The sequence below is a fragment of the Paenalkalicoccus suaedae genome, assembly GCF_006965545.2.
Lineage (GTDB): Bacteria > Bacillota > Bacilli > Bacillales > Salisediminibacteriaceae > Paenalkalicoccus > Paenalkalicoccus suaedae.
In genome coordinates this window covers 2,927,342-3,042,684 of record NZ_CP041372.2, presented here as the reverse complement: position 1 = coordinate 3,042,684, position 115,343 = coordinate 2,927,342, and the positions used below count along the sequence as shown (strand labels likewise).

Here is a 115,343-nt window from a genome sequence, read left to right as displayed (position 1 = left end):
GTTTTGCAGCAAATGGATATAGAGGTCAAGGAGACGAAGATTTTGTCTTTGTGAAAGGAAGCGAGGATTCTCGCATACTCATCACGGCCCCACATGCAACCTCTCACATTAGAGAAGGTGCACCGAAGATTTCAGAGGGCTATACAGGCGCAATAGCTTTATTGTTACACGAATACACGGGTGCCCATATCCTTTATATAGCTCGCGAGTCTATCGATCCGAACTACTATAACAACATTCCATTTAAAGAAGAAATGCGACGCATAGCGGTGGATGAAGGTATCGATCTTGTTATAGACTTGCACGGTGCTGCAAGGGAGCGTGATTTTGATCTAGATGTGGGCACGGACGGTGGCGAGCTGATCAATCAGGGCGAAGTCTTGTCTCTCTTCGATGCAATGGCTCGTTACGACATTTCGAATGTTGGCGAAAACCTGCTATTTACAGCTGGAGGATCGGCTAATATCGCAAACTTTTCGAAGAATGAACTAGGAATAGAAGCGATGCAATTGGAGATAAACCGTCAGTTCAGAGAACCGCGTGTGACAGTCGATCCAACCTATCGCATGTTTGCTGCACTTGCGACCTATGTCACACTATACAAGTAAATCCACGCTATTTTAAAGCTTTTTCTGTATGAATGTGTAAAATTTTAAGGTTTTTAGGGACAAAAAATAGTTTAAGTGGTATTATAGTCTTAGTCTTATTTTCTGGTGGATGGAGGTGATTGTATGAATCGAGGAGAATCGTTTATTCATGAGCGGAATCAGCTAGTATTACTCTTGCTTACCGGCTTTCATTTAGCATATTTTATTACGACTGCTATCACGAGGGAATGGGAAATGGTCTATCCATTATTGACGATCCCAGCCTATTTAGTCGTTGGTTTTTTAATAGCAAATCGATTTGCGGTTAGGCCAACGATGTATTTAATGATCATCACTTACTTTACTAGTTTTATGTTTGTTATCGTCCAGTCCCACTCTATTTTATCTATTATCTTTTTATGGCTTGGCATGCTCGTTAGCTCCTTATACCACCAAAAAAGAGTGATTATCGTCGCGAGTTCGTTAGTGACGCTTTTGTTAACTGCTTCCTTACTAGTCAGTCCTATATCCATTTCATCTCAGTCTGCGCTTCATGTTTATATGTATTTGCTCTTATTCACATTATCTTTATTTACATTTTTACTTGTGCAGGCATCGAATACAAATACGATGTGGCTTCAGTATGATCAGAGTAAACAGCAGCTATCTTATCTGCTAGATAGTGCTGCGATTGTTACCTATTCATACGATATGGAATTGAAGCAACATGACGTCACTTCTGGCTTAAACCAGTTCATTAATTTCCCCAATATCGAAAAGTCAGATAGTCCAATTCTGTGGCGTCAGTTTATCCATGAAGAGGATAAAGGCTTTATGCGCTTGATTGAAAAGGATGTGTTAAAAGGGTTAACGAGAAATGTCGAGTTTCGGTTAATCGTGCCTGGTAAGCCTATCATGTGGATGTCCGCTAAGTATTTTCCCATTATAGAAAAGGGCAAGGTCCGCTTATCGAGACTTGAGGGTGCCATGATTGATATTACAGAGAGAAAGCTAGCAGAAGAAAAAATTGAGTTTTTGGCATTCCACGACTCGCTAACAAAGCTCCCTAATAGACCTTCGTTTTACCGATATGTGAAAGGGAGGCAACAAAGTAAGTCATTTAAGGCTGAGCACGCATTTATTGTGTTTATCGACTTAGATTCGTTTAAGCAAATTAATGATCGCTACGGGCATATTACAGGCGATCGTTTGCTTGAGAAGACGGCGAGACGTCTGGAGAAAAAGACCGGTAATAGTGGCATGGCTTGTCGCCTCGGGGGAGACGAATTTGTTTTATATTTAGAGAAGGATGAAGCGCGGTCTATAGAAGGAATTATTTCGGATTTGCATACTTCTATGACAAAGCCCATTCATGTAGATGATCACATGTTTACATTAACATTGAGCATAGGAGTCACGCAGTTTAGCTCGAGAAAAGAAACGATCGATGATTTAATTTCGCAAGCTGACCAAGCCATGTATGAAATTAAACATGATGGCAAGAATGGTGTGAAGCTATTTTGCAATGTGTAACAAGGGCTAAGGCTTTCTGTTTAAAAATTAAATGGTATAATTGTGAGAACGGTGAATTTATGCCATAGCACAGGAGGTTCTAATGAAAAAAATCTTTGTTATACTAAGCCTATTATTTTTTGTGTGGCGCTACATAATTCCTGCTTTCTTAGCGAAAGAACCAAATAAGGCCTTAGCTCCAGAGAAATATGAGGAGGAGCCCGTAAACAACGTACCGGAAAGCGATGAGGCTCCTAAGAATGAAGTAGTAGAGAAAGTGAAAGAAGAGGGACTGGTGAATATTAACGAAGCCTCTCTAGACGAGCTATTGCTCATTACAGGAGTAGGTCAGGATCTTGCAGAGAAGATCCTTGCATGCAAAGAAGAAGTTGGCTCCTTTAAAGGGGAAAAAGATTTGCTACAGGTAAAAGGAATCGGAGAAAAGAAGCTTGAACAAATGTCAGGCTCTTTTACGCTATAGTAGCTAGTACCATTTTTAGAGCTCTCATTCATGAGGGCTTTTTTCTATGGGGATGGGGGTGTGAAGTCCATAAGTTTGGGATGGAGAACATAACTCAGTAGAGAAAGGACGTTAAGTCCATATCTTTGGAATGCGGAACATAACTTCTAAATAAAGAACATAATTTCCCAAAAATAAACAACCTACCACTCTAAAATCACTTTTCACCTCTAAATCCACGCAACTACTAGGATATATTAAACCTCTTGACCCATAAATTGAACCAACGGCCATTATTTCTAACCGTAAACTCTAAAATCCATGAAACTAGTTTTTTCTTAACCGGCTCTTTATTCACATTTGTTAGATCTATAATTACATATTAGTAAATAAATAGGAACAACAGTAAATCTTTCATTAGTAGATAAAAAGAATGAAACAACCGAGCAGGTAGCCCTTACATCTTGTTGACATTAACATAGATTAATAGTGTACAAGGGTTATTTGGTAATAAATGCTTATTACGTAGTTCTTAAAGTAGGTAATTGCTCATAATTGAGTGGTGATATGTCATTTTTTCTAACAGAATACTTAAAAACATAGGAGAAAGGGATGAAAAAAATGTTCGAATGAGGTGCAAAAATAAAAGCTTTCGGGTATACTAACTGTAACGAGATCACCTCATATTTTGCTTACAAAACCACCATGGAGACGGGAGTCTTAAAACAGTGTTTCGTTGTAAGCGAGAAAGTTTTATTATTCATGCTACTCGTACTTCCTCTGTTCATGAGGCAGCCCTTAAGGGAGTTTACGAGTATCATGCAAAGCAAGTTTGCTAGACGTTCTTTATTTCGAACAATTCTTTTTGTCGTTGTTGCTTTAGTTTGGTTCCTACCTGTTCAGGACATTTTGGAGCAAAATAGCTATGAGGTAGATTCAAGGGTATTGGCAGCTGAATCGGTTACGTTAAATGGTGGACGTATCGAGAATGCTCGCACATTAATTCCATTTCGATCGATATTCGAAGAAATGGGAGCTGAGGTTGCATGGAATGACCGCACAAGAACCGTTACTGCTAAAAGAGGAAACTCGGAAATTGTTCTTACGATCGATTCACGATCAGCAGTAATCAACGGAAGTGCCGTCACGCTAGATGTAGCACCTCAGATTTTTGGTAATTCCACGTATGTGCCACTTCGATTCGTATCAGAATCATTTGGCGCAGAGGCAAAATGGGACACGTCGACCCGAGTAGCAACTGTTATTGATGAAGGCAAACGTATTAATGTTACTATTGGCACCCCATCTACGCCAACTAGTAATCAGCAAGCATCAGGCAATGTGAACAGACCGCCCGCATCGTCTACTACGATTCAAGTTTCCGGAATTGCGCTAGGAGATTCAGCATCTAAAGTTACGCAAAGTCTAGGACAGCCAGTTCACGTTTCAACAAGTGAGTATGGGTTCCAATGGCACACGTATCATCAAAACTATCGCGAGTTTCGTATGATCGGCATCCAGCAAGGAAAGGTTGTCGCTCTTTATACAAACAGCAATCATTTATCTACCCCGGAAGGTGTTCATATCGGGCAAACGAAAACGCAGGTAAGGCAGCGTTTAGGCACGCCAGCTACTTACATCCTAAAGGGCAACTCTCGCTATCAACAGCGACAGTCTGATGAATTTGAGCTATATCAAGTGGATAATGGTTATATGACTGTCTTTTATGACCTGCACCTCTCAGGTGGGCATCAGGTTACAGCTGTTCAAGTCATTGATAAGAGCGTAGAAGAGAGTCTTCGTGCACATTATGGCACAGGCAATCAAACGCTCAGACAAGGCTTTACAAGGCAGCTGTTCGATCTTATCAATTCAGATCGAGTTAAGTTTGGACTAGCTCCATTAACATTAAATAATCAAGTGTCCTCTGTTGCGTTGGCTCACAGTACAGATATGGCAAACCGTAGCTACTTTAGCCATACGACGCCAGAAGGCCTATCTCCTTTTGACCGTATGCGCAAAGCCGGTCTTACTTACTATACTGCTGGCGAAAATATTGCAACAGGACAGTCAAGCTCGATATTCGCACACCAAGGTTTAATGAATTCAGCGGGTCACCGCCGCAATCTATTAAACAGCACATTTAAAGAGGTTGGCGTTGGAGTTGCATTCTCTTCAACAGACCGCCCTTACTACACACAAAAGTTTTATACAAAGTAATGATTTTGACCCGTACCTATTCTAGTGCGGGTCATTTTGCTATGGATAAAGTGGTGGTAGTGCGGTTACTAGAGCCGGTGTGGTCAACAGTAGCGACCGTGCTATCAATAAGAAAGTAGTAGCGATCAACAACGAGGAAGTAACGGTTAATAAGAAGAAGTGCGGTCAATAAAGTAGAGACATTCCTATTCACTCTCAATGGAGCGTTAATTCACAATAAATTTAATAGAACCCAAAATATGCGGTTATCTAGTAATAAAAAGAGGTACGTAACATATACATAGTTTGTGTTAAACAAGCGCTAACATCTTCATCTGTAAGCAAAGAATATCCTCTTTACTATTCTTCACTTTAGGATAAAACTTCTCCTTATACCATAATATACCTGAATTTTCAGTAAAATTAATGCATAAAACACGAAAAAAGCAATAAAAGTTTCATTTTTGTAACAAAAGGGTAACATTACTGTATTAAGAACGTCATAATTAATAGAAACATACACAATTGATTCATTTACATCTATTGAATTACACATTTGCAAGGAGGGGACGAGAAATGAAAGCATTTATTGGGACAATTTTTGCAGCTCTACTATTGGTAATGGCAACGCCGGTTCAAGCAGAAGAAATATCTTACCTATTTAATGGAGAAGAAAACTCTGACATCGCGGAGAACCTATACATATCTGAAAACCGAGTTTTCGTTCCACTCCGAGCAATTTTTGAAGATTTAGGCGCAAGTGTTTACTGGATGAAAGAAGATGCCTCTGTTTACGCCCAAAAAGGTGATACATCCGTGACAATGTGGACATCTAAAAAAGATGCATATGTAAGCGGAAGTTACTTACAGCTAGATGTTAACCCACAGATGAAAGACAATCACGTTTATGTGCCGCTTCGGTTCGTATCAGAAGCATTTGGAGCAGACGTGAAGTGGGATGCAGAGAATCACCAGGTTTCTATCACAGAGAAGTCAGGTACAACTCCGATTGATACATCTGCTGAGCAGAATCTAAAAGACATTCAAACAAGCGAGCTGTTTGACTGGGTGCCTGCTTGGCCTGGCGATGCTCTTCCGTCGCATCAGCCGGATCATTCGTTTAAAAGCTCGTATCCATTTACTTGGAACGTATACATGCAGGAGCATAGCTCGTTTTATCAGCTAGGACATCGCAACGGTCAAATTGACGCTATTTTTTATCCATCAACTGTCGAAAATGGGGCAGGGAATGCGACCAGAGAGCAAGTACTAGCACAGCTGGGTGAGCCAAAACGTTGGATGGTCAAGAGTGGGCTACACTACAATTACGGAGCAGACCCGACGTGGGATTTCTTCGAAGTAAAGGGAATGTACGTCACAGTATTTTATGATGTGCACGAAGCAAATAAAGTAGTGGGAATTCAAGCAGTGAAAAAATCTGTTGAGGATCAAAGCACAGGATTTTACGGGGTATTTAAGCCGGAGCTCCGTGAAAGCTATGAGCAACAGCTGTTTTTACTGACCAATATGGAGCGTGAAAGACAAGGGATCAAGCCACTAACATGGCACGAATCCTCTCAAGTTGTCGCTCGTGCGCACAGTGAAGACATGGCGACGAATCAGTACTTCTCTCATACAAATTTAAAGGGAGAGTCTCCGTTCGATCGCTTACGCAACCACGATATCCTTTTCCAAAATGCTGGTGAAAACTTGGCGAGACGCCAAATGAGCCCAATTCACGCTCACTTTAACCTGCTAGAGTCAAAAGGACACCGAGATAATATGCTTCAAGGAAACTTCCGCGAGACATCCGTCGGCGTTGCATTTGAAGACGGCAAACCGTATTTTACACAAAAGTTTATTACGAACTATTCGTTTATGAAGTAAGAAAAGCCCCCAGTGACTTGGATGAATGAGTCATTGGGGGTTTTGTTTAGCGGATTAGAAAAATACCATTACCATTCACGTTTTCGCAAGAAGAGTACTCACTTTTAACTAATGTATCAGTATAATTGTTATTATTGTGGAGATCGGCATTACCGAAAACACAAATCCTACCGCTATTAAATGTATTACTGTTTCGGTTTGATGATATTTTGAGATTACCTCTCACTTCGACAGATGCTCCATTTTTAAAATTAACATTATTTGCTGAAAGATTCCCTCCTACCTGATAGTTCCCTCTATTTTCTAGACTTAGTTCTTGTTGTAACAACAAATTACCACTTATATTAAATGTTGCTTGGTTTTGTGAACTTAAATTTCTTGCTTGTACATTGCTAGCTTGCAATCTTCCTCCGGCATTAAAAAGAATGTCTCCAGCTATGCTTGCATTACCACCTACGTTTAATTGTGATTGGTTTCTAATAGATAGGCTACTAGCGGTTAAATTTCTAGCTATATGAGAAGGCGTTGGGCTATCCAAGTAAAATTGTGAACCTGCTTTTACAGATCCTTTTATATCAATAAATGAATGTGCGTTCTCAATTTTTATGTTGTGAGAACCGATCAAATGTCCTCTATTAAATAGTGAATAGCCTCTTAAATTAATGTCTTTCAAACTCACTACGTGATTAGTAACATTAATAGAGGCGTTATTTCCATTTTCGGCTAGGCCGTTCTTAAGATATAATGATCCATCAACATTAAAAGGGGTACTATCTAATCTAATTTGGTTAATAAATAGGAGGTTACCGCTATAAACACCGGCGTAATCACACGGACCTAACCCGTCGCTTTGGTTGTTTAATACTGTCTGAGATGTTTTAGTATTTCCTGTGAAATTACATTTCTGATTGTTGCCAGCATGTCTAAAGATTCCATCTATGTATACATGCTCCTCAGAGTTATTAGGGAATTCAACTTCATCAATATCCTCTTCAGAAGGAGGTGTCTCTGGCTCTTCATTTGGTTCCTCAGGTACTTCCGTGTCCTCATCAGGAGGAGTTACCTCATTACCATCATCAACTGGAGTTCCACTTTGATAACTAAAGTAGCTTAAACGATCCAACGTAGTGTCTATTGTATGTTCATATTGCCCGTTCAAAATAGTGGCCTTGATGTCGTGTTGATCAAAGTTTATCGACAAATTAGTACCTGGATCTATTTGAATCCCGTCTACATAAAGGTTCGTTACTCGCGTGCGCTCGTCGTGTAGAATTCTACCAGTACTAGAGTCTGCGCGGAGCTGTCCGTTTTCTGTGAAAAAGATGTCGCCACCCTGTTCATGAATTTGACGCATCGAGGTAGATAACGTGTTACTTTCCTGCACGATACTGACACGTTCGGACGTTCTTTCTTGGAAGGTGTAACTATTTATTAAAAAGCTGTAGGCGATACCTGCGACGAATGTTAATAGTACTAAGGTGGCTAAAACCTCGACCAATGTCACACCACGCTGATTTAAATGAGGGACTTTCATACGTTTTTTCACCTCTAATGTCTAAAAAGTTGTATACTGACAGTATATAGTATTTAGGACAAAAAGGGTGAATGTTATGCGACAAAATGAACAGGGATTTACTTTACTTGAAATCTTGGCTGCAATCGTCATCCTAGGATTCTTTAGTTTAGCAGCAGGGACCTTTTTCACGCAGTCTGCGATGTTCGCAAATTCTGTGGAAGAGGAAGTAGATCGTACTAATTTAAACCAGGCCATTTTATATCAAGTAGTAGAAAGAGAGAATACGTTAGCTTTGTCGCAATCATGTGATCTATTACCTGAATCGAATTCGTTTTTTGATTTTCTTGAATCAGATGAGAATGGAAGATTTGTGGAAGGGAATAATGAGAGACTTTATCCTTCAGTAACGAAATGTGTGCCGGCAAACGTAGGACGCACTATTGTTACTGTCGGGTTTTATAATCAACAAAACAGACTTGTGTCCGAAATGCACGAGCTGATAACGAGGTGATTGGATGAGGAATGAGAAGGGGTATGCATTAATCGTTGTGTTAATTGCAATTGTCGTGATTAGCCTAATGTCGGTGCCACTTGTAGAGGCAGCTCTTAACAGCTCGACACAAGCAGAGCGATCGGAGCAACAGGTTCTTGCTACAGATGTGCGCGATATTGGGATTAAGCATATGCGAGAAAATATTATTGATGTTGTAGAAGGAGCAGAGGTAGCCGATGTTGCTACAATGGCTGAACTTTTAAGAACAGAGCTTGGTAACGAAACGATTTCACTACCTCAAAATACACAAGTGTCTCAAACGTTTTCTGTAAATGCACCTCAAGTAAATATATTAGATGATAGGGTCGTTGTGACTTACATGTCTAACGGAACTGTCGGCAATGTCACAGAAGAAAGAGAAGAGACCCTACAACTTAGGCTGGTAGGTGGAACACCAGTAGAGGAAACTGGCTCAGGTAGCGGGATAGAAGAGCTGTGGCGAAAGGTTCAAAATAGTGAAAGTATATTCGTGAATGCGTCTGGAAAGTATCAAAGAAATGATGCTTCATTGAATGGTGATTATATTTTTAGAAGTAACACGAACATTCAAAATGGTGCATATGTAACAGTGACAGGAGATGCTGCTATATTGAGCGGAATTAATCTTTTGCATGACTCCTACTTACGCATCAACGGATCTTTATATCATGAAGGAAGCCAGCGACTTATGTCACAAAATCCTCGAGAAGAAGCAGAAATATTAGTTGAAAAGGATATGTTGCTAAGTAATGTGCGAATTCAGCCTCAAGCCAGAGTGTGCGTTAAAGGAAGCGTTTATCAAGTGCAAAACAATTCTTTTACGTTGCTGACGGAGTCAAATAACTCTGGACTAAATAAAGTTTCATCTTGCTCAGATAAGTTAACTCAAGGAAAAATCAACTACGAGGGTCAAACTTTCTCTGATCAACCAGGTTCTGGAACACCTGACGAAATAGAAGGGGCGCGCTGGGTAATTGAAACAATTGATAATTAATGGAAGAATATTTTTTTTATACAGCAGATAAGTTAGTTTACTTTGCTAACTTATCTGCTTTTTTGTTAAGAAAAAACATGGTAGTTAATACTATTTACCTCATCAGGACTTAAAGTCCATAACTCTGAAATGCGGAACATTAAAAATCAATTTAGGAACATAACTTCAAAATGAGGCACATAAAATCCATATAAGGAACATAAAACCCACACAAGCAACTTAACCCCTTACCCTCTGCCAAACCCACATCTTACCCCACCATTCCTCACATTAAAAAAGCACCCAAGACGTACCATATTATTGAAAATAATAGTAGTCAACCTCCTAACGAACATTTATACTTAGAGTATTCCGTCATTTTGGAACATTCATATGATTAGGGGGCAACACTATGAAGCTTGGTAAACGCTACATATCATCAGCAGTGGCATTAGCACTGCTCGCAACAACATTTTCGCCAGTACAAGCAATGGCCGGTGTAGATGTGGAACGATCAGCAGCATCGACGATTGCAGAGAGATTAAAACTTGAGCGTTCAGACGTTGAAGCCGCGGCTCTCGAGAGAGAATGGAAGCTAAGTGAGGACGAGATTGTCATTCAATCATCGCAAACGCTATCCCAACAGGCCCATAGAGGAGCAGGTGGACGCGTCATCAGATCCATCCCGGATCTCGGCTATCAAGTCGTAAAGCTAGACGGATCAAAGACGATGCAGGAAGCACTCACACATTACGCAGGTCTTGAGCAAGTAAAAAGCGCACGTCCGAGTGTGCCCGTTAAAAAGCTTGAAACAGATCCAAAAGTAGACGATATGTACCACTTAGGACAGCTTGATATCGCAAATGCACGTTCACTTGCAGGCGATAATAACGTTCGAGTTGCTGTCATTGACGGTGGAGTAAATAGTGATCATCCGGACTTATCCGATCGCGTTGTCTCCGATTACTTTACGCTAAATCCGATTCAACGAGCGACAAAGGACGCTCACGGCACGCACGTAGCCGGAATCATCGCTGCAGAGATGGATAATGGGATTGGCGGAGAGGGGATTAATCCTAATGCCGATATCATCTCTATAGACGTGTTTGGACGTTCTGGGATGGCGACCGATTACACAATCGCTGAAGGAATTCTCAAAGCGATTGAGGAAGACGCTCAAGTCATTAACATGAGCTTAGGCTCACCTTTCCGCTCTGACATCATTGGTGCTGCGGTGACAGAAGCGCTTGATGCCGGAATCACAATCGTTGCAGCGGCGGGTAACGAGCTATCAAATGATCCTTTCTATCCAGCAGCAGAGCCTGGCGTTATTAGCGTTGGCGCAACAGACGCGGATAAAGAGAAGGCATGGTTTACGTCCTACGGACCACACGTTGATATCGTAGCTCCTGGCGATTCGGTTTACTCGACGCTTCACGATATGGACAAGCCGTACACGTACGGCCCAATGAGTGGTACTTCCATGTCTTCACCTGTTGTTGCGGGAGTCGTATCCCTCATGCTTTCTAAAAATCCAGATTTGACGCCTTATGAGATCCGCTACATTCTCCAGCAAACCGCGGATGACCTTGGTGCAACTGGCTATGACACAGACTTCGGCTTTGGGCTAGTTGATCCGACCGCTGCACTATCATTTAATGGAACAATTCCGGACGAGCCTGTTTATGGGGAAAATCGGTTAGAAGATTCTACTAACGTAACGCTTTCTCCAGGTCAGTTTGAGACACGGTCTGGCTCTATTGATGTGCCTATGCAGGAATACCGCTATCACATTCCAATGGAAGCAGGCGAATATCTCCAGGTACAGCTTGAGGGCTCTGAGCTTAACGATTTAGCATTCGATATTACGGAGCTAACGGGATTTAAGGATGAGACACAGACAGTCGACTTTGCTCGAGAAGGCGAAGAAGAGGGCTACCTATTCTATTCAGAAGAAGATCAGTCCGTTGTTGTAACCGTTTATGATGCGTATGGTAAATACAATTTAAACGGTGATTCTTCGTTCTCTGTCCTATTCGAAAAGGTCACGGAGCTACCTCAAGATGGTGGAACTGCTGAGGAGCCTGTAGCAATCGACGCATTCCCTTACGAGGTGAATGAGTTCACGCTAGCAGGAGTTGGTGGCGAGCAGGATTACTTCGCTTTCACTGCTGATTCCGAAAATGCGGTAGAAGTGCACCTTGACGGAGTACCAGGTTTACGTCCATCTGTGTCGGTTTACTTCGCAGATGACTTTACACTACCAGAAGGCGTTCCAGAAGAAGAACTGGAGTTCTATGAGCCATTTCCATTTGTACAAGCCTCAGCAGAAAGCGTTGGAGATGATGTGACGCTAACGTTTGAAGCTATCCCTGGCGTTGACTATGTTCTAGAAGTATCCTCGGTCGGTTATGATGACTGGTGGTACGATGATTTCTTCTGGGAAATCGTTGGCGATATGTTTGATTTTGATATGAGCAATCAAGCCGATTCGTCGTTAATTCCTTATTCCATGCAGGTAGATGCAGCAACGTTACCTGAAGATGAGGATGGCTATCCATTCGGCAACTTTGATGATGACATGGATTGGGACATGGAAGACGAGTTTGACGGAGACTTTGCACGAGCGTTTGCAGAGCGCAAGGACAAGCGGATTAAGCGTGCGGAAGAGACGTTTGATGAGTGGTCCATGGCGTCTATGTTCGATGAGTTTTTAGAGGCAGCAAGACCGTTTGACGGTGATTTCTCTGGTTTCCTCCAATATGAGGGCGATATTGATGTTGCGGTGATTACGCCAGAAGAAACAGGTGTGTATGAGTTCACGTATAACCGTACAAAAACACTAAATCCTTTAATTGAAGTGATTCGCTATAATGAGGATTCAGAGGATATTGAGCTTGTTGGAGCAAGTATGTCTGGAAGTATTTTCGACTATTATAATCTACCGACGGGCGATGAAGATTCCTTCTACGCAGGCTTAATGGAGGGCGAAACGTATGTGATGCTCTTGGGTGAGATGGATTACGGTATGTCTTTAGACGAGTATTCTGTAACAAGTGAGTTAGTTGCTACAGATATCATCGACAGTCACGGTGATAACCATAGCTTTAGTAATGCTACTCGTTTAGGCGAATTCCCACTTCGCGCGAATATGGCACTGAGTGGTATGGATTATTTCTATGTTTCGCCAAAACAAACGGGATTACACGCTATTCACGTAGGTCCATCGACGAAACGTCCAGCACAAAAGGATGTACCGTCTGAGCTAATGGATCCTGTGCTACCAATCATCGCGGTGATTGAAGATACGAATGGCAATGGGAAGCTCGATGGTGACGAGAGCATGCGCTACATGGAATTCTATCCAGAAGAGTACTTCCAAGAATCGTTACAAGGATCCTTTGAAGCACGCGCAGGTAATGGATATTTTGTTATCGTGATGAATGATATGTTCTTCGCTGGAGCTGGTCCAAAGCTATCGGAATACTTCATTCAGGTTGCGCCAATAACGAATGAGCTACGTGGCACGTTACCATTGGTAAAAACAGGGGATGCAACTTGGGCAACAAGAGGATTCTTCCCGCTCATTAACCGTGGTAAGCAGGCTCAATCGTACACGTTTACCGTATCTACAGCAGGTAAAGTAGATGTGTCACTTGGAGTTCCAATGGGAGCAGACGGTGTGTTACGTCTTAAGAATAGTAGCGGTCAAGTTGTCGCAACTTCTGATCACTACGGCCGAGGAGACGACGAATTCTTAACAGCTGACGTGGCTCCAGGCACGTATACAGTGGAAGTAGAGGAATTCTTCGGCAGTACAGCAATGCACGCATTTACATTGGATGTAAAGAAACGATAATAATTTGTGGTTGTGGACCGCTCTGGCATAGTGCTGGGGCGGTTTTTTATGATTAAGGTTAGTAGAGTTCGAGGTCAAGTTCAAGATCAAGGTCAAGTGCGGTCACCTTCCGGTGCCTCTGCGTGTCGTTTGCAACTACCGGTGGTGGCTAGCTCAACTATTTCGAACGGCCAAACCAATGGCCGTTCGAAAGGATTTTCGCTGCGCGAAAGTGCTACCACTGGTAGTACGCAAACGTCACTTCGAGGCACCTGCGGTTACGGTATGTATAAGGGCTTCGAACCTTCCTCTTTATGTTGGAAGATACGACGCGAGAGTTCGTTGCCTCGCTTTTTTGGAGGAAGATTTGTTCATTTGGATAGCTGTGATGAATTTGGAGGACGGGGTACCAAAATGGAGGAGAGTGGTGCAAAATTTAGCCAATCTTGTGCAAAAAAGCGAGTAGGTTGTGCAAAATTGTAAATTAATTAGGTTGCTAAAGTACATCCGGAGTGGACTGTCTCTTTAGAGGAGACAGATATCATGACGGAAAGAATAATCTAATTTCTAAAGAGCCAGCATTCGAGGTCAATGACGGTCACGGGTACTCTATTCGATTACGGTAATAACCTTGGTCAGACTACTTCTTTTGCAGGTTGATTTCTAAAGAGGGAAGATAGAAAGCATATAAATATTTCCTTAACCGCAGGCGACCCGGAGCGGAGGGCGCGAAATACCCGTGTAGCTCTTTCGCGCGACAAAAATCCTTTTGCACGGCCGCTGGCCGGGCAAAATAGTTGAGTAAGCCACACAGGTATAAAGTGCCCGACGCAAAGGAGCGCCGAAGGTGCCTGCTCTTGATCTACAAAATAGAAAAAAGCGACCACGAAGGTCGCTCCATAACTACTCTTTATTTTTTAAACTGATCATCCAACGCACGTGCTGTAAAGACAGCGAATTCCGCACGCGTGACGTTAGCTGCTGGGCGGAACGTTCCGCTTTCTGTAGTTAAGCCGTTCGCAAGCATTTGGTTGATATCATGATAAGCCCAATGAGAAGCATTTAAGTCCGCAAACTCCCAAAATTTCGTTGGAGGAGCAAAGTCAAAGGCACGATTTAACATTGCTGCGAGCTCTGCGCGTGAGATCGGATCATTTGGACGCATGCCGCGCGTGTCACCAAATAGAATTTGATTGTACGATAAGTTCTTCATGCTCGTGTAGCCCCAATGCGTCGTTGGAAGGTCACCTACGTTTAGTTGGTAGCTTGCGTCAGCTTCAAGTTGAAGCGCTTCTGAAATTACTTTTGATGCTTCGGCCCGAGTTACAGGCATGCTAGGTGCATATGTGCCGTCTGGCATACCGGAGATAGCACCAAGGGAGACAAGGTAGTTGATTTCATTGTAAGCAAAGTTTGCTTCAGGTACGTCAGGGAAGCTTGCTGCCGAGGCTGGTACCATGGTCGAAAATGCGAGAACAGATGCGAGAACGAGAGTAGCCATTTTTTTCATTAAAAAAATCCCCCTATGTATTAGATATACTTCTAATATATAGGAAGATTTTAGAAAAATCTAGCTAATTATTTATCGAATTGTGCGGTAAACAAATAAGGAGAATTCAGCCCGTGTAACGGAATTACTTGGCCAATAAAAGCTGCCGCCCTGCGTTGTGATGCCATTAAACGCAAGTGTGTTCACCGGGTGATACGCCCAGTGGCGAAAGGGTACATCCTGAAAGTTTTGAAAGCTACCAGGTGAGCGATAGGAGTACGTGCGGTCCATTGTCGTAGCCATTTCGGCTCGACTAATTGGAGAGTCTGGACGGATTCCGCGACGATCTCCTTCTAATATATTGTTATAAGCAAGTGCATTGACATAAGAGTATCCCCAATGGCTAGTAGGTAAGTCTGGCGCGGATACGCTATAGCTACTTGGCGCTGTTAGATTACGATTTTCGGCTAACACTTTCGCGGCCTCTGCTCGAGTGATTGTTGCATCAGGATGAAAACGTCCGTCTGATCGTCCTTCAAGAAGACCTTGGTCAGCAAGGTACGTAATCGCTTCGTATGCCATGTGACTACGTGGAACGTCACTAAATGAATTTGCTTGAACAGTAATGGGTGCAACGAGAAGTATGAGTGCAAATGTAAGAATCCATCTCATGTTGATCACCTTCTTCTATTATTTTCTTACATAAAGATAGGTTTATAGTAAAAGAGGTTGCGCCACAATGCTACAGGCTGGAAGTGATTTGGGACCAACCGCACATGAATTGTAGTATGCTTGTAATCTTTTGAAAAAAGTACGTAAGGTAAATCCCATATTCTCACGTATTTCGTAGGTAATATGAGTCAATCTAAAATTTTATGAGATTGTAACTTTTAATCGCAAACCTTTGCTGTATAATAGACTCTGACATGGGAAAGTTTGGACATTTTTACGCTAAATACGTTCAATCGGAGGGCATTTATGGGGATTAAGAACACCTTTAGGCATATAACTTGCGCACTAGCTATCACGATGGCATTAACAGCAGTAACGCCGGGAGCAGCTGCAATCGGCACGAAGACAGCGGAGCAAAAGCAACAGCTCTCGACTGGAGTGGAGTGGACGAAGGCTAGCTACCTACAAAATTCGCTTCAGCGTGACGTGAATACAATGAAGATTAATTTACGAGATACATATACGGACGTGGAGCTCGCTTACGCAAATCCATTTACGCAACGCAGATCTACTCTGCAGTTCGCTCGTGATCGTCATACGTACGAAAATCGGGTAGTAGCTGGGATTAACGGCGCTTTCTTCGAAACTGGAGGAGAAGCGGTTGGTTTTCCAACTGGTTTTATGATGGAGAACGGAAAGCTCCTTCGCTACGGACGTAACTCGAATGATAATAATGGATACAATTTTTCGAACCAGGCCTTTGGGATGAACCAAAATGGGACTGCTAGAATTGGAGAGTTTACGCCACAGGTACGAGCTTCTATTGGAGGAAAAAACTTTACAGTAGCTGGCGTGGATAATATCACGCGTATTGGTGAGTCGATCACGATGTTTACACCAAATCACCATTTACCGACACCAGGACAAAACGCGTCGTCTGTTGCGACGGAGCTTGTCATTGATAACGTGAATATTGATATGAAGAACATTCGCTTCGGACAAACAATTACAGGAACGGTTACAAGTCGTAATACATTCCGTGAGCCAACAAATCCACGAATTCCACAGAACGGATTTGTTTTATCGGCTAATGGTGGTGCGCTTGCTGCACAGCTTGAAAATGTGAAGGTCGGCGACCAGGTTTCTGTGCAAATGGAAGTAGAGGATCATTGGAAGCAGGCTGAGTTTGTACTTGGATCGGGACCGTTTTTAGTGAAGGACGGGCGACGTCATATCACGATGAGTCCATCAGCACCGCAGGCAGTAGGACGTTTAGCGAGAAGCGCAGTCGGGATCTCGCGCGATGGTAGCCAAGTATTTTTTGTAACGGTGGATCGTTCTAATCCACAGGTAGCAAACGGAATGACGATTACCGAGCTTGCGGACTACCTCATCTCATTGGGCGCAGACCGGGCGATTAACTTAGACGGTGGTGGCTCGACGACAATGGTAGGGCTGCGCAACAACTACGGGTATCCGACGCTATTAAATAACGTCACACAAAACACGCAGCGCATTATGCCAACGTCGCTTCAGGTGCGAGATTCCTCTCCGCCACCACAGGTGACCCAGCCAGAGGTAACGCTCACACACATGACGAATGCGAGTGAGTGGCGCACATCGGCGGTACAGGGGACAAGCAGTATCACGTCAACGCTTGCGCAGAATGAGCCGAGACGCGAGAATCGCACAACAACAAAGCTCACGTATGATTTCTCTAATGCGACAGGCACGGCAGCGGCATATATGAGACGAAATGAGCCTTTCCTTCTGCACGGCAGTCCAAAAGAAATTGGCATGTGGGTGCACGGGAATGGAGTTGGCAACTGGCTACGTGGTTACGTATATGATGGCAAAGGCACACGACATACAATCAATTTCACGGAAGAGAACGGACTTAATTGGAATGGCTGGCGCTACGTAAAAGCTTCACTACCGCAAGGAGTTCCAAAGCCGTATACGTTTGACGAGATTTATCTGGTAGAACCAGCCCCAACGGCTCAAGATAAAGGATCTATCTACTTCTCTACGATTCATGTATTAGACGATTCGATTGTGGCGCAACGCTTCTCCGATGTTGCAGCGAACCATTGGGCGTTTGATCCAATTCAACGATTGTCTGATCGTGGTGTAATCGGAGGATTCCCAGATGGTACCTTCAGACCAAGTGGAAATATCACGCGTGCCCAAGCAGCAGCGATGCTCGTTCGTGATCTAGGTTTACAAACGGCAGGACGTCCAAATCCAGGCTTTATAGACGTCACACCAGAGACACAGCTCTACGCAAATATTGCCGCAGTTGCGGAAACGGGCATTATGGGAGGCTTCTCTGACGGAAGCTTTGCTCCTGCTGGAACGCTTACGCGTGCAGAGCTTGCAACTATATTAGTTCGTGCGTATCAGTTAAGCGGATCCGGCAATGTACCATTCCCGGATGTGGCATCGACGCACTGGGCGTATCAAAACATTGGCATCATGAACGCCAACAATTTAGTTGGTGGTTATAGTGATGGCACGTATCGACCAAACATCGCTGTTACACGAGCGGAGTTTGCAACTTTCTTAAACCGTATCCCGCGCTAGTTATATAGAAAAAGAAAGGAGTTCTACCTATGTTAAAGAAGTTTTTTGTAGCAACGATTGCCATCGTGATGATGTTTACCACCTTTTCGACCGTACAGGCAAACACTTCCTTCACCGACATTAGTGGGCACAGCTTAGAAGAAGAGCTACTAGAAGCGATTGACCGTAATATTATGGCGGGTGTGAGTGCGAATCGCGTCGCGCCAAATGCGCAGGTAACAAGAGGGCAGTTTGCAACGTTTTTAGCGCGTGCATTGAATCTGCCAGCAGGCAGTCAGCAAGCGAGCTTCTCGGATGTGCCAAGAACTCACGGGTTATCTGATGGCATTTACCGTGCAGCAGGAGCCTCTCTTGTAGGAGGATATCCAAACGGAACGTTCCGACCAGAGCAAAACATTACGCGTGAAGAAATGGCCGTCATGATTGATCGCGCCATTGGATACAGAGGGGTGCCTCGCCAGCCTGGTGAATTAAACTTCATCGATGTTGCTGACATTCGTGAGATGTACCTTACAGCTGTTCAAAGTAATGCGTATTTCGGAATTATTTTGGGTTATACAACAAACGATCCGTCAATGATGCGATTTGCTCCAAAGCAAAATGCAACAAGAGCGGAAGCGGCGGCATTTATTGTTCGTATGATTCGTGTTGTGGAAGATTATGAAGAGATTATCGGTGACACGGATCCGGTAGAGCCAGATCCGACACCAGGTGAGCCGGCACCAACGCCGACGCCACCTGTAACGCCTCCAGTGCAACCACCAGAAGTAGATCATTTCCAAGTTGCTTCTATCGCAAGTAATGGAGAGCTTCAAGTTGTTCCAACAACGTATTCGTCATATGATCAGGCGAAACGTGCATTAACATCAACGAGAACGATCTTGCTTAAAAATGGTGCGATTAAAGAAATGGCTGGTGGAATCGTTCGGCCAAATCATCCAACAGCATCTATCGTCAGTGTTTATGGCAACAGTAATTTAACCAATGCTACAACGTATATGACAGACGATGCACGATTTGGTTCTGAAGTCCGCTATATGGGAACGGCAAACGGTGTGATCCAAGTAGAGGTTGCTGGCCGAGTTGGCTATGTAAACTGGGATCAAGTAAAGCTGTATCCTACTCAACAAACAATTAACAAGCGTAACTATTACTCCGTCTCCGGCGGTGAGTTGACGCATCACTTGTATAACCCAACAGCGGATACTTTTTCTTCGTATCGCTATGGGAAAGCACCTGGTTTTATGCGAGCAAATGAGCGCTATTATAGTTGGAATGGTCGCACATACTTTGACAGCGCAGGGAATCGCGTCGGTGAGGCCGATCAATATTTTAATGCGCTACCAGTAAAGTCTCGCACGAACTATACAGCAGCAGAGCTTGACGCGTATTTACAAGCTGCAAGCCCTGGCAACAAGCCACTAGTTGGTATGGGGCAGGCATTTATCAACGCTCAAGAGCGCACAGGTATTAACGCGCTTTATATTATGGGGAAGGCTATTCATGAGAGCGCATGGGGCACTAGCCGTATTGCGCAGGATAAGAATAACCTGTTTGGCTTAAATGCTTCAGACTCTAATCCATACGGGAATGCAGATACGTTTATTAGCTTTGAGGCGAGCATCATGTACTTAGCGGAGCGATATATCCTCCCGGGTTATGCACATCAGGGCGACTGGCGCTTTGAAGGAGCCTTCGTCGGTAATAAAGGCGCAGGGATGAACATTCGCTATGCGTCTGATATGTTCTGGGGACAAAAAATCGCGGGACACATGTACAGAGCGGATCAATTCCTAGGAGGCAAGGACTTAGGTAACTACTCTATCGGACGAGTGAACACAACAGGTCTTAACGTTCGTCGCGGAGCAGGGACAGAATTCCCATCCATCTTTACGTACAGAAACGCGGGTGCACACGTCATCATGATCAATGAAGCGTTAGCTTCTAACGGTCAACGCTGGTACGAAGTGTCATCTGACGACAGAAGCACACCAACAGGATATATTCACAGTGCTTATCTAACACCAATACCTTATGTAAGATAATAATGTGGACTGCTAATCTTCTAATTGATTTGGAAGATTAGCAGTTTTTTGTTTTTTTGCTGCAGATGGTCTTTTCAGTTTGGTGAAGTCCATAACTTAGAAATGGGGAACATAAAAGTCAGATTAGGAACATAACTAGGAAATGCGGAACATAACTATTCAAGAGGTCCATAACTAAGGTACGGGGCACATAAATCAGGGATGCGGCACATAAAAACCAAATAAGGAACATAACTCTAGAATGAGGCACATAACTTTCACTGCAACACGATTATCTCTTTATACATGTAGATAAAACCATATATGACTAGCTCAACTAGCGCGAAAAAGAGAGAGAAAGCTCTAGATCAAGTGGCATTTCGCGCAAAAAGCCATTAGTGCGCGTATTCAATCGAGATTTTACAAGATGCAAATAGTAAAACTACTAATCTATTAGTGTTTCCCAAAATTATTAGCGTAACTAAAGCTACTAGTAAACTAGTGATGAGAAACTTGAATTATTTCGTATGTAGTTCCAAAGAATCATATATTCTATATTTTCTGTCGCGAAACTGTTAAATATGAGGTGGTGTGTGGTATAGTTTGCATAGAATTGCTGTCAAAAATTACGAGTAAGTAGCGAAGAAAGTCAGGGGAGGAATAATATGCGGAATCGTATCATCGTTGTACTAGCTGCGTGTTTTTTAGCTTTTGCCATCATAGGTTTTAACCCAAATGAAGCTTCTGCTATTTCAGTTGGTACCGTGACATCTTCAACAGATTTAAATGTAAGAGAAGGTCCAAGCACATCTTTTAGATCCATTGATAGACTGCCATCAGGTACACCAGTACATATTTTAGAGACAGCTAACGGGTGGCATAAAATTCAACATAGTGGAAATGTCGCGTATGTTTCAGCAAGCTATGTACGAACAATTCCGATTCCAGCAAATGGATCGGGAAATACACGTGCGATTGTAAATGGAAATGTGTTACAAACGGATGCTCGTGTTATCAATGACCGAGGTACAACTCTCGTGCCTTATCGTGCAATTGGAGATGCTCTCGGTATTAATGTGAGATGGGATCAGGCTAATCGCGAGGTTCATGCGCAGGATGGCAACAAGCGCGTTATGTTCCAAATTGATCAGAAAAAAGTGTTTGTAGATGGAAATGAAATTCAAGGAGCCGTACCTGCAGATATTAGACAGGGCGTCACATATGTACCACTTAGATTTTTTGCACAAACATTTGGAGCTGATGTGTATTGGCATCAAACATCTCGTTCAGCTTACGTAAGTCGATTATTTGTACCTGGGAGTGAAGTATTACCAACTCCACCAGCGCCAGCTCCTATTGGAACAGAAGCAGTAGTTACAGCTTCGTCTTTAAATGTACGGTCAGCTCCAAACGCTAGCGCACCTAGATTAGGTGGCTTACCAAACGGAACGATCGTGATTGTGGAGTCAGAATCAAATGGATGGGCTCAAATTACGTTTCAAGGTCAAAAAGGGTATGTGAGTTCATCATTCTTAAACATGGGAGGTCCGGCGTCACCTGGTCTCTCTGGTAAAACGATCGTACTTGACGCAGGTCACGGTGGGACTGACCCAGGAGCTGTCGCGGGTGGCATGAATGAAAAAGACCTCATTTTTGATGTTGCTAAGCGTGCAGAGCGGCTATTAACAGCTGCTGGAGCAAATGTTGTCATGACTCGGGATAGAGATATCTTCTTGTCTCTTGCAGAGCGCGTACGAATCGCCGAGCGAAGCAACGCCGATGTGTTTATTAGCGTACATGCAAATGCGTTTAGCAATCCGGCGGCTAATGGGACGGAGACGTTCTACAGCACTCGCTATAGTTCGCAATCCTCAAAGAAGCTTGCAGAGGATATACACCGCATTATGGTTGCTAAATTACAAACGACGGATCGCGGCGTCAAGGAAGGCAATTACCACGTTATTCGCGAGACGACTATGCCAAGTGTGTTACTAGAGCTAGGATTTATGACTAACTCTTCAGATGCACAGAAACTCCGGACAGACGCGTACCGACAACGTTCAGCGGAAGCAATCTTTGAAGGACTACAGCAGTATTTTAAATAAAAGTTGTTCGTTTAGAGCAGGAGCCGATTAGGGTTCCTGCTTTTTGTTTTTGAGAAATGCATGGGGCGGGGGAAAAGTATGCTAAGGTTGTTGAAGTGTTTACGATCGAGGTTAAAATGCATGCCGCGAGTTACGACATGCAGACGGTCAAAATTTATGGACACGAGCAAGGTGAAAATGCAGACGCACCCCAAAAACCATAACAAAAAAAGGCTAAGGTTGATTCATCAACCTTAGCCTCTACCAACAATAACTTACTTCTTTTTAGGAGGATACGCCTTCCAACGAGACAGATCCGGATTTTCTTTCGTAATCATCGAAGCAGGGAATACAAAGTTCCACGGTGTACTTGTATTCGCTTTTACTTCAAGCTTCGGATTCAGTTTAAATCCACCAGTTGCTACGATATCACCCGCAGCATCCTCAACTTGTAGAGGAATCTGCTCCAAGTTAATCGCCTTCTCTCCACCGTTACGTACAAGAAGCGTCACGTGGAGCTCGCCAGTCTGTTCCACAAGCTGCGCCTTCAAACCAAGGAAATTCACCTCACCAGGCTTCGGCGGCTCAATTTTATTTACAATCTCCTCAAGCTTCTTTTGCTCCGTTGTCGCAAGAGACTTCTTCCATGTGCTCGTAAGCTCTAAAGAGTGCTTTCTAGAGGATGGCTTGAGTTGGAATGCAAGCGTCCATCCTTTGGCTGGAACCTCATCGATGAATAGATCCTTAGCAGTAAACGTAAAACGCCACGGGCGGCTAGAGTGAGCAGGTAGCTCGCCGAGCTCGCTCAAATCAACGACCTTGCGCCCAACAATTTTTTCGTCTTTATCAAGTAGCACGATCGTTGTTTCCGAAAGAGCAATAGGGCGGTTAACACTGTGTCTCACAAAGGCGTGAAACACATAGTTCTCCTTATCGTCTTTTGCAACGTTGATGCCGTAAAGTGACAGTTGGTTTGGTTCAAGCGCTGGGCACTCGTTGTTTAGGAAGCGGAAGGAGTACATATCTTCTTCTGGTAAGTTCCAAGAAGGGTGAATAGATAATGTAGGTTCCACCTTTTCGTTCGATGCTTCTTCGTCAGATGTTTGTAGGATGTCGTTTGAGGAGACCGTTGATTCTTGGCCTTCCATTTCTAGCTTCTCTTTGTTTTTCTTGTTGAAAAATGGGAGCATGATAAAACCTCCAAGTTAGTATAGTATGTAGTCGGTTTCCCTTCGGCGAAGAACACGAAGGGGAACCCAGTTAATCTTCTGTTGTCGCCGCTGCTTCTGAAGCTTTCTTTTTCTCTGCTTCAAGTAAAGGACGCAATGGACGTAGCATTTGGAATGCGGTGTCCTTTTGGATATTCGCATATGTCTTCTCGAAGAACTCAAAGCCTTCGCGAAGGTAAATGCGCATTGGGTCTTCTTGCTGGTAGCTACGAAGTCCAATACCTTCTTTCAGACGATTCATATCGTCTAAGTGAGAAAGCCAGCGAACGTCGATGCTGATCAAAAGTACGCGCTTTGCATCGTTTTGCACGGCAGGACGCTTTTCGTACTTCGATATCCATTCAATGTATCTGGCAACACTTTCGCGCACCGGACCTAACACGTCATCTAAGCTCTCGATTTCACCTTCTAAAGCAAAGTCTTCGTGTGGAAGAATATGGTTAAGTTGCACCTGTAGATCGTGGAGATCCCACTCTTCAGGTAGCTGATACTCGGGACAATGCTTTTTAACGAGCTCGTCGGTTGCACCTTTAATCATTTCATAGACAAATGGTAGAGCTTCGCGTGTCTCTAAAACTTTATTACGTAGCTTGTAAATAACGTCACGCTGTTCATTGACGACATCATCAAGTTTGAGCGTATACTCACGCTGCGCATAGTTTAAATCCTCGCACATACGCTGGACCTTATCAATAAATGCACCAGCTTCTTTACTTTCGATCTGACCATGTTCATCTGCAGTAAGAGATTTCTGCCATTCTTCAAGCTCTTCGCGAGCAAAGCGCTTCATCATCTCATCTTCAATAGAGACATAAAACTCGGTTGTACCAGGGTCACCCTGACGACCTGCACGTCCGCGTAGCTGATTGTCGATACGACGGCTTTCGTGCTTTTCTGTCCCGAGGACAAATAGTCCGCCGAGCTCTTTAACCCCGTCACCGAGCATGATATCGGTACCGCGTCCAGCCATATTTGTAGCAATTGTTACTTGTCCAAGCTGACCTGCTAAGGAGATGAGCTGCACTTCTTTCTCCACGCTTTTTGCGTTTAAAATCTCATATGGAATTTCTTCTTCATCTAAATATTGCGCAATTGTTTCGGATTGAATGATAGACGTTGTTCCTACTAACACAGGCTGCTTTTGGTCGTAGAGCTCACGCACCTTTTTAGCGACTGCGATGTACTTCTGCTCAACAGTAGCAAAGATTCGATCACTTCGATCGTCACGCAGACGTTTTTTGTTAGGCGGGATGGCAATAACCGTCATGCCATAAAGCATCTCAAACTCCTGCTTTTCCGTACGAGCGGTACCGGTCATCCCAGATAGCATTGGATAGAGGCGGAAGTAGTTCTGCACCGTCACCGTTGCTTGCGTCTTGTTCTCCTCAGTAATCTCCACGCCTTCTTTGGCTTCGATTGCCTGGTGAAGTCCATCAGAGAGGGTACGACCGTCCATAATACGTCCTGTAAACATGTCGACAAGCTTTACTTCGCCTTTGTCGATAATATATTCGACATCGCGCTTAAACATCACGCGTGCGCGTAGTGCCTGGATCACATAGTGATAAAGCGTTTGGTGCTCTAAGTCATACAAGTTATCAACGCCAAATGCGCGCTCGACCTTCGTGATACCGCCGTCTAAGAAACTAACAGACTTCGCTTCACGATCATAGACGTAATCTTCATTCTCCTGAAAGCTTTTAGAAAGCTTCGCGCAAATGTGGTAAAGATTCGGATTAACGCTTGTTTTACCAGCGATAATTAATGGTGTTTTTGCTTCGTCAATCAATACACTATCAATCTCATCGACGATCGCGTAATGATACGGACGCTGGCGAGAACGTTGATTCGTGCCGTACACCATGTTGTCTCGTAAATAGTCAAAGCCAAACTCATTGCCGACACCGTATGTAATATCAGCGCGGTAAGCAGCTTGCTTTTCGGGAGCAGACAGCATCGGTACGTTAAGTCCAACTGTCAGTCCAAGAAATTCGTGCACTTCTCCAATCATCTCACGGTCACGGCGTGCTAAATATTCGTTAACCGTAATGACGTGAACGCCTTTCCCTTCAAGTGCCTTTAAATAGCTTGGCAGGGAAGCAACAAGTGTTTTACCTTCTCCAGTTGCCATCTCCGCAATGTCGCCCTCAAGTAGCGTCAAGCCACCCATAAGCTGCACATCGTAGTGACGTTGTCCAAGGACACGCTTTGCAGCCTCGCGCACGACAGCGAATGCCTCGACCGTTAAGTCATCAAGCTTTGTACCAGCTTCTAAACGTTCTTTAAATTCAATTGTTTTATGTTGTAACTCAGCATCAGACAGCTTCTCTACATCGGCTTCTCGCTTATTAATTTCAGCGACAATTTTCCCGTATTTTTTAAGGCGTCGGTCTTGCTCTTCTCCGATTACCTTTTTGACAAACTTAAGCATTATGCTCTCTCCTTAAAACTCTCAAAATCGAATGTAAATCTGCCGTAACAAATTCACCATTCCCAACGACTAGTATAGCATGAATAGGAGTTTAATTGTCTTTCTCGATGGAAAAATCAAGGGTGGTTCGAAAGTCAATTCCATTCCATAGGTAAATTTGGTATGATGCAAGAGAGAAAAAAGCAAAGAGAGGCTAACTCATCATGATAAAACAGTTTGACCGCGTCAATATTCTAGGGGTGCCGTTTGTTCGTACGACGTTAAAAGAGATGTCGGAGCAACTAGTCACGCACGCTGAATTAAAAGAAAAAGCTTTTGTCGTAACGGCAAATCCGGAAATCGTCCTCCATGCTTATGAGAATGACGACTATAAAAGAAGTATTGATAAAGCTACATATGTAACTGCGGATGGAATCGGAGTTGTAAAGGGTGCGCAGCTGATTGGCGAGAAGTTACCAGAGCGCGTTACAGGCTTCGATTTATTTATGCGACTCTTAACGATGGCAAATGAGAAGGGGCAGTCCATTTACTTGCTTGGAGCATCAAAAGAGGTTCTTCCTAAAACGATTGCGCAGATCGAGACGCAGTTTCCTCACGTAAAGATTACAGGTAGTCATCACGGATTCTTTGATTGGGCGGATGATGCGATCCCGAATGAGATCAGAGAGACGAAGCCAGACTACGTGTTTGTAGCGCTTGGACTACCAAGGCAGGAGAACTGGATTGCGCAACACATGGATCAATTTGACCATGGCGTCTTTATGGGGATCGGCGGGAGCTTTGATGTGCTCGCAGGCGAAGTGAAGCGCGCACCAATGTTTTGGCAAAAAATCCACCTTGAGTGGTTTTATAGGCTTCTAAAGCAGCCAAGTCGAATCGGACGCATGATGGCGTTACCGCGATTTGGGATCAAAATGCTTCAAGAGAGAAAGAAGCAACGATGAAGCAGACCTTTTTACAAGGGGCGCTAATTATTACAATTGCGTCGCTCCTTTCAAAGATTATCGGCAGTCTCTTTCGAATTCCGCTTCAAAATATTGCGGGCGATGAAGTGTACGGGATCTTTTCGATCGTCTATCCCGTTTATATGGCTGTTTTGACGCTCTCGGTTGCAGGGATTCCGCTTGCGATTTCCAAGCTAATCTCGGAGGCGAGACTTGCAGGCAATGAGCAACAGATTCGTGACATTTACGTCACAGCAGCTATCCTCGCGATGAGCTTCGGAACAACATTGTTTATTGGAATTGTCCTATTCTCCAATCAAATCGCGTCCCTGTTAGGCGGAGAATTCGCGATGCTATCCTTAATTGTTGTATCAGCGACATTGTTAGTTGCGCCTTATATGGCCGTATATCGCGGTTATTTCCAAGGCTATCAGGATATGCGCCCGACTGCGCTCTCGCAGGTGCTAGAGCAGGTCGTTCGCGTTTTCTTCATTCTATTGTTTGCGTACATCTTAGTGCGTCAAGGCTTTAACGAGTCTGTGATCGCAGGAGGCGTCATGATCGGCTCAATTCTTGGGGCGCTTGCGTCACTTGTGTATCTGCGCCGTAAATTTACCAAGTCCGATGTGAAGCCAACAACGGACGTACGCTATTCAATAGATAGCTTTCGTCGCTGGTCCAAAACGATTCTTAAAATTTCCTTACCTATTTGTGTCGGCGCACTAGCGATGGCGCTCGTTAACTTCATTGACTCGATCACCGTCCCGAGTCAGCTAGCTGCGATTGGCGAAAATGTGGCTGTACAGTATGGCTATTATGGTCGGGGACTTGCGCTCGTACAGATTGCTGTTGTATTTGCACAAGCACTTATTTTACCATTGATTCCGCTTATTACAGGGGCATTAGCAGCAGGCGATCACACGAAAACTTCTCGCATCACAGAGAAGGCAATGAAGTTTATGCACTTAACATCATGGCCAGCTGCCATTGGTCTACTTGTTCTTACGGTGCCACTCAACATTGCGTTATTTGGAGATACGATGGCAAGTGATACATTAGCAATCGTACACGTAAGTGCTGTATTTACGTCGTTTGCTGTATTGACAACAGGACTTTTACAAGGAATGAATAAGCAGCTTTTGTCTGCCTATATTGTTCTCGGAGCATCCGTATTAAAAGTAATCCTCAATATTTTCTTAATTAGAGAATTTGGATTAATCGGGGTAGCTTGGTCCACGCTAGTTGTGTATGTCGTCCTTACGGCATGGAATTTGTATGTGATGAAAAAGTCGATCTCGTTCAAGCTATTTGGGAATGGAGAGATTCGTGTCATGCTAGCGGCAGTTGGTATGGGGGCAGTCGTTTACTTACCAATGCTACTGTTTGATGTAACAGCTTGGAGTCGAGGCGGTGTGCTACTTTTCGTCTTTGCCATGATGGCTGTTGGAGCGGTAGTATATGGACTATTATTACTTGTATTTAAAGGTGTTACTCGTGAAGAGCTTAAAATGATCCCTGTCGTTGGAAAGCGATTATAGGGACGTCATGATAGAAGGGGAGACTAAACGAATGAAAAAAATTCTATGGGGCGTTGTAATACTCGCAATGCTCGTCTCTATTCCATTTTTGTGGGAGAGAGTCCAGGTTGAAGGGGCAAACGATGTGTATGAGCTATCGATCCCTTATGATGATATTGAGCTTATGTCCAGAAATGCAGGACTCGATGCAGAGCTTATTTATGAGCGATTAACGGCGGAGCAGGGCATTCAATCGGTTGCCCTTGAGCCACTTACGATTTCGGATTTACGGTCTCGTGATTTAGTGGAGTATGTGTCCACAGGGCAGCTTTTACAGCTCTATGATATTGAGCGTAGCGATATTCCGCAGGAAACGGGATTTTACCTGCAGATTATTGAAGAAAATGAGCTAACAGAGCCAATCGAAGAAGTGTTGAACTACGAGCGTTCTGAATTTGGCTTAGAAATTATGGAAATGGAGATTGAAGGAGACACTTTCTTTTATGTCCCATTTGGGTCAAGTCGTACACTGAATGAACCAATTACATTTGATATGGAGGCATATGAGGAAGTCGTGTCAAACGGACTTTCTGTCATTCCGCGCCTTGAAAACAATTTTTACTTTGAAGAAGAAAATCACGTGTTGTTTAGACAGTTAGAAGAGATGTCGGAGAACGCGTCACACGTCTTATTTACAGGTCTTGAAATCGTTGGCTTCGGAGAGCCAGAAGCTATTGCAAACTTAGCTGATCGAATGAACCGTCTTGGACTAGGCGCAATCATGATAGAAAATAGTGATCAACGTGGATTACATCAGCTTATGGACCGATTAGACCGTGATCACGTTCGTCTCCATAGTATGACCCTTGGATCCACATTTGATCCAACGGACTATACGGCTGTTTTTCGTGGAGCGCGCGCTGTGCATGAACGAAATAATCAAATTATTTTTGTGAACTTACTTAACCGCGCACCAGCGGAGATCTATACGTCACCAGACGCTGCGCTAAAGCAGCTTGACAACACAGAGATTTTCCTCTCCGACATGCATCGTCGCACAAGTGGAGAGCCAGGCATTGCGATGCCATATGAGAATTTCCAAGCACCAATTTGGTTTACATTAATTGTTTTACTTGCGGCAGCATCCTTTGTTGGAATCGTTGCATCTCTATTATCCACAAAGCTAATCTTGCCATTAGCTGGTGTCAGCTTTATTGGATTTGCAGGGATCGCACTAGTAAATATTGATATACTCATGAAATTAATTGTATTGGGACTAGCTATTTTAGCGCCAACCTACGCGGTGTTATCCATTAAACAACCTGAGTCAACAAAGCAGGTTGCTATCAGATTCTTACAGGCAATCGGTATTACGTTAACAGGTGCATGGTTTGTTGTTACCCTCCTATACGGATCTGACTACATCTCCCACCTGGACACATTTAGAGGAGTAAAAGTTTTATCGATTGCTCCAGTCATCATTTTAGCGGCATTCTTTATTGGCTACCGCTGGCTTTCTGAGACAGTAAAGTTCTGGCACTTAGTTTTCTTAGCAGTCGTTGGAGGATTAGCACTCTTCTATGTGACGCGTACTGGCAACGCCGGAGTAGCGCTCCCGTATGAGCTTGAATTCCGTCAGCTGTTAGAGAATACATTCTCTGTACGCCCACGAACGACAGAGTTCTTGATTGGTATTCCTATCTTTGTAACCGGGCTTTATATGTGGAAGGAGAAAGTACTGTTCGCACGCTTCCTTTTACTTGCAGGGGGACTTGGCTTTGCATCCATGGTCGGAACGTTTACTCACCTTCACACACCGTTTGTCACGTCGGTTATTCGAACTGCACTTAGTATCGGAATCGGAGCGGTTATCGGTGTCGCACTGATCGTCGTGGTGAAGGCAATCTTAAAATGGGTCGTCCCAGCAGTGATGGAAAGGGTGAGTCGATGAGGGTAGTTCTATCAGGATACTACGGTTTCGATAACGTTGGCGATGAGGCTATTCTTCAATCCATCGTGCAGGCGCTTCGTGAACAACAGCGCAATATTGAGATCACCGTCTTATCTAACCAACCAGAAAAAACAGCGAAGACGTACGGTGTTAAAGCCGTTAACCGTTGGAAGCTGAAGGATGTTTTTAGCGCGATTCGTCGCGCTGACGGCGTCATTAGCGGTGGAGGAAGCCTCCTTCAAGATAAAACAGGCCCCAAAAGTGTGATTTACTACAGTGCGATCATGTGGATTGCACGAATGACTCGCACACCTTACGCGATCTATGCGCAAGGCATCGGTCCACTTGATCAGCCGCGCAGTCGCAAGATTGTCAAAGCAAGTCTCGCTAAAGCAAGCTATCTGTCAGTTCGGGATGAAGCATCTAGAGCACTTCTTTCAGACATTGGGATCACGAAGCAAATTCGTCTTGTTCCAGACCCTGTTATTGGCATTCGCGCCAAAGGCTCGGAGCAACCACCAATGGCTGGTCTCGAGTCTGAGACTTATATTACCGTCTCGATTCGCGACTGGCCGCACGGCAAAGATCATTTAAAGAAGCTTGCCGAGATGCTTGACGACCTTATTGCTTCGGGCGAAACAATTGTCTTACTCCCTATGCACGGGGAAGAGGATGCAAAAACGGCCGCTCAAGTGACTTCTTATATGACACAATCAGGGGCCATCATTTCTCCACACAGCGCTTCTATTGAAGAGAAGATTCAGCTAATCGATCACAGTAAGCTTCTTGTAGGCATGCGACTACATGCATTAATTTTTGCCGCAACAGTCGACGTACCATTTGTGGCAATCTCGTATGATCCAAAAATCGACGCCTTCGCGGCACTGTGCGATCAACCAGTAGCTGTCAATGTCGAGGACGATGAATGGACAAAAGACGACGTCTTACGTGAAGTACAAAAGGCGCTCGTTGAATTAGATGATCGGCGCGCATCCGTACAGGCATATACCGCGTCAGCAAAGGCAAAAACAGAAGCATTAGCGCAACAAGTACTGCGAGCTTTTTCTTAATTACCCATAATTTTAGAGGCAGGTACGATAGAAAACACGTCTATCGTACCTGTTTTTAATATGTGTAAAAGGGTAAACTCTCCAAGAGCAACGAGGTTTGTGCAACAATTTGTCAAAGATTTGTATAAAATCCGCGTTCGGTGTGATATAATCCGAGCAGTGCAACTCTCAAATTAAATTACTTTGTAACCTTTTTCGTGTTTGGAACGTCTAATAAACGACATTTAAAAAACGAGCAACACCCGCATAGAACATAGATAAGTTAAAAACAAGCGATAGGAGAGACCTATCGGATAAAAAGAACATACTAACAGTTACCGTTGTTCTTATAAAGATTGGGGAGTGAATTTTTTGGAATTTGTATTAACGTTTCTTTTATGCTTTATCACTGCTCTATTAATCACGCCACTAGTTAAACGATTTGCGATAAAAATTGGCGCAACTGACAAGCCAAACTATCGGAAAGTCCACCAGCGCATCATGCCACGTCTTGGAGGCCTTGCGATTTACATTAGCTTCATGGTTGGAATGCTTGTCACCATGCCAGACTCACCGTACACATGGCCGATCATGATCGGTGGTACGATTATCGTTATCACAGGATTTTTAGACGATATCTTCGAATTATCAGCTAAAGTAAAGCTTCTAGGACAAATTTTAGCAGCTACAGTCGCTATTGTTGGCGGCGTTTATGTAGAATTTATTAACCTGCCCTTCGATGGCATCTTACAATTAGGCATGTTCGGCATTCCACTTACACTACTTTGGATTGTCGGTGTCACAAACGCAATCAATTTAATTGACGGCTTAGATGGTCTTGCAGCAGGTGTATCATCCATCGTCCTACTTACAATCACAACGATTGCCATTATGGACGGCAATATGTTCATCGTTGCTTTAGCTTCAATCTTACTTGCAAGTACTATCGGGTTCTTGTACTACAATTTCCACCCGGCAAAGATCTTTATGGGAGACACCGGATCACTATTCTTAGGATACATGATCTCCGTTATCTCTCTACTAGGATTCAAAAGCGTTACACTTTTCTCGCTCTTGATTCCAATCGTTATCTTGGCTGTACCAATCTCAGACACACTGTTTGCAATCGTACGCCGTAAAGTAAACAGACAGCCACTTTCGGCACCAGACAAGTCTCACTTGCATCACTGTTTCTTACGCTTAGGCTATTCTCACCGTTCATCTGTACTCATGATTTACGGAATCAGCGCCTTCTTCGCGCTATCAGCAGTCCTTCTCACGCAATCCACACTGTGGGGAGCACTCATCATCACGCTACTCGTTCTCTTTGCAGTCGAGCTGATGGTCGAGCTAGTTGGACTCATCAATACGGAATACCGCCCAATGCTAAACATGATCAACAGACTAACCAATCTGCGCCGCACATCTTAATCATTTTAACCGCTCTCCAGCTGGAGGGCGGTTTTTTACTGACTTCACACAGCTCTCCGAGCTGTCAGCCCTACGAACACTCTGCGACGGCCGGCCTTTGAACTTCCTCGCCCTGCAGGAGTCGACTGTCGTCTCCTCCAAAACGCCTCCTGTGGGATCTTAAAAACCTCTTTCCACTATGGATTGTTTTCGAATGTTCTTCGGGTCTGCCAGCTCTACGTGCTTATTAAAAAGTAGTAAGATGATTTTCATTAGATCAAAATCTTTCGAGCTTTAATTGATCTAGTGCCAGCTAGTTTCGTTCGGTTTTCCTAAAGATGTTGGGGGAGAGGAGTCAGCTCTACGAATGCCCTACGACATTAGCAGGGTCTTACGATGAGCCTACTCGTCAGGCAGAGGTCGACTGCCGTCTCCCTCTAGACGCCCTTCTGCGTGGTCTCATCGCAAGCCTATTCCTACTAATTGTCTCCGGGCATTCTACGAGTCTGCCTCCTCTTGAGCTTTTTGAGGGGAGGTAAAAGCATTAGAGTAAATGTTTAAGTACGAAAGTTAGATTAAACCTAAGAACTACATTCACTTAACTAACGATTAAAATAACGTAGCAGAATACCAGAAGTGATGCGCAAAGTGAGAGAAATGACGAGAAGAAGTGAAGCGAACCGTCACCGCAGGTAACCCGAAGCGACGTTTACGTACTACCAGTGGTAGCTCTTATGCGCAGCGAAAATCCTTTCTGACGGCCATTTGTTTGGTCGGCAGAAATAGTTGAGCAAGCCACCACCGGTAGTAGCAAACGGCGCGAAGGGGCGCCTGCGGTGCTGCGCTTAACCTAGATCTTCACCTCCATAAAAAAAGACCAACCGCAGTGGTTGGTCTTAGATCTGTTCATTTATTCTTCTGTTTCGTCGTCTTCTGCTTCACTATCGTCCGTTACTTCTGGTTCTTCAAGTCCAAGGTGGACACGTAGCTCCGTTGAAACTTCCTCTAATGATTGGTCTTCCACTTGGAAATAATAAACGCCGCTATAGGTTGCGTCATTGCCTCTAAAGTTGATTGATTCTACTTCATTTAAACTGCTTGCGTAGCCATGCATGCCGACAATTTCTCCGAAGGAAAGATTCATTTTTACGTGACGCTCTAGGCTTTCCATTACGTCATCGAAGCGGACGATCGAATTGAAGGACATTCCTTTACGAAGCATTGCTTCTAATACTTGTTGCTGACGTTCTCCACGACCAATGTCGCCGCGTGGATCGGATTTTCTCATACGAGCATAAGCAAGGGCTTCTTCGCCATCGAGCTCTTGGATGCCCTCATCAATGGAGATGGCATTTTGAGTATCAGCGCTGTCCATTTCGGTGAAAGCGATCGGCGAGTCGACTTCAATACCACCTAATGTATCCACAATTTCCATGAACGCTGTAAAGTTGATTGTAACGAAATAATCCACGGGGATATCGAGCATTTGCTCTACTGTATCAATCGTTAGGTCAACGCCACCGAAAGCGTGAGCGTGATTGATTTTATCCTCACCGCGACCTGGTATATCGACTAACGTATCACGAGGAATGCTTAGTACTTTTACAGAGCCTTCGTCACGGTTAAACGTGGCTAGAAGGTTAGCGTCTGTTCGACCGTCCAAATTACCGTCACGGTCATCGACGCCTAAAAATAGTATCGATATGTTATCTTTGGATGGAGATACAGGTTCCGTTCGATTCTCCGAGCGATCGCCTCGCTCAAGCTCAACGCTAGCGCTGGAAGTAACATCGTTAACTTGGTTTGCCATGTATGCCACGACTGCTCCAGATGCTGCAAACATTAGAACAAACATGATGAGTAATGTACGCATGAAACGCCGAAACGGGGATCGTTTACGGCCACTTTTTGATTGTACTCTTGATTGAGTCATTTGATTTTCTCCTTTAATTAGCGGTACTACATATATTTGACGAAAAAAATTTAAAAACGTTACATAAACTTGCACGAAGTCTTACCTATTTTACCTAAAAAGAGTCAAAGCTACAATATGAGATTTATGGAGGAGTGTCGAAAATACTCTAAAACACAAAAAAAGTAGCCGATTGGCTACTTTTATTTATCATAGGTTTGTTTCTTATTATGCTTTCTGTATAACTCTAGAGTCTCGCGTAAATACGTCACTTCTTCAGGGCTTAAGTCAGCATCTTCAAACTTTAAGTCTGCCTGCTGTCCCTTTGGACGTTTTACACCTAAAAGTTCATCTACTGAGACGTCAAAAAATAAGGCAATCTCACGAAGCAGTTCTAGTGAAGGTTCACGTCGATCTTTTTCGTACATGCTAATGGAGCTTTTACTAATATTCAGCTTTTGTGCTAGCTCCTCTTGTTTTAATCCGTGCCGGAGCCTGAGCGTTCTCAAGGATTCACCAAACGTCTGCATGTTTCATCACCTTAAGCAAATGTAGCACGCAGGAAAAATGAAAAAAGGCAAGTTTACAAAACGTGTTGTAAATACACGTATTGTGTATTATGATGAATACATATAAATGTAAATTTAAGGGGATTTTGTATGCATCTAGTTTCGATTCACCGAGCCGATTTTACTAGTGTTTATCATAATTTTGATCACATACCATCAAAAAGTTTTCCACTTGAGCTCCTATATAAGATGGAGCAACTCTTGCATGATGCAGGAAACAAACAGGCAAATAACCTGAAAGAAGAGTTTAAAGCATGGGAGTTGTCAGTCACATTTTCCTCCAAAGATGAGCTATTTATCGTCGAAGCAAGGGCGGTCAATAAGGAGCCTATCGAGTCCAAACGCATAAGCTACGAATTAGACCGTTTATTTGCCAAGCGCACGGCAACGCGACTGATTGAACACTACCATAACGTCATTACACCACTGCTGATTCGTTTACAAGAGCAAGAGGCGATGGACGAGACTCTTGAGTTCGAGATAAACCGCTCGACTCTTTACGTGCACTCCTTTCACCAATTCTTTATCGGGCAAAAGGCAGAGCCAACAACGATGGTTTTACCTGTTTTGGTGGAAACATTAAAGAAGCCACTTAGGCAAATTTATGGAGATGAGTGGCTGCATTTCCCCCACAAAGCCCCTGAATTATTACTTGAGGTACATAAAGACGCCCTCTTAGCTACGCTACTAGTAATCGTAGAAAAGTGGAGAGGGGAGCGACATGAAAAGCAGCTCAAGCTCCGCTCCCGAGCAACATTAGAAAAAGTGTACCTATCATTAGAAGGATTCGGAGTCGAAGGAATGCTCGATCAAGAGTGGGAAATCATCGTGAAGCAAGCAAACGAGCTAGGCGTCGCGTTGCGTGTAGATGAAGCTAGCCCAATAATTGAGATGCCGTTAATAAGTGCCGTGAAGACAAGGGCGTGGGAGAAGTATTATCTTTAAAGAGGGTGGATTTGCTGGGAAAGGGGATAGGGATACGCCATGTTGAGGTTCGTATGAGGTACTTCGCATTCCGTATGCATCAAACCTAGCGTTCTTTGCGTCATCTCCCTACAACCACACGTCTATCGCCTCCGCAACACCCTAACCCCAAAAAAGCCCCGTCGCATCCTCCTCGCGACGGGGCTTCAACTATCTATTACTTTATAAACTCAACTTTTTCTCAGGAGCAACAGGTACCTGCTGCAAGTGATAGTGCAAGGCACCAATCATTCCAGCGGTATTACCGAACGAGCAAAGCTCCAGTGGAATATCGAGCTTCATATCATTCATGTCAGCTAAGTGCTTTCTCATCTCGCCTAAAAACGCTCCTCGTGAAGTTATTCCACCACCAAGCAAAATCTTTTGCGGGTTTAAAATAGCGCCGATATTAAAGAGTCCTTTTGTTAGGTTCGAGTAAAAATCGTCGACTAACGCAATAACTTCTGGATCACCGTTATCATAATCAGCAAAGCATGCTTCGCCCGTAACATTCTCAAGCGTCGTGCCACGAAGCTTTGCATAGTTCAGTAGCAAGCCTCGCATAGAGCCGATCATACTTAAACAGTTATCAAGTGGGCGAGTGCCAGGACGGTCAGCCGTAATGATAAAGCCAACCTCGCCGCCACGATATGCATGACCGCGATACAGGTCATTGTTTAAGTACATCGCGCCACCAATACCAGTGCCGACCGTAATACATACAAAGTCGGTTAAATCCTGCGCGTTACCCTTCCACTTTTCCGCTAAAGCCACGCAGTTCACATCATTTTCTACCGTGACGGGAATGCCAAACTCCGCTTCGAGCGTATCCTTAAGCGGGAAGTGGTGGAAGCCGACGATTGCGCCCCCAAACTCAATGTACCCAGTATCTGCGTGAATAAAGCCAGGCATGGAGACCGCGATACCAGCAACATCAACCTCGCGCAGGATCTTGCGCATGCCCGCTAAGATCGTCTCACTATCTCCGTCTTTGGATGAAAATAAGTCGTGCTGCAATAGCTCGCCTTCCTTCGATAAAAGACCCCATTTTACGTTTGTTCCACCAATATCAAATGCAATGTACGGTTTTGTTAGTACGTTCAATCTCGACTCACCGCCCCCTCATTAGCGTGTCTTGCAATTAAATCCTTGTACCAGTAGAAGCTTTTCTTTTTAATACGTTTTAGCTCTTTTTCATCCGTTTCGTCGCGGTCAATGTAAACAAACCCATAACGCTTTTGATAGCCGTTTAACCAGCTAAGTAGATCCGTGAAGGACCACGTGCAGTAAGCTAAGACGTCTACGCCGTCCGTGATTGCTTTTTGAATTTCGTCAATGTGCTTCGAGATATAATCAATGCGGTAGTCATCGTGTACTTCCCCGTTTTCCGTCAGCTTATCAAACTCACCTAATCCATTTTCAGAAATAATGATTGGAAGCTTATAGCGGTTGTGAATTCGACGGAGCGCAACACGCAGGCCAGCAGGGTCGATCGCCCAGTCCCAGTTTGTCGTCTCTAAGTGTGGATTACGTTCATTGCGGAATAAACCAGGGACGCCGGATGCAGATGTCGTGCCCTTTTTACCTGTCGTATTCATCTTTCCTTCGCCAACACCGTCAAGCGGGTTCGCAGATACGGTGCCGGACTGATAGTAGTTCACGCCCATAAAGTCAGGCTTCCCAGCTTTTAAGATCTCTGTGTCACCAGGCTCCACTGTTGGTGCAATGCCTTCGCGCTCTAAGTACTTCATTGCCATATCAGGATATTCGCCGTTTACGTAAACGTCCATGTAAAAATGGTTGTTTAATTCTTCTGCATTTTCGTAAGCAATGATTGATTCAGGCTTGCAGTCAGCAGGGTAGATTGGACCGTAAGCAAAGCTTGGTCCGATCTTCCCGTCTGGCACAAGGTTGCGGAAGGACGCGATTGCCTTCGCATTAGCGAGAAACGCGATATGATTCGCTGCATACATACGCTTTAAATCCTTTACACCTGGTGGGTGAAGACCATTGCGGTAGCCAAGGCCAATAAAGATATTTTGCTCATTTAAGGTAATCCAGTGCTTCACGCGGTCGCCGTAGCGCGTAAAGAGCGTTTCGCAGTAAGTCGTGAAATCTTCAATAATTTGACGACTTTCAAATCCACCGTACTTATCCATTAATGCCTGTGGCAGATCCCAGTGATAAACCGTGACCATGGGAACGATATCATGTTGAAGTAACAAATCAATTAAACGATCATAAAAGGCAAGACCAGCTTCGTTTACTTCGCCAGCGCCTGTTGGATAAATTCGAGTCCACGCGATAGAGAACCGATACGTTTTAAGGCCCATTTCAGCCATAAGTGCTACGTCTTCCTCCATGCGGTTGTAGTGATCAACGGCTACGTCACCGTTCGTATTTTTAAATGTTGTGCCTTCGAGTTTTGTATACGTATCCCAAACAGATGGGCCTTTACCGTCTTGATCGTAAGCGCCTTCAATTTGATACGCAGCAGAAGCGGATCCAAAGAGAAACGTCGATGGGAATGGGTTCAGTGATGCATGATACATAAGTGAAAACCTCCTTGAGTTTATTACGCTGTTACGAAACCGATTTCGTTTTCATTGTAGAATAAAAAGTCTGCGTTTGTCAAAGGACTTTTTGCTTTTTCTCAAAAAAATATAAAGCGCTTTCGTTAAAAACGTTTATTTACGAAACACTTGTATAGTATGATGAGAGAGAACCATATATTTTAGAGCGATAGAAATAGAGGTGTAGGCAGATGCCGATGACAATTAAAGAGATTGCAAAGCTTGCGGGAGTCTCGCAGGCGACAGTATCAAAGATTATTAATAATTATGATGATGTAGGGGCAAAGACAAAGGAGCGCGTGCTTGCGATTATGGAGGAGCATGGCTATAGACCTTCCTATGCGGCGCAAACATTGGCGAGAAAAGAGACAAAGCTCATTGGCGTTATTTACGCTGGTAAAATAAATGTCGACTTTAATCACCCGTTTTTTGTTGATGTGGTCGATATGTTTAAGAAGACAATAGGTGGAGAAGGGTACGACCTTCTATTTTTCTCCAACGAAAAATTTCACACGAAAAACGAAAACTATCTAGCTCGCTGTCAACACTACAAAGTGGATGGGTGCATCATTATAGGCGGGGAAGAGGTCGAGCCGTCTGTTCATGACCTTGATAAGAGTAGTATCCCATGTATTGGAGTCGATATTGACCTGCAAGGAGATAACTCTGCGTATATAACTACCGATAACCGTACGATTGCGAGTCTTGCTGTGGAGCATTTCTACCTATTAGGTAAAACGGAAATTGGTATGATTGGGGGTCTATCGAAAAACTTAGTTTCTTATAATAGACTGCAAGGGTTTAGAGAAGCGATGCACACATATCGTCTTCCTGTAAATGAAGAATGGATTAAGTATGGAGATTTCTTCGAAGAAAGTGGCTACCGTTCTATGAAGGAATGGCTTACGAGCGGAGACTACCCAACGTCGATTTTTGCGGCATCCGATTTAATGGCGTTTGGTGTGATTCGAGCGATTCGAGAGCACGGGCTATCAACGGATGACTTTGCGATTATTGGCGTCGATGATATTATGGCTGCGCGCTATTCGATGCCAGCACTTACGACGGTGAAACAGGATAAAGAGAAGATCGGCAAGATGGCCGCATATTTACTGCGTGACATGATTCAAGGGAAATTAGATAAAACGAAAGTAATTGTGGAGCCAGAATTGATAATACGAGACTCCGCAAAAGCATAAGTATAACGCATAAGGGAGAGATTTTAGCATGGCACAAGGTCGCACATTTGGCATCATCGATACAATTTCAACGTGGTTAATGCGCCTAGTGGTTATTAATATATTGTGGATCGGCACGACGCTTGCTGGACTAGTGGTGTTCGGGATCGGACCAGCAACGACAGCAAGCTTTATTAAAATTAGAGGGTACTTGACGGGCGAAAAGGTATCGTACGTAGAAGCAGTTAGACGATATTTCCTAAGATCCGTCTTGTTTTCCTGGATTCTCCTTCTCGTAGGGGCAATTTTAGTCGTTGACTATTACTTTTTATTTAGATGGGAGAGCTCTCTTGCCAACGTTTTTATTGGCTTAGCCTTTTTCTTTACGATCTTTTATCTTGTCGTAGTTGCTTACGGGTTTATTTATATAAGTGAGGGGCGAACGATTAAAGAAGCGATTAAGCAGTCCGTGATTTATTTTTTGAGAAAGCCGAGTATGGTGATCACAGGATTGATGTCAATCGTGATTGGCGGATTTATCATTTCGCAACTAGCCGTCCTCCTTTTATTTTTTAGTTTTAGCTTAGGGGCTGTTATCCTCGCGCTTACATTTGGAAAATAAAAAAATAAATTTTAAATGAAAGCGTTGACAAAATAAAATGGCATCGTATACAATAACCTTACGAAACCGATTTCGACATCGATGCGCAATTTGTCAAAAGGTCACTCGCTTATATTTTTTGCCTGTTACGAAACCGATTTAGTAAATTGCATTTTCTAAAAACAATTAGGGGGAAAATGGTTATGAAAAAGTTTGGTTTAACAACAACACTCGTATTTACAACAATGGTTGTAGCCGCATGTGGCGGTGGCGGAGACAGCACAGCTACTCAGGACAATGATGGGAACGTAGTAGCAGACAATGAAGCAGAAGTTACGGATCTAGGAAGCGAAGACGCAGAAATAGAACTTTCTTTCTGGCTATTCGGTGCAACTGGTTACCCAGAACTTGCAGCTGAGTATGTAGAAGAGAATCCGGATGTCAGTATCACATTCCAAGAGATTGACATGGAAGATCACCACAACAACCTCTTCACTGCACTATCAGCAGGAAGTGGAGCGCCAGATATGGCTGCGATTGAAGTATCAGAAATCGATGGCTACAAAAATGCTCAAGATCGCTTTGTTAACTTATATGAGATGGGTGCTGACGAAATCGAAGGCGACTATCTTGACTGGGTTTGGGAAATTGGAACTGACGTAGAAGGCGATTTCCTATTCGGAATTCCAACTGACATTGGTCCTACAGTCATGTTCTACCGCGCAGATATCTTTGAAGAAGCTGGACTTCCTTCAGAGCCGGAAGAAGTAGAAGCACTTATTCAAACGTGGGATGATTACCGCGATGCAGCACAAACAGTATTAGACGAAACTGGAGTAGTCATGGCACCGAACGCAGAGACAGTTTACAACGCGAAGCGTGACCAAGCTCCAGAACAGTATTTCAACGAATCAGATGAGCTAATTCTTGAGCAATCAGAATTTGTGAAGCAAGCGTATGATGATACAGCACAAATGATCGAAGATGGGTACATTGGTGACTATGGCATGTGGACTCCTGAGTGGGGTGCAGCAATGGACGAAGGTAGCTACGCAACACTACTTGCTCCAGCTTGGATGCAAGGTGTAATCAAAGGTAACGCACCAGATCAAGAAAACTGGAGAATCGCAGCACTACCTGAAGGTGCTGGTAACTGGGGTGGATCTTGGATCACGGTTCCTTCTCAAACAGAGCACGCAGAAGAAGCATACGAGTTCCTTAAGTGGTTACTTGCTCCAGAGCAACAGCTAAAAGCATTCGAGAACATGGGTCTATTCCCATCTGCACCATCTGTCTACGAAATGCCTGAATTTGCAGAGTACACAGACGAGTACTTCGGCGGTCAAAACACAGCAGAAGTATTTGCTAATGCAGCACTTGAAGTAGAGCACATTCACAAAGGAGCTCAGTACGGAGAAGTAAACACAGAGATCCTTGAAGGATTAAACAACGTCTATGACGGCATTGAATCAGAAGAAGAGTGGGAAGATATTCTAAGCCGTGTACAACAGCGTATCTCTCGCTAATTAGCTAGAAGCATTCGATCTAAAAACAAAACGCACGATCTGTCACAAACGCAATACGATCAGCACGCAACACAACACACAAATAATTTAACAAGCATTATTTAGGGAAGGAGGGCTGTCAGGTGGCGCCAAACGCTGACTGTGACAGCCCTTTTTCTATCAACATGTCTTAAATTTGTAGGAGGAAAGACAATGGCTGAAGAGTATTCTGCCCAAGCAGAAAAAACATCACAAAAGAAAAAAAGCGCCTTTTCACGCCGCACGTGGGATATGATCGCAGGCTATTCCTTCATATCACCATTCTATATTCTATTTGCGGTATTTGGTGTATTCCCGATCTTCTTTAGCTTCTACTTAGCTTTCTTTAGATGGGACGGCCTAAACCCAATGGAATTCGTAGGCTTCAACAACTTTGTCATTATCTTTAATGACCCCCTATTTTGGAAATCAATTTATAACACGGTCATAATCGGCCTCATGGGGACTGCTCCTCAGCTTGTAGTTGCACTGCTACTCGCATTTGCGCTTAACTCCGTGTTACTTAAGTATAAAGGAATTTTCCGACTCGCTATTTTCTTACCATATGTAACGTCGATCGTAGCAGTAGCAATCGTATTCAGCGTTATCTTTAGTAACCAAGAGTCCGGTCTTGCAAACACATTCCTCGGATTCTTCGGCGTCGATCCAATTACATGGACGCGTTCGGAGTGGGGAGCGAAGTTTGCGATCGCAGCGATGGTATTCTGGCGCTGGGTCGGTTATAACACAATCATTTACTTAGCAGGGATGCAAGCAATCCCGAACGATTTATATGAAGCAGCAAAAATGGACGGAGCTACAGTTCGTCAGCAAATTTGGCACATCACGATTCCAATGCTGAAGCCATTCATCATCTTCTCTGTATTCACAGCGACGATCGGTGCGCTTCAAGTATTCGCAGAACCGCATATTTTCCAGGGACGTGGAGGACGACCTGAAGGTATCACAATCGTGCTTTACCTATACCGAGATGCATTCGGAAGTAACTTCTTCGGTACAGCATCTGCAACAGCGATTGTCTTATTCTTCATCATTATTATCTTCTCTTCTCTAAATATGTACTTTACAAACAGAATCGGCAGATCTAAAAAGGTGGAGGTGAAGTAGCAATGAAGAAACAAAACATGTGGGCAAAAATTGGCCTATACGCCTTCCTAACAATTGCAGGCTTATTATCGTTATTCCCGTTCTACTGGATGTTTGTCATGGCTACGAATCCAAACAATTTAATTAACCAATCACCACCTGTCATGACACCAGGATCAAACTTAGTCATTAACTTTCAAAACGTATTAGATAGTATCCCGTTCTTCCAAGCGATGCTTAACTCGCTGATTGTCGCAACGACGATTACATTCGGCGTATTGCTTCTATGTTCATTAGCAGGATTTGCATTCGCGAAACTACCATTCCCAGGACGCACCTTCCTATTCGTGCTTATCCTCGGAACGATGATGATCCCACCGCAGCTCGGACTTATTCCAAGCTATCACATCATCACACAGTTCGGCTGGTTAAGTGACCTTCGTGCGGTTATCGTACCAGGACTCATGAACGCGTTCGGTATCTTCTGGATGAGACAATATATCTCCAGTGCCGTACCAGACGAAATTATTGAAGCTGCAAGAATCGACGGATGCTCGACGTTCCGCATCTACTGGAACATCGTCGTACCAGTCATTCTACCAGCATTCGCAACACTCGGAATCATCGTCTTCATGGCTATCTGGGGAGACTACCTATGGCCACTCGTCGTCCTACAAGATCAATCTACACACACCATTCAAGTAGCACTACGCTCCCTGATGGATGATCGCGTACGTGACTTCGGGATGATCCTATCCGGTACATTCTGGGCAACCGTACCACTTATTATCGTATTCCTGCTCTTCAACCGCCTCTTCATCAAGAGTATCACCGACGGCGCAGTCAAGAGCTAATCATTCCTACTTTTTGTTAACCGCGTAACGCTCTTTCGTAGCCGATACGCGCACACAATTGGAAAGAGTACGCACAAGGTTTCTACCATAGCAAATATAAAAGAAGCCACTGCTAATGCGGTGGTTTCTCTATTAGGGAGAGAGACAAATGAAAAAAACAGTAGCTACAGCACTCGCTTCAACGCTCGTTTTACAGGCGATGCTTCCAACAGTAGTTAAAGGAGAAGAGACAGACGACATGTGGAAATTAACATTCGAAGACACGTTTGAAGGTACAACGCTTGATAAGAGTAAATGGTCGATTGATCAAGGGAACGGCTTTTATGATGATAACGGCAACTGGGTACCTGGCTGGGGGAACGAAGAGCTTCAGTCGTATGAAGAAGATAACGTCATCGTAAAAGACGGCATGCTTCACCTAGAAGGTCGTGAAGAAACGGTATCGAACGATAAGGGTACATACAATTTTACATCTGGTAAGATTCATTCCCAAGGTAATTTCTCACAGAAGTATGGTCGCTTTGAGGCGAGTATGTCATTGCCAGAAGGACAAGGCTATTGGCCGGCATTTTGGATGATGCCAGAAGATGACAAGTACGGTGGCTGGGCAGCATCTGGTGAGATTGATATTATGGAAGCGGCCGGTGGACGTCCAAGTCATATTGGCGGCGCGATTCACTACGGTGGACAGTGGCCAAATAATCGTTTTACAGCAAAGGATTACTACTTCCCAGAAGGCATTGATATTACAGATTTTAACGAGTACGCAGTCGAATGGGAGCCAGGTGAAATTCGTTGGTACGTTAACGATGAACTGTTCCAAACGCTCAATAACTGGAGCTCTGAGAATGCGAATAACGCAGCAAACTTCTCGTACCCAGCACCATTTGACCAAGAGTTCCACTTGATTTTAAACTTAGCAATCGGTGGCTGGTACGGTGGTAATCCGGATGAGACAACAGAGTTTAATCAGGCGGTGAAGGTAGATTACGTTCGCGCTTACGAAATGGACGAGTACCGCGAGCCGGTAGAACCTATTTCAGAGCCGAGCGAGCTACCTGAAAATACGAAGCAACCAGTAGACGGTAACTACCTCTATGACCCTTCGTTTGATGGAGACATTTCTTCGATTCGCACACCGGCTGACCTAGAGTCGTCGTTTAGTGAAGATGGATGGAATTTTGTCTACCTAGAGGAATTCGGAGCGGATGCTACCTTTAGCCAAGGCGAGGACGGTGTAACGATTGACGCTTCGGCATCAGGCTCGCAGCCTTACAGCATTCAGCTTATCCAGAATGCAACCGTAGGCGAAGGTCGCTGGTATCGCTTAAGCTTTGATGCGAAGGCGGAAGCAGCTCGCACACTAAACGTAAAAGTTGGCGCAGGTCCAGAGCGCGGCTACACGGCGTATTCACCAACGCGTGATTTCCAAGTTGGTACGGATTCTGCACGCTACGAGCTTGTTTTCCAAATGACAAATGAAACAGATCCACGTGCTCGCGTGGAGTTAAACGCAGGTCTTTCAACAGTGCCTGTCACGATCGACAATGTGGTTCTTGAAGAAGTCGACGCGGTTGATCCTTATAACGAAGATGCTCCAAAGACGGCAATTGCAGGCAATCACATTTACAACGGCACGTTCGACCAAGGACGCATGGATCGTACAACGTTCTGGCAGTTCGAAAGTGACGTAGCAACTGGCGTCGTTCCAGAAGATACTCGTCGCTTTACGTACACGTTTGATGGTGCTGGCGAGGCGGAGTTGATGCAGCCTGGACTTGTGCTACCTGCTGGTGACTATACGCTTGCGTTTAACACCATGTCAGATGCTTCGGCGCCGATCAGTGTTTCTGTGACTGGGGAAAATGGGGTAGAGCTAGTGAATGAATCCGTAACAGCTCCTACTAGTGCGCAAGATCACGAAGTGACGTTTACATTAGATAGCGCAGTAGATGCAGCGGCATTAACGTTTGTTGCGACTGCTAGTGGCTCTATCGACAATGTTAGTCTTATGCGTGAAGGGGCAGAAGAGGAAGAGGCCGCAGGCGAGCGCTTCCCACTTCTAAACGGATCGTTTGAGACAGATGAGCATTGGTTCAGCCACGTACAAGGTCAATTTGACGGGACATCACAAGCGGATGTAACGGTAGGCAATGGTAAGGCAGAGCTTGCAATTGGTGACGTCGGCCAAAACCCATGGGATATTCAACTATTCCAAGAAAACGTTGCGCTAAAGGCAGGCGAAACGTACACATTAACGTTTGATGTAGCTTCAACAGTTGATCGCACGATCGAAGCAGTTATTGAGAACGCATCATACGAGCGCTATTTATCGGAAGAAGTAGCAGTAACGGCTGCTGGTGAGACAGTATCATTCACGTTCGATATGCCTATCTCTGACACAACTGCTGTGAAATTCTTAGCAGGTAACGTCGACGGAGAGGTAGCTCCTCACACGCTGACGTTCGAAAATGTATCACTCGAGATGCACGTGGAAGAAAGCGACGGCGTTTCGTTCTCTGACTTCGATGAGTCTCATGCAAGCTACGAAGAAGTAGCCGAGCTATTAGAGCGCGGCATTGTAAAAGGCTTTGGTGATGGTACGATGCGTCCAGGTCAATCGATCACGCGTATGGAAGCAGCGATCCTGCTCACACGTGTGCTAGAACTTGCGCCAGGCAATGATACAGAGGCATTTATGGATGTACCTTTGGATCATCCAAGCCTAGACTACGTCCTAGCTGTGCGAGAAGCTGGTATCTTCAGCGGTAGCCCATTCAATCAGTTCTTCCCGAAGCGCGAGCTCGTGCGTGGAGAAGCGGCTGCGATTGTGCTACGTGCGTTCGGAGTACCTTACTCGACTGACTTCACGCGTGGAGAAAATGATGACACGTTTAGCCACGAAGTACAGTCGCTCGTAGAAGCGGAGCTGATGATTGGGCGCGGTAACGGTGACCTCGCTGTGCGATCGTCGATCACGCGTTTAGAGTTCTTGTTGCTTCTAGCACGAGCGGATAAGATGTAAGTCAAGATCAAGATCGGCACCTCCGGCGCCCCATCGCGTCGTTTGCAACTACCTGTGGTTGCTTGCTCAACTATTTTGTCCGGCCAAACAAATGGCCGGACAAAAGGATTTTCGCTGCGCGGAAGGGCTACCACTGGTAGTACGCAAACGTCGCTGCGGGTTGCCTGCGGTGACGGTTTTATTTAAGATATAGCCCTCCATCTTCTCGTTAACAGAAGGTGGAGGGCTTTTTATTTAGGATTCTGTTCGTTTTAAGGTGGGGTGCCTAATTCAGATGGGTTGGTGCCAAATAGAAGGGTGGTGGTGCAAAATTTAAGGGAGGTTGTGCCAAAAAGCTAGCATGTTGTGCAAAATTGTAAATGAATTAGGTGATTAAAGTAAGTCTAGCATGGATTGTTTTTTTAGAAGAGACCGTTAGGATTTAGTGAAGACAATCAAATTGCTAAAGAGCCACATTGAGAGGTCAAGTGCGGCACCTCCGGCGCCCCTACGCATCGTTTGCTACTACCTGTGGATGCTAGCTCAACTATTTTGTCCGGCCAAACAAATGGCCGGACAAAAGGATTTTCACTGCGCGGAAGGGCTACCACTGGTAGTACGCAAACGCTGCTCCAGGGCACCTGCGGTAACTTTGTTTATGGAATTGACACTTTTTCTTTTTTTATTTAGGGGCACGAGGCGTTTGTTCGTTGCCTCGCTTTTTATAGAAGACCGTGTCGGTAGTTGGCTTATGGGTTATTTCAGTTCTATACTGTTGATATCTTTCATAGAAGGTTCAAAAGAGATTATTGCTAAAGTGCCGTGCTACAAAATCCTAAAGCTTTTTAGTTTAACGCTCATCTTTACTCTGCTTTCGGTACATAAAGTTTGTATACCGTACATAAAAACTCAATACGGTACATTTATTTCATACACGGTACATTCTTTCTTAATACGGGACATAAATCTGAAATTGGTTGAGAGCCAGTCATTAAATTTCCTAAAACCATAAGAAAAGAGCCTCTTGGTGGCTACCCCTAAAAGTTAGAGTTTTTATTATGCAGCTAATTGGCTGGTTTGTGTTCGGTATTCGACTGGACTAAAACCAGCCAATTTTTCTTTTGATCGTATATGGTTGTACCAGTAAATATATTCTTCAATCTGCCTTTTTAATTCTTCGTAGCTCACTAATTTTTCTCCATAATACATTTCTTGTTTTAATATACCAAAGAAATTCTCTATTGAAGCATTGTCTGCGCAGGTTGCTTTACGTGACATGCTTTGAAATACTTTATTTTCTTTTAATGTCCTCACCCATTGGTTGTGCTGATAATGCCAGCCTTGATCGGAGTGGATAGTCGTACGATAGGTTGCCTGAGCTCCTAGTACTTCTATTGTTTCTTTTAAAGGTTCCATGACAAGATCTAATGTTGGACGTTTCTTGATACCAAACGCGATAATTTCCCCATTGTAAAGATCAAGGAGTGGATTTAAGTACAATTTCTCTTCTCCTAGACATTTGAATTCTGTAATGTCGGTTACTAATTTCTGAAAAGGAATAGGCGTGCTAAATCGGCGGGACAGTCGATTCTTCGCTACCTTTCCAACCTTACCCTTATAAGAATTGTATCTACGAGACTTCCTCATAAACTTTACGCATTTTAACCCTAATTCCCTCATAAGTCGATACACTTTTTTGTGATTAATACACCAGGCTGATTTCTTTAATTCCTTGGTAATGCGTTTATAACCATAACGTTCATGAAACGCCTTAAACAGCTCAGTAATGACTTCTTTTAGTTCTCTATCCGGATCTTCTTTCCCAAAGTTTTTCACATGATAGTGGTAGGTTGATTCTGGAATACCTACAATAACTAGAATATCTTTTAATCGGTATCCTTCTTCTTTGAGTTCGAACGCCACTGTTGCTTGTGCTTTTCGTGGAAGGCATTCGGATTCTCTCGAAAAGCTCTCAACTTTTTTAGGTAGGCATTTTCTAGCCGCAACAGTTCATTCTCGCGTTCTAGTTCGTCTTCACGTGTTAACTTCTTCTCTTCTTTTCCCTTTGATTTATTACTGTTTTTAGACATAGAAGGTCGCTCCTTTGATCTTGGTTTCAGGCCTCCTAATCCTTGTTCATTAAATGTTTTCATCCAACTGTAAATTAAAGCAGGATTATTCAATCTAAATTGTTCAGCAGTTTCCTGAAAAGAAGCACCTGTCTCAAGCATAAATTGTATCGTATCCACTTTAAATTGAACAGAGTACGCCTCATTCGTTCTTCTTCGTTTTAATCCTTCAACCCCTTGCGTTTTATAGGATCTTACCCAATTTTGTAGTGGAGTTCGAGAGGGCATATTATACTTTTTAGCTAATAATTTATACCCGAGATTTCCATTCAAATATTCGCTAACAAGTTTCATTTTAAATTCTTCACTATATTTGGCCATAAAAACACCCCCGAAAGTTAGATTATCTACTCTAACTTTCGGGGGTCGGTACCCTTTCTTACAAAAAGAAGGCTCTTTTCTTATAGCTTTTTAAATCAAACGCAGAGGTGGCAGACCCGGAGGACATTCGGAGACAATCCATAGGGGAAAGAGGTCTTTGAGATCCCACAGGAGGTTGCTTAGGGGTAGACGGCAGTCGAGCCCTACCGACGAGGAAGCTCAAAGACCGGCCCTATGGATGTCGTAGAATGTCTGGAGGGCTGACAGCTCGGAGTGCAGATTTAACTAGTTAGTCCTTTAGCAATTTTAGCTCGAAGAGCTAAGCACGTAGGCACTAAGCTAGTTAGCTCTTAAGCAACTAGCTGCCCTACTCCCGCTCCTTACCAGTAAGCGGCACATCCCTCTCTAAATACTTCACACCACGAGATTCGATCTTCGCTTGTCCACTTGTCAGGTCTGTGATCCAAGATGTGTAGTCCTCAAGGTCGCCGTCTTCGACAAATACTTCGACGGTTACTTGCTCTTCGTAGAGGATCTCTTTTAATAGGTAAGCGGACGATCGAATCTCATTTTCTACCTTGCCGAGCATGGTGTAATCAAAGGTTGCTGCGACGATGGTGGCAAGTTTGCGCTCAACTACGCCAGTTGCATTGATACCAGCGCTTGTTGCGGAGCTATACGCGCGGATGAGTCCGCCGGCGCCGAGCTTAATGCCTCCGAAGTAACGCGTGATGACAACAACGGTGTCCTTAAGCTGGCGCTTCTTGATGACTTCTAAAATTGGGACGCCGGCTGTGCCAGAGGGTTCGCCGTCGTCGTTGGCTTTTTGGATAAGGTCGTTCTCGCCGATCATATAGGCGGAGCAGTTGTGGTTGGCGCTCCAATGCTCCTTTTTAATCGCTTCGATGAATGCTTGCGCGTCCTCTTCAGATTCAACGCGTTTGACGTGTGCAAGAAAACGTGACTTTTGGATGACGATTTCATCGCCTCCAGATTCTTTGACTGTAAAATAGGATGAAAGCATATCGGATAATCTCCTCTGCAAAAAAAATTGTCATATGCCATATAGCACACGATTTGTATTGTAAAAAAATATAGAAAAGTTGTGAAATCGTGCAGAATGACTATGAATTTAGGGTATGATGATTAGAGATATCTAGTCAAGTAACCTTCCTTACTAGGTTTTTTTCTAGAATTACTTGACCAAAGTGAAGGATATCGGAGACAATAAGGAGAATAGATTAGGTGTTAGTGCCTAATTTATCTTTTCCTCCACAAAGATAGCCCGAATCATGTGTAATTGAGGCAGTCTTTAGTGATAAGTCAAAGGAAATAATTTCTTAATGACGAATTACCCCCATAAAGGACAGCTTACCTACGAGTATATGTTTGTAGTCACTTTGTGCTACACACGGCGAACCATCAATACTAAGGTTAGCGATGGCGTAATTTGTTGCACAGAAAGTGAGGGGTTGGATGGGCTCCGTAGAAGCAATTGATCATATCCTCACTAGTATGATGGATATGGTTGGCAAAAGCAAAGAACAAATCTTTGAGATTGGCGAGGACTCTCGCACTGAATATGAGCAGCTGAAAGATGAGCTTGAGACTATCAAAAAAAAGGTTGTCGAAGTCATCGAACAAAGCGACAAAATGGAGCTACAATCACGTTTCGCTCGAAATAGGCTTGCAGAAGTTAGCAAGCACTTCGATAACTATAGCGATAGAGAGGTCCGAGAGGCTTATGAGCAGGCCAATGATTATCAGGTAAACTTGACGGTCCTGCTACATGAAGAAAAGCAGCTACGAGATCGGCGCGATTCAATTGAACGGCGGCTCATGAAATTGGAAGAAACAATGGAGAGAGCAGATCATCTCATCAACCAAATCAACGTTGTCATCAATTATCTCACAGGAGACTTGATGCAGGTATCCGAAATGATTCAAGACGCGGAAGAAATGCAGAAGTTTGGGCTTAAGATTATTCAAGCCCAAGAGGAAGAACGCAAAAAACTTTCCCGGGAAATACATGACGGACCAGCTCAAATGATGGCGAACGTTGTCATACGCTCAGAAATTGTCGAGCGAGTGCTAAATAAAGAAGGTGTCGAGCAAGCAAGACAGGAAATTAAAGATCTAAAGGCAATGGTGAAAGATTCTTTAATCGAAGTACGTCGCATCATCTATGATTTACGTCCCATGTCACTCGACGACTTAGGTCTCATGCCAACGCTCGCGAAATATTTAAAAAACGTCGAAGAGCATTCACAAGTACAGATCCAGTTTAAATCCTTTGGCAAGGACATGCGCTACCCAACGCAAATGGAAGTCGCAATCTTCCGTTTCGTCCAAGAGGCAGTCCAAAACGCAATCAAGCACGCTGATGCAAGCATGATTTCAGTCAAAGTGGATCCAAAACCGAACTCCGTCGTAGCTGTCATCAAGGACGATGGCAAAGGCTTCGATACCTCTATCAAAAAAGAGGGCAGCTTCGGGCTTGTGGGAATGAAGGAGCGTATCAATATGCTTGACGGAAAAATCAGCATAGATTCAAAACCAGGTGCAGGCACACTCATCGTTGTCCAAATACCTGTTCAAACGCAAGCTAGTTAATACAACCAGAAAGGGTGTATGAGATGTTATTAGGAGGAGAACAAATGGAAAATACGAATAAATTACGCATTGTGTTAATTGATGATCACCAGCTTTTCCGCGAAGGTGTAAAACGAATTCTTTCAATGGAAAGTAACTTTGATGTTGTTGCAGAAGGTAGCGACGGCGACGAAGTAATCGATCTTGTCCGTCACAACCAACCGGACGTTGTCCTTATGGACATTAACATGCCTAACGTAAACGGCATGGAAGCGACGAAAAAGCTAGTCGAAACATTCCCGAACGTAAAAGTACTCATCTTATCTATTCACGATGACGAAACGTACGTAACGCACGTTCTTAAAACAGGAGCTTCAGGCTACCTATTAAAAGAAATGGACACAGAAGCATTAATCGAAGCTGTCCGCGTTGTTGGCGAAGGTGGAGCTTACATTCACCCGAAGGTAACGTTCAATCTTATTAAGGAATACCGTCGTCTAGCATCTGATAACGGTGGCGAATCGGAAATCGGCTTCCGCGAAGTCGAGTACCGTCGTCCACTTCACCTCCTCACACGTCGTGAGTGTGAAGTACTTCAATTAATGACAGACGGAAAGAGCAACCGTGCCATCGGCGAAGCGCTCTATATTTCGGAGAAAACAGTTAAAAACCACGTTTCAAACATCCTACAGAAGATGGGTATGAACGACCGTACGCAGGCTGTAGTAGAAGCAATCAAAAACGGTTGGGTTAAGGTTAACTAATCTATTTCCAGTGCACGGGACTCTTAGGAGTCTCGTGTTTTTTGATTTAAAGGTGCAGCATTTTGGAGTTCAAGGGCAGAATCTCCGGTTCTCCTGCGCTCCCGGATGGGGCTTTCCTGAGGAGCTAGCTCAACTATTTTGCCTGGTCAAACCAATGACCAGGCAAAAGGATTTTCGCTGCGCCTAAATGCTCCTCTAGGATCCACCAGCTTTCGCTCCGAATAACTGGAGGGGACGGACTGATTTGTCAGAGACACTTTATATTAATGCTAGGCACTAGACGTCAGTTCGTAGACTAGCTATAGAAGTTTTAATTGCTATGAGATCAGTAACCACCTAAATGGTATAGAGGGAAATAAACAATTAGTTGAGGTAAAACATCGAATGGAGAATTCGGCTAGTTCAATAGTAGTCGCAGTCGTCACCTTTTATAATGCGTTATTCTTTATGAGATCAGATAAGGTGAAAATCCGAAACTCAACAAGGCTTTAAATTACGTATCACTACTAGATCATTTCTTCTAAACTTCATCTTCTTCCTCTAATCCAATGGGGTGCTCTTCTTCTGCATCATCAGGTATGACGTCTTCAAGTTGAAAGAAGCCTTCTTCAAATTGCTCTACTTCTTCAAAGTCAATAATTGTCGTAACTATGTCAAAATTTTGCAATGAGACCTTTAAAAGCATGGGATTATCCTGATTAAACCAATATTCGTTACCCTGCAGGTCTGAAATTTTATGTGCCATTGCTCCATTTATTTCTTCTTCTCCTTCGTAAGTTAGGGAGGACTCTTTAATATTCTCTTCTATCCCATCAGCCCAAAATAAAATTTCAGCCCCAGTAAGGTCTTCTTCCTCTGTCATATCATCATAATGATACGTGTTATCATAATCTTGGTAAGTAATCGCATAATCAGCTGTAATTCCTTGATAGGTAGCCCCAGGAGAGCCTTCGCTATCTATTTTTGTTCTGATCAACATATCCTCCCCTGATAGATCCGTGTACTCCACTACGTGATCCAGTTCGTTAGGACCAAGTTCGAATTCAAACCGGTATCGATCGATATCTCTAACATAGCGTATAAAATCCATCGCGATTTCTTCCGCTTCATTTAATTCACTCTCATCAATTTCCTCTACTCTATCATCAGCATTATCGTCTGATAGACCATTCGATTCATTTGTAGCACTCATCTCTTCATTGCCTGACTCACTACAAGCAACCAATGTCGCCAAACTAAAACTAAACAAAAAGACCTTTTTCACAATCCTTCCTCCTTTAGAAAATACAAGTTATCTATTTTACATATAATTTCCTCCTTCCCCACCCAGCATTTTTAAAACGGGAGTCTAGTATCAACGAACCTGAACGTATCAATCTAAGAAAACACTTTTCTACTGCACTTGTTAAACCAAACGCAGAGCTGGCAGACCCAGAAGACATTCGGAGACAATCCATAGGGGAAAGAGGTTTTTGAGATCCCACAGGAGGCGTTTAGGAAGAGACGACAGTCGACTCCTGCCGACGAGGAAGCTCAAAGACCGGCCCTATGGATGTCGGAGAGTGTCTGGGGGGGCTGACAGCTCGTAGTAATATGAACCACCTTTACAGTTAAGCATCAACCGCTAGCCTGAAATCAGCGGGAAAAGCACCCACTGCTTTCTAAGGGCAAGGCTAGCTCAACAAACTCGCAAAGACCGCAATCTTTTTGTGATGCTTTTCAGACCGCGAAGATCACACGGTCAATGGATGTCGGAGAGTGTCTGGCGGGCTGACAGCTCGGAGAGCAGATTTAAACTATGTGGCACTTTAGCAATTGAAGCTCGAAGAGCTGAAGCACTTGTTTTAAACTGTTTGGCACTTCATTACATAAGCTCGAAGAGTTTATGTTTTTAAACTAGTTGGAACTATATTCAACATAAACATAAACAAATAAGCACTTTATCAAAGTAGCACGTCACCAAGTTAGCTCAAAGAGCTAACGCAAGTAATCTCTTAAAAGACATAGACAACCACAACTACCTCTTGGTAGTATAGAAGAATACTAGACCAGCCGAAAGCCGGCAGAGGAGGAACCACGTTACATGAGTAAAGTCGCCATCGTTACAGACAGCACATCTTACATACCAGAAGAGCTGAGAAAGCAGTACGGTATAACCATGGTCCCTCTAAACGTTGTCTTCGGAGACGAAACGTTTAAAGAGGAAGAAGATATTACGACAGAAGAATTCTATGCGAAAATGAAAGAGACCGAAAAACTCCCAACAACCTCGCAGCCAAGCATCGGATTATTTGAAGAAACCTTTCAAGAATTAAGCCGCGATCACGAAGACATCATCGTCATCACCCTATCAAGCGGAATAAGCGGAACGTACCAGACAGCAGTAGCCGCAGCCAACATGGTTGAAAATACGAATATCCATATTTTCGACTCGGAAATAAGCTGTATGGTCCAAGGATTTTATGTCATGGAAGCCGCTAAACTCGCACAAACAGGCGCAGACGCAAAAACAATCAAGAAGAAACTCGAAGACATGAAATCGCACGTGTATGCCTACTTCATGGCAGACGACCTCAGCCACCTACACCGCGGAGGACGCTTAAACGGCGCGCAACTCTTCATCGGCAGCATGCTACAAATTAAGCCTGTGCTCCACTTCGAAGATCAAAAAATTGTGCCATATGAAAAAGTGCGCACAGAGAAAAAGGCCGTTGCCAAAATCAAAGCACTACTTGATGAGCACGCCAAGTCAGCTCAAACCATCAGCATCACTGTCATTCACGGCAATGCGCCTGAGAAGGCAGAGACCATCGCAGAAGAACTACGCGAAAAGTATCCACAGGCAGACGTCTACATCAGCCACTTCGGACCCGTTATCGGCACGCATTTAGGCGAAGGTAGCGTCGGCATCGGCTGGTGCAAGCATTCGTAATCATACCTATATCTTATTATTTTGGCGGGTGCACAGGGTTCTAAGCCGCATCCGTCACACCTTATAGAGTTTCTTAATAACCTTACGAACGAACCCTTCATTCATTTTAATGTGATAATGGAGGTTTTTTTATGTCCTTTTTATTCTTTGAGAAAATCATGCCGAAGTCCCTCAATGCTAGTAATTCCGTACAAATGCACATGCGCCGCCTGCTCGTGGATGAGCTTCGTGCATTATTTTCTGACCCGGAGATCGCTTTTATGATACAAGAGAAGTGGATTGTTCCTACTGCCTCCTTTCATGAAGGGCGTTGCACGCGCTGTAACAGCACCCGCACGCAGCAAACCCCACGCTGCGGCCGATGCCACAGCCCGTGCCTTTATTGCCGAGACTGCCTTCAAATGGGACGTAACGTAGCCTGTACGCCACTCTACCACTCTACCTATGTCCATCCAGGCTGCGACGCCACCCTCCAGTTTCACGGCGAGTTTTCGCCCGCCCAAAACGAGGCGGCCCAAAAGCTCGTCTCGTTCTACGAGGAAGGCGTCACAGAGAGCCTCCTCCACGCCGTCTGTGGCGCTGGCAAAACGGAGATGCTGTTTCCCGTCATCGAGAGGGCACTAAGAGACGGTCCTGTTTTGGTGGCAACCCCACGCCGGGACGTCGTCACCGAGCTCGCTCCGCGACTCCAAGACGCCTTCCCGTCAGTAACAGTTCGTGCGTTCCACGGTGGCCTCGACGAAGACGCACGCTACGCCCCGTGCGACATCGCCGTCGCCACCACGCACCAGGCGCTTCGCTTCTTTAACGCCTTCGCCCTCGTCATCATCGACGAAGTCGACGCGTTCCCATTTACAGTCGATCGCAAGTTGACGTATGCCGTCCAAAAAGCGCGCCGTGCTGACGGACGCACCGCGCTCGTAACCGCGACGCCTTCCTCCGGACAGCGTCGCACAAAACACAAAGCCACTGTCCCAAGGCGCTATCACGGGCACGACCTCCCCGTGCCAGCTTTTTACTGGTCCGGCAACTGGCAAAAACGCCTGCCCATCCGGCTCCTGCTCGCGATTCGCGAAAAAGCCGCGAAACACGAGCCCACCTTCGTCTTCGTCCCGCACATCGACGATCTCTACCTAGTCGAAGCAAAGCTCCGCGCGTTCGATGCGACGCTCCGCGTCGGCACCGTCCACTCGGCGGAGCCAGACCGCGCGGACCGTGTCGCGGCTTTTCGCGCCGGCGACCTCGACGTGCTCGTGACAACGACAATCTTAGAACGAGGCGTGACCGTCCCACGCGCCCACGCCTACGTTCTCGGAGCTGATTCCGGTCTTTTCACGTCGTCAGCCCTCATACAAATCGCAGGCCGCGTCGGACGACACGTTGACTTCCCGACAGGCGACGTCCACTTTTACCACCATGGCAAAACGGCCGCCATGGTCGAAGCACAAAAGGATATCAAGGCACTTAACGCCGGAGGTGGCCTATGAATTGGCGAACCTTACTAGAGCTAGATGCAGCATGCCTCTTTTGTCAAAACACGTACAAGGAAGATGCCACGTGGAGGAGCATTCTCGGGATAGAGGGGGCGTCCGAGCTTTGTCCGGCGTGCCGGAAGAAGCTCCACCCGCTCCAAGCCGGGTGCGCGGTCTGCCAGCACCCAGTGGGAGCGGACACCGTTACTTGCCCGGATTGTAAGCGTCACCCGGAGATCGACTTTATCCAGCGCTCTCTCTACCCGTACGACGATTTTATGCAGGAGATCATCAGCACCTTCAAGTACCGCGGCGATGCCGTGCTCGCGACTCTATTTAGCCCAAAGCTCGCTAAGCTCGCAAAAACGCTCGGCCCATTTGACCTCCACGTGCCCATCCCACTCCACCACGCCCGCGAGTGGGAGCGCGGCTTTAATCAGGCGGAGCTACTAGGCGCCGACCTGCCACTCACACACGTCCTCTCAAGGCCCGAGGCGACGCGCAAAAAGAGTAAGCTCACGCGCGATGAGCGCCACGCCCAAAAGACTCTTTTCTCGGTGGAAACAAAGGTGGACGGTGCGCGCATTTTGTTAATCGACGATATCTACACCACGGGAGCCACATTCCGTTCAGCGGCCTCGGTCCTCTATGCAAACGGCGCCCGCTCCGTACGAGGAGTAACCGTAGCCAGAGCGATCATGCGGAATATGGGGGAACAGAGCGGCAAGTAGGTTTAGGTAAGGAGTTGCTTTTAGGGGTGTGGGGCACATAACTAGATAGAATTACTAGGGCAAGTCCATAACTTGGGGGCGAGGAACATAACTAGCTCGAGAAACAGCTAGAAGTCCATAACTTTGGAGCAAGGAACATAACTTTGCAATGGGGAACATAACTTCTGGATAAGGCACATAAAATCCATATAAGGAACATAACTTTAAAATGTGGCACATAACTAGATTGGATTAAAGCATGAAGTCCATAACTTGGTAACGAGGCACATAAATTTGCAATTAGGAACATAAAATTCATTTAAGGCACATAACTCCAAAATGCGGAACATACATTCACGTAAAATGAATTTAAAATCAAATTCTCTATTTTATTCCCCAACTAGCACGAGGGAGTTACGCTTAAACTTTCATTATTTTACGCGCACACGGTAATAATCCTTTATTAAATTAGGTAAAAGTTTCTTCATATCGGATAGTATCATGATTTTCTTAAAGGAATTAGGAAAATATCGAAAATTCATAAGTCAAAAGTCTTCACATTCCCGTGAAAAATGTCGATAATAGAGGTAATAGACATTGTAGGGGGTAAATAGTCATGGCTGAACTGATGAATTGTCCAGTTTGCGACCGGCTTTTTGTAAAGGCGTTTCGTAGCGTGTGTGATCACTGTCATCGTGATGTAGAAGAAAAATTTCAGCGAGCGTACGCATTTATTCGGAAGCGTGAGAATCGTCGGGCAACGGTTGAGGAAATTCACCATGCGACGGATGTGGAAGAAGATCTCCTTTATCAATTTGTTCGTGAGGGACGTTTGCAGACGTCGAGCTTTCCTAACTTAACGTATCCGTGTGAGTCATGCGGCTCTGGAATTAGCGAGGGGCGTCTTTGCTCGAAGTGTAAAGGCAACATTACGGATGGTCTTGCCAGCGGAGAAAAAGAGAAAGCATTCCGCAATCGATTATCAGAGTCAGAAAAAGCAGAGGAACGCGAGCGTTATCGTACGTATCAGGCGTTGGATGGAGCGGTTAATAAAAAGAAGAAGTAGCGAAGTCTGCATGATGAGCTTTGATTTAAAGTACCAACTAGCTAATTAATTAGGACAGCTCTAGCGAGCTTTAGTTGATAAAGTGCCAACTAGTTTCGTTCGGTTTATTTACCAATTTAGGGTAAGTGGAGTCAGCTCTATGAACGCCCTACGACATTAGCATTGTCTGAATCTAAGCCTACTCGTCAGGTAGGAGTCGACTACCGTCTTTTCCTAAACGCCTTTCTGCGTGGTCTTAGCTCCAGCCTTGTCCTGCTAATTGTCTCCGAGAATTCTCCGAGTCTGCCTCCTCTTGAGCTTCTCAAGAGAATACAAAAGCAAATGCTTAGGTAAGATCAAGTGCAAGGTCAAAAACTAAACTTACTTAACTTAAAGAAATGCATAAGTAATAAAAGCTCGCCTACTTCTTTAGAAAAGAAGGGCGGGCTTTTATTCTTATATATGGTCATGTTAGCCACAGAAGTTACTATCACTGAACAGACATGCTGGCACTTAAGCATTTTGATTGGTTAAATATAATGATAACTGTATTCTATATAAAGACAGTACACCTCAGATGTACATGCATCACCTAATTCATTTACAAATTCGCACAACTCGCTCTCTTTTTAGCACCACGACCCACCATTTAAGCACTAACCAATTTAATTTAATCACATGCCCTCAAACCAAAAATTCTCTCTAATAGTACAAGCCATTCTTATGCCCTTTTTAAATCAAACGCAGAGCTGGCAGACCCGAAGGACATTCGGAGACAATCCATAGGAATAGGCAGGGCTTAAGACCACGCAGGAAGGCGTACTTTGCCTGACGAGTAGGCTTAAGAACTGACCCTATGGATGTCGTAGAGTGTCCGGAGGGCTGACAGCTCGGAGAGCGGATTTAAACTAGTTAGAACTTAGTCACTTTAGCTCTTCAAGCTAGAATACAAAAGAAATACAATTAGTCCTTAACATCTTTTCCCCCATAACCGATAATAGAATTAGAAGCATGGAAGCGGAGTAACGACTATCACGGATGTAGCAGTCGTATGAACAAAGGAGGTGCAGAAATCATGAAAATTAATCCAATGCATTCCGTTCAAGCGTATCGTAAGTTGCAAGAGGCACAAGAGCGAACGGACGGAGTAAAATCACAAAAAGCAGACAAACTTGAAATCTCTAGCGAAGCCAAAGAAATGGCCAAGTCACAGGAGGTGCTCGCTGCACGTTCGAAGCGAGTAGAGGAACTGAAAGACCAAGTGCAAAACGGCACGTATAAGGTCAATCATCAAACCGTAGCAAACAAGCTATACGATTTTTGGAATAACTAATAGGCAAAAGAGCTTAATGGGAGAGAGGTGGACTGTATGGAGCAACAATTTGTAACGGTATTCCAAGCGTTTGTGGTCGTACACCAGCGACTGAATGAGCAGGCGGCAGAGAAGGCGCAGATCATTAAAAATGGAGACATTAAAGCGCTTGATGAGCTGATCAAGAAAGAGACACCGCTTATTCATCAGCTACGTAAGCTTGAAAACACGCGGCAACAGCTCGTCTCAAACTGGCTCAACGAACGCGGTATTATTGCGGATGACGTCACAATGCAGACCATTATCCCAACGTTTTCAGACGAAACGCAAAAAAAGCTCAATCGCTTGCAGGAGCAATTGGTAGTGGAGATTACGACGCTAAAGGAGCAAAATGAAGTGAATCGCTCGCTACTCGAGGACTCGCTCAAGTTTGTTAATTTATCGCTCGATACGTTCCAGCCACAAAATCAATTTAACGACTATTCAAACGGACAGGCAGGCGATGATGATGGACCGGAGACAGGTCGCTCATTGTTTGACTCGAAGGCGTAAGACACGAATTCATACGGCGCGCTTGCGTCATTTAATAGGGGGAATACACGCATGCTTTCAACATTTAGTGGCTTAGAGACGATGCGTCGCGCGCTATTTACCAATCAGGTAGCGCTACAGACCGTCGGGCATAACATCGCAAACGCCAACACACCGGGCTATTCGCGTCAACGCGTGAACATGACGCAGACAGAGGCCTTTCCAAATCCAGCCTTCAACAAACCAGGAATTCCAGGGCAGCTAGGGACAGGTGTCCGCGCTGGAGAGATTGAGCGTGTGCGTGAGGCGTTTTTAGACCTTCAGTTTCGTGAAGAAAATCATAAGAACGGCTACTGGGGTGCGCGCCTTGATGCGTTAGAAAAGATGGAGGACATCTTAAACGAGCCTTCTGAAAGTAATATCGCTAAATCGATGGATCAGTTCTGGGGTTCGCTTCAGGATCTATCCGTTAACCCAGAAGATGACGGAGCTCGCTCCGTTGTGCGTCAAAGTGGGATTGCATTAGCAGAGACAGCTCGTGCTTCGTACGAGGCGATTGAAGCGATTCAGCGAGACTATCAGTCTCAAATTAAGGTGCAAGAGGACAGCATGAACTCCATCTTACGCCAAATCAATTCGTTGAACTTACAAATCGCATCCGTAGAGCCACACGGCTATTTACCAAACGACTTATACGACCAGCGTGATCTATTAGTAGACGAGCTATCTGGCTATATCAACATCGGCATTGAGCCAGTCGAGTCTGGCGGGATGGCAAAAGCTTCAGCTGCAGGAAAATACGATATTTATCTACTTGATGCACAAGGTAAGCGCATGGTAGATGGTAGCGGAGACCCAATTCGTTTAATTGATTCAAGTGAAAATAAGGCGTACGTGATTAGTTCGAACACAGCAACGAGTAGTGTTACAGGGAAAGACGCTGTTCGGTCAATTCAAATCACAGACCCAGCAGACGCAACGGCAAACGTAACAGTAGATTTTACAGACTTTTCTTCAAGAGGAAAGTACCAAGGAACGATTGAGTCGTTTGGGTATATTGCGAATCCAGGAGACGCTACAGCTGATTTTGTAGAAGCTGGTATCTTCTCTGATATGCTAAAAGAACTTGACGTGATGTTTAGCGCGTTCATCACAGAGTTTAATAATGTTCACTCAGATAACTGGTCACTTTCAGAAATTAACAACAATAATACAAAGGTTGGAATTGATTTCTTCTCGTTTGATACAACACTTAACAATAGTGGTGGGTACTTTGCTGGTATTACAAAGGACTTTAACATTTCACAGGCCATTCGTAATAGTCGCGATAATATCGCAGCGGCTGGACCAACTGGTCAAGCATTCGCAGGCGACGGATCAGGTGCCCTTCTGTTATCTGGCGTAAAGGATCGCACATTAGACTTCGGCGGCAACACGACAAACGTTCAAAGCTTCTATCAATCTGTGATCGGTGAGATGGCGGTTGATACGCGTGAGGCTCGTCGTTTAGAAAATAATACAGGACTTCTGCGTGATTCGGTTGATCAGAATCGTAAGGCAGTAAGCTCCGTTTCGTTAGATGAAGAGATGTCTTTAATGATCCAATTTCAGCACGCGTATAACGCGTCAGCACGTAATTTGACGGCAATTGATGAAATGCTCGACCGTATTATAAACGGTATGGGCGTCGTTGGCCGATAAAGGAGTAAGACGATGAGAGTAACGCAATCGATGATGGCCGCAAACTCCTTGCGCCACTTAAACAATAGCTATCAAAACCTAATTAAATATAACGACCAGCTGGCGACAGGTAAGAAGATTACGCGTGCGTCCCAGGATCCGGTTATTGCCATGAACGGCATGCGCTACCGCACACAGGTTGCGGAGACGGAGCAGTTTAAGCGTAACTTATCGGAGACATATAACTGGATGGAGTCTTCTGATGCCTCTTTAGGACAAACAACGTCTGCCCTTCAGCGAGTGCGTGAGCTGACGATTCAGGCTTCCAACGATACGTATGAAGCAACGCAGCGTGACAATATTTCGAAGGAAGTACGTCAGCTCATTGATCAGCTTGAGTCTTTAGGAAACCAACGTGTTAATAATAAATATATCTTTAACGGAACAAACACTACGAACCAGCCGATTACGGCAGGGGAGCTTGACCTAGGAATTGGGGCATTTGTAGAAGAGCTTGGGGATAATTTTGCTGGAGACTTTGATGGGGTAGATCAAGATCTGTTGAATGACTTCCGTACTGATTTCGAACAAAACGTCACCTTCAAAGGTGGCTCCTACGAACCGTTATCTCGTGAAGGAAATGTTGTTACATTCCAAAACACAACCCCAGGTAAAACTGGTGAAGTGTTAACCTTTATATTGGACGGCACAGATGTAGCGTCTATCACACATTCCAAGCCTGCGGTAAATGCAGCTGGAGAACCTGTACTTGATGTGAATGGCGACCCAACCTTGGATGTCACAAATGTCCAGGAGCGTCAGGTTGTGATTGGCAATAAGAGCGCGGTTTCGACCAACACGCAAAACGTGCAGTTTGAGCTACTTAAAGGCGTGAATGTGGATGTAAACGTGACGCCGCAGAACGTGTTTACGAACGAGATGTTTGGGGATTTGATTGCGCTTGAGAAGGCGTTGCAGGATCCGAATGTCACGGCACAGGAGCTAACGGAGATGATTGATGTAGTCGATCATCACATTAATAATACGGTAAATGAACGTGCAGAGCTTGGTGCTCGGACGAATCGCGTCGAGATGATTGATACACGCGTGCGTGAGCAGGAGGTTATTGCGAAGCGTATCATGTCCGATAACGAGGATGCGGACATTGAGAAGGTCATTACGGACTTGCTTGCGCAGGAGAACGTGCATCGTGCGGCGTTATCAGCGACGGGTCGGATTATCCAGCCTTCCTTACTCGACTTTTTACGTTAATTAAGAAGGGAGGGATTTGTCGATGCAGCTAGCGAAGCTTCAGATTACGCAGCAGCAGGCTAAGACAGGAATAAGCTCACACACTCCGACGCTCTCCATTAAACAGCGCCCGGCTGATATGTCGATTAGCCAGGAGCTAAGCGGGAATCTTTCGCTATCGACGACATTCTCTTCCATCACGATTGACCAGTCGCAGGCGTTTGCGGATGCAGGGCTTATTCCACCGCTACAGTCTGCGGATCAATTTATCTCCCGTGCGAAGCAACAGGCGTTATCCTACATAGCAGAAACGACGCAGCACGGCGAGATGTTAAAAAAAATAGAGAATGGCACGAATGCGATTCCCGCGATTGCTCGCGATAAAGGGGAGCGCGATACGTTCCAGTTTGGGTACGGAGCAGTTCCACGTGGCATGGACCGTGTGCGGATCAACCACACGCCGTCGGAGCTTACGGTTAGGAGCGACTGGCCAGATCCATCTATCTCGTTTAGACGCAATATGCCCGAGATTTCGATCCCACGCTGGGAGAGTCAGGTGTACCTTCAACAAAAGGAGAGCATTGCCTTTTCGGTAGTTTTAGGAAGCGCAGTGAATCAAATACTATAGGGGGTTGCCTATATTTTACAGGTAGCCCTGTTTTCGTGTGTTAAAAAGTGGTACAATTATATACAGAGGAGTGAGTAAGATGTTAGTACACACAAAATATACTGGTGAGATCGATGTAAACGAACAGGACGTCGTGACGTTTAAACAAGGCCTTCCAAGCTTTGAGACAGAAACAACGTTTGTACTCTTACCATTTGGAGAAGCTACTAGCCCATTTTTTATCCTACAATCTACAAAGACGGTTGAATTAGCATTTATTGTCATGAATCCGTTTACTTTCTTCCCGGACTATTCGGTCGAGCTATCTGATCAAACGATTGAGTCATTAGAGATCGAGAAAGATGAGGATGTCACGCTGTTTGTCATGCTTACACTAAAGGATTCTTGGGCAGACTCAACAGCTAATTTACGCGGACCGATCATTGTGAATCACGTCAATAGAACGGCTCGTCAAATCGCCAATCCAGCTTATACAACGAAGCACGAGCTTCCAACTCCTGTGAAGGGGGAAAAGTAGGATGCTTGTACTTTCTCGAAAGTTAAATGAATCGATTAAAATTGGTGACGATATCGAAATTACCGTGATAGGTATTGATGGTGATCAAATTAAGCTCGGAATTGATGCTCCGAGAAACGTGGATATACATCGAAAAGAGATCTATTTATCCATCCAAGAGGAAAATCAACAGGCCGCTAATGCGTCGTTGGACCTTCTCAAACAGTTTACAAATGAGACGAAAAAAAATTAGATAGTCTAAAAAATAGTGAATAATGAAAGAAAAGCACTAGATTATGAGAAACTAAGTAGGCTTATGTAGGTTTTTAATGGCTTAATTATAGTAATTTAGAATCATAATATGGTGTTTTTCTATTTTTAAGAAGAAGCATGTTAGAAAATCGAATCTTGTCGTATAATTTTCTAAGTTGTATTCTAAGAGAAGAGAGACAGGAAGGAGGAATCTAATCATGCAATTACTAGACACAGCAAACAATATAGCTACGAACGATAAGATCCTCATTATTGATCATGATAAGTATTTATCCACTCAGGCTGAGAAACGGCTTGCAGAAAGAATGCAAGGGCACGACCTGACGATCGATAAAGGAGGCAGCAAGTCACTAGATGAAGAAGCCGGATATATTTTTCTTTTTGTTGAACACAGCTCACTTGAAGCGGTGGAGTGGATTGAGAGTATGCTTAAACAAAAGAAGGACGGGACTTCTCTTTTAGTTATGACGGTAGGTAAACCGAGAGCTGCACTAATAAATCTGTTACACCAAGGCTTAGACGGCTTACTATCGTTACATTCTTTACTGACACGAGGGGATCGTATCGTGGAGCAGTTGACGCGTTACGGTGTATATTTAGAACAATCTATGCATAAGGACCTTGTTAAACAGCTACATGAAAGCAAGATGCGCGATCGTCCAATTAAAAAGCTTACACTGCGTGTAGAGGACGTAAAGCTGATCTTAACAAAGAACGAAATTTTTGTACTGCAACATATTCTAGATGGTCATAATAATCGCAAAATTGCGGAGCTTATGTTTTTAGCACCATCAACAATTAGTACAATTATTAGTCATTTGCTTAAGAAACTTGGAGCGAATGATCGCACAGATGCGATGGTAACTATCATCAAAAAAGGCTGGGTTGATGCAACGCGTTAATCCACTAGGTTTGGCTCGGAGCTTTTTTAGGTGATAGTTTCCGTGCATATGAAGTTGAACGTTAATAATAGATGCGCCTTCGTGCGCGTTGATTGTAGGGGCCATCGCTAGCCATGCGGTGGTTTTTTTTGTGTTTTTATTTTGGAGGTCAACATCAAAACCTTAAGGGCAAAACCTTAAGGGCAAAACCTCCCGGTTCCCCTGCGCTTTTTGGCGGACGCGTTCGGCAGGGCTACCTCGACTATTTCAGCCTCCGTATGTCGGCTGAAAGGATTCTCGGAAACGCTAAGTGCTCCTGCCTGAGTCGCCACCAAACGCTTCGGGGAACCGGGAGGTTGGTTTTATAGAACAGACCTTTTATTAAATAGTAGATTTCTTGAAACAAAACGAAGCAGGTAAATTAGGTTAACTACGTCTAAGCAGCAATTAAATCTCACTAATGTTGCATTAAAGTTTTAAATTTAATTTAATATTCTAAATATTCGTGAATCTTATTTATCGCAAACAAAAAGTCCTTTATAATGGATAAGTGAGGTGGGAACCCGTCTAAATCCACTAATAAAGGACCATCACATGACTAATCCTACACGAAGAACATCATTTGAGCAATGGGTTTCATCGATTAACTTTCCCTTATTAAATGAACTTGTCGAGTCTATGAATACCGACTATTATACAAAGAGACTAACGACAGAATCTCTGTTAAAACTTTTACTTTACTCGCAGCTTGAAGAGCTCGAAAGTCTTCATGAGGTTAGTGATCATCTTTTTAATGATGATCTCCAGCGAGAAATCGACCTCGATTCGATTAGTGTTTCGCAATTATCGCGGCGTCTGAACAACTTGAATCCAGATCTTTTTCAACGGCTTTTTCTTGATCTCGTGGCTCAGATACACGCAAAAACGCACTACACAAAGCTTATTATGCCCGTTATGATCATTGATTCTAGTACCTTACCGTTAAACCTAACCAATCATAAATGGGCATCGTTCCGGAAAACAAAATCCGGAGTGAAACTCCATTTGCGTCTCGTTTTTATGGAAAAAGGCATGTCTTATCCAGAAAAAGCGGCCCTTACACCAGCGAAAGAACATTACCGTGGTCAGTTAGAAGTCATGGTCGATGATAAAGAATGCATGTACGTGTTTGATCGTGGTTACCTTGACTACGAGCGCTTTGATCGGATGACATGGTCGTGATCGGAACATCTCATAATCGAGCCGAAAACTCCTTTCGCGTTATCAAAGTCGTTGACTCAAAAGGAAATGAGCTCTCTTTACTGACAAACCGCTTTGATTTAAATGCAGAAGAGATCTCGGAGATGTATAAGTCCCATTGGGCCATTAAGTTATTTTTCAAATGGATCAAGCAACATCTCAACATTAAAAAGTTCTATGGTCAGAGTGATAAGGCTATTTATAATCAGGTATTTATTGCGCTGATGGTCTATTGCCTTCATGTGCTTATTCAGCTCGAAACAGGTAGTCAACGAAAAACGCTACAAATTAGTCGTTATCTAAGAGCTGCGTTATGGAAGTCCACACGCTACTGGATACGTAAGATCAAAGGAAAAACGGTCCCCTAAGGGACTTCTCGTCGTAGTTGCACACGTGTAGATGTATATTTTTTTACAAATAGACGGACTCACCTTTAATGGGTTATTGTCTTTTTTTACTTTTTGGAGTAAAGGTGTTTAATCTGAATTTTCAGAACGTCAGCAATATGTTTTATGCAACACTAGTGATTAAATCTTTATAAGAAATTACCCGTTGTGAGAGATAATAGAGTAAAAAAACGTTGGAAAAGCTTATTTTAACTCTACACATTTTGATTAGTTATAAGAGGAGAATGTAAAATTTGGATGAATTTAATAGGTGTACACACAAGAAAAGACCTCTTTTTTCTATAACTAGAGTCATTTTCTCTATGCAAAAAGAAGTGGTTAAACATGGCGTGTAAGAAAAAACATATTTAAATAGTCTTATAAACTTTTTTAAGAAAGTACTAAACTTTTATTATATGTGTCCGATAAAAGAATCAGAGGAGTAAACGACCCCTTGGCGGCCGACTAGGATGCTTTACTCTTACTAAAATAATATAAATCCCATCACAAGGACGTGACAGGGATTAAAATCAGGGAGGATTTATTTGTTATGATTATCAATAATAACATTCCAGCGTTAAACACTCACCGTCAAATGGGCATCAACCAAGGCAACATGCAGTCTGCAATGGAGAAGCTTTCTTCTGGTCTTCGTATTAACCGTGCTGGGGACGATGCAGCTGGTCTTGCGATTTCTGAAAAAATGCGTGCGCAAATCAACGGTTTAGATCAAGCTAGCCGTAACGCACAAGATGGTATCTCTATGATCCAAACGGCTGAAGGTGCACTTGACGAAACTCACTCTATCCTTCAGCGTATGCGTGAGCTTGCTACACAAGCAGCAAACGACACAAACGTTGACGTAGATCGTGCTGAGATTCAGAAGGAAATGAACCAGTTAACTTCTGAAATCAACCGTATCGGTAACACGACTGAGTTCAACACTCGTACTTTAATGGATGGAAGCTTAGCTTCTGACTTTGAAGTTACTGCTGCTGTAACAACTGATCCAACTACAGTTGATGTAACGAAGGCAATTTCACAATCATTCACAGTTGGAGCGGAGCCAGTAAGCTGGGATAGTGGAGCTGCACAAGCAGACTTCGGAATTTCTATTGCTGGCGGAGAAGCAAGTAACGGATTTGATTTTGCAGATTTAGATGCTGCTGAGACAAACCAATTATCTATTACTCGTGATGGATCTAGCTTCACTATCGATTTTCAAGGTACGGATGCTAACGGTGAGACATTAACAATTAATGCAGACCAAATGGCATTTGATGCTTCTACAGGCACATATTCTTATGATAACCAAGGAATTTCTTTCTCTTTCACTGAAGCAGATGTTGCTGACTGGGAAGATGCAGAAGCAGTTACTATCAACCTTAACACAATCGGTACAGATGCTACTGGAACAGTAAATAGTGTTCCTGAAAATGTTGCATTAACTATTGGTGGTACTACAGGTGATGCAGCTGCAACTGTATCAGATGTTACAGTTGATGGGACTTCTTCCGCTATTTTGGATGGAGCAGATGAATTCTCATTCGATTGGGATGAAGATACTTCAACGTTCACAGCAACACTTTCAGCTGGAGGAACTGCTGTATCAACAACTGCTTTCTCTTTAGCTGCTGGTGAAACACTTAACTACAATGAGAACGGAATTTCGTTCACATTCGAAGCAACTGGTGATACTGCTGGAGACGGTACAATCGCTGGAACTTTCGCCCTTGAAACAGCAACAACACAGGTAACTACTGCACCAACTACTACAACTCCAGCAGTTACGGAAGATCGTTCTGTTACATTCCAGATCGGTGCTAACCAGAACCAGTCTCTAAGCCTATCTATTAGCGACATGCGTTCACAAGCACTTGGGATCAGTGGAACTGGTAATACTCTATCATTCGTTAACCGTAATGGTGACACAGAGACAATTAACCTAACTTCTACTGATGACGTAACAAACGGTACAAACAACACTGGCGTTGAGCGTGCTTTAGACGTATCTTCTTTTGAAAATGCGACGAAAGCAATCACAGTATTAAACAACGCAATTGAATCTGTATCTGCTGAGCGTTCAAAGCTAGGGGCTACTCAGAACCGTCTAGAGCACACTATTGCTAACCTAGACAACTCTTCTGAAAACTTACAAGCTGCGGAATCACGTATCCGTGACGTAGACATGGCAGCTGAGATGATGGAAATGACTCGTGCTAACATCCTTTCTCAAGCTTCTCAGTCTATGCTAGCTCAAGCTAACCAACAGCCACAGTCAGTACTTCAGCTACTAGGATAATAAGCAAATTTTACATGGCTCTGGACCCGTTCCAGAGCCTTTTTACATACTCTTTTGAGAAACCACGTAAACACCCTAAACATCGAGTAACAGATAACCGATGAAAAGAATAGAGACCAAAATAAGAGGAGACTACAACCATGGACAATACAGTAGAAGTAACGCAGCGCTCCGTCGCACTTGCCGAAACGATGCAAGAAGGCGTCGCTCATATAAAAAAATTGTTACAAGAAGGCAAATACGAACAAACAGTTTCGTTATTAGACGACATCGTTCAAGGATTCGCAAGCGTATCTGCTTCGATCAACCAAATCAAAGATGATATAGACACGGAAAATATTCGTGTTGCAGAAGCAAACCTACGTAACGGATTCGACGCAATCGTAACAGCATACGAAAGAAAAAACTATGGACAAGCTCAAGAGATCATTCAGTTTACACTTCAGCCAAAACTAAAGGCATGGCACGATGCAATGGAAGATAGCTTTAAGTCCTATTTAATTTCTTGAAAAAGTTTATAGAAGGACTAAACAATTGCTAAAGTCTGTCGATATTAGTAATAACATAAAGGATCACTCATGGACGAGTGGATGGATTGTGGTGAGCTCTCAGGAGGAGAGGTTCATTACGTCTATTCACTTGTCCTTTTTTGTCGAAAAGTAAGCAGGACTTTTTCCTATTTTTTTGCGGGACTTTCACCCATTTACAACCTTAAATATGGTATGATAACCAGGTGTTTATCCAAATACTAGTTAAGCAACCAAGGAGGGGCACCTATTGTTAGTAATAGGAAGAAAAGTGGGAGAGTCTGTTGTCATTGACGATAGAATTCGTGTTGAAGTCATCAAATCTCAGGACGGGAAATTGAGACTAGGCATTGAAGCGCCAAGGGACATAAAAATTGAGCGCGGATCCAGTTCAATATAAAGAACAATCACATAGTTTTCGCTTAAGGATGAGCAATTCCGTCGATGGCCGACTCTCAGGATGAGAGAAGACACCGGCAGATTTGCTTGTCCTTTTTTTTATATGCACGACCACACATGTCAAGGAGGAGATCACATGTTAGTAGTAGGAAGAAAGCCAGGAGAATATATCATGATCGACGATCGCATCAAGGTAAAGGTAGTAAAGAGCGAGGACGGACACCTTCGTCTCGCAATCGATGCACCACGCGAAGTACCAATCGTACGCGGCGAGCTTTTAGAAGCACAGCAAAAAGTATAAGAAGTTTTAATGCCATTCCGCTCACGGATGATCGGAATTAATCATGGATGATCGTATGAAAGAAGCGTTACAGCCAATCAGAATTGGCGCGCACTTCTGAACCTCTGTACTCTTCTTTCATGCAGTCAGCGAGTTACACACGGAAGTGTACTCACGTCAACAAAAACTAAAAAACACACGGAGGTAACAAAACTATGATTATCAACAATAACATTCCAGCGTTAAACACACACCGTCAAATGGGTATCAACCAAGGCAACATGCAGTCTGCAATGGAGAAGCTATCTTCAGGACTACGCATCAACCGCGCAGGAGACGACGCAGCAGGACTTGCGATTTCTGAGAAGATGAGAGCGCAGATAAATGGTTTAGATCAGTCTAGCCGTAACGCTCAAGATGGTATCTCTCTAATTCAGACAGCTGAAGGTGCCCTTGATGAGACTCATAACATTCTTCAAAGAATGCGTGAACTTGCAGTTCAGTCGGCGAACGATACGAATGTAGATGTAGATCGCGCAGAAATTCAAAAAGAAATTAACGAGTTAGCTGCAGAGATCACTCGAATTGCAGATACGACAGAATTCAACACTCAAAATCTATTAGGCGGAGATTTTAAAGGTACATTCCATATTGGAGCGAACCAAGGACAAAATATTGAACTTACTGTAAATGATATGAGTGCTGAAGCTCTAGGGGTCGTTTCGGATAGTATTAATATTGGGAGCAGTGGATCTGCTGTAACAGGTGTAAAAGCAGATCTAGGATTTAACTTAAATGGTGCCGAGTTAACGGCTGTAGAAGGTTCTGCTGTTGCTGCTAGCCTCTCTGCTAATGCTAGTGGTATTAACACAGCTGGTTTTGCTGAAGATATCGCTGTATTCTTTTCTGAAGGTGTAACTAATGCAGGCGGCGTAACATTTGATGGAGCAAATAATATAACACTCTCTGCAACCGGAGATATTCCTTGGGACAATATTGATGCTAGTACAGCTGGAACTATTGTTGTTGCAGCAGATGGCGATGATGTCACAGTATCAATTAACGTTACAGATAGTGATGGAAATATTTATAGTATTGAAGACACATTAATTGCAGATGAAGATGGAAATTTCTCTTACGATAACCATGGGGTCGGCTTTAGCCTATCAGCAGCTGACTTTGGTAATTTAGTTGGCAATGATGTTACTATAGATCTAACTGCGAAAGATGCTGCTGGAACTGATTTTACTGGGAATATTGACACAGCTAGCAATTGGGAGAGTATGACAGTTTCTCCTGGAGGTAGTGCAGCAACAATCGCTGGAGGTATTGAATTAGATGCGGCTAACCCTCAGTGGATTCCAGGAACAAATAATATCAATATTACTGGTGCTGGACTTGATGCGGGAAGTGGTTCAATTACAGTAACTATCGAAAATGCTGACGGCAGTGTTTCTGAAGATGTATTTACATTTGCAGATGCACAGACAGGTCAAACATTTACTTATGATAACCACGGTGTGACGTTCAGTATGGACATTAATGATGCAACAGCATTTGAATTTGATCAAGAAATCAATGTGATTGATGCTGCTGTTTCTGTTGGAAGTGAAGGCCCATTAGAGTTAACCGTCACAGATGCTTCTGGATCAACACAAGCACTTTCTGTTAACTTGGCAGAGGGGACATATAGTCTTGAGGAGATTGAGACAGCTATAAACGATGCAGCAGGATTCACTCTAGCATCTATCGAAAATGGGAATCTTGTATTAACTTCAGGTAATACTGGTGATGGATCTTCGGTTAATATTACAGATGTCGGTGGGTTTGGTAGTCTATTGTCCACTGGCGAAGCTAACGGAAGTGACACGAGCATTAGTCTTACATTGAGCAATGCAGAAGGAACAGAAATAGACTCAGCTGTAGTAGCTCCAGGAACTAACGAAGTTTCTTTTACTGATGCTAGTGGTAATCAAGCTACTTTCTCACTAAATTCTTCAAATGACTTAAGTAATATTGCCCGTGATTTTGCAGCTTCTGACTTTAACCGAGTTATTACTGGTATCGATGTTTCTTCTCAGGAAGAAGCTGATAAAGCGATCACAGCAATTAATAATGCTATCGAAACTGTATCTGCGCAACGATCTAACTTAGGTGCTGTTCAGAACCGTCTTGAGCACACAATTGCTAACCTAGACAACTCTTCTGAGAACCTGTCTGCTGCGGAGTCACGTATCCGTGACGTAGACATGGCTCGTGAAATGATGGAGATGACTCGTTCAAACATTCTTTCTCAAGCTTCTCAGTCAATGCTAGCACAGGCTAACCAACAGCCACAGTCAGTGCTTCAGTTATTGGGATAATAATTTAATCAAATTAATAAAGGCTCTAGCTCACGCTAGAGCCTTTATTATATATAGATTTTAATAAATATTGAATTTATCATAGAGGGGGGATTATATTGTTTCAATTAATGAAAAACTCTAAGATATTTGTGGTGATGGGACTTTTTTCTTCAATTGTAAATGGAATCTTAGTTATCGATGGATTTATATATCAGTTTATTAATGTTAATAGTATTCATGTTTTTTTATATACTATGTTAGTTTCTTTAATGTTATTAACATCGGTTCTAATATTTGAGCAGAATAAAATTATTAAAGGACTAAATGGCTCTGATATAGATAAATTAAAAGAGTTAAATAACACTTTGACTAGAAATGAAATAGAAAAATTTAGTGTTTTATTAGAGAGACGTCAAATGTTAATTGAACAATTAGAAACATTCCACTTTGTCTCTGAATACCACTTAAAAGACAGAATGAGAATATCGAATAAAAAAATTGAAAGAGCTAAAGCAGAATTCTTGAAGAGTCTATTAGAAATGATTTTTTTGTTGGAAAATCACGATATAAATCTTGCTAATAAAAATAGTAAATTAATTAATTTTAAAGTAGACAATAAGCATAACTCTAGAAGTGAAGTAGATAAAAATATAGAAAACCTTATGGATAAATGGGATAAATTTCATATTATACTCCAAAGGGAACAGCCCAATTTCTTGTGGAACTAAATTAAGACCAAGTACTTGGGGTATTCGATATTAAAATACAAGGTGTCTGGTACTTGTGAAGACCAGGTGCATGGTGTCACTTGTCGAATTCAGTCGTTATTTGTCTAATTTAAATTAATGATTTTTGGATTTCTATATACATAATGATCAGTATGTCTTCTAGTTTTGTGGGAGGTATGCGGTCTTTTTATCATCACTTGTTTCTATTAGAACGTTATATATAGAAAAATACCACGCAAATAGCATTGTTATAGAACTATTTATTGTAAATTCAAACAAACTAAAGTACGATACATCTATACATATTCCATACTGATCGGAGGAACCTATATGAAAAACCTAACGAAGCTTTTCATGGTGTTTGTTCTATTATTTAGTTCGGCAGTTACCTTATTTTCTTACCCGACGGGGAGTCAGGCTCGGGAGGTTGTGGAGTTGGATGGGGCGGAGCTTGTTGGGAATCGGACGCTGGTGCCGTTGCGTGCTATTTTTGAAGAGCTTGGAGCTGTGGTTGATTGGAATCAGGCGGCGAAGTCGGTTACGGCGTATAAGGGGAGTCAGCGTGTGTTTTTGACGATTGGGTCGAGGCATACGACGGTGAATGGGGAGCATGTGGTGATTGATGTGCCTGCGCAGGTGAGCGATGGGCGGACGCTTGTGCCGCTGCGTTTTGTGAGTGAGGCGCTTGGTGCTGATGTGCAGTGGAATGGTCAAAGTGCGACGGCGACGATTACGTCGGCGGAGAAAGTGATTCATGTGAAGGTTGGGAAGACGTCGAGGTATGAGGAACAGGCGTTGAATTTGGTGAAGAGGCATTTTGATTATGATCCGAGTGTCAATTATCGAGTAGAGCTACTTCATGGCACGCAATTTTATTTAATTGAAGCTAGAGTAGATTTTGGTAGTGGTATTCCATCATTGGTAGATGCATTTATTATTGTGCCTTCGATATATTCTGATAATCCTGTGATTCAGAATCAACTATACGAAGAAGACTTCGATGACTTCTGGTATACGGTTCAAATACTTCGCAGTGGAATTTTTGGATAGACGTTCACAAACAGTGTCGCTAACTATATGATAGTTGGTGACACTTTTTAAATTGACTAAGAAAAAACAAAAAAGGAACCACCCTCACTCACGAGGGCGGTTCCTTTCATTTATACAATTTACTTCTTACTCTCTACCTAAGTCCGTAATACGGCCTTCGATTACTGGAGAGATTGGGCTTTCAAGAGTTAGTAGGTGACGACGGAGTGTTTCCCAATCTGTTGATCCTACTAGCTGAACTCGTCCATCAGCTTCTGCTTCTGCGAAGACTGTGAAGCCATCGCCTCCGTTAGCTGTGAAGTCGTTTGTTGCTACGAAGTAGTTTTCGTTTAGATCAAGGTCCACATACTCACCATCAATCATTACTTCCATAGATACGACGCGATCGCCTACTTCGCGGTCGCTATCGAACGTAAAGCGCATGCCTGCAACGTGAAGGAATCCACCGCTTTCGTTTGGAGCGTTGTTTACAGAGTGCTCAAGTGCTTCTTTAATTTCAGCACCAGTAAGGTCCATGATAGATAGACGGTTACCGAAAGGCTGAACAGTGATGAGATCACCAATAGTTAGCTGTCCTGCTGCTAATGGAGCACGAATACCACCAGCATTTTGGAAAGCAATAACAGTTTCAGCATTTGCACGCTTCGCTTCAACAAGCATACCGTCTGTGATGACGTTACCTAGTCCAGTTTCATTAGAACGAACGCTGTCTAAAGAGTCGCCGCTTGAACGTGGGTTAGGGAAGTCAACAGCAGCTTCAACACCGATTTCCTCGCCACCAAATGCTTCTACTTCTTCTGTAAGTGGAGCAAGCATTGCTGCTGCTTCTGCATTCGCAGGGAAGCTGTCAACCTCATAGTGTTGTCCGCCAACGCGCTCGATGACACCGTTAGCGTCAAATCCAACACGTAGTTCACCTACAAGATTTCCGTACTCATTTGCTTGGACGATTACCGTTGGTTCCATTGGCTCGCCGTCCGCATTTTCTGTATAAACATCAGGAAGTACTGTGTCATGGCTGTGTCCACCAACGATAATATCAATTCCCTCAACGTTTTCAGCTAAAAGAATGTCGTTACCAAGGTTAGGGTTAGAGTCATAGCCTAAGTGAGTTAGCGCGATGATCTTGTCGATGCCAGCTGCTTCAAACTCGTCAACCATACGCTCCGCTTCTGCGATGTAGTCAGAGAAGAGAACGTCTACTGGGCTTGCGATTGTCGCTGTGCTTTCAGTCGTTAGACCGAAGATACCAACCTGCTCACCGTTTACTTCTTTAATAATGCCATCATAGATAGATCCAGCTTCAGCATCATCTGAGATGCCGCCAACCTGCATGTCACCTACGAATGGGTCTAGACTAAAGTCGACGTTAGACGCAACAACTGGGAAGTTAGCAGCCGCAAAGAATGCCGCAAGCTCTTCGTGTCCACCAGTCTCTGCGTTACCTAGATCAAATTCATGGTTACCAGGAACGAACGCGTCATAGTCCATCATATTCATAAACTCAACGGAGTCTAATCCTTGGAAAATGTTGAAATAAAGTGTTCCAGAGAAAATATCTCCAGCTTCTACTAAGAGAGCGTCTGGATAAGCTTGACGTGCACGGTCAACTGCCGTGATCATACGTGGATACTGCTCCACTCGGCTGTGTAGATCATTTGTATGAAGGACTTCTAAATCGAATAACTCAGGAAGGTCTAGCAACAGTGTTCTATGTAAAAATGTTGCGAACTCCCCACGTGTGACATCAGATTTTGCCATGTAATCAGATAGTTCTGTCGTAAGGTCGTAGTTTGCTAGAAGCTGTACATCCGCTTCGTGAGCTGGGTGAACGTCATCTAAGTTGATCGTTTCCATTGCTGGTTGATCAAGGTATTCTGCTAGATTGTACGCGCGAACGAGGATAGAAGCCATTTGCTCACGAGTAATTTGGTCTGTTGGATTAAACGATCCGTCAAATCCTAGAATGATTCCACGCTCATAAAGTGCTGCGATTTGAGATGCATATGGGCTTGAGCTATCGACATCATCAAACATATCGATTGCGTAGCTATCAGGGCTGTTTAGACCTAACGCACGTGCAATTAAAGCAGCCGCATGCTGACGCTCGATTCCTTGCTGTGGACGGAACGTACCATCCTCATATCCATTAATAATACCGTCAGCGCTTAATACGTTAACCGCTTCGTAGAAGAAGTTGCTCTCCTGAATATCGCTAAATGAATGAGTGTCCGCTTGTGCTGCCATCGGTGCACTTAAGACAAATGCTGCAGTAGCAGCAATCGCCGTCTTACGCTTAGAAAACCATGTTGACATACAATTACCTCCCCAAATAATTTGGCCTTACAGTCTTAATTTTAGGACTTGCTTAAGAAGGAAGTCAACAAAAAGAAGTAATAAAACAGAGAAACTTCAGAAAAATAACAAAAAATCTTTACAATCGTTCGATATTCTTTGACAATTTGTGCGCTAGAAGCCAGTTACTAGTAAGCAATGCTAGAATAGTATGGCATATTGCGCTTGCAATGTGAGTTGTATACTCGAAAAGTGGCTATCAATTTTCTACTAAATTGGTTAATGCAGCTCTCCGAGCTGTCAGCCCTTCGGACACTCTATGACATCCATAGGGCCGGTCTTTGAGCTTCCTCGTCGGCAGAGTTCGACTGTCGTCTCACTCTAAACGCCTTCTGCGGGATCTCAAAAACCTCTTTCCCCTATGGATTGTCTCCGAATGTCCTCCGGGTCTGCCAGCTCTGCGAGCGAGTTGATGAAGTGCTGCTTACTAAAGAGCTTCTTTCTATGTTAATTTGTAGCATGGCAGTTTGTTAAATAGAAAAAATGAACCGTATCAGGAATTATTGAACCGTGTGCAAGATTTATGAACGGTATGAGAAATTTATGAACCGTATTCTGGCTAAATGAACCGTATACAAAATTTATGAACCATAATCAACATCCATCTTCTTTTATATAGGGTTAAAAGGATCTTTGACTTAAACAGTAAATTTTATGACGAACTAGCACGTATATTGCTAGCACTTATTAACTCGCTCTATCAAAAGCAATTCAAAAACAGAATTTATAGAAGCTAGTCTACAAAAGCATGACTAAAAAACCTTCCAACAATAAATAAAGAAGGTTAAGCTACATATTCAACGTACCGAAGAGACCCGAAGCGGCGAGAGCGTACTACCAGTGTGGCACTAACGCGCAGCGAAAATCCTTTCGAGCGGCCGCTGGCCGATCGAAATAGTTGAGCAAGCAAACACAGGTAGTTGCGAACGACGCGCAGGGGACCGGAGGTCCCGCCCTTGAACTTGACCTTGAACTTGACCTTGACCTTACTCTCTTGACCTCCATCGTTCCAAAACTCCCAAACTTGTATGCGTTTACTCCCTTGCCCCGCATAGCTATGTCAGATTACTTGACGGATTTTTCTGAAAATTTTGTCGAAAGACATTGTTTGTTTAGACAGTTTTGATGTAATATTTGTAGTCTGAATAGACAAAGTACGACAAACGGAACTTCTGTACATTTAATGTATTACGAATAATCAAAAAATTAGCTAAGGGGAGGCAGTTTACATGAAAGGGAAAAAGTGGAGCTTATTCGCATTACTAGCATTAATCGCAATGGTCGTTTTGGCAGCGTGTGGAGGATCTAACGGAGGTAACAACGAGCCGGAAGAAGCGGGTGCGGAGGAGCCAACTAATGAAGCATCCAATGATGCAAACAACGAAGCAACAAATAACGAAGCCGCAACAGACGTTTCTTACGAAGAACTGACAATCACATTCAGTCACAACCAGCCAATCGAAAGTCCAGAGCACGTTGGAGCAGAGAAGTTTAAAGAGCTAGTGGAAGAGCAGTCAGGCGGAGCGATTACAGTGGACGTGTATCCTGCACAGCAGCTTGGTAACCTTCGGGAGCAAGTAGAAGGTACGCAAATTGGTGAAATTGATATTACGATGCAACCATCTGCGGTTATCTCACCGTTTGTGGATGACATTAAAGCCGTAGACTTACCTTACTTATGGCCAACGGATAAAGAGCAGATGTATGAAGTACAGGACAGTGAAGTAGGAGCTGAGCTTTTAGCTACGCTTGAAAACGGTGGGTTCCAAGGACTTGGCTACTGGCCTGGTGGATTTAAGCTATTTACGACAAACGGCATTGAAGTACATTCTCCAGAAGATTTTGAAGGGGTAACGATGCGTACGATGGAGTCACCAGTACTGCTTGCTCAATATGAAGGCTGGGGCGGAAATCCGATTCCGGTACCTTACTCTGAAGTATACAATGCGCTACAGCAAGGGATTGTAGATGGACAAGAGAATCCGTTACAAACGATTTTCTTAAATAATTATCATGAAGTGCAAGACACAGTGATCGAGAGTTATCATGGGTCGATGACGTATATCTTAATGGCAAATCAAGGCTGGTTCAATGGTCTTCCAGAGGAAACGCAGACGTTGATTCGTCAAGCAGAGGAAGAAGCGCGTATGGCGGCTCGTCAAGCACTGGAGGATACAGAGGATCAGTTCCGTGAAGACATTATTGCAACTGGTGTGAACTACTATGAGCTTACGGCAGAGGAAATTGATGCATTCCGTGAAGCATCGTTACCAATTCACGCAGCAGAATATAGCACACCGGAGCAACAGGAGCTATTAGAGAAGCTTTATCAGGAAATTGAAGCAGTAACCGGCGAATAGAATCGTTCGGGATAACGGAAGTGGGCTGTCAGTAACATCAAACGGCAGCCCATTCCTGTTTAAAGGGGGCGTAAAGGTGAAGACGTTAGCGAGAATTGAGGAAGCATTCATAGCAATTACATTGTTAGTCGTAACAACAGTTTTATTTGTAAACATTGTGCTTCGATATGGTTTTTCCGCGAACCGTTCCTGGGCGGAGGAGCTTATCAGGTACGGCATGATTTGGATCGCGTTTGTAGGTGGCGCTGTGTGCTTTAGGCGTGGAGCCCATGTAGGCGTCGATTTTATTCTCAGCTTTGTGAAGGGGAGAGGCCAACTTTTAATCGGAATTCTTGTTAATGTAGCGTCGATCATTTTTATGGGCTTTTTATTTAAATACGGAATGGATTTGATTATCTTTACTCAAGGAACGGGTCAAATCACGCCTTCGTTACAAATTCCACTCTTCTATATATACTTGGCTATTCCAGTTGGAGCGGCGCTGTCCATCATTCACCTTACTATTATGACGGTGCAGATGATGCGAACCGGAGAAGTACCAGCGACTCAAAATGTCGAATTATAAAGGGGCAAGCACATGATTACGATTCTACTAATTCTCATGATCATTCTTTTATTTATGAGTACACCCATTTTTGTTGCACTTGGCTTGTCATCATTTATCGCGGTGCTTTTCGCAAGCGACATTCAGCCAATGATCCTTATCCAGCGACTCTTTGGTGGCCTTGATCAATTTGCGTTAATGGCACTCCCGTTTTTTATTTTAGCGGCAAACATCATGGACGTCGGTGGGTTATCGGACCGTATCCTACGCTGGTCTCGTGCGCTAGTTGGACACGTAACAGGTGGAGTGGCGATGACAACTCAGGTAGCCAGTATGTTCTTTGGAGCCTTATCGGGGTCTAGTCCCGCAACGGTTATTGCGATCGGTAAGATCATGTATCCGGAGCTTTTACGAGGCAAGTACCCAGCATCGTTTTCGTCAGGTTTGATGGCATCAGCTGGTGCTGTATCACTTATCATTCCGCCAAGTATTACGCTCATCATCTTCGGCTCTGTTACAGGAGTCTCCATCAGCTCCCTGTTCATGGCAGGAATCGGCGCTGGACTAATCTTTGGAATATCGTCCATTATCTATATTTACTTTTATGCAAAAAAGCACAACCTGCCTAGGGATAAACGAGCTTCCTTAAGAGAATTCTTGCTTTCAACGCTAAGTGCGTTTTGGGCACTTCTTATCCCGGTTATCATACTCGGTGGTATCTACTCTGGGATCTTCTCTCCAACAGAGGCAGCTGGTGTATCAGCCGTTTACGCGCTATTCGTGAGTGTCGTTATTTACCGAGAGATGACGATTAAAAAGTTTTACGATGTGTTAGTCAGCTCGGCTGTGACAACGGCTCAAGTGCTCGTGTTAGTATCGGCGGCGCAAATTTTAGGCTGGGTATTAACGAGAGGTGGCATACCTCAACAGATCTCTGCCTTTATTTCAGAAAATTTTACGTCGATTATTCTCTTTTTACTCGTTCTAAATCTCGTCTTACTCGTGTTTGGCATGTTTATGGAGGGTGTGGCAGCTATCATCATTATGGCACCGCTCGTATTCCCAGCGGCTGTTTCACTCGGCATTGACCCTGTGCATTTAGGCATTATTATGATTTCAAACCTTGCTATTGGGATGTACACACCACCATTTGGTATTAATATATTCGTTGCACAGTCCATATCCAAAATAAATATGATTCAAATGATGCCGGGATTAATCAGGTTCTTTGGGGTTAACCTTGTGGCACTTGCCATCATCACTTATATTCCAGATGCGTCACTATTCCTTGTAAATATACTTAGATAACGACACGATTTTCGACAAAACGGTAGGGGGTCTTCTCATGGCAATTACAGTGGAGCAGGCGATGAAAATTGAAGGGCTGAACGAATGTCACATTCGCGCCGGATATAAGGGAATATCGAAGCTTGTGAAGCATGTGACGATCATGGAGGTCCCTGATATTGTGCAGTGGTTAAAAGGGGAAGAGCTCATGCTTACTAGCCTCTATTCGATTTATGATGACGAGAAGGCGCAGGGAGAGCTGATTAAGCAGTTGCATGAGAAAGGCACCTCGGCTCTTGCGATTAAGCCGCACCGATTTATTGCAGATATTCCAGAGATCATCTTAAAAGAAGCGAATAAATACGACTTTCCGATTATCGAAATCCCTAAGGAAATCCCGTATATCGATATTTTATCTCCGGTGATGAAGCGGATTTACTCGAACCGTGATGTGCTTTATGAGGATTTACAGGGTGCGTATCAGCTCATGAATGAAACGAGCTTAAATAGAGGCGGCATTCAGCGTCTCCAGCAAATTTTAAGTGATTTTATTAAGCACGATGTGTTCATTGAGAGTTTTGTCCCGTACGTAGGCATATCCGAAGGGCAAGAAAGCTTAGCACCACTTGAGACGTGGAAAAAGGATGAACTTGAGCACATGCAACGACCAACGAGCGTGGAGCGCGTCGATCGGACTACTGGAGAGGCCGTCTCCTGTATCGTTGCCCCAATCGTCATTGATAATGTGTTGTACGGAACGATAACGAGCGTAGATAGTGACGAGCTACAAATTGATGTGGCATTAGCCATATTAGAGCGAGCGTCGACGCTTTTAGCACTCGAATTTATGCGGAAAAAAGTCACGCATGAGCTTGAGCAACAGTATAAAAGTGATTTCTTCTATGACCTCTTTTTCTCGCAAATCCAAAGTGAGAGTCTCATGGTCGAAAAAGGACAGCTATACGGATTTGATTTAAATAAAAAGTATTTATGTATGGCGATTCAATTTCGCTTTGATAAACAAGGTGGCTTAAAGCCTATCGCGCATACCGTAGATCAGCTCGAGCTTATTTGTTCGCAGCGAGAAAAGGATGCGATTATCGGTTCCTTCAAAAATGGCGTGTACGTTTTATATCCAACGGCAGGAAAAAAAGTTGACCGCATTCATCAAGAGATCACGCTGTTATATAGAGAGCTTGATCGCATCGTCCAAGCAACGTTTTATATGGGAATTGGACGCCCGTACTTTGAGATTGGGAATCTCCGTGAAAGTCTTGATCAGGCGGAGCGATCGGTTGTGCTTGGTCGTACCTTCTTTGAAGAGAAACGGCTCGTCTTTTATGAAGATCTTGGCGTCTATCGCTTATTTGCCGAAATTAAAAACACCGAGGAAATGCATCAATTTTTTGGTGAGACGGTGAACGCATTAGTGGAGTATGACCGCGATCATGATTTAGAGCTAATGGAGACGTTACGCGTCTACTTTACGCACAATGAGTCACTTAATCAAACGTCAAAAGCTCTGTTTATTCACGTAAATACACTGAAGTATCGCTTGCAACGCATCAAACTGTTAACGGGCTTAAGTGTCCAATCCTCGGAGGATAAGCTGATGCTTCACTTAGGCTTAAAAGTATTTGACTTTATTAAAAATGACTATCGATATCAATGAAATGATCATAGGGTTAATTGTCTCTTTCGACATCGTACCCTCCCTATAATTATGGGAAAATTCAGTTAATAGATTTTCCTATAAAAAAGGTAGAGAAGGAGGTACTGGCATGGAGCAATCAATAGAGAGAGTGGGACGCATGCTGTCGGCAATCAATAAAGTCGGACACACGAAAAATGGACAGCAGCGGATCGCGTATACAGCAGAAGAAGACCGTGTCTTTGAGGTAGTTGCAGATTGGTGCAAAGAACTCAGTATGACAGTCCGCATGGATCAAGCGGGGAATTTAATTGCACGGCGGAAAGGACGCCAAGATGATTTACCAGCAATTGCGATTGGATCGCATTTAGATACGGTGTATACAGGTGGCGGCTTTGACGGGACTATAGGTGTCATAGCAGGTGTAGAGATAATTCACCGCTTAAATGAGGCACATGTGGAGACCGAGCATCCAATCGAGGTGATCGCCTTTCGGGCGGAGGAATCGTCTCGCTTTGGCGTCGCGACAATCGGAAGTAAAGCGATGGCTGGCACGTTTGACACGGAACGACTCCAGCACGTCAAGGATCGGGATGGCGTTACGCTTAAAGAGGCGTTACAGCAAAAGGGTCTTCACGTGGAGACGATGAACGAGAGTAAACGAACGAGAGAAGAGCTGCAGGCGTTTTTTGAAATGCATATCGAGCAAGGCCCCGAGCTCGAGCAGGCGAAAAAGCCAGTCGCTATCGCCTCTGCTATTGCAGCTCCGACAAGGCTATCGATAGATATTATGGGCAAGTACGCACATTCAGGAACGACGGCGATGGATAAACGAAAGGATGCGTTAGTGGTAGCCTCTCACCTTATTCTTGCCGTGGAGTCCTTTGCGAAAACGGAAGCAAGCTTAGGTACGATCGGCACGGTTGGAATCGTGGATGTGGACAATGGTGCGATGAATGTGGTACCAGGGCACGTCACGCTTAAGGTAGATATTCGTGGAATTAATGTGGCATCGATCAAGCGAGTAGTGGAAGCTGTTTATGAGAAAGCCGAAAAGCTCGCATCGGATCAAAAAGTGGCAATCGAAGTCGAGGTCATTAGTGAAGAGGCTCCTGTGCCACTGAGTGAGAGATTACAACACACGTTAAAGCAAGCCGCAGGGAGTGTTGGGATCGCACCGATCACAATTCCTAGCGGTGCCGGACATGATGCCATGAATCTCGCAGCATTTACAGATAGCGCCCTTTTATTTATTCCATCCCGTGATGGAGTAAGCCATCATCCGGAGGAATACTCCTCCATGCAAGACATCGTTTGTGGAATAGATGTTTTAGAAGAAGCGGTAAAGCAAGAGGCAGTGGCGCACACGAAGGAGTTGAACAGTCCATGAAGGCTCATCACTTACCAATACTCGCGAATGTCCAAGTTAGCGCTCGTTATTGGCATATGACGGTCGACGCTAGCGCGATAGAGGAACCGATTCGACCAGGTCAATTTTTTCATATTCGTTGCGGGGATAGTCTATATCCCTTCCTACGAAGACCACTAAGTATTTACCGGATTAATGCAACAACCATCGAATTCTTATATCTCGTTAAAGGGCGAGGGACAATAGAGATGTCAAAGCTTCAAGCAGGCGATCAGCTTGACGTGGTTGGTCCTCTTGGGCAGGGATTTACGATTCCTTCCGATGCGAATTCGATCCTGCTTATTGGACGAGGGGTTGGTATTGCAACCCTTGCTGCCTTAGCGCAGGAGGCAGCGATAGAAGGCGTGCAGTGTACGGCGATTTTATCCGCTAGGTCTCGAGATGATTTGCTTGCGGCGGATATGTTAAGCGAGCTTGGTGCTACGGTCATCAAGGTGACAGAGGAGGATAATACGAGCGACGTGCTGCAGGTGTCGGCCTTGATTCACGAGCTCATGGTGAAGAGTGCAATTAGCGCCGTGTATACGTGTGGATCGAAACGCCTTTCCCTCGTTGCACAACAAATCATCGAGGAGTATGGGGTGTTTGGCGAGATTGCATTAGAGGAGCATATGGGCTGTGCGATGGGCGCCTGCTTTGCATGTGTCTGTGATATTCGCAACGACCAAGATGGTGTCTCGTCTGTCCGTGTGTGTATCGAAGGCCCTGTTTTCCCATTAGAAAAGGTGGTGCTTGCATGAACGCACAGTTAAATATGGAGATACAGCTAGGCTCGCTATCACTGAAGAATCCAATCATGCCAGCATCCGGCGCGTTTGGGGCAGAGATGCATCAGGCGTTAGATTTTGAGAAATTAGGTGCACTCGTGCCAAAAAGTATCACCATGCTTCCGCAGCCAGGTAACAAAACGCCACGAATTTGCGAAACGCAGGCGGGGATGATTAATTCGATTGGGATTCAAAGCAAGGGGCTCGAGTATTATATGGCTCATACGATACCAGCATATGCGGCGTATGATGTCCCGCTTATTTCGAGTATTTCGGCTAACTCGATTCAGGAATTTGCGGATATGTCGGAAATCATTGCGGGGAACGCCTCGGTCGGGGCATTAGAGCTTAATATATCCTGCCCAAACTTAAAAGGAGACGGTCACGCTTTTGGGATGGACGCAACAACGACAAAAGAGCTTGTGCAAGCAGTTCGTCAGGTGACAGAAAAGCCACTCATCACAAAGCTCACGCCAAACGTGACGAACATTCAAGAGATTGCTTTAGCTGCTGAAGAGGGTGGTTCTGATGCGCTGAACGTGGCGAACACGATCTTAGCCATGGCGATCGATCCTCATACACGCAAGCCGCTCATAGGGAATGTTATGGGAGGGCTATCAGGGCCAGCAGTAAAGCCAATCATTGTGAGAATGATTTATCAAGTGGCACAAGTGACGAGGCTTCCGATCATTGGGTGTGGGGGCGTCATGACAGGGCTTGATGCCATCGAGATGATGATTGCTGGAGCATCAGCTGTGCAAGTGGGGACAGCAAGCTTTATTAACCCTACAGCCATGCTTGATATTTTGGAGGAAATAGAAGCATATATGGTTACGCACGAGATCGATGATCTTTCATCAATTATTGGGACAGTGGAGGTGTCAGCATGACAAACGTACAGTGGGACACAAAAATCATCGACGGACTGCTCGTAGAGAATGGACGTATTGTCAAAGGGACGATCTATATCAAAAACGGAGAAATTGCCGCAATCGCGCAGGAAGATACGCTTGGTGAGGCAAAGGAAGTGATTGATGCAAAAGGGCTTCACGTGTTACCTGGCCTCATTGATACGCACGTTCACTCTCGTGATCCCGGTCCCACCTATAAAGAGGACTTTTACTACTCGTCTCAAGCGGCAGCAGCGGGTGGTATTACGACGATTTTAGAAATGCCAAACACGACACCCCCAGTTTCTGACGTAGAAAGCTTTGATAATCAAGTCGCGAATTTATCAGGCAAGGCGCACGTAGACTTTGGACTTTGGGGAATTTGCGTCGGCGATCTAAATAAAAAAGACATTGCGCCTTTGCACGAAAGAGGAGTGATTGGCTTTAAATTCTTTTGGGGCTATGCGGTTCACGCAAAGACGTTCCAGCTGATGTATAACTACAAGCCAGGGATGGAGGATGTGATCCCACCCTTTGATGATGGGGAAGTGTACAGCATGATGAAGGAAGTCTCGAAGACTGGGAATCTCTTTGCCGTGCACGCAGAAAACAATCATTTAATTCAAGCATTCACGAGAGAGGTTGAAGCAAGGCAGGGGACAAGCTATGACGACCTTATTCAAAGTCGACCAGAGCTTGTAGAGGTAACGACCGTACAATCAGGGATTGCGATGGCAAAGGATCTTGGCACAAGACTACACATTTTACACGTGAGTAGCGCGGGAGGAGTCGATGCGGTAAAAGAAGCGCAGGAAGCAGGCTATCCAATTACAGTAGAAACGTGTCCTCACTATCTATTCTTATCCGACAAAGACTACGACCACGTCGGTCCTCAAATGAAGGTATACCCGCCCGTTAAATATGAAAAGGATCAAAAGCGTTTATGGGAACGGGTCAAGGATGGAACGATCTCGCACGTTTGCTCCGATCATGCACCTCATACAGAAGAAGAGAAGGACGGGGAGCTATGGTCCATCCCCGCTGGTATGTGCGGAGTAGAAAGCTTGGCTCCACTCCTATTAACTGCCGTTCACGATAATCGCCTTCTGATTACAGACATTGCTCGATTGTTAGCGGAGGAGCCAGCTAAGCTTCACGGAATTTATCCACAAAAGGGCTCCTTGCAGGTTGGGACGGATGCGGACTTTACACTTGTTGATTTGCAAAAATCAGGAACGCTAAAGCGCGAGGAATTGCACAGTAAAAGTAAAGTGACAGCGTACGATGGCTTCCCTCTACATGGCGTGCCCGTGCGGACGATTGTACGAGGTAAAACCGTGATGAAGGACGGCGCAATCGAAGGGGAGGCTGGATACGGTCAGCTTGTCACGCCAGCTAGTTCTCGCAAGGAGGCAGCACTATCATGAGAGGTGATGTACTAACGACGATGCAGGCTCATCGCTCCGTACGGCACTTTACGGAAGATGTGGTCTCGGACTCGCTCCTTATGGAGATCATTGCTGCTGCGCGATGTGCCCCAAGCTCCCATCACCTGCAAGCCTACAGCATGATTCATGTGACCGACCCTAGTAAAAAACGAGTACTTCGTAAGCTATGCGGCGACCAACGTTATGTCGAGGAGGCACCAGTATTTCTCGTATTTATTCTCGACTACTACAAGCATTTTCGTCTAGCCGAAACGTATGCAACGGACTTTGCTATCCATGAAGTGGAGAACCTACTTGTGGGAGCGGTAGATACAGCGCTCGTCGCACAAAACACTCTCTTAGCAGCGCAGTCGAAAGGGTTAGGTGGCGTGATGATAGGGGGCATTCGTAATGAAGCGGAGCAGGTGGCGAAGCTACTTGAGCTTCCATCTTGGACCGTTCCGATCATGGGCATGTGCTTAGGCTACCCCTCTAAACAGCATTGTCAAAAGCCGAGACTGCCTGCTGGAGGCTCACTCCATCACGATCGCTATCAATTTGAGCAACTCGACAGTGCGCTAAAGGACTACGAAGAAACGACAAGAACCTATTATCAAACACGAGAATCGAATCGAAAGGATCACGGCTGGGGCTATCAAACCGCCCATTATTTAAAGCAACCAAGACGCGAATCGCTCACAGGCTTCATTCAAAGCCAAGGATTTCGACTTAGGTAGAAAGGGGAGAATTTCATGCGCATCATCCTGACTGGAGACAGCTTTATTACTCGCCGAACCGCTCACGACGATCCCGCCGTAAACGAGCTTCACGACTATTTCACCAAAGCAGATATCAGGTTCACCAACCTCGAAGTGACCACTCACGATCATCAAGGCTACCCAGCACCTGTGAGCGGTGGGACGTGGGCGATGGCCCCTCCAAATGTACTCGACGACCTCCTCCAGTATGGCTTTACGATCATGAATATCGCCAACAACCACACGCTCGATTATCTCCATGACGGCCTGCTAGCTACGGAGAAGGAGCTCACGGCGCGCGACATCCCTTACGCCGGAGCGGGGAGGACGCTGACGGACGCAAATTCTCCCCGCTATGTGGAAACAAAGGCAGGACGCGCAGCATTTATTGGAGTAACAAGTACATATAGTTCTGGATGGGAGGCAAGTGATGCAAACCGCTACGTCTCAGGTCGACCTGGGGTCAACTTCTTAAGATCCGACGCCAAACACGTCGTCACAAACGAGCAGTTTCAGGTGTTAAAAGACGTTGCATCTGCGACATCCATTAACTCCGATCAAGAGCTACTAGTGAAAGAAGGCTTTGAGCTAGGTGGGGATGGGGATGAGGTAACAGTGGGCAACATCCGATTTACTACTTCGGAAAACGTGAAGGGAGCGAGTCGAGTAAGGGAGCCCCATAAAGCAGACATGAAGCGCTTGATCGCCTCTGTGAATGAAGCAAAGCGACAAGCCGATGTCGTAGTTGTCAGCATTCATTCTCATGAAATGACAGGCACAGCCAAAGACCAGCCCGCAGACTTTATCCAACAAGCAGCAAAAGCCTTAATTGATGCAGGAGCTGATTGCATTGTCGGACACGGTCCTCACATCCTTCGAGGTATCGACATATATAAAGGAAAGCCCATTTTTTATAGCCTCGGTAACTTCATTTTTCAAAACGACTCCGTCACGCACCTACCTAAAGCATTCTTTGATAAATATGGTTTAGCTGAGGAAGCAACGATAGCAGACGCATTAGATGCACGCAGCCACGGAGGCACAAAAGGATTAATCGCCAATGACGACGTCTGGACGTCTGTTGTGGTAGATATGACATGGGAGAATGACCAATGGACTCAAATCTCCTTACGCCCCATCGACTTAGGTAAAGATAAGCCACGCTATCAAATGGGATTTCCTACATTAACGAATGATCAAGAAGTAATAAACCGGATTGGTAGATTATCCGAGCCGTTTGGAACAAAGATTAATAAAGATGGGGAAGTAGTGTGCTGAAATTAGGTGAGGGTGTTAGGAAGGAGCGGTATTTGGTGCTTGGAAATAGTGCCTGTCACTTGTCGAACTGAGTTCATAAAGTGCTAACTTAGTTAGTGCAGCTCTCTGAGCTGTCAGCCCTTCGGACACTCTACAACATCCATAGGGCCGGTCTTTGAGCTTCCTCGTTAGCAGAGCTCGACTGCCGTCTCCCTCTAAACGCTTCCTGCGGGATCTCAAAGACCTCTCTCCCCTATGGATTGTCTCCGAATGTCCTACGGGTCTGCCAGCTCTGCGAGCGAGTTGATGAAGTGCTGCTTACTAAAGAGCTTCTTTCTATGTTAATTTGTAGCATGGCAGTTTGTTAAATAGAAAAAATGAACCGTATCAGGAATTATTGAACCGTGTGCAAGATTTATGAACGGTATGAGAAATTTATGAACCGTATTCTGGCTAAATGAACCGTATACAAAATTTATGAACCATAATCAACATCCATCTTCTTTTATATAGGGTTAAAAGGATCTTTGACTTAAACAGTAAATTTTATGACGAACTAGCACGTATATTGCTAGCACTTATTAACTCGCTCTATCAAAAGCAATTCAAAAACAGAATTTATAGAAGCTAGTCTACAAAAGCATGACTAAAAAACCTTCCAACAATAAATAAAGAAGGTTAAGCTACATATTCAACGTACCGAAGAGACCCGAAGCGGCGAGAGCGTACTACCAGTGTGGCACTAACGCGCAGCGAAAATCCTTTCGAGCGGCCGCTGGCCGATCGAAATAGTTGAGCAAGCAAACACAGGTAGTTGCGAACGACGTGAAGGGGACCGGAGGTCCCGCTTTTGATCCTGACCTCCAACATGCCCAAACCGAACCTACCTCAACCACCCACGATCCTTCCCCTTCGAAATCGCCTCAATCCTGTTCGTCACCTCAAGCTTATCAAAAATAAGCGAAATGTAGTTCCGCACCGTCCCATTCGTCAAATGCAGCGAAGCTGCTATTTCCTTTGTCGTCTTCCCCTCCGCAATCAGCTTCAGCACATCCGACTCGCGCTCCGTCATCGGATTAGGCTCATCAAATGCAAGGTCAATCAACTCAGGCGCATACACGCGCTTGCCGTTCATAATTGTCCGAATCGAATTCGCTAAATCATCGCTCGGGCTATCCTTCAATAAATAACCATTTACCTTCGCTTTTCTCGCCCGCTCAAAATAACCAGCACGAGCGAACGTCGTCAAAATGATTACCTTACAGCCGTGATCCGCAAGCTCTTCAGCCGCATCAAGGCCTGTTTTAACAGGCATCTCGATATCCATGATGCACACATCTGGATCCTTCTCCCTGACAAGCTCGACTGCGTCCGCGCCGTTCGACGCCTGACCAACGACTTCCATATCCTCATTTAAATCAAGCAAGGATCCAAGCGCACCCAAAAGGAGCTGCTGGTCCTCTGCAATCACAATTCGAATCATCACAAAGCCTCCTTACGATGCGTCTGCACGATCTTTGGCACCTGCATCGACACAAGTGTGCCACCGTCAGACGTAATCTCAAGCGTCCCATTAATAAACTCCAAACGCTCGCGCATCCCTGTAATACCACTTGACGAGTGCGTATCTCGAGCTACAGGAAATCCATCTCCGTCATCTTTTACTCGCATCATGACGTGATCTTCCCTATCCTCAATCACCACGTCGCACGCCGAAGCCTGACTGTGCTTCACAATATTTGTGACAGCCTCCTTCAGACACATACTCAGCGTATTTTCGACCAAGAGAGGCACCTCAAGCTCACTCGTGCCATCAACCGTCAGCGTTATATCCGCAACATCCAGAATCTCCCTGATATGAATTAACTCATCGGAGAGCCTAATTCCCTTCATGTCAGAAACGAGTTCACGGACTTCCATCAGTGCGAGTCGAGCGGTCCGATTGATATCCCCAATTTCCGCCTTCGCCTGTTCGGGACGCACCATCACCAATTTTTCGGCCAAGTCACTTTTAAGTCCGATCAAGGAAAGCTTTTGTCCGAGCGTATCATGGAGATCACGTGCAATTCGTTGACGCTCCTCCGTCACCATAAGCTGAGAGATGCGTTCGTTCGCATGCCGTAGTTCAAGCTCCAGTTGCTCCTGTTTATTGCGATTGTAGACGGTGAAGGGGAGGAGGCAGACCCCAATGACGCTAATCACGATGAACGGCAGTTGCATCATAAACATGTCATCCTGCAAATAAAAGCCGAAGCCAACGGCAGTTAGTGCCGTAATAATATTGATCACGTATAGGCTAATAAATCCGCCGAAGTGGCGAATGTTGCCGATGAAAAAGGCAAGAAACAAGAAGAAATACACATACCCAAAATATAGCGTCATGCCTGTACTTATTATAAGACCAAGGCTCACGGACACGTAAACGGTCCAGCCGCGTTTAATAAAGGATAGGCGATAGATCGTAAAGAAGAGCACGATCATCATAATGCCAAGTGTAATCTCAATCGGCGTGGAGTACCTAAGGACAAAATAAAATGGTAGTAAACAAAAGATCAGCCATGCATATAAGCTGAGGCCGGTGTTTTTAGGGAAAAGATGAAACCAGTTTGGCATAGTGACGCCCCCTTTCTTTTAGTTTATCAGAAGACCGCGTGATTTTCGCGGTCTGAAAAGCATCACAAAAAGATTGCGGGTTTTGCGAGCTTTTTGAGCTGGCCTCGCAGTTAGAAAGCAGTGGGTGATTTTGCCGCTGCTTTCAGGCTAGCGGTTGATGCTTACCTTTAATATAGAAGAGCATAGTTTATGAAGTGCTAACTAGATTAGAGCAGCTCTCCGAGCTGTCAGCCCTACGAACACTCTACGACATCTATGGGGTCAGAGGCTGAGCCTATTCCTATGGATTGTCTCCGAATGTCCTCCGGGTCGGTAAGCTCTATGAGCAAGCTGCTAAACTCTGCTAATTTTATTCGTTGTATTATTCATAATAAGCTACTATAAGAATATCTTTGTTATGAATCTTAAAAATAAAATGGTGATAATTTTATTTCATAGATTGTGATAGATTGCATTAGTCAGGAAAAGTACAAATTGTTTTTGACATGAATTGCTCGTGCCTGTCACTTGTCGAATTTTAAGCAAAATAAATAGTATGTCAAATAAATACTTCCATATGCCAAGCAATTTAGAAGAGGACATAATTTGCTGAGGTCAATTGGATAATAATGAGAGGTAATGATAATATGAGTAGAGTAAAAATTGGTGATGTTTTTAAAATTGAAGTCTCTCAGGGAAAAGCCTACTTCCAATATATATATAATGATGAGGTTTGTGGAGAGCTAATTCGAATATTACCTGAAATATACGATAGTGATTTCGATGATTTTTCAAGATTGGTAAAAGGTAATACGAAATACCTTATTCATTTTCCGTTAAAAGCGGCTTATAATCGAAATATCGTATCGTTTATAGCAAATCACGATATACCTAACTCTTTCAGTCTTCCTAAATATTTTAGAGATGATAAAAGGGATAAAGATGGACACCTCATTGCTTGGCAAATTGTTAACTATCAAACATTGCAAAGAGAAACAGTTGATCAATTAACAGAAGAACAAAAGAAGCTTTCACAATGGGGGACGTGGAACGATACATTACTTATAGAAAGAATTTCCGAGGATTGGACTTTAGATGATTGGGTTTAAGTAAAAAGCTAATATAAAACTTTTAAATATTACTAAGCGAAGAACCTTGATTGACTGCAAGCCAATCAAAGTTCTTTTTTTAAAGGCTTTGTTAAAGTTTAATATTGTTTTTTACTATGATAAAAGGACTTCCATATATTAGGAAGTCCTTTTCGTTGTTATTAGTGGCTTCTTCAACTAACGCACCCGTTAGTTGAATATCACCTTATTTATAAAATCAGTCTTTGCTTCTGTATATTCCTCACGGTTTTTATTAAATTCCTGTGCTAATCGACTTTTTAGATTAGCGTATTCCTCAACAAGGTGTGGATTTGTTCTTAATTTATTTCTGAATATAAGTTGTTTTTCCCAACGTTCTTCTCCTTCTTGCAGAAGATGCAAGTGGGCAACTCGTTTATCTTTCTTCACTTTAACAAAAAATCTCCTCCAGGGCTTTTTGTCTAATTCAGGAGGTACATAGTGCCAGTCGTTTGAAAGCAGATGTTCAGCTATTTTGTTGATTTGTTCTAAAGATGGAATAGAAGCCATTAAGTCGATAATAGGTTTAGCTGGCAAATTAGGGATTGCCGTACTCCCAATGTGCTCTATTTGCTTAACACCAAAAGGTGAGAGTAGAATGTATAGTTCTTCTCTTTCCTGAATACCTTTGTTCTTCCACATAGCATTAGGTTTTTTTATCTCTATTGCTTCAAATGCCCATACTGGGATGTTATTGTGGTCATCACTATTCACCATTAATTCTTTCCTCCTATTATTGTTTGGTCATTTCTGTACTTAAACTAACCTGCCCCGTTAGTTGAATAAGAAATATAATTATTTCGTGAACTTAGATAACCTTAGTTTATCATATGTTTCGACTATTGGAATTAAATTCCCTTTAATTATCATATCGTTTACCGTCACTTCGTTCATTTGGTGCTGAATGCTCTCAAGCACCTGGAACCACGTAAGATAATTATCAAGATACTTGGTTGCTACACCGTTAAATCGCTGTATCCATCCTTTCAGTCTACTGTGATAACTGTTGACGTTTTGGATATGATAAAGACCCTTTGTGCGGACTTTGCCATCTGATTTGAACTGATAAATGGTCATTCCTTTGTCAGTAGCGTAGGTTCTAAACGCTCGCCAGGAATCTGTACATAATACATTTTGAGATGACAGTTTTTGACCAATGGCTTTATCCAATTGCTCTTTCTTTATTCTGCCTACACCAAGAGTTGTCGAAACTGTATTTTTGTCGCGGTCTCTTGCTACTAATACACAGACCTGTTCTTTGCTGATACCACTTTTCTTGGCTGTTCCGCCACGTTTACGGGGTTTTCTGCCTGTAATTTTCTTCTGCCCTTTTTCAGAGTACAGGAAATAGGTCTCGTCCATTTCAACGATACCTTGAAAATTTACTACTTCAATTTGTTTCAATGCTGATAGTATTTTGTGTCTCCAGTAAAACAGCGTGACGTGTGTTACCCCTTTAACCATCTCGGCTGATTTACGGAGAGAGTACCCATCAATCATACATTCAATAAATTTTATCCATTTATTCAGACGGCGGGTTCTATAGAGTGCGGTGTTGGTTAAATCGGTGAAAGTGGCAGTACAGGATTTACAGTGATAACGTTGTTTCTTTACTTCCTCGCCATCTACAAGGGTAGTGTATTTGCCGAATCTGACAACGTGTTTGGATTGGCAGTGTGGGCAGGTATATCCCTGTTTATTTTTGCGTTCAGAAATCTCTTGTAAAGCGTTTCCTGTTGAAGATGAAGCAGTGAGAGCATCGATAAGAAATACTCGCAGCCGTTGTTTCTCTGCTGGATTTAATTTTTGTATCTCTTTGAGAATATCAGTCGCTCTCACTGTCATCACCAGCCCTTAGTTGATACTTTTATTATAGAACAAATGTTCGTTAAATTCAAATATCAACATTAACCTTTAACATAGCCTTTTTAAATAGAAGCGTCTCCTTCTTATTTTTGAGATGATCATTTTAGCTAGTAGATGCAAGTGCATTATACTAGTAATAGTTATTAAATCAATAATAAAAAAAATATTTATAACCATTACAGAATTACTTTTCATTTATCCACTAAAAAAATAATTGTATCTTGATCTCGGAAAATGAGGTTATCTTTATAGACGTGACTGGAACATAAAAGTGTTTGTTTGATTGATAAAAATAAATATACCTTAAACGTGCTCCACTAACGGAGGATAGGTTAAGTAAATTACTCGATTCTCGATTTCAGTTTTATTTTACTTAAATGAATCAATTTCATAATGCCTCTTTTTAAATAGAATCAGAGAGGCAGAATTTATTTTCTTCCATTTTTTCAACTTATGCAGGTTGTTTTTGAAGGTTTAATCTAGCGTTTATGCGATCTGCAGCTAGCTTTGAAGCATTATAAACGAGCGTGACCAAATCAACGTGAACTTTCCCACGTTTACCTGTTCGATAACGGACATTATCTAGTTGAAAATATAACTTCAAATACGCGTTTACGCGTTCTACGGCAGTGCGACGCTTGAAAATGGTTTTCCAAGCTAATGAGCCCCTGGCTGGTGCGGTATATTTACGAAGGTCTGTCGTGATTTTTACTTTATACACTTTTTGGCTCATGCCTTCATGTAAAAGAGGACAGTCATGACATTCCTTCGGATGTGTGGACTTGAGTGTTTCGTATTTCTTGTCATAGCTATCGTATCGATAGGAGTGTTCACGTAAACAAGTTGGAGCGAAATGTTTATCGAACCCTTCGGGTTCAGGTTCATTACGCTTGTTATATGCAATGATGGATTGCTGACCCATCCGATGCACCTGTTCATAAATCGGTTCGAAGTCATATCCTGCATCCATCGTTTGATATTGTAACGCCGGGAGATCCAGGCGCTCTTGAATCCCTTTTAATAAGGAAATGGCAGCTTTTCCATCATTCAAATTGCCAGAAGAAAAAAGGGATCGAAGAATATACTGGCTTTCTGTTCCCACAGCTAAATGCGCTTTATAGCCAAACCAAAAAACGTTCTTTCCTTCGCTGTTCTTCTTTACACCCCATTCAGGCTGTTGAGGTACTGCGGCAAGAAGCTCGTCTAAAGAAACGTCTAATTGATCTTCTATTTTCTTCTCAAAAAGAGTCAGGTTCGCTTCGCGTTCTGCTTGTTCTATGACCCATTGTTCTCTTTCTTCTGTTGATTTTCGTCCGCGTTTCTTAGGTTCTGCTTTAGGTTTGCCTTCTTTTGGAGGTGCTTGATCTTTCGCTTCAAAGTGAGTGGCATCTATCGCTACAGTATCATCTGTGACAAACCCTTCGGTTATAGCTTGATAGAGGATCTGTTCTTTCACCTTTTCAAGAGCATCCGATTCACTAAGAATAGTCACCATTCTTGAATAAGCCGACTCAGAAGGAACAGAATCAGAGACTAAAAAGCCGCAGTCTAATCGGAACATGATATCGTTTTTTAATCGTTTCACGAGATCTTTTACAAAAGGAATTCGCTCAGTTATACGAGCGACCAGCGAGTAAATCATTGCCGCATAATTCAAGTCTACCGGCCTGCCAAATCGGGATTTCTTCGTTACCACAGCGAAGATAGGGTCAATATTAATGGCAGAGAAAACACCTTCAAATCGTTGGGTAGGTTCCATATCATATAATTCTTGTAGTCCAAACAGGGTTCCTTGCCTTATAATAGTCATAGGGAGACTTCCTCCAGTCTTATAAGTTTGTGTGGTAACTACTTATTTCGACATTTGGGGAGGTACTCCTTTTTTTATTGCTTAAAAGCCTTGAGCCCGTAGGGCTCATAATTATGAAATTGATTCAAATGAATGATTAATGCCAATGTTTCTTATAAAATCCCTAATAATTCCTCAAGAGTAATTGACTACTTTAATTACAATGTGTTTTGAGGAGCTTAAACGAGTAAGTTATAAAGCACGAATGTATGACCAGCAGCATGACAACCCTTAAAAAGTTCACGTGTCAGCATGCACAACATATTCGTACGATAAAGTGAACCAATTATTGCCATAATGATCTCTTGCGTATACAGAAACACGACGTCACGTGGGGACACGAACTTTGTCTACAAAACGGACCGAGAGCTCACAGAAGTGAAGCGCGCAGGTGCAACCATTGCGACATATGACTATAACCATCATGGCATGCGCACGAAGAAAGTAACCGGTTCTCGCACAGAGCACTATTACTACACAGGGAAAGATTTGGCGTACATCACCGATGGATAAAACCGCATCCGCTCAAGCTTTGTCCGAGATGCTCTTGGTCAATTGATGACGTATACGGATCATACCGGAGCTTCGCCAAAAACATATCTGTATGTGCTGAACCATCGTGGCGATGTGCTTGGTCTTCGTGACGAGGATGGAATCATGGTTGTCACCTATACGTATGATGCGTATGGGACTATCATCGGTCAAACTGGAAACGGCCTAACTGGTGATGGCCGTCTTTTACAAGCAAACCCATTCCGTTATGCGAGCTACTTGTATAATGAAGAGACTAGCCTATACTACGTGCAGACTCGTTATTACGATGCCGATACCGTTGATTATCTTCTTAGCAAAAGCAGGGTTTAAAGCCTATACAGCATACACTACCTACAAGGCGATTAAGAATGATCCTAGTATGAAGAATATCCTCTTAAGCCTCATGCCTGGTGGAAAGATCACGCGTATGGGTGGGAAGAAGATTCTGAGGATGGCTAAAGAAGCTAAGAGTAAAAGTGAAAATACTCTAAGTCTTCCAAAAAGTTATCAAATCTAATAAAAGCGTTGAAGGGAAATTTTCAATTAGTGGATACAAATTTAGATTCGACACTAATAATTTTTTTTTAGATGAAGGTGGATTTCATATTCATATTTATAGAAGTGGAAAGGAAATAGCAATCAAAGGTACGGGGGGGGGATGGGAGAAAACACATAGAGGTAAGACACTATTAGCACCCTCCCAAGTAGATAAAACACTAAGGAAAGAAATAAATAAATTAGTAAAACATGCTAAGAAAAGGTTGTGAACGGTTAAATGGAAAATAATTATGAAAAAAGCGCTTATTTATATGGAAAGGGAGCAGGTAGCTTTAAAAGAGGTGAATTCGATGAGGCTTTAAATTATTACCAACAGTCGTTAAAACTTGATAACCATTCTAGAACATATGCTAGAATATATGAATGCTTACTAAGTTTAGGTAAAGACGAAGAAGCAAGACCGTACATTGAGATTGCTTACAACATGAATAAAAACCATGATAAAGTGGCAATTCAGTAAGCTAATGAGTTAGTTAAAGAGAAAAAGTACCATGAAGCTATTTTTATTTTAGAAAGCATATTAAAAAGAAATACCTCATATAACCCTGCTAGGAAACTGATGGAGGACACGTTCAAGAGAAACGTTTAGAAAGCCTGATAGGGTATCAACTTAAAGTGATGGGAATTTAATTTATGAAAAAAATTTAATAGAGTAATGGGGATCGATAAAAATGGAAATAGCCTTTACTACGTTAGAGTAGTAGTTGATAAAGCAGGAAATCTTGTAACTGCGTTTCTCAAGCAGGTTTTAAGTAAGGAGGTTTCTAAATGGGTCTTGATATAGTTTTGTATGATAATGATAATAAAATTCTAGGAGTTACAGAAATTGATTATGCACTTCACGAAGGTTTATTTCAAGAAAACAACAATTGGAAAAGTTTTCTGTTTCTGAGGAAGTTAAGTGATTATTATTTAACAGATATTACTTTCGATAGAAAAGAAATAGATAACTTAATAAGCGATTTAGATTATATTAGTTTATTTATATCAAAGCAAAAATTAAAAATGCTAGAAAAACTAATTAGTTGTTTAAGTGATGAGAATATTAAAAAAATCCATATAGCAGGTGATTAATATATAAACCTTGAGTGAATTTTTATTCCTCAAGGCTTTTTCTTTGGTAATTTGTATAAAATATAATAATTGTATAAATGCACCATTAGTTAACGGGCTCTTGGCATAATAGTGCCTTTTTAGAGCAGACTATGGTTCTATTTGTATAATATACAGTTAAGATAGTTAGACGTACAATACTTTGAAAAGTATGCCCTAATTTAATGGACTTCCACCGCAATCCCATCCCTAATATCATCAGCTAGGTCTATTCTTTAAGTAAAAAATACGTTTTACTAAGGGTACGGTTAAAATTCCATCAAAAACTAACTACAGAAGTTTATATATAGATTAAAATTAATTATTGAAAATACTAGAAATTAAATCATGCTATTACACAGAAATACGAAGGAATAATGAAGCGGGCAGGAATTTATACCTATCAAGTGAAGTATTTAAGAGAAGTTGATCCAACAGTTCTCCGATAAATCACTAAATAATGGATTAAATAGGGCAAGTCATTGGGAAGAGCTCCTACAGCTCAAGAGATTAGAAATTTTGCAAGACATTTAGACCAAAAATATAATAAAAATCGGCACTAAAACAATAAGGAGTGAAGTATTATAATGGATAAGCAAAGGTTATTATTTGAGAGATTAGCTGAAATAAAAGACTATTGGGTAAATGCTTCAAGCGAGAAACTTGTCGATAAATCTGATTTAGTATGGTCTGATGTAGAAAGTTCATATCAAATACTTAAACAAAAACTTTCAAGCGAAGCGGAAAGGGATGCGTATGAAAAAGTAACTGATAATATTATTGAGGGAGTAATACACTCAATATTAGTTATGATTGATGGTGGAGATGAATTAGCCGATAAATTACTCCTTGATTTAACTGAACGTGAAACTAATAAGTCGCTTTCAGAAGAAACAGCATTACATGAAGAGTTTTTTAGTTATTTGTTAGAAAAGGAAGAGGAGTAGTAAGAAGGAAGAACCTTTAGAATTATCTAGAGGTTCTTTTTTAGAGAGGAGGAGTCTACATAAGATTTTGTGTAGATGAAATCTGTTGTTAAATTTGCTGGAGCCTATCACTTGTCGATTTTTATCGAATTAAAATGTGTATAGCTCTTTCAAGATTATTTGATAAGACTAAGAATAAAGAAGAATATCCCGCTGTCAATGGCAAACGAAATACGTTAACCTATACCTATAACGAGGATGGCGACGTCGAGACGTATATGCACTCGAGAGTGGGACAAACACGCTTCACCCACATTGCTTCTGGAAAATCGAACAGTGCCGAGGGTCCGCAAGAACAACGTATGGATTACATGTACGATGAGTCTGGCGGAATCTAAAAAAGTATTTTTAAAACTAAACGCAGAGTCGTATTGTATAGCACCTACAAGGTGATCAAGAATGATCCGAGTATGAAGAATATTCTGTTAAGCCTCATGCCTGGTGGAAAGATCACGCGTATGGGCGGGAAGAAGATACTGGCCTTTGCCAAGGGTAATAAGGGTGGGGGTAAAGCTGTATTAAGTAAAAAATCAGTATTTAAAAATGCACAATTGCCTACGAGTGGTAAAATTAGATATGTACCATCTAGCAGTTGGACACCTTCACAACCTCTCCCTAAAATAAATGGTGGCTACATTGATAAATTTGGTAATGTTCGGAAAAAAGGTCCATCTAGAACTAAAGGGCAGTCTTTTGAATGGGATGTTCAACTTTCAAAAACAGGAAAAAACCAATTGGGACATCTGAGTAGGGATGGTTCACATTTAAATGTCTCATTGGATGGTAAAATTACTCATAAGTAAGGTGATATAAAATGTTTGTACGATTATATGTAAATTCAAAAAATGAATGCCAAACTCGATCAATTTTGGGAAGTTTTATAAAAAAATTTCAACCAATACTAAAGAGTCAAGAGATACAAAGGATTGAGGCTTATTGGAAAATAGAAAATGTTTATGTAGTGGAAATAGACCTATCGCTTCTAGATGGGACAAATGAGGTTGAACTAAATACGGTTTTAATGAGTATTTCGGATAGGTGGTTAGAATTTGGGAGTCCGACAAATGAATTTCTAGCCTCTGAAACAACTGAGGGATGTAAGTATATTTTAAATGGTCTTAAAATGGTAAACATTCATTTGGAATAATGAAAAAGCCTTGAGAGAAAGATAGTATTCTCTTAAGGCTTTTTACATAGGGTGGAGTGCCGAATGAAAGTTACTTACCAATGATTATTTACTGGTGTCTGGTCACTTTTCGAATTTTGTCGAATTAATGTGTTTATAGCTTTTTAAAGTTTATTTGATAAGACTTACAAATAAAGAAGAGTATCTCGCTGTTAATGGCACACGAAATACGTTAACCTATACGTATTTCAGTTGGACTTATCCGCTTTACCCACAATGCTTCTGGGAAATCGAACAGTGCCGAGGGTCCACAAGGACAACGTATGGACTACATGTACGATGAGTCTGGCGGCATCAAAAAAGCATTTTTAAAACTAAACGCAGAGTCGTTTAGTACGTATTATGACTACAACCCGGTTGGACAGCCGTCGCGCATTCGTCAAGAAAATAAGCATGGCGACGTCGTGTCGGATGAGCAGCTCACGTTCGATGAGAATGGGCATATCACCGAGGTGCGGTCGTTATCAGGAGCACGCGTCACGTACGAATACGATAACGACTACCAGCTACGTAAAGAGAAACATCGCAATGCCGCTGGCGCCATCACGCTCGACCAGTCCTATGAGTACGATTTCTTAGGCAATCGTCTATCGAAGATCGTTGGCGCAGCTCGCACAACGTACACGTACGACAAAGCGAATCACCTGCTTCAACAAGGATCCCTCACGTACACGCACGATCACGTTGGAAACACGACGTCACGTGGGGATACGAACTTTGTCTATAACACGGACCGAGAGCTCACAGAAGTGAAACGCGCAGGTGCAACCATTGCCACGTATGACTATAACCATCATGGCATGCGCACGAAGAAAGTAGCCGGCTCTCGCACCGAGCACTATTACTACACAGGGAAAGATTTGGCGTACATCACGGATGCCCAAAACCGTATCCGCTCGAGCTTTGTCCGAGATGCCCTCGGTCAACTGATGACGTACACGGATCATACCGGAGCTTCGCCAAAAACATATCTGTATGTGCTGAACCATCGTGGCGATGTGCTGGGTCTTCGTGACGAGGGTGGAATCATGGTTGTCACCTATACGTATGATGCGTATGGGACTATCATCGGTCAAACCGGAAACGGCCTAACTGGTGATGGGCGTCTCTTACGAGAAGCGAACCCATTCCGTTATGCAAGCTACGTGTATGATGAAGAAACAAGCTTATACTACGTGCAGACGCGTTACTACGATGCCGATACCGGGCGATTCTTAACGCGCGATATCGTAGCAGACACAAACCTGTACATTTACGCAGACAACAACCCGGTTAACTTTGTCGATCCGGATGGTCGCGTGCCGATTCCGTTGATTATCTTCTTAGCAAAAGCAGGATTTAAAGCTTATACCGCGTACTCTACCTATAAGGCGATTAAGAATGATCCGAGTATGAAGAATATCCTTCTAAGCCTCATGCCTGGTGGGAAGATCACGCGCATGGGTGGGAAGAAGATACTGGCCTTTGCGAAGGGTAATAAGGGTGTAGTTAAAGCTGCTGATAAAAAGCTATTTAGAAGATTTGATTATCACTTTGAAAAGCATGTATTAGGTAAGCATGGTGGTAAAAAAGAATTTAGAAATATCACTCGACAACAATATCTTAATAGAGCATTAGACTTGGCAACATCAAGAACTAATAGTGATGTAGTTAGGAGAACTCTCTCAGGAGGAAGAGAAGCCACTTATAGACACTCAACTAAAGAATTAGTTATTGTTCATAATGGTAAAGATATCGGAACTTTCTTTAAACCAGATAAAGGTTTCAAATATTTTCAAAATTTAAAGTAAGTTGGTGAGGAAATGTTCATATGTAACGTTTGTGGTTTTGATAAATTAGAATGGCCGCAATATTTGGAAGATGATGAACCCAACTTTGTTATTTGCGACTGTTGTGGTTTCCAATCGGGGTATGATGATTTAGATCAAGGATTAACTTTTGATGAATATCTAGATAAATGGATTAAAAGAGGGGCTATTTGGGTAGATGAGAGTAAAAAACCAAAAAAATGGTCTCTTGAAAAGCAATTGAAAAATATTAAGAAATAAATGTTTAGAAGTATGCAGTAAAAATTAGTAACTGTTTATTTTGATAGTATTGCTTAAGTCCTAAGAGATCAATTCACTTAGGACTTATTTAAATGGTGGTGGAGTTACTAATGAAAAGCACTTCCCAAAGATTATTTACATAACTAATACTCTATGTGTATAGAGAATTACTAAATTATCCAGACGCACTAAACTTTGAAAAGTATGCCTAAATTAATAAACATCAACTCCAATAATAACTTCGATCTCATAAGCTACATCCATATTTAGAGTGAAATACCTGGCCTTCGCTTTCTCCCTGTCTAATAAATTATCTTAAATCTTAATCGCAACTTTTCCCCTTCATATAACGTTTACTACTATGAAGACACCTTTTCCCTCGTTGCTGTTCGATAATTTGCTCGTGCCTGTCACTTGTCCATTAACATAAATTACAGGAGGGTTTACCTGCACCATTAATTCTTGAAGAGTGACTTTCGGAACTCGGCACTTTGAGTTCCATAAACATAACGCTTACAAGTACTAATCTTACATAAGCTACTAGAAGTTTATTTGGTTGTTAATAATAGGGGGTGGAACATACAAGTGTATGAATAACGAGTTTACGATTTGTGAGGTAAGTTGATCTCTGGATGTGAACAATAAAAAAAAGTTTTATGATAAAGTGGCATGATGAAATTGATATATTTGTCGAATTACTAAATAGGAGGGATCAACTTGGCAGTGACATTTTATATAGCTAACTCGATTGCAGAAGCATTAACATCAGATAGCTATTTAGACTTAGGAGATAATGTCCACCTTTATTTATACAATAATCGAGGATTTGTTACATCGCGTGCAGAGCTGTTAATAGGGTTAGATCCATACGGCTACAAAATATTTTCATCAGATGAGATAAGTGACCTGATCTTACTATGCAAGTTATGTCGCGATCAGTTAGAAAATAAGGAGGTTCGCCTATTTTTAGAAGACTTAATTGGATTTTCTAAAAAGGCAGTAGACGAAAATAAACTCCTTGTTGCAATTGGTGATTAGATTAAGTAGCTTGTGAGATACAAGTTTTTTAGCACGAGAAGGGAGGTTGGCATGCTAGAACTTTCTTTAGTAGGAAAACCTCAAGAGGAGATAATTACGTTTAATCAGTACATTCCACGCTCATTCTATAGCACTCACATTAAGTCATCAGAATAAAAGCATTGATGATACATTATTTAAGCAGCTTACTAATGAAAAAGGCACACCAATCAACATGGGATGAGAGTAATGTTAGAGATGAGATAAGCACGTATTCAATCACTAACTAATTTAAAATACGGTACAAATAAGGGGCTTTGACTATGAGAATCAGGCACAGAATTGTATATGACAAGACAGATATAAACCCAACGTTTATTCGTTTTTTAAAAGATCATAACGCAAACATTCAAGAGGATGAAATAGATCTGGTGGTTGCCTATATAGTCGAAAAGGAAGAAGAAGAGTGGAGAAAGGAATTTGAAAGGCTACTAGATAGAGAAGATCTCTCATCTATAGCTGAAAGTATCTATTCAAAGAGTGAGATGAAAAACGCTACTTGGTATACAATTAGACCTACATACAGATGGGAATATCCCCAACCAGAAGATGAGTATGTCGAGACTACTTTTGACACTACTCATTATTGCGAAGGATGCGGCTGTGGGCTTCGACAAAAACAAGAATTTAAGGTGAAAAAGAACCCAAAATGGGGAAAAAGAAACTTTTTAATGCTTCATTGGATTGAAGATGAGCTCTTTGTGACTAATCATGTTGTTCATGCACTCAAAGAAAATGGGCTTAAAGGTTATGAAATTCATGATGTACTAAAGTCAAAAGGGAATGAACCACTCAACGAGATTAAACAGATACATGTACAACGTACTTTAGAACCAGCACTCATAGACCTAGAACAATCAGTAAATGAAGTGATGACCTGTCGTAAATGCGGGAGCATCAAATATATTTATACAGCTAGAGGATTCACTTTTAAAAAAATGCATTTGATAACATAAATGTGGATATTATTAAAAGCTCTGAAAAGTTTGGAGCAGGTCTAAATTGTACTAGTTTACTATTAATCTCAAAAAATTTATATAACATGCTTGTGTCACATTCATTAGATAAAAATGTTGAGTTCGAACCGATATTCTTTGAGTAAGTTAGGAAGAAATCCATAAAAGATAGTTAGGAGAGATCGACTTGCTTTTCTATGAATTTAAAGTCGCATGGTGTAAATTGTGCAATCAAGGCTGGATAGAGATAGTGAAGGAGAAAGGAAGTGAAAAGTTGCTCCTTCAATGCTCTGAATGTGTGTCGCAATGGGATAGTGTGGATTACATATCTAATCATATATTTAAGGAAGATGAGGTTGAGGTTATAGAGCCTACTCGAAAAGAAATCGAAAAATATGGATGGTATTCATATGTATTAAATGAATGATGAAACGGTAGAAGCTTAGTCATAAAATACTAACGTCTCAAGAATGCTGTTAAACTATTTAGCTTGTAATAATTTAAGCATAAGTAAGACTACCGAAAGGCTAAGGTGGAAAATAAGTGAACGAGATAACATTTACCGAATATTTTTTGAAAGAGTTCCCAGAGTTTGAAGCGGCATATCATGAGCATTTAGAAGACTATGGTGAACTGTTAGCTCATGTATTTTATGGCGATGATGTTTGTTTAATTCTAGTTAAACTATTAAAGCAAAACAATGATAAACAAAAATTAAAAAGACTATTCCAGCTATTAGAAGTAATGGCTGTTGAAGGTAATGAAGAAGTACAGAATGTTCTGCAAGTATCTATATTAGAAGTTTTGGGTGATGATAAAGAAGTATTGCAGAGGGCGAATTTTTATATGGGAGAACATACGAGGATTGCTTCAAAGGAGATTGAACGATTTTGGGGAAGAGATTAATCTCTATTTTTAATTAAATGGTGAAGCCTCAGCTACTATCGTTTAAGGGAGAAGGAGGGCTACTGAAGTATGCCGATACATTTCAATTGGCGCATCACAAAATATGATCCAGGTTATCGAAGTTATAATGGGAACTATTTACGTGAAGAGTGGACGTCCATTAGTGATATATGTCATGTTTTTGAAGGCAGTCTAACTCCAATCACGATCCACGATTATCTTCAAGTTGAGAATAGCTACGTTGATGCGGTCGTTCGTGTGATGGACTGCCTTAAAATCGAAACTCTCGAAGTCAGAGGGCTAGAAAAATGGGAAGAGGCCTTAGAGATTAGTCAGTTTAATGAGATATACAGTCAAAAAATGAGAGAGCTCTACAGTCACACCTCAGAAGGAATTAGCTTAAATAAGGTGGAGATTTCTCTTTTATGCAGGCTAATCCTTAGAGAACATATATGGTGTAGATTACACGCAAATGATAGCATGTTTGTACATTTCGGTCACGATTACTACATGTTTATTGGTAGTGAAAAAAAGTGTGCAGACACGTTACAAAAGATTAGAGAATCAGGGCTTTTCGTAGAGGATTTCCATTCGCCGATAAATGTAGATTAGGTGCCTTTTATTTTTTGTATCATTTATTGAACATTTTTCAATATAATGATCAGAATTGGAGGTAATGAACCCTGTGCAAGATTTATGAACGGTATGAGAAATTAGTGAACCGTATTCTGGCTAATTGAACCGTATATAAAATTTATGAACTGTGAGCAACATTCACCTTATAGTTGTTAGTGAAATGACCTATATATTACTGTTTCTTCTTATAAAAGCTAGGCAACGACCTTACGCCTAGTAGTTATTAAATAGAGGGTGGTTAACGTATTTTAAACCCACCTCCGGTCCTCCGGAGCGGCGGTAGCGTACTACCAGTGTGGCACTGTCGCGCGGCGAAAATCCTTCCGCACGGCCTGAGGCCGGGCGGAATAGTTGAGCAAGCAAACACAGGTAGAAGCGAACGCCGCGCAGGAGGACCGGAGGTCCCGCCCTTGACCTACATAATAAAAAACAGCCCACCAAACGGCGGACTGTCACATGATTATGCAGAAACCTTATGCGTAGGCTTCCCGCCACGACGAGTCGCAGCCTCCTTGAAGCTCACAAACGTTTTGTTCGCTTCATCATACAATCTAAAACGAATCGCCTCAACGCTTGTTTTAAGCGTTACTTTCGTTACCTTCTGTAACGGCTCCGTCTCATTGTGCGTACGCTCTAGATTATAGTTTGGCACCTTTGGACTTAAATGATGCACATGATGGTAACCAATGTTACCAGTAAGCCACTGAATGATTTTCGGAAGCTCGTAGTACGAACTGCCGTCTACTGCTGCTTTAACGAAGTCCCACTCATCTTCGTTCTCGAAGTAGGAGTCTTCAAACTGATGCTGTACGTAGAATAACCAGATGCCCATTGCTCCTGATACGAACAGGATTGGAAGCTGGACTAACACGAACGCCTGCCAGCCGATGACAGCAATGAGAAGTGCGTAAATAACGGCGATTGTCCCTGTTATGAAATGCGTATTCCATCGCTCTTGTTTCTTCGCGCCGCGACGGTTGAAGCGGTTGTCGATTAAAAACAGATGAAACGGGCCTAGGCCGAACATGACGAGTGGATTGCGATACAGGCGGTACTGCATGCGCAGTAGCTTGCTTGCGTTGTTGTACTCGTCGACGGTCATGATCCAGATGTCGCCGATGCCGCGTTTGTCTAAGTTGCCGCTTGAGGCGTGGTGGATCGTATGAGCTCGCTTCCACTTCTCAAACGCAAAGTGGGTGATGACGCCTGTGATGGTGCCGAGTATTTTATTCGCGCGTTTATTTTTGAAAAAGGAGCCGTGCGTGCAGTCATGAAAGATGATGAAGGTTCGCACGACGAAGAACGCTGCGAGTATAGTTATTGGTAGTGTGAGCCAGAACGAGACGGCTAGCGCCTGGTAGGCTAGGTACCATAGTAAGAAAAATGGTAATATTGTATTGACGATTTGCCAGATGCTTTTTTTGGTGTCTGACGAAGTAAATGGCTGAACACTTTTACGGAGTTGCATTTGTTGTTGTTTACTCAACTTTATCGCCCCTATCTTCGTGTACTTGCTTGATGTCTCTAGTGTATGAAAAATTAGTACCTGGTAGTAGGCATAGATGTCAGGAAATTAATATGACAGGTGTCATATTGACAAGAAGACGGGGATTAGTGGAATGTCGAAGACGGGCTTCCATTAATTGCAGAGTATTTGGTATACTTAGGGGAGGAATGTAAAGGGGGAAGGGACAGCATGAAGAAGCAAAAGGCTGTTTTAGAAAAAGTCCACGCTCATGGAAATGAGATGGTGAAGAAATTAGAGGAGGCGCAGCGCCTTCTGCACGATAATAAAATTGAGGCAGCGATGGATTCGCTGGAGTCTGCTATGACGAATTTCCAAACGGTTAACACGTCGCTTACGCCGCTTGCGAAGAAGCTTTCGGTTAAGCCACTTGCTGATAAAGGCATGGGTGTGCAGGATGGGTTAAGCCATCTTGTGATTGCGTGTGATAAAGGGGAGTATGGCAAGGCGAAGGAGATTTCGCAGTTTACGTTGATGCCGCGGGCGAAGAAGTGGCGCGATGAGTTGAACGTGCTGTTGGCGCCTCACATTTAAAGTTAGATGATGGAGAACCTTCGGTCCTCCTACGCTCTCGGCTGGCGCTTTCCTGAGGGGCTTGCTCAACTATTTCGATCGGCCAAACCAATGGCCGATCGAAAGGATTTTCGGAAACGCGAGAGACTCCTCTAGGAGACCACTCCCGCCGCTTCGGGAAACCGAAGGGGAACAGTTTTATTAGATGTGATGCTTTTATTTATGGATCACTAGGCGTTGGTGCGTTGCCTAGCTTTAGGTTAAGTGAGGTTGAGGTACATAAAAGTTGCACACGGTACATTTAATTGCTGTACGGTACATAAACGTGGTGCAATGTCTATGAATGTAAATATATTTACGTGATTTCTCATTTAAATGAAGGAAGTCTTCCGTTTTGGGAGGCTTTTTTCTATATATGGGGATGATTTATAGTTCTATCTGAGATGGTTTGACTAGTTGACACTTTATTAGCATGAAATAGTAATTCATAAAGTTTAACTTATTATTTAATGAAGGAGGGATGGCATATGCAGCACTTTCCTGATGAGTGGGAGTTATTTTCATTTTTTAGCTGTGAGCCTGAACTTGCGGACTCTAAAGAGGAAGTTCCGTTTTTTTATAACACGGCAACATATCAATTTTCTACTAAAGAAGAGGTAGTTGTTGTATCGCTTTGTCCTGCTAGTGGAGATGTGAGTATGTCAGTTAAGAGGGGAGAAACAGGAAATCTGATGATGGAGTTGGAGCTTGAGCGTGTAATAAAGATGAAGATTCTTCGCGATAAGAAGGAGCGCGCCGAGATGTTGCTGACAGTGGATAACGGTGACTTTAAGCAGTTATTTTATGTAGAAATGAAGCCGTACTTTTCGCTAAGAATAAAAGAAGAACGAACTGAATAAAAACCACTAGACTCCACGTGGAATCTAGTGGTTTTGTATGATTAGCGGTCGATGCTTAGGCGTTCGCCATCTTCGAATTCGATTTCGAGATCAAACTCTGTGATGTCAGCTTCGTTAAGCTCGAGGTAGTCGACGATTTGCATCATCGCATCGTCAGGGTCTGTTGATGGAACGATTTGGAGTGCGTTTAGCATAGACTCGATTTCTTCTTGAGCTGCTGCTCCGCTTGATCCTGTTTCACTTCCACTTCCGTCTTCCATTTCGATTTCCGCTTCAATGTTGCCATTTTCATCATCATAATCATATTGATAGTCAGATCCATCGCTTAGTTCGATGTCGAGGTCAAAGTCACGTACACCGTATGCGAATGTAGAAGACTCGTCTCCTGCGGCAGCGTCGTCCGACATGTTATTGTCGGCAGTATCATCCGTCATACCGTTATCTGCGCCGTCGTTTGTCATTGTATTGTCTGTGCCTGCATCGTTTGTAACAGTGTTATTCGTTGTATCGTTACCTGACTGGATTGGAGTTGTTGTATCATCGTTTGATCCACACGCCGCAAGCATGAGCGTTAGACCTGATAGCATAAGTACTTTTTTCATGGAAAATACCTTCTTTCTGTCTGATTAAATAGTGTACAGTAAAGTATTCCACATTTTCTCAAGTGAAAACGTACCAATAGACCTATTGTTAATAGTGGGAAAGAGTCCGATGTAATGGTAGAAAGATGGAAGGGAGGTGGAGAGTTGGATATCGCGAGACTCGCTATGGGAATGAGCCAGCAAAACGTGCAACAGCAGGCATCGATCGCCGTGATGAAGCAGTCGCTTGATATGGCAACACTTCAAGCCGACGGGCTAACAAAACTGCTTGCATCCGCGGATGCGCAAGCCCTACAGCACGCCGCACAACCACATTTAGGAGGACATATTGACGTGTCCTTATAGAAAAAAGAAGCCGAAGATGAGTAGAAATTCATCGAGGCTTCTTTTTTGTTGGATGAGGAAATTAGTTGAATAGTAGGTACGGTTATCCGTATGGAACGTTCGATTATGACAATGCGAGAAAGAATTATGACAAACTGCAGGTCAATTATAACAATATGCAAAAACCGTTACTCAAACGGTTTTTACGGCTGGCAATTCATCAATATAGCTCTCATATATGTTTACTTTAAACGAAGGCGATCCGAAGCGTCGATTGCGTAACTACCAGTGGTAGCTCTTACGCGCAACGAAAATCCTTTCGAGCGGCCGTTGGCAAATCGAAATAGTTGAGTAAGCAACCACGGTAGTAGCAAACGACGCGCAGGGACGCCGAAGGCGCCAGCACTATAAAAGAACGTAACAAAATAAACAGTCTACCTCTCCAGCGGCAGCGACTCGTCGCTCGCCCACTCCATTAAAGAGCCGTCGTACACCGCGACATCGTGGCGACCAAGCTCAAACAAGGCCATCGCGTTCCACGTGGCCGCAATCCCGCCGCCGCAGTAGGCGATAATCTTCTCCTTATCAAGCACATCACCAAACAGCTCCGTGAGCCGCTCCTGAGAAGGAAGCCCCTGCGAATCCGCATCGCTCACATCGCCAAAAAAGATGTTCACGCTAGACGGAATGTGACCCGGACGCGGATAGTTGTTCGACTCCCCGCGGAAATCCGCGCCAGACAAACAATTCAACAGCGCCACCTCGCGATTCGACATTGCTTCAAACACATCTTCTTTCGTTGCAAGCAGCTCCGGCCGGTATTTCCCCTCAAAATTTCCTGGGCTAACCTCGTAAGAGTCCGAAGTAGTCGGACGTCCCTCCGAATGCCACTTGTCAAAGCCTCCGGCTAAAACAAAGACATCGTCATGACCCGAGAGGCGAAACTGCCACCACAAACGGGAGGCCCAATCAGAAGCCATAAACGGTGCGCCCACGACTGCGCCTCTGTCGTAAATAACAACAGTAGAACTGTCATCGACCCCCAAACGGCGCACAGCCGTGACGAATTGATTATGTGGAGCAGCAGTCAAAGTACCACTTTGGTCAGAAAAATCTTCTAATAAATTGGCAAACTGTGCCTGTGGCAAGTGAACAGATCGGTATGCGTCGTAGCCACTTTCTATGGAGAGTCCTTCTGTGGTTTCTCGCATAAAAACGGTGGCATCAAGCAGGACGATACGATCAAGATTCTCCTGTAGCCAGGCGGTTGTGACGGTTGTTTTGGACATAGGTAATCACTCCTTTTGTCTATCGTAACAAATTTACTAATATTTGAACATTTTGATAGATCGTGTCAACTAGTTCTGATATACTATAAATATCTAGAGGTAAAGGAGTAAAGTCATGGATGAAAGACGACAATTCTTACTTCAACAGTTAGAATGGGTAAAAAAGCAGCAGGAGCTTTTTGGTGAAGTGGAACAAAAACTAGTCGAATTACGAGTGTTAGCAAATGAGATAGGTAATGCGACCTGTGATGAGCAGATTGCGGAGCTACGAATGGAGATGGAGGAGCGCAAAGAGGAGCTTGCTTCTTTATATGAAGCGATGGATTCGCCGACTTACTAATTTGGTATTTGCTCTAAACATCTCTAAAAATTAGTCGATAATAGCAATAGTGAAGATGTATAAAACCGAGGAGACGTAGCGCTCTTCGATTTTTTTTAGAGTAACCAAACTATAGATAAGGGTGATTCGATGGATCGTTTAACTGGGTTCGCCTCTGGTTTAGACATTAACCAGATGGTGCGTGACCTCATGAATGCGGAGAGGCAGCCTCTTATTAAAATCCAACAGGCTAAATTTGAGACGGAGTTTAAGGTTGCAGAGTACCGCTCCGTAAACCGTCAGTTCCAGCAGTTCCGCGAAAGTACATTTGACGGAATCATGCGTGGAGCCAACATGCTCGCGAAGTCCGTTACAAGCACAAATGAATCGGCGATTACAGCAACAGCAGGATCAGCGGCTCCAGCTGGATCGTACACAATTTCTGATGTGACACTCGCAGAAGCGGCAACGTCGTTTAGTAACGGCGAGCTTGGCGATGAAGTCAACGCAGCGGGTGCTATATCCGAATGGGCAACTAGTGGAGTCGGCGCAGACGGCTCGATCGAGTTCTCCATGACAACCTTCAATGCTAACGGCGAAGCGGTGACAGAGGACTTCTCTTTTTCAGAAAATGACTCGTTAAACACGGTCTTAACAGCTATTAACAACTCAGATTTAGGCGTACAAGCTTTCTTTGATCCTTTCTCCAATAGGGTTTCCATGCAACGAACGGAGACAGGGGAGTTCAATCCTAATGGTAATGGTGAGATTATATTCGGCTCACTTGACGATGATGGGATTCCAGTCGAAAGTGACTTCTTAACAGAAGCGCTAAACCTTGATTCTGCACAAGACCAAGGAGCGCGCAACGCAACGTTTACGATCAATGGACTAGCGACGGAGCGCACGAGCAACACGTTTTCTGTCAATGGGATGCAGGTAACGCTCAATGAGAATATTGAGGGACCGGTGCGTCTATCTGTGGATAATAACGTGGATCGTGCATTTGACACGATCATGGCGTTTGTCGATGAGTACAACGAGATGATCGGTGGACTTAATGACAAGGTGTCCGAGGAGTACTTCCGCGACTTCCCGCCATTAACAGATGAGCAACGCTCGGAGCTATCTGAGTCTGAGATTGAGAAGTGGGAAGAAAAGTCGAATAGTGGTTTGTTACGTAATGACAGCATCATTAATGGAGCATTAAATAACATGCGTCAGGACGTTTACACGCCAGTTGCTGGTGATGGTACATTCACACAAATCACGCAAATCGGTATCACAACAACAAGTAACTTCCAAGATCGTGGTCGGTTAGAAGTAAACGAAGACGAGCTCCGCGCTGCGCTTGCAGAAGATCCAGAAGCAGTATTTGCTCTCTTTGCAGGAGACGGCGCCACGCCAGCTGAACAGGGCATTGCACGTCGCCTGCGTAACACGCTTCAAGGAAGCATCACGGACATCGGTAATCGTGCGGGTCGCTCGGATTCTGCGACACCGCAGACGTACACGCTAGGTCGTGAGCTGTTACAAACAGACGACCGCATCTCGAACTTTGAGCGTCGCTTACAACAAATTGAAAACCGCTACTGGGCACAGTTCACGGCAATGGAACGTGCCATCTCACAATCGAACGCCCAAGCTGAATCCCTGTTTGCATCTCTCATGGGACCCCAGCAGTAGTAATATTGACCTCCTTGTGCCTTTGTGGTGCGGGGAGGTTTTTTTGAAGATAAAGAGCCAACTAGTTTTACACAGCTCTCCGAGCTGTCAGCCCTACGGACACTCTACGACATCCATAGGACCGGTCTTTGAGCTTCCTCGTCGGCAGGAGTCGACTGCCGTCTCCTCCTAATCGCCTCCTGTGGGATCTCAAAAACCTCTTTCCCCTATGGATTGTCTCCGAATGTCCTCCGGGTCTGCCAGCTCTATGAGCAGGTGAAAAAGGAGCGTGTTTATCTATTCGAATAGTGCTTTTAACTTCTTCGAATTGTCTACCCCTCATATACAGTCCAATAGCTGTGGACCCATCAATTGCCTAACTGCCACTTATAAAGACCCCGCATGTGGCGACAGCACGGGGCAACGTTGATTTTATGTTTAATTTGTTTAGCTAATCACGATGTCAGGGGTAAAGTAAGAGAAGTGAAGCAAACGGAATCCGTTGTGAAGAGAACCAGTGGCAAAGTGAAGAGAAAGTAGCTAGTAATGACGAGCAACATCAAAGAAGTGACGAGAACAATAAGAACTCAACCAACCATTTACA

The 115,343-nt window shown here is 43.5% G+C and carries 96 protein-coding genes and 1 pseudogene (1 of these 97 cut by a window edge); 75 read left to right on the top strand and 22 right to left on the bottom strand.

The features are described 5' to 3' along the window. From FLK61_RS16090 to FLK61_RS16070, 5 genes are all read left to right on the top strand, one after another. Positions 1-608 carry the end of an S-layer homology domain-containing protein gene (locus FLK61_RS16090; RefSeq protein WP_176010379.1) on the top strand. It extends 862 nt beyond the left edge of the window, so the window shows 608 of its 1,470 coding nt (coding positions 863-1,470); the start codon falls outside the window, past its left edge; the stop codon is at positions 606-608. 123 nt (positions 609-731) lie between these two features. Further along, complete coding sequence (locus FLK61_RS16085) at positions 732-2,120, top strand: GGDEF domain-containing protein (protein ID WP_176010378.1); 1,389 nt, start codon at positions 732-734, stop codon at positions 2,118-2,120. A gap of 82 nt (positions 2,121-2,202) precedes the next feature. Continuing rightward, positions 2,203-2,580, top strand: a complete 378-nt coding sequence (locus tag FLK61_RS16080) for a ComEA family DNA-binding protein (protein ID WP_176010377.1) — start codon at positions 2,203-2,205, stop codon at positions 2,578-2,580. 798 nt (positions 2,581-3,378) lie between these two features. Further along, a complete protein-coding gene (locus FLK61_RS16075) occupies positions 3,379-4,779 on the top strand; it encodes a CAP-associated domain-containing protein (RefSeq protein WP_176010376.1) in 1,401 nt (466 codons plus the stop codon). 555 nt (positions 4,780-5,334) lie between these two features. Continuing rightward, entirely contained in the window at positions 5,335-6,645 is a 1,311-nt protein-coding gene (locus FLK61_RS16070; RefSeq protein ID WP_176010375.1) for a stalk domain-containing protein, read from the top strand. A gap of 46 nt (positions 6,646-6,691) precedes the next feature. Here the strand turns inward: FLK61_RS16070 and FLK61_RS16065 are convergent, their stop codons facing one another. Continuing rightward, complete coding sequence (locus FLK61_RS16065) at positions 6,692-8,179, bottom strand: prepilin-type N-terminal cleavage/methylation domain-containing protein (protein WP_176010374.1); 1,488 nt, start codon at positions 8,177-8,179, stop codon at positions 6,692-6,694. Positions 8,180-8,255: 76 nt separating this feature from the next. Between FLK61_RS16065 and FLK61_RS16060 the strand changes: the two genes are divergently transcribed. The 3 genes from FLK61_RS16060 to FLK61_RS16050 all read left to right on the top strand — a co-directional run bounded on the left by FLK61_RS16060 (position 8,256) and on the right by FLK61_RS16050 (position 13,525). Next, complete coding sequence (locus FLK61_RS16060) at positions 8,256-8,672, top strand: type II secretion system protein (protein WP_176010373.1); 417 nt, start codon at positions 8,256-8,258, stop codon at positions 8,670-8,672. Between the two features lie 4 nt (positions 8,673-8,676). Continuing rightward, positions 8,677-9,687 carry a hypothetical protein gene (locus FLK61_RS16055; RefSeq protein WP_176010372.1) on the top strand — a complete coding sequence of 337 codons (1,011 nt, stop codon included), beginning with the start codon at positions 8,677-8,679 and terminating at the stop codon, positions 9,685-9,687. 391 nt (positions 9,688-10,078) lie between these two features. Continuing rightward, positions 10,079-13,525: a S8 family serine peptidase gene (locus tag FLK61_RS16050; protein WP_176010371.1), complete on the top strand. Its 3,447-nt coding sequence runs from the start codon at positions 10,079-10,081 to the stop codon at positions 13,523-13,525. 889 nt (positions 13,526-14,414) lie between these two features. Here the strand turns inward: FLK61_RS16050 and FLK61_RS16045 are convergent. Together FLK61_RS16045 and FLK61_RS16040 are read right to left on the bottom strand one after the other, a co-directional pair. Continuing rightward, positions 14,415-15,014: an S-layer homology domain-containing protein gene (locus FLK61_RS16045; RefSeq protein WP_176010370.1), complete on the bottom strand. Its 600-nt coding sequence runs from the start codon at positions 15,012-15,014 to the stop codon at positions 14,415-14,417. A gap of 72 nt (positions 15,015-15,086) precedes the next feature. Continuing rightward, positions 15,087-15,665 carry an S-layer homology domain-containing protein gene (locus FLK61_RS16040; protein WP_176010369.1) on the bottom strand — a complete coding sequence of 193 codons (579 nt, stop codon included), beginning with the start codon at positions 15,663-15,665 and terminating at the stop codon, positions 15,087-15,089. A gap of 306 nt (positions 15,666-15,971) precedes the next feature. Between FLK61_RS16040 and FLK61_RS16035 the strand changes: the two genes are divergently transcribed. The 3 genes from FLK61_RS16035 (at position 15,972) to FLK61_RS16025 (ending at position 22,377) form a co-directional block, all read left to right on the top strand. Continuing rightward, entirely contained in the window at positions 15,972-18,248 is a 2,277-nt protein-coding gene (locus FLK61_RS16035) for an S-layer homology domain-containing protein (protein ID WP_176010368.1), read from the top strand. A 29-nt stretch (positions 18,249-18,277) separates the two neighbouring features. After that, entirely contained in the window at positions 18,278-20,293 is a 2,016-nt protein-coding gene (locus FLK61_RS16030; protein WP_176010367.1) for an S-layer homology domain-containing protein, read from the top strand. A gap of 644 nt (positions 20,294-20,937) precedes the next feature. Next, positions 20,938-22,377, top strand: a complete 1,440-nt coding sequence (locus tag FLK61_RS16025) for an N-acetylmuramoyl-L-alanine amidase (RefSeq protein ID WP_176010366.1) — start codon at positions 20,938-20,940, stop codon at positions 22,375-22,377. Between the two features lie 254 nt (positions 22,378-22,631). Here FLK61_RS16025 and FLK61_RS16020 read toward each other — a convergent pair whose 3' ends face one another. Then, on the bottom strand, positions 22,632-23,546 hold the full coding sequence (locus FLK61_RS16020; RefSeq protein ID WP_176010365.1) for an accessory Sec system S-layer assembly protein: 915 nt from the start codon (positions 23,544-23,546) through the stop codon (positions 22,632-22,634). Positions 23,547-23,616: 70 nt separating this feature from the next. Continuing rightward, positions 23,617-26,016, bottom strand: coding sequence for an accessory Sec system translocase SecA2 (gene secA2, locus FLK61_RS16015; protein WP_176010364.1), 2,400 nt, complete (start codon positions 26,014-26,016; stop codon positions 23,617-23,619). A gap of 203 nt (positions 26,017-26,219) precedes the next feature. Here secA2 and FLK61_RS16010 point away from each other — a divergent pair, with 203 nt between their 5' ends. The 5 genes from FLK61_RS16010 to FLK61_RS15990 all read left to right on the top strand — a co-directional run bounded on the left by FLK61_RS16010 (position 26,220) and on the right by FLK61_RS15990 (position 32,908). Further along, positions 26,220-26,960: a WecB/TagA/CpsF family glycosyltransferase gene (locus tag FLK61_RS16010; RefSeq protein ID WP_176010363.1), complete on the top strand. Its 741-nt coding sequence runs from the start codon at positions 26,220-26,222 to the stop codon at positions 26,958-26,960. Beyond that, a complete protein-coding gene (locus tag FLK61_RS16005) occupies positions 26,957-28,498 on the top strand; it encodes a putative polysaccharide biosynthesis protein (RefSeq protein WP_176010362.1) in 1,542 nt (513 codons plus the stop codon). Before FLK61_RS16010 ends, FLK61_RS16005 begins: the two co-directional genes overlap by 4 nt. Before the next feature lie 31 nt (positions 28,499-28,529). Further along, positions 28,530-30,428, top strand: coding sequence for a DUF5693 family protein (locus tag FLK61_RS16000; protein ID WP_176010361.1), 1,899 nt, complete (start codon positions 28,530-28,532; stop codon positions 30,426-30,428). Next, entirely contained in the window at positions 30,425-31,498 is a 1,074-nt protein-coding gene (gene csaB, locus FLK61_RS15995; protein WP_176010360.1) for a polysaccharide pyruvyl transferase CsaB, read from the top strand. Before FLK61_RS16000 ends, csaB begins: the two co-directional genes overlap by 4 nt. A gap of 351 nt (positions 31,499-31,849) precedes the next feature. Continuing rightward, a complete protein-coding gene (locus FLK61_RS15990) occupies positions 31,850-32,908 on the top strand; it encodes a glycosyltransferase family 4 protein (RefSeq protein ID WP_176010359.1) in 1,059 nt (352 codons plus the stop codon). Between the two features lie 889 nt (positions 32,909-33,797). Here FLK61_RS15990 and FLK61_RS15985 read toward each other — a convergent pair. Both FLK61_RS15985 and FLK61_RS15980 read right to left on the bottom strand, forming a co-directional pair. Then, positions 33,798-34,820, bottom strand: coding sequence for an LCP family protein (locus FLK61_RS15985; RefSeq protein ID WP_176010358.1), 1,023 nt, complete (start codon positions 34,818-34,820; stop codon positions 33,798-33,800). Positions 34,821-35,002: 182 nt separating this feature from the next. Continuing rightward, the gene (locus tag FLK61_RS15980) at positions 35,003-35,329 is read right to left on the bottom strand and encodes a helix-turn-helix domain-containing protein (RefSeq protein WP_176010357.1); all 327 of its coding nucleotides are present in this window, start codon (positions 35,327-35,329) and stop codon (positions 35,003-35,005) included. Positions 35,330-35,458: 129 nt separating this feature from the next. Between FLK61_RS15980 and FLK61_RS15975 the strand changes: the two genes are divergently transcribed. After that, positions 35,459-36,313: a hypothetical protein gene (locus FLK61_RS15975; protein ID WP_176010356.1), complete on the top strand. Its 855-nt coding sequence runs from the start codon at positions 35,459-35,461 to the stop codon at positions 36,311-36,313. Between the two features lie 201 nt (positions 36,314-36,514). Here the strand turns inward: FLK61_RS15975 and FLK61_RS15970 are convergent, their stop codons facing one another. Beyond that, on the bottom strand, positions 36,515-37,435 hold the full coding sequence (locus tag FLK61_RS15970; protein ID WP_176010355.1) for an ROK family protein: 921 nt from the start codon (positions 37,433-37,435) through the stop codon (positions 36,515-36,517). Further along, complete coding sequence (locus tag FLK61_RS15965) at positions 37,432-38,883, bottom strand: glycoside hydrolase family 1 protein (protein ID WP_176010354.1); 1,452 nt, start codon at positions 38,881-38,883, stop codon at positions 37,432-37,434. The genes FLK61_RS15970 and FLK61_RS15965 overlap by 4 nt, the downstream gene beginning before the upstream one ends. Positions 38,884-39,095: 212 nt before the next feature. On the opposite strand from FLK61_RS15965, the gene FLK61_RS15960 reads away from it, so the two are divergent. The 6 genes from FLK61_RS15960 to FLK61_RS15935 all read left to right on the top strand — a co-directional run bounded on the left by FLK61_RS15960 (position 39,096) and on the right by FLK61_RS15935 (position 47,213). Beyond that, entirely contained in the window at positions 39,096-40,103 is a 1,008-nt protein-coding gene (locus tag FLK61_RS15960) for a LacI family DNA-binding transcriptional regulator (RefSeq protein ID WP_176010353.1), read from the top strand. A gap of 28 nt (positions 40,104-40,131) precedes the next feature. Continuing rightward, positions 40,132-40,704 (top strand): YesL family protein, encoded by a 573-nt coding sequence (locus FLK61_RS15955; RefSeq protein WP_176010352.1) that lies wholly within the window; start codon positions 40,132-40,134, stop codon positions 40,702-40,704. Positions 40,705-40,886: 182 nt separating this feature from the next. After that, the gene (locus FLK61_RS15950; protein ID WP_176010351.1) at positions 40,887-42,209 is read left to right on the top strand and encodes an ABC transporter substrate-binding protein; all 1,323 of its coding nucleotides are present in this window, start codon (positions 40,887-40,889) and stop codon (positions 42,207-42,209) included. Positions 42,210-42,401: 192 nt separating this feature from the next. Continuing rightward, a complete protein-coding gene (locus FLK61_RS15945; protein ID WP_176010350.1) occupies positions 42,402-43,355 on the top strand; it encodes a carbohydrate ABC transporter permease in 954 nt (317 codons plus the stop codon). Between the two features lie 2 nt (positions 43,356-43,357). Continuing rightward, complete coding sequence (locus FLK61_RS15940; protein ID WP_176010349.1) at positions 43,358-44,188, top strand: carbohydrate ABC transporter permease; 831 nt, start codon at positions 43,358-43,360, stop codon at positions 44,186-44,188. A gap of 148 nt (positions 44,189-44,336) precedes the next feature. Next, positions 44,337-47,213, top strand: coding sequence for a carbohydrate binding domain-containing protein (locus FLK61_RS15935; RefSeq protein ID WP_176010348.1), 2,877 nt, complete (start codon positions 44,337-44,339; stop codon positions 47,211-47,213). Between the two features lie 1,035 nt (positions 47,214-48,248). Here FLK61_RS15935 and FLK61_RS15930 read toward each other — a convergent pair. The 3 genes from FLK61_RS15930 to FLK61_RS15920 all read right to left on the bottom strand — a co-directional run bounded on the left by FLK61_RS15930 (position 48,249) and on the right by FLK61_RS15920 (position 50,666). Continuing rightward, positions 48,249-49,115, bottom strand: coding sequence for an IS3 family transposase (locus FLK61_RS15930; RefSeq protein WP_176008054.1), 867 nt, complete (start codon positions 49,113-49,115; stop codon positions 48,249-48,251). Beyond that, a complete protein-coding gene (locus tag FLK61_RS15925; RefSeq protein WP_176007880.1) occupies positions 49,079-49,642 on the bottom strand; it encodes a helix-turn-helix domain-containing protein in 564 nt (187 codons plus the stop codon). The genes FLK61_RS15930 and FLK61_RS15925 overlap by 37 nt, the downstream gene beginning before the upstream one ends. A gap of 367 nt (positions 49,643-50,009) precedes the next feature. Next, positions 50,010-50,666: a YigZ family protein gene (locus FLK61_RS15920; RefSeq protein ID WP_176010347.1), complete on the bottom strand. Its 657-nt coding sequence runs from the start codon at positions 50,664-50,666 to the stop codon at positions 50,010-50,012. A 452-nt stretch (positions 50,667-51,118) separates the two neighbouring features. Between FLK61_RS15920 and FLK61_RS15915 the strand changes: the two genes are divergently transcribed. Then, complete coding sequence (locus FLK61_RS15915) at positions 51,119-52,255, top strand: sensor histidine kinase (RefSeq protein WP_176010346.1); 1,137 nt, start codon at positions 51,119-51,121, stop codon at positions 52,253-52,255. Positions 52,256-52,299: 44 nt separating this feature from the next. Continuing rightward, entirely contained in the window at positions 52,300-52,998 is a 699-nt protein-coding gene (locus FLK61_RS15910; RefSeq protein ID WP_176010345.1) for a response regulator, read from the top strand. 520 nt (positions 52,999-53,518) lie between these two features. On the opposite strand, the gene FLK61_RS15905 is transcribed toward FLK61_RS15910, so the two are convergent. Further along, a complete protein-coding gene (locus FLK61_RS15905; protein ID WP_176010344.1) occupies positions 53,519-54,262 on the bottom strand; it encodes a hypothetical protein in 744 nt (247 codons plus the stop codon). A gap of 819 nt (positions 54,263-55,081) precedes the next feature. On the opposite strand from FLK61_RS15905, the gene FLK61_RS15900 reads away from it, so the two are divergent. From FLK61_RS15900 to FLK61_RS15800, 20 genes and pseudogenes are all read left to right on the top strand, one after another. Further along, positions 55,082-55,930 carry a DegV family protein gene (locus FLK61_RS15900; protein WP_176010343.1) on the top strand — a complete coding sequence of 283 codons (849 nt, stop codon included), beginning with the start codon at positions 55,082-55,084 and terminating at the stop codon, positions 55,928-55,930. A 131-nt stretch (positions 55,931-56,061) separates the two neighbouring features. Continuing rightward, entirely contained in the window at positions 56,062-57,417 is a 1,356-nt protein-coding gene (locus FLK61_RS15895) for an ATP-dependent helicase ComFA (RefSeq protein WP_249777617.1), read from the top strand. Next, positions 57,414-58,133 (top strand): ComFC family protein, encoded by a 720-nt coding sequence (locus FLK61_RS15890; RefSeq protein ID WP_176010342.1) that lies wholly within the window; start codon positions 57,414-57,416, stop codon positions 58,131-58,133. Before FLK61_RS15895 ends, FLK61_RS15890 begins: the two co-directional genes overlap by 4 nt. Before the next feature lie 595 nt (positions 58,134-58,728). Beyond that, positions 58,729-59,178, top strand: coding sequence for a TIGR03826 family flagellar region protein (locus tag FLK61_RS15885; protein ID WP_176010341.1), 450 nt, complete (start codon positions 58,729-58,731; stop codon positions 59,176-59,178). 1,054 nt (positions 59,179-60,232) lie between these two features. Continuing rightward, complete coding sequence (gene flgM, locus FLK61_RS15880; protein WP_176010340.1) at positions 60,233-60,490, top strand: flagellar biosynthesis anti-sigma factor FlgM; 258 nt, start codon at positions 60,233-60,235, stop codon at positions 60,488-60,490. A 36-nt stretch (positions 60,491-60,526) separates the two neighbouring features. Beyond that, entirely contained in the window at positions 60,527-61,021 is a 495-nt protein-coding gene (locus FLK61_RS15875; RefSeq protein ID WP_176010339.1) for a flagellar protein FlgN, read from the top strand. 51 nt (positions 61,022-61,072) lie between these two features. Further along, positions 61,073-62,701, top strand: coding sequence for a flagellar hook-associated protein FlgK (flgK, locus tag FLK61_RS15870; protein WP_176010338.1), 1,629 nt, complete (start codon positions 61,073-61,075; stop codon positions 62,699-62,701). Positions 62,702-62,713: 12 nt separating this feature from the next. Further along, positions 62,714-63,952, top strand: coding sequence for a flagellar hook-associated protein FlgL (flgL, locus tag FLK61_RS15865; protein ID WP_176010337.1), 1,239 nt, complete (start codon positions 62,714-62,716; stop codon positions 63,950-63,952). A gap of 22 nt (positions 63,953-63,974) precedes the next feature. Beyond that, on the top strand, positions 63,975-64,559 hold the full coding sequence (locus FLK61_RS15860; RefSeq protein ID WP_176010336.1) for a DUF6470 family protein: 585 nt from the start codon (positions 63,975-63,977) through the stop codon (positions 64,557-64,559). A 79-nt stretch (positions 64,560-64,638) separates the two neighbouring features. Next, the gene (gene fliW, locus FLK61_RS15855) at positions 64,639-65,076 is read left to right on the top strand and encodes a flagellar assembly protein FliW (protein WP_176010335.1); all 438 of its coding nucleotides are present in this window, start codon (positions 64,639-64,641) and stop codon (positions 65,074-65,076) included. A gap of 1 nt (position 65,077) precedes the next feature. Further along, positions 65,078-65,308 (top strand): carbon storage regulator CsrA, encoded by a 231-nt coding sequence (gene csrA / locus FLK61_RS15850; RefSeq protein ID WP_176010334.1) that lies wholly within the window; start codon positions 65,078-65,080, stop codon positions 65,306-65,308. A gap of 217 nt (positions 65,309-65,525) precedes the next feature. Next, positions 65,526-66,230 carry a response regulator transcription factor gene (locus FLK61_RS15845; RefSeq protein WP_176010333.1) on the top strand — a complete coding sequence of 235 codons (705 nt, stop codon included), beginning with the start codon at positions 65,526-65,528 and terminating at the stop codon, positions 66,228-66,230. A 573-nt stretch (positions 66,231-66,803) separates the two neighbouring features. Next, positions 66,804-67,816, top strand: a pseudogene (locus FLK61_RS15840) (IS4 family transposase). Between the two features lie 568 nt (positions 67,817-68,384). Beyond that, a complete protein-coding gene (locus FLK61_RS20260; protein ID WP_176010332.1) occupies positions 68,385-70,136 on the top strand; it encodes a flagellin N-terminal helical domain-containing protein in 1,752 nt (583 codons plus the stop codon). 140 nt (positions 70,137-70,276) lie between these two features. After that, positions 70,277-70,645: a DUF8042 domain-containing protein gene (locus FLK61_RS15830; protein WP_176010331.1), complete on the top strand. Its 369-nt coding sequence runs from the start codon at positions 70,277-70,279 to the stop codon at positions 70,643-70,645. A gap of 268 nt (positions 70,646-70,913) precedes the next feature. Continuing rightward, complete coding sequence (locus FLK61_RS15825; RefSeq protein ID WP_176010330.1) at positions 70,914-71,063, top strand: carbon storage regulator; 150 nt, start codon at positions 70,914-70,916, stop codon at positions 71,061-71,063. Positions 71,064-71,198: 135 nt separating this feature from the next. Continuing rightward, positions 71,199-71,363, top strand: a complete 165-nt coding sequence (locus FLK61_RS15820; protein WP_176010329.1) for a carbon storage regulator — start codon at positions 71,199-71,201, stop codon at positions 71,361-71,363. A 194-nt stretch (positions 71,364-71,557) separates the two neighbouring features. Then, positions 71,558-73,705 carry a flagellin N-terminal helical domain-containing protein gene (locus FLK61_RS20255; protein WP_283811861.1) on the top strand — a complete coding sequence of 716 codons (2,148 nt, stop codon included), beginning with the start codon at positions 71,558-71,560 and terminating at the stop codon, positions 73,703-73,705. Positions 73,706-73,803: 98 nt separating this feature from the next. Beyond that, positions 73,804-74,415: a hypothetical protein gene (locus tag FLK61_RS15805; RefSeq protein ID WP_176010328.1), complete on the top strand. Its 612-nt coding sequence runs from the start codon at positions 73,804-73,806 to the stop codon at positions 74,413-74,415. 330 nt (positions 74,416-74,745) lie between these two features. After that, positions 74,746-75,465, top strand: a complete 720-nt coding sequence (locus FLK61_RS15800) for a copper amine oxidase N-terminal domain-containing protein (RefSeq protein WP_176010327.1) — start codon at positions 74,746-74,748, stop codon at positions 75,463-75,465. 126 nt (positions 75,466-75,591) lie between these two features. On the opposite strand, the gene FLK61_RS15795 is transcribed toward FLK61_RS15800, so the two are convergent. After that, positions 75,592-77,781, bottom strand: a complete 2,190-nt coding sequence (locus FLK61_RS15795) for a 5'-nucleotidase C-terminal domain-containing protein (protein WP_176010326.1) — start codon at positions 77,779-77,781, stop codon at positions 75,592-75,594. Between the two features lie 1,268 nt (positions 77,782-79,049). Here FLK61_RS15795 and FLK61_RS15790 point away from each other — a divergent pair. From FLK61_RS15790 to FLK61_RS15745, 10 genes are all read left to right on the top strand, one after another. After that, positions 79,050-80,180 (top strand): TRAP transporter substrate-binding protein, encoded by a 1,131-nt coding sequence (locus FLK61_RS15790; protein ID WP_249777616.1) that lies wholly within the window; start codon positions 79,050-79,052, stop codon positions 80,178-80,180. Positions 80,181-80,256: 76 nt separating this feature from the next. Further along, positions 80,257-80,745, top strand: a complete 489-nt coding sequence (locus FLK61_RS15785) for a TRAP transporter small permease (protein ID WP_249777615.1) — start codon at positions 80,257-80,259, stop codon at positions 80,743-80,745. Between the two features lie 12 nt (positions 80,746-80,757). Then, on the top strand, positions 80,758-82,032 hold the full coding sequence (locus tag FLK61_RS15780) for a TRAP transporter large permease (RefSeq protein ID WP_176010325.1): 1,275 nt from the start codon (positions 80,758-80,760) through the stop codon (positions 82,030-82,032). A gap of 37 nt (positions 82,033-82,069) precedes the next feature. Beyond that, positions 82,070-83,683 carry a PucR family transcriptional regulator gene (locus FLK61_RS15775; protein WP_176010324.1) on the top strand — a complete coding sequence of 538 codons (1,614 nt, stop codon included), beginning with the start codon at positions 82,070-82,072 and terminating at the stop codon, positions 83,681-83,683. Between the two features lie 109 nt (positions 83,684-83,792). Further along, entirely contained in the window at positions 83,793-85,052 is a 1,260-nt protein-coding gene (locus FLK61_RS15770) for a Zn-dependent hydrolase (protein WP_176010323.1), read from the top strand. Continuing rightward, on the top strand, positions 85,049-85,831 hold the full coding sequence (locus FLK61_RS15765) for a dihydroorotate dehydrogenase electron transfer subunit (RefSeq protein ID WP_176010322.1): 783 nt from the start codon (positions 85,049-85,051) through the stop codon (positions 85,829-85,831). The genes FLK61_RS15770 and FLK61_RS15765 overlap by 4 nt, the downstream gene beginning before the upstream one ends. Next, positions 85,828-86,748 carry a dihydroorotate dehydrogenase gene (locus FLK61_RS15760; RefSeq protein WP_176010321.1) on the top strand — a complete coding sequence of 307 codons (921 nt, stop codon included), beginning with the start codon at positions 85,828-85,830 and terminating at the stop codon, positions 86,746-86,748. The genes FLK61_RS15765 and FLK61_RS15760 overlap by 4 nt, the downstream gene beginning before the upstream one ends. Then, positions 86,745-88,175, top strand: coding sequence for an allantoinase AllB (allB, locus tag FLK61_RS15755; RefSeq protein WP_176010320.1), 1,431 nt, complete (start codon positions 86,745-86,747; stop codon positions 88,173-88,175). The genes FLK61_RS15760 and allB overlap by 4 nt, the downstream gene beginning before the upstream one ends. Beyond that, positions 88,172-88,912, top strand: coding sequence for an oxygen-insensitive NADPH nitroreductase (gene nfsA / locus FLK61_RS15750; protein ID WP_176010319.1), 741 nt, complete (start codon positions 88,172-88,174; stop codon positions 88,910-88,912). The genes allB and nfsA overlap by 4 nt, the downstream gene beginning before the upstream one ends. Before the next feature lie 15 nt (positions 88,913-88,927). Continuing rightward, complete coding sequence (locus FLK61_RS15745) at positions 88,928-90,211, top strand: CapA family protein (protein ID WP_176010318.1); 1,284 nt, start codon at positions 88,928-88,930, stop codon at positions 90,209-90,211. Positions 90,212-91,073: 862 nt separating this feature from the next. Here FLK61_RS15745 and FLK61_RS15740 read toward each other — a convergent pair. Together FLK61_RS15740 and FLK61_RS15735 are read right to left on the bottom strand one after the other, a co-directional pair. Next, on the bottom strand, positions 91,074-91,673 hold the full coding sequence (locus tag FLK61_RS15740; RefSeq protein WP_176010317.1) for a response regulator transcription factor: 600 nt from the start codon (positions 91,671-91,673) through the stop codon (positions 91,074-91,076). Next, positions 91,673-92,803 (bottom strand): sensor histidine kinase, encoded by a 1,131-nt coding sequence (locus FLK61_RS15735; RefSeq protein ID WP_176010316.1) that lies wholly within the window; start codon positions 92,801-92,803, stop codon positions 91,673-91,675. Before FLK61_RS15735 ends, FLK61_RS15740 begins: the two co-directional genes overlap by 1 nt. A gap of 626 nt (positions 92,804-93,429) precedes the next feature. Here FLK61_RS15735 and FLK61_RS15730 point away from each other — a divergent pair. Then, positions 93,430-93,891, top strand: a complete 462-nt coding sequence (locus FLK61_RS15730; protein ID WP_176010315.1) for a hypothetical protein — start codon at positions 93,430-93,432, stop codon at positions 93,889-93,891. Between the two features lie 189 nt (positions 93,892-94,080). Here the strand turns inward: FLK61_RS15730 and FLK61_RS15725 are convergent, their stop codons facing one another. The 3 genes from FLK61_RS15725 to FLK61_RS15715 all read right to left on the bottom strand — a co-directional run bounded on the left by FLK61_RS15725 (position 94,081) and on the right by FLK61_RS15715 (position 97,585). After that, positions 94,081-94,626, bottom strand: coding sequence for a GrpB family protein (locus tag FLK61_RS15725; RefSeq protein WP_176010314.1), 546 nt, complete (start codon positions 94,624-94,626; stop codon positions 94,081-94,083). Positions 94,627-94,704: 78 nt separating this feature from the next. Next, positions 94,705-95,754: an IS1595 family transposase gene (locus FLK61_RS15720; protein WP_176010313.1), complete on the bottom strand. Its 1,050-nt coding sequence runs from the start codon at positions 95,752-95,754 to the stop codon at positions 94,705-94,707. Positions 95,755-96,226: 472 nt separating this feature from the next. Then, on the bottom strand, positions 96,227-97,585 hold the full coding sequence (locus FLK61_RS15715; protein ID WP_176010312.1) for a transposase: 1,359 nt from the start codon (positions 97,583-97,585) through the stop codon (positions 96,227-96,229). Between the two features lie 417 nt (positions 97,586-98,002). Here FLK61_RS15715 and FLK61_RS20250 point away from each other — a divergent pair, with 417 nt between their 5' ends. The 14 genes from FLK61_RS20250 (at position 98,003) to FLK61_RS15650 (ending at position 107,579) form a co-directional block, all read left to right on the top strand. Further along, complete coding sequence (locus FLK61_RS20250; protein ID WP_283811860.1) at positions 98,003-98,137, top strand: hypothetical protein; 135 nt, start codon at positions 98,003-98,005, stop codon at positions 98,135-98,137. 42 nt (positions 98,138-98,179) lie between these two features. Next, positions 98,180-98,488: a hypothetical protein gene (locus FLK61_RS15710; protein ID WP_176010311.1), complete on the top strand. Its 309-nt coding sequence runs from the start codon at positions 98,180-98,182 to the stop codon at positions 98,486-98,488. 445 nt (positions 98,489-98,933) lie between these two features. After that, positions 98,934-99,176: a tetratricopeptide repeat protein gene (locus tag FLK61_RS15705; RefSeq protein ID WP_176010310.1), complete on the top strand. Its 243-nt coding sequence runs from the start codon at positions 98,934-98,936 to the stop codon at positions 99,174-99,176. A gap of 308 nt (positions 99,177-99,484) precedes the next feature. After that, positions 99,485-99,790: a hypothetical protein gene (locus FLK61_RS15700; protein WP_176010309.1), complete on the top strand. Its 306-nt coding sequence runs from the start codon at positions 99,485-99,487 to the stop codon at positions 99,788-99,790. A 605-nt stretch (positions 99,791-100,395) separates the two neighbouring features. Beyond that, complete coding sequence (locus FLK61_RS15695; RefSeq protein ID WP_176010308.1) at positions 100,396-100,755, top strand: histidine kinase; 360 nt, start codon at positions 100,396-100,398, stop codon at positions 100,753-100,755. A gap of 449 nt (positions 100,756-101,204) precedes the next feature. Then, positions 101,205-101,597: a polymorphic toxin type 17 domain-containing protein gene (locus FLK61_RS15690; RefSeq protein WP_176010307.1), complete on the top strand. Its 393-nt coding sequence runs from the start codon at positions 101,205-101,207 to the stop codon at positions 101,595-101,597. An 11-nt stretch (positions 101,598-101,608) separates the two neighbouring features. Next, positions 101,609-101,941: a hypothetical protein gene (locus FLK61_RS15685; protein WP_176010306.1), complete on the top strand. Its 333-nt coding sequence runs from the start codon at positions 101,609-101,611 to the stop codon at positions 101,939-101,941. A gap of 302 nt (positions 101,942-102,243) precedes the next feature. After that, entirely contained in the window at positions 102,244-103,770 is a 1,527-nt protein-coding gene (locus tag FLK61_RS15680) for an RHS repeat domain-containing protein (RefSeq protein WP_176010305.1), read from the top strand. A 63-nt stretch (positions 103,771-103,833) separates the two neighbouring features. Further along, the gene (locus tag FLK61_RS15675; protein WP_249777614.1) at positions 103,834-104,028 is read left to right on the top strand and encodes a hypothetical protein; all 195 of its coding nucleotides are present in this window, start codon (positions 103,834-103,836) and stop codon (positions 104,026-104,028) included. A 717-nt stretch (positions 104,029-104,745) separates the two neighbouring features. Next, complete coding sequence (locus FLK61_RS15670; RefSeq protein WP_176010303.1) at positions 104,746-105,066, top strand: hypothetical protein; 321 nt, start codon at positions 104,746-104,748, stop codon at positions 105,064-105,066. A gap of 302 nt (positions 105,067-105,368) precedes the next feature. Then, positions 105,369-106,061, top strand: a complete 693-nt coding sequence (locus FLK61_RS15665) for a hypothetical protein (RefSeq protein WP_176010302.1) — start codon at positions 105,369-105,371, stop codon at positions 106,059-106,061. 187 nt (positions 106,062-106,248) lie between these two features. Continuing rightward, complete coding sequence (locus FLK61_RS15660) at positions 106,249-106,488, top strand: hypothetical protein (RefSeq protein WP_176010301.1); 240 nt, start codon at positions 106,249-106,251, stop codon at positions 106,486-106,488. 116 nt (positions 106,489-106,604) lie between these two features. After that, complete coding sequence (locus FLK61_RS15655; protein WP_176010300.1) at positions 106,605-106,967, top strand: DUF7674 family protein; 363 nt, start codon at positions 106,605-106,607, stop codon at positions 106,965-106,967. 69 nt (positions 106,968-107,036) lie between these two features. Beyond that, entirely contained in the window at positions 107,037-107,579 is a 543-nt protein-coding gene (locus FLK61_RS15650) for a hypothetical protein (RefSeq protein ID WP_176010299.1), read from the top strand. 484 nt (positions 107,580-108,063) lie between these two features. Here the strand turns inward: FLK61_RS15650 and desA are convergent, their stop codons facing one another. Continuing rightward, positions 108,064-109,089: a Delta(5) desaturase DesA gene (desA, locus tag FLK61_RS15645; protein WP_176010298.1), complete on the bottom strand. Its 1,026-nt coding sequence runs from the start codon at positions 109,087-109,089 to the stop codon at positions 108,064-108,066. A 210-nt stretch (positions 109,090-109,299) separates the two neighbouring features. Between desA and FLK61_RS15640 the strand changes: the two genes are divergently transcribed. Together FLK61_RS15640 and FLK61_RS15635 are read left to right on the top strand one after the other, a co-directional pair. Further along, positions 109,300-109,662: a DUF8042 domain-containing protein gene (locus FLK61_RS15640; protein WP_176010297.1), complete on the top strand. Its 363-nt coding sequence runs from the start codon at positions 109,300-109,302 to the stop codon at positions 109,660-109,662. A gap of 506 nt (positions 109,663-110,168) precedes the next feature. After that, entirely contained in the window at positions 110,169-110,540 is a 372-nt protein-coding gene (locus FLK61_RS15635; protein ID WP_176010296.1) for a hypothetical protein, read from the top strand. A 41-nt stretch (positions 110,541-110,581) separates the two neighbouring features. Here FLK61_RS15635 and FLK61_RS15630 read toward each other — a convergent pair whose 3' ends face one another. Next, the gene (locus FLK61_RS15630; protein WP_176010295.1) at positions 110,582-111,142 is read right to left on the bottom strand and encodes a YusW family protein; all 561 of its coding nucleotides are present in this window, start codon (positions 111,140-111,142) and stop codon (positions 110,582-110,584) included. Between the two features lie 114 nt (positions 111,143-111,256). On the opposite strand from FLK61_RS15630, the gene FLK61_RS15625 reads away from it, so the two are divergent. Further along, positions 111,257-111,487: a YjfB family protein gene (locus FLK61_RS15625; RefSeq protein WP_249777613.1), complete on the top strand. Its 231-nt coding sequence runs from the start codon at positions 111,257-111,259 to the stop codon at positions 111,485-111,487. Positions 111,488-111,900: 413 nt separating this feature from the next. On the opposite strand, the gene FLK61_RS15620 is transcribed toward FLK61_RS15625, so the two are convergent. Then, positions 111,901-112,755 (bottom strand): sulfurtransferase, encoded by an 855-nt coding sequence (locus tag FLK61_RS15620; protein ID WP_176010294.1) that lies wholly within the window; start codon positions 112,753-112,755, stop codon positions 111,901-111,903. A gap of 115 nt (positions 112,756-112,870) precedes the next feature. Between FLK61_RS15620 and FLK61_RS15615 the strand changes: the two genes are divergently transcribed. Beyond that, positions 112,871-113,095 carry a hypothetical protein gene (locus FLK61_RS15615; protein WP_176010293.1) on the top strand — a complete coding sequence of 75 codons (225 nt, stop codon included), beginning with the start codon at positions 112,871-112,873 and terminating at the stop codon, positions 113,093-113,095. 129 nt (positions 113,096-113,224) lie between these two features. After that, positions 113,225-114,760: a flagellar hook-associated protein 2 gene (locus FLK61_RS15610; protein WP_176010292.1), complete on the top strand. Its 1,536-nt coding sequence runs from the start codon at positions 113,225-113,227 to the stop codon at positions 114,758-114,760. The last annotated feature ends 583 nt before the right edge of the window (positions 114,761-115,343 follow it).

What these genes read in the sequence shown, in the direction of transcription:
- FLK61_RS16085 (WP_176010378.1), top strand. Translation starts at nt 732, where the DNA reads ATGAATCGAGGAGAATCGTTTATTCATGAGCGGAATCAGCTAGTATTA.
- FLK61_RS16080 (WP_176010377.1), top strand. Translation starts at nt 2,203, where the DNA reads ATGAAAAAAATCTTTGTTATACTAAGCCTATTATTTTTTGTGTGGCGC.
- FLK61_RS16075 (WP_176010376.1), top strand. Translation starts at nt 3,379, where the DNA reads ATGCAAAGCAAGTTTGCTAGACGTTCTTTATTTCGAACAATTCTTTTT.
- FLK61_RS16070 (WP_176010375.1), top strand. Translation starts at nt 5,335, where the DNA reads ATGAAAGCATTTATTGGGACAATTTTTGCAGCTCTACTATTGGTAATG.
- FLK61_RS16065 (WP_176010374.1), bottom strand. Translation starts at nt 8,179, where the DNA reads ATGAAAGTCCCTCATTTAAATCAGCGTGGTGTGACATTGGTCGAGGTT.
- FLK61_RS16060 (WP_176010373.1), top strand. Translation starts at nt 8,256, where the DNA reads ATGCGACAAAATGAACAGGGATTTACTTTACTTGAAATCTTGGCTGCA.
- FLK61_RS16055 (WP_176010372.1), top strand. Translation starts at nt 8,677, where the DNA reads ATGAGGAATGAGAAGGGGTATGCATTAATCGTTGTGTTAATTGCAATT.
- FLK61_RS16050 (WP_176010371.1), top strand. Translation starts at nt 10,079, where the DNA reads ATGAAGCTTGGTAAACGCTACATATCATCAGCAGTGGCATTAGCACTG.
- FLK61_RS16045 (WP_176010370.1), bottom strand. Translation starts at nt 15,014, where the DNA reads ATGAAAAAAATGGCTACTCTCGTTCTCGCATCTGTTCTCGCATTTTCG.
- FLK61_RS16040 (WP_176010369.1), bottom strand. Translation starts at nt 15,665, where the DNA reads ATGAGATGGATTCTTACATTTGCACTCATACTTCTCGTTGCACCCATT.
- FLK61_RS16035 (WP_176010368.1), top strand. Translation starts at nt 15,972, where the DNA reads ATGGGGATTAAGAACACCTTTAGGCATATAACTTGCGCACTAGCTATC.
- FLK61_RS16030 (WP_176010367.1), top strand. Translation starts at nt 18,278, where the DNA reads ATGTTAAAGAAGTTTTTTGTAGCAACGATTGCCATCGTGATGATGTTT.
- FLK61_RS16025 (WP_176010366.1), top strand. Translation starts at nt 20,938, where the DNA reads ATGCGGAATCGTATCATCGTTGTACTAGCTGCGTGTTTTTTAGCTTTT.
- FLK61_RS16020 (WP_176010365.1), bottom strand. Translation starts at nt 23,546, where the DNA reads ATGCTCCCATTTTTCAACAAGAAAAACAAAGAGAAGCTAGAAATGGAA.
- secA2 (WP_176010364.1), bottom strand. Translation starts at nt 26,016, where the DNA reads ATGCTTAAGTTTGTCAAAAAGGTAATCGGAGAAGAGCAAGACCGACGC.
- FLK61_RS16010 (WP_176010363.1), top strand. Translation starts at nt 26,220, where the DNA reads ATGATAAAACAGTTTGACCGCGTCAATATTCTAGGGGTGCCGTTTGTT.
- FLK61_RS16005 (WP_176010362.1), top strand. Translation starts at nt 26,957, where the DNA reads ATGAAGCAGACCTTTTTACAAGGGGCGCTAATTATTACAATTGCGTCG.
- FLK61_RS16000 (WP_176010361.1), top strand. Translation starts at nt 28,530, where the DNA reads ATGAAAAAAATTCTATGGGGCGTTGTAATACTCGCAATGCTCGTCTCT.
- csaB (WP_176010360.1), top strand. Translation starts at nt 30,425, where the DNA reads ATGAGGGTAGTTCTATCAGGATACTACGGTTTCGATAACGTTGGCGAT.
- FLK61_RS15985 (WP_176010358.1), bottom strand. Translation starts at nt 34,820, where the DNA reads ATGACTCAATCAAGAGTACAATCAAAAAGTGGCCGTAAACGATCCCCG.
- FLK61_RS15980 (WP_176010357.1), bottom strand. Translation starts at nt 35,329, where the DNA reads ATGCAGACGTTTGGTGAATCCTTGAGAACGCTCAGGCTCCGGCACGGA.
- FLK61_RS15975 (WP_176010356.1), top strand. Translation starts at nt 35,459, where the DNA reads ATGCATCTAGTTTCGATTCACCGAGCCGATTTTACTAGTGTTTATCAT.
- FLK61_RS15965 (WP_176010354.1), bottom strand. Translation starts at nt 38,883, where the DNA reads ATGTATCATGCATCACTGAACCCATTCCCATCGACGTTTCTCTTTGGA.
- FLK61_RS15960 (WP_176010353.1), top strand. Translation starts at nt 39,096, where the DNA reads ATGCCGATGACAATTAAAGAGATTGCAAAGCTTGCGGGAGTCTCGCAG.
- FLK61_RS15955 (WP_176010352.1), top strand. Translation starts at nt 40,132, where the DNA reads ATGGCACAAGGTCGCACATTTGGCATCATCGATACAATTTCAACGTGG.
- FLK61_RS15950 (WP_176010351.1), top strand. Translation starts at nt 40,887, where the DNA reads ATGAAAAAGTTTGGTTTAACAACAACACTCGTATTTACAACAATGGTT.
- FLK61_RS15945 (WP_176010350.1), top strand. Translation starts at nt 42,402, where the DNA reads ATGGCTGAAGAGTATTCTGCCCAAGCAGAAAAAACATCACAAAAGAAA.
- FLK61_RS15940 (WP_176010349.1), top strand. Translation starts at nt 43,358, where the DNA reads ATGAAGAAACAAAACATGTGGGCAAAAATTGGCCTATACGCCTTCCTA.
- FLK61_RS15935 (WP_176010348.1), top strand. Translation starts at nt 44,337, where the DNA reads ATGAAAAAAACAGTAGCTACAGCACTCGCTTCAACGCTCGTTTTACAG.
- FLK61_RS15925 (WP_176007880.1), bottom strand. Translation starts at nt 49,642, where the DNA reads ATGGCCAAATATAGTGAAGAATTTAAAATGAAACTTGTTAGCGAATAT.
- FLK61_RS15920 (WP_176010347.1), bottom strand. Translation starts at nt 50,666, where the DNA reads ATGCTTTCATCCTATTTTACAGTCAAAGAATCTGGAGGCGATGAAATC.
- FLK61_RS15915 (WP_176010346.1), top strand. Translation starts at nt 51,119, where the DNA reads ATGGGCTCCGTAGAAGCAATTGATCATATCCTCACTAGTATGATGGAT.
- FLK61_RS15910 (WP_176010345.1), top strand. Translation starts at nt 52,300, where the DNA reads ATGGAAAATACGAATAAATTACGCATTGTGTTAATTGATGATCACCAG.
- FLK61_RS15900 (WP_176010343.1), top strand. Translation starts at nt 55,082, where the DNA reads ATGAGTAAAGTCGCCATCGTTACAGACAGCACATCTTACATACCAGAA.
- FLK61_RS15895 (WP_249777617.1), top strand. Translation starts at nt 56,062, where the DNA reads ATGTCCTTTTTATTCTTTGAGAAAATCATGCCGAAGTCCCTCAATGCT.
- FLK61_RS15890 (WP_176010342.1), top strand. Translation starts at nt 57,414, where the DNA reads ATGAATTGGCGAACCTTACTAGAGCTAGATGCAGCATGCCTCTTTTGT.
- FLK61_RS15885 (WP_176010341.1), top strand. Translation starts at nt 58,729, where the DNA reads ATGGCTGAACTGATGAATTGTCCAGTTTGCGACCGGCTTTTTGTAAAG.
- flgM (WP_176010340.1), top strand. Translation starts at nt 60,233, where the DNA reads ATGAAAATTAATCCAATGCATTCCGTTCAAGCGTATCGTAAGTTGCAA.
- FLK61_RS15875 (WP_176010339.1), top strand. Translation starts at nt 60,527, where the DNA reads ATGGAGCAACAATTTGTAACGGTATTCCAAGCGTTTGTGGTCGTACAC.
- flgK (WP_176010338.1), top strand. Translation starts at nt 61,073, where the DNA reads ATGCTTTCAACATTTAGTGGCTTAGAGACGATGCGTCGCGCGCTATTT.
- flgL (WP_176010337.1), top strand. Translation starts at nt 62,714, where the DNA reads ATGAGAGTAACGCAATCGATGATGGCCGCAAACTCCTTGCGCCACTTA.
- FLK61_RS15860 (WP_176010336.1), top strand. Translation starts at nt 63,975, where the DNA reads ATGCAGCTAGCGAAGCTTCAGATTACGCAGCAGCAGGCTAAGACAGGA.
- fliW (WP_176010335.1), top strand. Translation starts at nt 64,639, where the DNA reads ATGTTAGTACACACAAAATATACTGGTGAGATCGATGTAAACGAACAG.
- csrA (WP_176010334.1), top strand. Translation starts at nt 65,078, where the DNA reads ATGCTTGTACTTTCTCGAAAGTTAAATGAATCGATTAAAATTGGTGAC.
- FLK61_RS15845 (WP_176010333.1), top strand. Translation starts at nt 65,526, where the DNA reads ATGCAATTACTAGACACAGCAAACAATATAGCTACGAACGATAAGATC.
- FLK61_RS20260 (WP_176010332.1), top strand. Translation starts at nt 68,385, where the DNA reads ATGATTATCAATAATAACATTCCAGCGTTAAACACTCACCGTCAAATG.
- FLK61_RS15830 (WP_176010331.1), top strand. Translation starts at nt 70,277, where the DNA reads ATGGACAATACAGTAGAAGTAACGCAGCGCTCCGTCGCACTTGCCGAA.
- FLK61_RS15820 (WP_176010329.1), top strand. Translation starts at nt 71,199, where the DNA reads ATGTTAGTAGTAGGAAGAAAGCCAGGAGAATATATCATGATCGACGAT.
- FLK61_RS20255 (WP_283811861.1), top strand. Translation starts at nt 71,558, where the DNA reads ATGATTATCAACAATAACATTCCAGCGTTAAACACACACCGTCAAATG.
- FLK61_RS15800 (WP_176010327.1), top strand. Translation starts at nt 74,746, where the DNA reads ATGAAAAACCTAACGAAGCTTTTCATGGTGTTTGTTCTATTATTTAGT.
- FLK61_RS15795 (WP_176010326.1), bottom strand. Translation starts at nt 77,781, where the DNA reads ATGTCAACATGGTTTTCTAAGCGTAAGACGGCGATTGCTGCTACTGCA.
- FLK61_RS15790 (WP_249777616.1), top strand. Translation starts at nt 79,050, where the DNA reads ATGAAAGGGAAAAAGTGGAGCTTATTCGCATTACTAGCATTAATCGCA.
- FLK61_RS15780 (WP_176010325.1), top strand. Translation starts at nt 80,758, where the DNA reads ATGATTACGATTCTACTAATTCTCATGATCATTCTTTTATTTATGAGT.
- FLK61_RS15775 (WP_176010324.1), top strand. Translation starts at nt 82,070, where the DNA reads ATGGCAATTACAGTGGAGCAGGCGATGAAAATTGAAGGGCTGAACGAA.
- FLK61_RS15770 (WP_176010323.1), top strand. Translation starts at nt 83,793, where the DNA reads ATGGAGCAATCAATAGAGAGAGTGGGACGCATGCTGTCGGCAATCAAT.
- FLK61_RS15765 (WP_176010322.1), top strand. Translation starts at nt 85,049, where the DNA reads ATGAAGGCTCATCACTTACCAATACTCGCGAATGTCCAAGTTAGCGCT.
- FLK61_RS15760 (WP_176010321.1), top strand. Translation starts at nt 85,828, where the DNA reads ATGAACGCACAGTTAAATATGGAGATACAGCTAGGCTCGCTATCACTG.
- allB (WP_176010320.1), top strand. Translation starts at nt 86,745, where the DNA reads ATGACAAACGTACAGTGGGACACAAAAATCATCGACGGACTGCTCGTA.
- nfsA (WP_176010319.1), top strand. Translation starts at nt 88,172, where the DNA reads ATGAGAGGTGATGTACTAACGACGATGCAGGCTCATCGCTCCGTACGG.
- FLK61_RS15745 (WP_176010318.1), top strand. Translation starts at nt 88,928, where the DNA reads ATGCGCATCATCCTGACTGGAGACAGCTTTATTACTCGCCGAACCGCT.
- FLK61_RS15740 (WP_176010317.1), bottom strand. Translation starts at nt 91,673, where the DNA reads ATGATTCGAATTGTGATTGCAGAGGACCAGCAGCTCCTTTTGGGTGCG.
- FLK61_RS15735 (WP_176010316.1), bottom strand. Translation starts at nt 92,803, where the DNA reads ATGCCAAACTGGTTTCATCTTTTCCCTAAAAACACCGGCCTCAGCTTA.
- FLK61_RS15730 (WP_176010315.1), top strand. Translation starts at nt 93,430, where the DNA reads ATGAGTAGAGTAAAAATTGGTGATGTTTTTAAAATTGAAGTCTCTCAG.
- FLK61_RS15725 (WP_176010314.1), bottom strand. Translation starts at nt 94,626, where the DNA reads ATGGTGAATAGTGATGACCACAATAACATCCCAGTATGGGCATTTGAA.
- FLK61_RS15720 (WP_176010313.1), bottom strand. Translation starts at nt 95,754, where the DNA reads ATGACAGTGAGAGCGACTGATATTCTCAAAGAGATACAAAAATTAAAT.
- FLK61_RS15715 (WP_176010312.1), bottom strand. Translation starts at nt 97,585, where the DNA reads ATGACTATTATAAGGCAAGGAACCCTGTTTGGACTACAAGAATTATAT.
- FLK61_RS15705 (WP_176010310.1), top strand. Translation starts at nt 98,934, where the DNA reads ATGGAAAATAATTATGAAAAAAGCGCTTATTTATATGGAAAGGGAGCA.
- FLK61_RS15700 (WP_176010309.1), top strand. Translation starts at nt 99,485, where the DNA reads ATGGGTCTTGATATAGTTTTGTATGATAATGATAATAAAATTCTAGGA.
- FLK61_RS15695 (WP_176010308.1), top strand. Translation starts at nt 100,396, where the DNA reads ATGGATAAGCAAAGGTTATTATTTGAGAGATTAGCTGAAATAAAAGAC.
- FLK61_RS15690 (WP_176010307.1), top strand. Translation starts at nt 101,205, where the DNA reads ATGAAGAATATTCTGTTAAGCCTCATGCCTGGTGGAAAGATCACGCGT.
- FLK61_RS15685 (WP_176010306.1), top strand. Translation starts at nt 101,609, where the DNA reads ATGTTTGTACGATTATATGTAAATTCAAAAAATGAATGCCAAACTCGA.
- FLK61_RS15680 (WP_176010305.1), top strand. Translation starts at nt 102,244, where the DNA reads ATGGACTACATGTACGATGAGTCTGGCGGCATCAAAAAAGCATTTTTA.
- FLK61_RS15665 (WP_176010302.1), top strand. Translation starts at nt 105,369, where the DNA reads ATGAGAATCAGGCACAGAATTGTATATGACAAGACAGATATAAACCCA.
- FLK61_RS15650 (WP_176010299.1), top strand. Translation starts at nt 107,037, where the DNA reads ATGCCGATACATTTCAATTGGCGCATCACAAAATATGATCCAGGTTAT.
- FLK61_RS15640 (WP_176010297.1), top strand. Translation starts at nt 109,300, where the DNA reads ATGAAGAAGCAAAAGGCTGTTTTAGAAAAAGTCCACGCTCATGGAAAT.
- FLK61_RS15635 (WP_176010296.1), top strand. Translation starts at nt 110,169, where the DNA reads ATGCAGCACTTTCCTGATGAGTGGGAGTTATTTTCATTTTTTAGCTGT.
- FLK61_RS15630 (WP_176010295.1), bottom strand. Translation starts at nt 111,142, where the DNA reads ATGAAAAAAGTACTTATGCTATCAGGTCTAACGCTCATGCTTGCGGCG.
- FLK61_RS15625 (WP_249777613.1), top strand. Translation starts at nt 111,257, where the DNA reads ATGGTAGAAAGATGGAAGGGAGGTGGAGAGTTGGATATCGCGAGACTC.
- FLK61_RS15620 (WP_176010294.1), bottom strand. Translation starts at nt 112,755, where the DNA reads ATGTCCAAAACAACCGTCACAACCGCCTGGCTACAGGAGAATCTTGAT.
- FLK61_RS15615 (WP_176010293.1), top strand. Translation starts at nt 112,871, where the DNA reads ATGGATGAAAGACGACAATTCTTACTTCAACAGTTAGAATGGGTAAAA.
- FLK61_RS15610 (WP_176010292.1), top strand. Translation starts at nt 113,225, where the DNA reads ATGGATCGTTTAACTGGGTTCGCCTCTGGTTTAGACATTAACCAGATG.